This window comes from Streptomyces daghestanicus (assembly GCF_020521275.1).
Lineage (GTDB): Bacteria > Actinomycetota > Actinomycetes > Streptomycetales > Streptomycetaceae > Streptomyces > Streptomyces griseoviridis.
This window is the reverse complement of record NZ_BNDX01000002.1, coordinates 624,922-737,927: the sequence shown is the minus strand read 5'-3', so window position 1 is coordinate 737,927 and position 113,006 is coordinate 624,922. Positions and strand designations below refer to the sequence as shown.

The following is a 113,006-nucleotide window of genomic DNA, read 5'->3' as shown; positions in this document are numbered from 1 at the left end:
AGCCCGGCTGATGGGATCGGCCCATGACCGATCTGCGGATACGGGCCGCCGGCCCCGAGGACCTGGACGCCGTGCTGGCCTTCTGGAAGGTGGCCGCCGAGGGCACCAGCATCAGCGACGACCGGGAAGGCGTCGAACGGCTGATCGCCCGTGACCCCGAGGCGCTCCTCCTCGCCGAGGCCGACGGGGAGCCGGCCGCCACGGTGATCGCCGGGTTCGACGGCTGGCGGTGCCATCTCTACCGGCTCGCGGTCCACCCCGACCGGCGCCGCCAGGGCATCGCGACGGCGCTGCTCACCGCCGCGGAGGAGCGGTTCACCGCGCTCGGGGGACGGCGTGCGGACGCCATGGTGCTGGTGCGCAACGAGCGGGCCGGGCACGCGTGGACGGCCGCGGGGTACGGGCCGCAGGAGCAGTGGCGGCGCTGGGTGAAGCACCTCGTCTCCTGATCCGTCCGGGACACCATGCCTTTCCCCGGCCGTGCGCGGGCACTCTCGCGAGCATGACGTATCGCGAGTGCCCGCCCCCGGGCCGCCCCGCCGGCGTGCGACAGCGCGCGGCCCGTCCCGCCCTGCCCGATCATGGACGGACGACCGGGGGACGGAGGTGAACCGATGACCGAGGTGCTCCTGCTGCTGGCGGCCGTGCTGCTCGCGCTGGCCTGCGGCGCCTTCGTCGCGGCCGAGTTCTCCCTGACCACCGTCGAGCGCGGCGCGCTGGAACGGGCCGCGGCCCGCGGGGAGCGCGGCGCGGCGGGCGCCCTGAAGGCCGTACGGAACCTGACCTTCCAGCTGTCGGGCGCGCAGCTCGGCATCACGGTGACCAATCTGGTGGTCGGCATGCTCGCCGAGCCGTCGGTCGCCGCGCTGCTCGCGGGGCCGCTGCGGGCTCTGGGCGCGTCGCCGTCGACGGCCTCCTCGATCGCGCTGGTGGTGGGCACCGCGCTGTCCACGGTGGTGCTGATGGTCGTCGGCGAGCTGGTCCCGAAGAACTGGGCGATCTCCTCGCCGGTCGCCGTGGCCAAGCGGGTGGCCACCCCGCAGCGCTGGTTCAGTGCCGCGTTCCGGCCCTTCATCACCCATCTGAACAACACCGCCAACCGTGTCGTACGGCGGTTCGGTGTGGAGCCCGCCGAGGAGCTGGCGTCGGCGCGCGGACCGCAGGAGCTGGCGGCGCTGGCCCGGCACTCGGCCAAGGAGGGCGCGCTGGAGGCGGACACCGCCGAGCTGTTCGTGCGGACGCTGAACCTCGCCGACCTCACCGCCGGGCAGGTGATGACGCCGCGGGTGCAGGTGATCGCCCTGGACGACCGGGCGAGCTGCGCGGACGTGGCGAACGCGACGCGGGCGACCGGGCTGTCCCGGTTCCCCGTCTACCGGGAGACGCTGGACGCGGTGGTGGGCACCGCGCACATCAAGGACGTGCTGGCGGTGCCCGCCGAGCGGCGCGCCGAGGTCCCGGTCTCCGAGCTGATGCGGGACCCGCTGCTGGTGCCGGAGACGCTGACCGTCGACCGGCTCCTCGACCAGCTCTCCGGGCGGCGCACCATGGCCGTGGTGATCGACGAGTACGGCGGCACGGCCGGGGTGGCCACGCTGGAGGACATCGTGGAGGAGGTCGTCGGCGAGGTCCGCGACGAGCACGACCCGCACGAGACGCCCGAACTGGACCCGGCCGGCACCGACGAGCACGGTCACGCCCTGTACCGGGCGGACGGCTCGGCCCGGGTGGACCGGCTGGCGCGGATCGGGCTGCGGGCGCCGGAGGGGCCGTACGAGACGGTGGCGGGGCTGGTCGCGGCGGAGCTGGGCCGCATCCCGGCGGCCGGTGACGTGGTGGAGGTGGCCGGCTGGCGGCTGGAGGTCGTGGACGCGGCGGGCCGCCGGGCCGCCGCGGTGCTGCTGCGCGGGCCCCTCGACGACGAGCGGGGCACGGCCACCGGGCCCGGTGGCGTGGAGACCGGTGACGACGGGGAGGCCGGGCGGTGACCGCCGTACAGCTGCTGATCGGTCTGGTGACCCTGGTCGCCAACGCCTTCTTCGTGGGCGCGGAGTTCGCCCTGATCTCGGTACGCCGCAGCCAGGTCGAGCCGCACGCCGAGGCGGGCGACCGGCGGGCGCGGAGCGTGCTGTGGGGGCTGGAGCACGTGTCGGCGCTGATGGCCGCCGCCCAGCTCGGCATCACGCTGTGCACGCTGGTCCTCGGCATCGTCGCGGAGCCGGCGATCGCGCACCTGCTGGAGCCGGTGTTCCACGCGGTGGGCGTGCCGTCCGGGGCCGGGCACGCGGTCTCCTTCGTGCTGGCGCTGGCGCTGGCGACCTATCTGCACATGCTGCTGGGCGAGATGGTGCCGAAGAACATCGCGCTGGCCGAGCCGGTGCGCAGCGCGCTGCTGCTCGGGCCTCCGCTGGTGGCGCTCTCCCGGGCGCTGCGGCCGGTGATCTTCACCGTCAACGCGTTCGCCAACGCGCTGCTGAAGCTGCTCCGGGTCGAGGCGCGCGACGAGGTGCCGGCCACCTTCACCGACACCGAGCTGGCCCAGATCGTGAAGGACGCGAGCGAGGCGGGACTCATCGACGACCGCGCGCAGGAGCGGCTGCACGACGCGCTGGAGCTGGGCCGGCGTCCGGTGCGGGACGTGGTGATGCCCCTGGAACGCGTGGTGCACGCGCGGGTGGGCGTCACGCCCGAACAGGTGGAGCGGCTGTCGGCCGAGTCCGGGTTCTCCCGGTTCCCGGTGGTGGACGACGGCCGCCGGATCGTCGGCTACCTCCACGTGAAGGACGCCCTGGACGCCGCGCCGCGCGACACGGCGTTCCGGCCGGAGGCGATGCGCCCCGTGGCGCGGGTGCGGGAGAACACGCCGCTGGACGACGTCCTGACGGCGATGCGGGCGAGCCGGACCCATCTGGCGGCGGTCCTGGGCGCCGACGGCCGGCCGGCCGGCATGGTGACCATGGAGGACGTCCTGCGGGAGCTGTTCGGCCGGCGGGCGTGAGGCCGTCCGGGCGGCACAGGGGCGGAATCCCGGGGCTCCGACCGGAGCACGGGCGGGGGTACCGACCGGAGCGCGCGCCAGGGTGCCGACCGGATCACAGGCGGGGATACCGACCGGAGCGCGGGCCAAGGTGCCGACCGGAGCACAGGCGGGGATACCGACCGGAGCGCGGGCCAAGGTGCCGACCGGAGCACAGGCGGGGATACCGACCCAAGCACAGGCCAAGGTGCCGACCGGAGCACAGGCGGGGATACCGACCGGAGCGCGGGCCGGGATACCGACCGGAGCGCGGGCCGGGGTACCGACCGGCGGGTACGCCGATGGGTGCCCCGGGATACCATTTTCGTCGCCATGCAGACGAACCCCACCTTCACCAGCCTGGTCGCGGTCGGCGACTCCTTCACCGAGGGCATGTCGGACCTGCTGCCCGACGGCTCCTACCGGGGCTGGGCCGATCTCCTCGCCGCCCGGATGGCGGGCCGCGCACCCGGTTTCCGGTACGCCAACCTCGCCGTGCGCGGCAAGCTCATCGGGCAGATCGTCGACGAGCAGGTGGACGTCGCCGCGGCGATGGGCGCCGATGTGATCACGCTGGTCGGCGGGCTCAACGACACCCTGCGCCCCAAGTGCGACATGGGCCGGGTGCGCGCCCTGCTGACCGAGGCCGTGGAACGGCTGGCCCCGAACTGCAAGCAGCTCGTGCTGATGCGCAGCCCCGGCCGGCAGGGCCCGGTCCTGGACCGGTTCCGGCCGCGCATGGAGGCGCTCTTCGCCGTCGTCGACGACCTCGCCGCCCGGCACGACGCCGTGGTGGTCGACCTGTACGGGGCGCGGTCGCTGGCCGACCCCCGGCTGTGGGACGTGGACCGGCTGCACCTGACCGCGGAGGGGCACCGCCGGGTGGCGGAGGCGGTCTGGCAGGCCCTCGGGTACGAGGCCGAGGACCCGGAGTGGCACGCCCCGCTGCCGACGGCACCGCCGCCGGGCTGGCTGCTGCGCAGGGGCGCGGACCTGAGCTTCGCCCGGCAGCACCTGCTGCCGTGGATCGGCCGCCGGCTGACCGGCCGCTCCTCCGGGGACGGCCGGACAGGCGCCCAGTTCAGCGCTGAGCTGGGCCAAGCGTTCTGGATCACCCCTGCGGACCACAGGAACCCCGGCCCCGTGACGGACTGGCTGCGGGTGGGGCACTGATCCGGAGCCCCGCGCTCCCCGTCCGCCGAACTCCGCCGGTGACGCCTGAGCACGAGGGGGGTTCTTCCAGTACCTGTATCACCAGGGTCTCTCTGTCGGCCGCACGGGCTGCTTAATCTTGAGTTCGGTTCCCGGCCGAGCGCAGGAAAAGCAGTGCGTGAACTGCATGGGCCTGAGCTTCTTCCACGGTGCGCTCCCGGACCCGGCTCAGCTCAACGGCGCGATCGTATCGATCGGGGCATTCGCCCCGGATGCGCGGCCGTGCCGGCGCGATTTCCACGACAGAAAAGACGAAGACCCATGGCGGACATCCGATCCACCACTCACACGGAACTTTTCGATCTGAGGGGGAAGTACGCCCTTGTCACCGGCGGTACCAGAGGCATTGGCCTGATGATAGCGCGCGGCCTTCTCCAGGCGGGCGCCCGCGTCGTCATCAGCTCACGCAAGGCGGACGCGTGCGCGGAGGCACAGCGTCTGCTGTCCGAATTCGGCGATGTCCGAGCCATCCCCGCCGACCTGTCCGGACACGACGAGTGCCAGCGCCTCGCGGACCTTGTCACAGCCGGCTCGGAACGTCTGGACATCCTCGTCAACAACGCGGGAGCGATGTGGCGCGAGCCGCTGGCGACGTTCCCGGACGAGGCCTGGGACACCGTGATCGACCTCAACCTCAAGTCGCCGTTCCGGCTGGTCCAGGCCCTGCTCCCCGCACTGCGCAAGGCGGGCACCGCCGATGATCCCGCGCGGATCATCAACATCGGCAGCATCGCCGCCATCCACGTCGCCCAGTCGCCCAACTACTCGTACGCCGCCAGCAAAGCGGCACTCCACCAACTCACCAGAGTGCTTGCCAGAGAGCTGGGCCCGCAGCACGTCACGGTGAACGCGGTGGCACCGGGAGTGTTCCCGTCGCGGATGATGGCGTCCACGCTCGACGCCGTCGGCGACACGATCGCTGCGGCGGCCCCGCTGCGCCGGCTCGGCCGCGACGACGACATGGCGGGTATCGCCGTGTTCCTCGCCAGCCGGGCGGGGTCCTACCTCACGGGCGCCGTCATCCCGGTGGACGGCGGCATCGCGACGACCGCATCAGGTACCCCTTAAGCTGCGGGACGGAATCACGGCGAGGGGACGGTCACGATGGATTCACGCACCGAGATCCGGGAGTTCCTCAGCTCGCGCCGCGCCCGCATCGCACCCGAGCGGGCGGGCCTGCCCGCTTACGGCGGCAACCGTCGGGTCAAGGGCCTGCGCCGCGAGGAGGTGGCACTGCTGGCGGGGGTCTCGGTCGACTACTACGTGCGCATGGAGCGCGGCGGCCTCGCCGGTGCCTCCGACGGCGTGCTCGACGCGTTGGCCTCGGCCCTGCAACTCGACGAGGCCGAGCGCGACCACCTGTTCCACCTCGCGCGCCGGTCCAGGGAGCCCGGCGGCCCGCGCCGGCGCGGGCCCGCCGTGACGGTGCGCCCGACGTTGCAGCAGGTGCTCGACGCGATCTCCGACGCGCCGGCCTGGATCGGTAACGGCCGTTGTGACGTGCTCGCCATGAACCAGCTCGCCCGCGCGCTGTTCGCACCGGTGCTGGCCGACCCGCGACGACCCGCGAACACGGCGCGGTTCGTCTGTCTCGACCCCGAGGCGGCCAAGGCTCTCTTCGTCGACTACGACCAGGTCGTCGGAGCCGTGGCCGCGAAGCTGCGCATGGAAGCCGGCCGCAATCCGCACGACGCGGAGCTGACCGCCCTGGTCGGTGAACTGTCAACCCGCAGTGAGCCGTTCCGGCAGCGGTGGGCGTCTCAGGACGTGCGGCTGCACCGGTCCGGCCGCAAGCGTATGCGCCATCCGATCGTCGGCCGGCTCGACCTGGACGTCGAGTGCCTGGAACTGCCCGCCGAACCCGGCCTGCACCTCAACGTCTACACCGCGCCCGCGGGCACACCGACCGCGGACCATGTGGCGCTCCTGGCGTCCTGGGCGGCCACCCGGCAGGCGCCCGCGACCGAGTCCGACGCACACAACGGATAGCCCTTCAGATGGTCGGGGTGTCGTCGACGACCGGCCGGTGGATCTCGACGACCGGCTTCCACCCTGCGGAGAATTCGATGAAGTCCGCACGGGTGGGGTAGGTGTCGATCGCGCGACGGTCACGCTTGGGGCTGTCGCTCCCCTTGCGCCCCCGGGGAATCTGCTCCTCGAAGATGTCGACCTTCACGTCGGGAACCTCCTTGAGGCCCTGGCGCCAGATCTGCACGACGTCGGCACCGAACGCCTGCCGGACCGCGGCGTAAAGGGCCGTAAGGGCTCCCTTGTCACCACCGGGGACGAAAAGTGCCAGGTCCAGCACGACACCGGCGGACTGGAGGACCTCGATGGTCGCCGAGCCGTTCTCGTCGGCCACGTAGATCCCGGCTTCGTTCTCGTCGTCGGGAAGGCAGGAGACTTCTTCCTGGAATACGGTTCGCGCCGTGATCGAGCCGCCCTCGAAATCCTCACCGGACTTGACCAGAAAGGCAGGGACATAGCAGTCGGGAAGCTTGAGTTCTGCCGTGTCGGCGGAAACGAAGATCTTGTCTTTCACACCGAGCTTCGCCACCTCTTCCAGCGAGAGGCGGCGAGCGGCGATCTTCTCCGTGTTCACGATTTCCCTTTCAGGTTGCACTGTCCCTCCGAACCAGGACGCTACCACGAAACTCTGAGGTCAACTGCCCAGTAGCCTCTGGGTAATTGGCCTCCGATGACCCGCCCGGGAGGATACTGAAGCGAGTGTCACTCGCATCCGCCAGGCAGTGTCCCTTGTCCTGACGTTGAAGATCAACTGGCGGTTGCATCTCGGTACGTTGGGCACCGCGGAGGAACTAAGGAAAGTTTGGGGTGGATATCACCCATTCGGCGCGCGTCTCGAAGAGCACAGCGGAAAACGACCCAAAAAGTCGCGTACTGCCACACCCTCTTCGGTCAGGAACGCCCTCGGCCGACCCGGGCGGCGGAGCGGCGCCCTCGTAGGTTCCTCCAGTCCACCCCTCGGCGCCGGCCTGCACGAATCGCCAGTAGAATCCGTTTACGTGACTTCCGCTCCCGCCAAGCCCCGCATCCCCAACGTCCTCGCCGGACGCTACGCCTCCGCCGAGCTCGCCACGCTCTGGTCGCCCGAGCAGAAGGTGAGGCTGGAGCGGCAGCTCTGGCTCGCCGTGCTGCGGGCGCAGAAGGACCTCGGCATCGAGGTGCCCGACGAGGCGATCACCGCCTACGAGCGCGTGCTCGACCAGGTGGACCTCGGCTCCATCGCCGAGCGCGAGAAGGTCACCCGGCACGACGTGAAGGCGCGGATCGAGGAGTTCAACGCCCTCGCCGGGCACGAGCAGGTGCACAAGGGCATGACCTCCCGGGACCTGACGGAGAACGTCGAGCAGCTCCAGATCCGGCTCTCGCTGGAGCTGATGCGCGACCGGACCGTGGCCGTCCTGGCCCGCCTGGGCAAGCTGGCCGGGGAGTACGGCGAGCTGGTCATGGCCGGGCGGTCGCACAACGTGGCGGCGCAGGCGACGACGCTCGGCAAGCGGTTCGCCACCGCCGCCGACGAGCTGCTCGTGGCGTTCGGCCGGGTGGAGGAGCTGCTCGGCCGCTACCCGCTGCGCGGCGTCAAGGGCCCGGTCGGCACCGCCCAGGACATGCTGGACCTGCTCGGCGGCGACGCGGGCAAGCTCGCGGAGCTGGAGCAGCGGATCGCCGGTCACCTCGGCTTCGCCCAGGCGTTCACCTCGGTCGGCCAGGTCTACCCGCGCTCCCTGGACTACGAGGTCGTCACCGCGCTGGTGCAGCTCGCGGCGGCGCCGTCCTCGCTGGCGAAGACGATCCGGCTGATGGCCGGGCACGAGCTGGTCACCGAGGGCTTCAAGCCCGGCCAGGTCGGCTCGTCCGCCATGCCGCACAAGATGAACACCCGCTCCTGCGAACGCGTCAACGGCCTGATGGTGATCCTGCGCGGCTACGCCTCGATGACCGGCGAGCTGGCGGGCGACCAGTGGAACGAGGGCGACGTGTCCTGCTCGGTGGTGCGCCGGGTGGCCCTGCCGGACGCGTTCTTCGCACTGGACGGGCTGCTGGAGACGTTCCTGACCGTGCTGGACGAGTTCGGCGCGTTCCCGGCGGTCGTCGCCCGGGAGCTGGACCGGTACCTGCCGTTCCTCGCCACCACCAAGGTGCTGATGGGCGCGGTCCGCGCGGGCGTCGGCCGTGAGGTCGCGCACGAGGCGATCAAGGAGAACGCCGTCGCCACCGCGCTGGCCATGCGCGAGCAGGGCGCCGAGCGCAACGACCTGCTCGACAAGCTGGCCGCCGACGACCGGCTGCCGCTGGACCGGGAGCAGCTCACCGCGCTGATGGCCGACAAGCTGTCCTTCACCGGTGCCGCCGCCGGCCAGGTGGCCGCCGTGGCGGCACGGGTCGAGGAGATCGTCAAGCAGCACCCCGAAGCGGCCGGCTACACGCCCGGCGCGATCCTCTGAGGCGCGGACGGACATGCCGCGCTTCACCCCGGCGGAACTGGAGGCCGCCCGCGACCGTCTCGTCCCGGACGTCGTCGCGGACGGCCTGCGGGTGCTGTTCTGCGGTATCAACCCCGGCCTGATGACGGCCGCGACGGGCCACCACTTCGCGCGTCCCGGCAACCGGTTCTGGCCGGTGCTGCACCTGTCCGGGTTCACCCCGAGGCTGCTCAAGCCGTCCGAGCAGGGGGAGTTGCCGGCGTACGGACTCGGCATCACCAATGTCGTGGCGCGGGCCAGCGCGCGGGCCGACGAGCTGACCGCCGAGGAGTACCGCGCGGGCGGGCGGGAGCTGGCGCTCAAGGTGGCGCGGCTGCGGCCCCGCTGGCTGGCCGTGGTCGGTGTCACCGCGTACCGCGCCGCCTTCGACGACAAGAAGGCCCGAGTGGGGCCGCAGGAGCGGACGATCGGGGAGACCCGGGTGTGGGTGCTGCCCAACCCGAGCGGGCTGAACGCGCACTGGACGGCCGAGACCATGGCGGAGGAGTTCGCCCGGCTGCGGATCGCCGCCGAGGCGGCCGAAGCGCAAGGAGTCACGGCGGAGCCTCCTCCGTGACGGCGGCCAGGAGCTGGACCTCGTCCGCCGCGTCCCGGTCGGCGACGGCGAGCGCGACCCAGCGGCCGGTCCCCCGCGCCTGGCGCACATAGGCCACGCGCGCGCGGGCGGACAGCTCGGCCCACGGCTCGGTGATCTCCCCGGCCCGCTCGGTGCGCAGCAGCACCGTCTGCAGACCGAGGATCTCCGACTCGCCCCAGCGCCCGGCCAGCAGCGCGTCGACGGCGTCCCGCTCCTTCTCGTACTGCCCGGCCGTCGCCGCACGCTCCGCCGGGTCGCCGCCGCGCAGGCCGTGACTGCCGCTCAGCACCACCAGGTGGTGGCCGTGCCCCGCCGGGAAGGGGCGGAAGCACAGCTCGTCGATGAGGGCGATGTGCCGTGCGATGTCCATGGCTCCAGTAAAGCGGCCACCACTGACAACTGGCTGTGCGTCAGGCGACCCGGCGACGCGGCCGCCACCCGCCCGCCGGCACGGCGGCAGACGCGTGCAGAGCACCGCCACCCGCGCGCCCGGTCCGGGGTTCCGGGTGATCCGGCCCCAGTTCGGACGACGAGAACCCCGGAGTGCGCGGGCGGCGGCGCGCGGGGCGGCGCTCGCCGCGTCCCGGGCCGCCGAGTACGATCCGCCCCACACGCGCACGAGCTGGGAGGACGGACGGTGGGGCGGCTGACCGGCGGGGACCCCTCGCTGCTGCGGAGGATCAACTCCACGGTGGTGCTGCACGCGCTGCGCGCGACGGACTGCGCCACGCTGACCGAGATCACCCGGGTGACGGGGCTGTCCCGGCCGACCGTGGAGGGCGTGGTCGACGGGCTCATCGAGGCCGGTCTCGTGGTGGAGACGGCGCCCGAGGAGGGCACGGCCCGGCGGCAGGGACGGCCGGCCCGCAGGTTCCGGTTCCGCGCGGAGGCGGGGCATCTGCTGGGGCTGGAGATCGGTCCGCACCGGGTCTCCGCGCTCCTCGCCGACCTGGACGGCACGGTGCTCGGCACCCAGGCCAAGGACGTCGACGAGAGCGCGCCGGCCGACGAGCGGCTGGAGCGGCTGCGCGGCGCCGTCGCCGAACTGCTGCGCCGGGCCGGGGTGGCCCGGGGTTCGCTGCGGGCGGTGGGGGCGGCGACGCCGGGGATCGTGGAGGCGGACGGCACGGTGCGGCTGGGCACCGCGCTGCCCGGGTGGACGGGGCTGCGGCTGGGCGAGCGGCTGGGCCGTTCCTTCAAGTGCCCGGTGCTGGTGGAGAACGACGCCAACGCGGCGGCGGTCGCCGAGCACTGGAAGGGCGCGGCCACCGACTCCGACGACGTGGTGTTCGTGCTGGCCGGGCTCAGTCCGGGAGCGGGGGCGCTGATCGGCGGCCGGCTGCACCGGGGGTACGGCGGGGCGGCCGGGGAGATCGGCGCGCTGCATCTGCTGGGCCGCGAGGCGACGCCCGAGACGCTGCTGTCCACCACCGGCGAACCCTTGCATCCGCTGGACGAGCAGGCGGTGGCGAAGGTGTTCGCGCGGGCCCGCGACGGTGACGGGCGGGCCCGCGCGGCGGTCGACCGGTTCATCCGGAGGCTGGTGCACGACGTGGCCGCGCTGGTGCTGGCCCTCGATCCGGAGCTGGTGGTGGTCGGCGGCTGGGCGGCCGGCCTCGACGGTGTACTGGAGCCCCTCCGCCGGGAGCTGGCCCGCTACTGTCTGCGGCCCCCTCGGGTCGCGCTGTCCCTGCTGGGCGAGGCGGCGGTGCCGACGGGGGCGCTGCGGCTGGCCCTGGACCACGTGGAGGAGCAGCTCTTCGCGGTGGAGGGCACGACGGCACGCCGCTGAGCGGCCGCCCGCCGGAGCCGTGTACCGTCAGCGGGCCCCGGCCGCGGCTCCCTCGTGGAACTCCACGTCCCCGGCGTCGCCGAAGGTCAGCCGGCAGGTGTCCGCGCGGTACGTGGCGACGCTCAGGGCGGCGGTGGCGGACTCGGTGGCGTACCGGGTGGTGACGACGAGGACGGGGGCGCCGGGCAGCCGGTCGAGTTCCCTCGCCTCCTCGGTCCGGGCGGAGCCCAGCTCGACGGCGCTCTCCTGGCGGGCGAGGGTCAGGCGGCGCAGCTCGCGCAGGACGGCGCGTGCGCCTGCCTCCCCGGAGGGCGCGTCGGACGTGGTGAGGCCGGGGACGGAGGACGCCGGGACGTAGAGGAGTTCGGCCGCGACCGGCTGGTCCTGCGAGACCCGGGAGCGCCGTACGGTGTGCACGGGTTCGTCCCGGCCGGTGCCCAGGGCTTCGGCGACCGCCGGGGGCGGTGTCGCCCGGGTGCTGTCGACCGGCTGCCAGGCGGCGTCGGCCGCACCGGGCCAGGCGTGCCGCCGGGTGCCGACGACGACGCCCACGCGCGGTGGCGCCACGGTCGTCCCCACCCCGCGGCGGCGCTGGAGGCGGCCTTCCAGCTCCAGCTGTTCCAGGGCCTGCCGGAGCGTGGCACGGGCGACGCCGAAACGGGCGGCGAGATCACGCTCGTTGGGGAGGATCTCGCCCACGGAGAACTCCGAGTCCAGCGCCTCGCTGAGTACGGTCCGCAAATGCCAGTACTTCGGTTCCTGTACCGCTTCCAGCTGCGTGGTCCCCACCCTGTCCTCCGCGGTCGCCGGGTCCGGCGGCGTTTTAACGCCCTTGTTTATTAAAGGTTGTTGCACTTCTCTGCGACCATAGGGCGACCCTCCCCCTTGGTCAAGACCAATGCGGAAGCGCGCCCCGGGTCTACCCGTCGGTAGCTTTTACTGACACTCTGTCTACGCACGTTCCCGTCACGCGCCACGACCAGGAGTGCCCATGTCCGCAACCGTCTCCTTCACGGCCCCCACGCCGCACGGCCCGCGCGACGTCACCGTGTCCTACGCGCGCGAGGGCCGCGGCGCACCGCTGCTCCTGCTGCACGGCATCGGCCACCACCGGCAGGCCTGGGACCCGGTGACGCACATACTCGCCGCCGAACGGGAGGTGATCGCCCTCGACCTGCCCGGTTTCGGCGCCTCCCCGGCGCTCCCCGCGGGCCTGCCGCACGACCTGCCGACGACCGCCGCCGTGCTCGCCGCGTGCTGCGCGGCGCTCGGGCTGGACCGGCCGCACGCGGCGGGCAACTCGCTGGGCGGCCTGCTCGCCCTGGAACTGGGCCGCCTGGGCCTCGTACGGTCGGTGACCGCGCTCTCCCCGGCGGGCTTCTGGACCGAGCCGGAGCGGCGCTACGCCTTCGGTGTGCTGACCGGGATGCGGGCGATGGCCCGGCGGCTGCCGGGGCCGCTGGTCGAGCGGCTGTCCCGCACCGCGGCCGGCCGCGGTGCGCTGACCAGCACGATATACGCGCGTCCCGGCCGCCGTTCACCGGAGGCGGTGGTCGCCGAGACACGCGCGCTGGCCGGCGCCGAGGGCTTCGCCGAGACCCTGCGGGCGGGCCGGCGGGTCCGCTTCACCGACGACGTCCCCGGCATACCGGTCACCCTCGCCTGGGGCACCCGGGACCGGCTGCTCGTGCCCCGGCAGGGACCACGCGCCAAGGCGGCCGTCCCCGGGGCCCGGCTGGTCCGGCTCCCGGGCTGCGGCCACGTGCCGATGAACGACGACCCCGCGCTGGTGGCCCGTGTCCTCCTCGACGGCAGCCGGGATCACCCGGCGAGCGCCTTGAGCACCTCCCCCAGCACGGTCCTGTTGTAGGGCATGCTCACGTGCGGGGTGTGATCGTCCTTGGCGAGGTCCTGGAGCACGATGTTCTTGACATAGGTGCCCTCCTCCTCCTTGAGGGCGCATGAGGTGTACGGCGTCACGACATCGTCGTACGAGGTGGCGATCACGGTGTGCCGGACGCCCCGGGTCAGCTCACCGGCCTTGGCCAGCTCCTTCTGGAACTCGCTGTCGTGCTGGAGCTGCGGCCAGGCGGGAACGAGCTTGGCGGCGGCCGTCTCCTCGATCAGGGCCTTGGCGGGGCCGATCTGCCGCAGGAGGTTCATCAGGCCCTGGGCGGTGACACCGTGGTTGCTGGGCGCGATGCCGACGAAGTTGTGCACCTTGGCGCCGCCGCCCATCTTGTTCATCCAGTAGCGCGGCATCATCCCGCCCTGTGAGAAGCCGACGATGTCCACCTTCTCCGCGCCGGTTCTCTTCAGCACCCTGTCCACGAACTCGCCGAGCTGCCGGGCCGACTCCCTGATGTCGCCCAGCCCGTAGATCTTCGGCTGGATGTGCTTGCCGTAGTCGAGCCGGAAGATCCGGTAGCCGTTCTGCCGGAGCAGGGGAGCCGCCTCGCTCCAGGTGTAGCCGCGGTTGCCGAAGGTGCCGTGGACGAGCACGACCGGGCGGGGGTGCTCGTCGCTCGGCGGCGAGTCCCAGTCGTCTTCCGCGCCGATCATGTCGTCGACGCTCGACACGACCACGGCGCCGGAGACCTGGGTGAGGGCGGCCACGCGGTTGGCGAGTTCCTTGACGTCGTCGAAGACGTTCTCCGAATTGAGGCCGGGAATCTTGGGAGGAGTGAGCATGGCGTGTCTCCTTTTCCTGGCCGTCGATACACCTGTCGGCAACCGACGGGTCCCTTGAGCCCCAAGTCTCCCGTCCAGGAAATGCGGGAACTATCCCTCGTCCGGGGGAAAGAATTCAGCCTTTCGCGCGCATAGGGACGGCTCCGGCGGGGGCGTAGCGGCGGCCGAGAGCACGCAGCAGACGCACGTGCCGGCTCCACCGGTGCGGCCGGGCGACCTCTCCGGTCAGGACGTGTTCGGCGCGGTCCAGCACATCCCGGAACACCGCGTCGTGCAGCGGCCGGACGACCAGCGCCCACACCGGCCACATCGGCAGCCGGGGACGCACCACCAGGGTGTGCCGCAGCACCGAACGCCGGTCCCCGAGCCGCTCGACACCGAACTCGTGGAAGCCCTGGAAGCCCCGTGGGCCGGTGAAGCGGAACCGCACCCACCGGCCGGGCACGTAGTCGCTCACCACGTACCGCACCGGCCCGTGCCCGCCCGGGACACCGACGGCCAGGGATCTCTCGAAGCGGATCGGGGGCCACTCGGCCGGCCAGAGGAGGTCGCCGGAGGAGCCCAGCGAATCGAGCAGGACCCCCACGGTCTCCGGCGGGGCGGGCAACAGGCGTTCGTGGACGTTGAGCACGGCGATCACGGGAACAAGGGTGCCGGGTGCCGGGCACCGGGGGGAATTCATCGAAGGGCGAGCCGCACCGCATCCGAGGCGTTCACGGGCGCCGTGCGCGCCGTCGTATTCACGCCTCACCCCCTTTCACACCCCGCCCGCCCTTTCGCGCCCGCACGCACCGGAAAGAAGCGGGACGGAAGAGGTCGGGCGGATGGCCGGATCACATCGCCCCGGTATGCCGGTCGCAAGCGACCGGTCCTTGCCCCAACTCGCTTCTGGCGAGCGGCCGATGGGCGGAACGGACCCGCGTTCGACCACCGGGGGGCGAAGACCGGCCAAAGGTCGGCGCGACGCCCGAGCGGGCGGAGGGGGACGGCGGCGGCCGAGCGTAAAGACTGATGAGGAAGAAACCAGCGCGGACACCAGGAAGACCCGGCAGGGCCGCACGCGAAGGAGGTCGGTCATGGCCGCACGGCCCGAGGTTCCCGGTTCCGGCCGCGAGGAGGCCGGCCGGCCACCGCTGCCCCGGGCGTGGCAGCCGCTGCTCGCCCGGCCGCCGCTGGCGGAGCTGCTCGGCGACCCCCTGGCGGACGCCGCGCTCGCGGAGATGGCCCGGCTGCTGCCGACGCCGGTGGCGCTGCACTCGCTGCGGACGTTCCTGCTGGCCGACGCGCGGGCGCGGGCCGGCGAGACGGCGTACGACCGGGTCGGCCTGCTGGCCGTCGCGGCGTTCCACGACACCGGGCTGGTGGGGCGCGGGCCGCTCGGCCGGGGCGGATTCCCGGCCCGGGGCGCGGAGTTGCTCGACCGCTTCCTCGCCGGGCGGCAGGTGGACGACGCCCGGCGCCGCGCGCTGACGCGGGCGGTGCGGGAGCACATGCGGCCGTTCCCCGCGTCCGGCTGGGGGCCCGAGGCCCGGCTGCTGCACTTCGGTGCCTGGCTGGACGTCACCGGCCGCGGTGACCGCCGGCTGCCGGGCGAGCGGCGCCTGTTGGCCGAGCTGGCGCCGACGCCCTGGTTCGCCCTCTCCTTCTGCGCCCGGGTGGCGGCCTGTGTGCCGCGCCGGGTGCTGCCGGCCCGGCACGCCGCCCCGCGGTGAACCGCCGGCCGGGCTGTTCGCTTCTCCCGTCGCGAAAGGACCGTAGAACATGCAAGAGGACCAGCGGGATTTCGATGTCGCCATCGTCGGTGGGGGCATCGGCGGGACCATGCTCGGGGCGATCCTCGCCCGGCACGGCGTGCGCACGCTGCTGCTGGAGGGCAGCGGGCATCCCCGGTTCGCCATCGGGGAGTCCACCGTTCCCGAGACCACGTTCGGCCTGCGGGTCCTGGCCCGCCGTTACGACGTCCCCGAGATCGAGCACCTCGCGACCAACGGGGCGCTGCGCCGGCATGTCTCGTCCAACTGCGGGGTCAAGCGCAACTTCGGCTTCGTCTACCACCGGGAGGGCGAGCCCACCCGGGCCGAGGAGTGCACCCAGTACCCCACCTGGGGGCCGCCGCTGGGCCCCGACTCGCACTACTTCCGCCAGGACGTCGACGCCTACATGTTCCACGTCGCCGTCTCCTACGGCGTCACCGCGCACACCCACACCCTCGTGGAGGACGTGAAGTTCGAGGACGACCACGCCACCCTGATCACCCGGGACAAGGGCACCTTCCGCGCGAGCTACGTGGTGGACGCCGGCGGGATGCGGGCGATGCTGCCCGAGCGGCTCGGGCTGCGGCAGGAGCCGCCGTACCGCACCCGGTCGCGCACGATCTTCACGCACATGGTGGACGTGCGGCCGTTCGACACCGTGGCGCCGCCGCGCGAACAGCACAAGATGCCGAGCCCCTTCAGCCAGGGCACGCTGCACCACATGTTCAAGGGCGGCTGGCTCTGGGTCATCCCCTTCGACAACCACACCGGCGGAACCAGCGGGCTGTGCAGTGTCGGGATCAATCTCGACCTCGACATGTACCCGCGGCCCGAGGGGGTGCCGGCGGAGGAGGAGTTCTGGCAGCACATCGCGCGGTTCCCCAGCGTGGCCCGGCAGTTCGAGCGGGCGCGGCCGGTGCGGCCGTACGTGTCGACGGACCGGACGCAGTTCTCCTCGCAGCAGGTGGTGGGTGACCGCTGGTGCCTGCTGCCGCATGCCAGTGACTTCATCGACCCGCTGTTCTCCAGCGGCCTCGCGGTGACGGTGATGTCGCTCAACGCGCTCGGCCACCGGCTCATCGACGCGGTCCGCCAGGACGACTTCGACACCGCCCGGTTCCAGTACCTGGAGCACTGGACCAAGCGCATGTTCCGCTTCTACGACGACCTGGTGTCGTGCAGTTACATCTCCTTCGACGACTTCGACCTGTGGAACGCCTGGAACCGGGTGTGGACCATCACCACGCTGTACGGCACCAACGCCCAGAACCAGGCCGCCGTCGCCTTCGAGAAGACCCACGACCGCTCCTGCTTCGACGCGCTGGAGCTGCCGCCCTACCGGGGGCTCCAGGGCGTCGACAACCCGTGGGTGGAGCGGCTGTTCAACCAGTCCCGGGACGCCGTACTGGCCTACCGGGACGGTGAGGCGACCAAGGAGCGGACCATCGCGCGGATCTACGAGCTGCTGCGCGAGAGCGAGCTGTGCCCGGCGGTGTGGGGGACTCTGGACCCCGAAGACCGGTGCCCCGCCGGGGTGTTCACGCTGTGGCCGCTGACGAAGATCCTGCTCTGGGGGAAGTTCCGCTCCCCGCGGCACGTGCGCGGCGCGTACTTCACCGGGGGCGGCCGGATGATCGCCAAGGAGGCGGCCGAGGTGTACGCCGGCGAGCTGCGGGCGGGCGCCACCCAGGCGCACCAGACGCTGCGGGACATGTGGTTCAACTGGAACCGGGACTGGGCCAAGCGGCCGGCTCCGCGCCCGGGGGCCGCCCCGACCCGGGACTGACCGCCGGAAAATCATTGCCGCGGACTCCGGAGACACATATTCCGGTTTGCCGCCCCAGGGGCTCGGGTAGGAAAAGCGCGTGGCCGCCGGAAACATAAACCGGCCGCCGATTCCCCTGCCTGAAACCGAGAGACAACGGGCTGCAATCCACAATGGCGCCACATTCCACCTGCCAATCGCCCGCTGCATGCTCCTGGGAAGACATCTTCCAGCACCAGGACCGCCTCATGCGGTTGGTTCGACGACGACTGCCGAGTTTTCAGGACGCTGAAGACTGTGTTCAGGAAACCATGGCCAGAGCAGCCGCACACGCCACCCTGGACAGGAATCGACTGGGTCCTTTTCTGACCTCCGTGGCGCTTCGCCTCTGCATCGACTTCTACCGCGAGATGGAGCGCCGCAGCAGGTTGTTGCAGCGTGCGGCACTCCTGGACTTCTCCGGCACGACCGAGGAGGACGTCTGTGACGAGGATTTCGGCAGATGGCTGCTGAGCCAGGTGGAAAAACTGCGCGGCCGGGAGCAGGAGATCATACTGGCTCGCGCCGCCGGCATCTCCACAGCGGAGTTCGCCCGCATCCACAATATCTCCGTGAAAGCGGCTGAAGCCGCCTTCACCCGAGGTCGGGCACGTCTGAAGACGGCGTGTGCCAGGGCCCTGGAGGGCTGCGCACGATAATGCCGCGACAGGCCGCGTCCCCGCATCACCCCATTTCCCGGAAAACATCCGCGGGAATGGGTCCGCCATCCCGTCTGCGTACACCGCAGTAAAGGAAAGGAAGCCCCTCTCATGTCCAAGAGCATCCAGGACATCATCAAGGACCTGATCGGCGACATGGCCGACAGCGGCAAGGAGGCGTTCGACGACCTCCTCGACCGGGACGACCGGGACGACTGGGACGACTGGGACCGCGACCGCGACGGCTGGCGGGGACGGGGCAGGTCCACCTATTTCGGCCGGGACGACTGGTACGACCGCGACCGCGACGGGTGGCGGGGACGGGGCCGGGGCAGGTCCACCGACTCCGGCCGGGACGACTGGTACGACCGCGACCGCGGGCGGGGACGGGGCAGGTCCACCGATCCCGCCGCGGCGCCGGCCGGGCTGCCCGCGGGCGCCCTGGGCGCACTGACCGGCTCGGGCGGTCCGCTCGCGGGGCTCGCCGGGGGTGCGGCGGGCGGTACCGATCCGCTCGCCGCACTGGGCGGTGCCAACCCGCTCGCCGCACTGGGCGGCGGTGCCGCGAACCCCCTGGCGGCACTCAGCGGGCTCAACCAGCTGGCCGGCGGGGTCGGGCACGCGGCTTCCGGAACGGGTGACGTCCTGTCGTCGGTCGCCGCGCTGCCGAGGCAGATCAACCAGCTCGGCGAGATGATCACGCAGCTGGTGCAGGTGCTCCAGAACAACCCGGTCAGCCAGGCGGCCTCCTCGGCCGGTCAGGCCGCCTCCGCGGCGAGCGGCGCGGCCCGGGCGGCGAGCGACGCCGCCAAGGGGCTCACCGGAACGACCGGTGCGCTGGGCTTCAAGGGCGTCGAGTCGGTCCTGCCCAGGGTCTGACGCCTCCGGTCCCGTCCACCACCGTCCCGCCGTCCCGCTGCGCCGGGCACCCTCCGGCCGACGGCCATGGCCTCCGCTGCGCGATCCACGCCGTGCAGATCTTCGCCGTACCGATCTCCGCAGTGCTGATCCCCGCAGTGCCGATCTCCGCAGTACCGATCGAGGAGGAACCCTCACCATGCCGTCTGCCGTCGGCGACCGGCTGCGTCTCGTGGTCAAGGTCCTGGGAAGCCTCGTCGCCGACGAGGTGGGCCAGGCGACCCGGCTCAGGCGCCGGAAGCGGGACACCCCGCTCCCGGCGGCGTCCGACCGGGCCCCGGACGGGGCACCGGAGGACGTCGCCGGGAGCGAGCTACGGCGTGCCAAAGCGGTGCGCCGCGCCCTGGAGAGCCTCGGCCCGTTCTACGTGAAGCTGGGCCAGATGCTCTCCACCCGGCCCGACATGGTCCCAAGGTCGATCCGGGACGAACTGCAGAACCTGCACGACCAGGTCGACATCCAGCCGTTCTCCGTCTTCGAGCCGGTCCTCGCCCAGGACCTGGGCGAGGACTGGAAGCTGCGCTTCGACGACGTCGAGACCGTCAAGCCGCTCGGGGCGGCCTCCCTGGCCCAGGTCTACCGGGTGACCCTGCCCGGCGGCCGGCCCGCGGTGGTGAAGATCCAGCGGCCCGGCATCCGGGAGGGTGTCCTCGCGGACATGGCGCTGATGCGCAAGGCGGCCCGGATCGTCGCCCGGGTCGCGCCCCGCTTCAACGAGGTCATCGACATCGAGGCGATGCTCGGTTCCGTCTTCGACGCGATGGAACCGGAGCTGGACTTCACCGGCGAGGCCCGCAACATGGACGAGGCCCGCGAGCACGTACGGGCCTTCCGCAGCCTGGAGGTGCCCCGTGTGCTGCACGCCGGTCCGCGGGTGCTGGTCCAGTCGCTGGCGGCCGGCACCCCGCTGCACCACGTCGACCGGGCGCACTTCACCGACTCCGAGCGCATCGAACTGGGCAAGGACCTGCTGCGGTTCATGTACCACGGGTACTTCGTGCACCGGTTCTTCCACGCCGACCCGCACGCCGGGAACATCTTCGCCGCGCCGGGGGTGCCCGCCACGGTGATCGACTGGGGCATGGTCGGCCGCCTGGACCGCCGTACCAGCCTGCAACTGCTGCCCCTGTTCATGACGATCGCGCAGAACGACGGTGCCGGGCTGGCCCAGCACTGGGCGGAGATGGGCCGGGTGACGCCCTGGGCCAACATGCCGGCCTTCATCTCCGACATGTCCGCGTTCGTGCCCAAGGTCTCCCATCTCTCCCTGGAGGACATGAACTTCGGGGTGGCGCTGACCACCGTGCTGGCCAAGGCGAGCCGGCGGGGCATCGGCTCCCCGCCGGCCGTGTCGTTGCTCGGCAAGTCCTTCGCCAACCTGGACGGCTCCATCCGTCACCTGGCGCCGGAGATCACCCTGCCCGAGGTGTTCCAGGGCGAGGTGCCGCGCATCATGCTCGCGCTGGGCAAGGAGTTCCTCGGCCGGCACCAGTTCGCCCGCAACTCGATGGAGCTGCTGCTCACCGCCGTCACCAGCCCCGAGCAGGTCCGCGGCGTGCTCTCCGACGTCGCCAACCGGCAGTTCGCGCTGAACGTCCACGAGCCGCGGACGCCCGCCTCGATGGGCGGCCAGCGTCCCACCCGTCCCTCCGGCGGCCTGCTGGCGCTGGGGGCGATGGCCTATCTGATCGGCCGCAACCACGGCCGCTGACCCCGCTCCCCACCACCACCGCTTACGGAGGTATCCATGCCGGACGCCGCAGAGCCCACGTCCCCGCAGGGTGTGCCCCTGCCCGACGGGCTCTCCAAGGTCGCCGTGTGGACGGCGTCGGCCCACGCCGCGGAACAGGAGCGCGCGACACCGTACGTCCGTGATCCGTGGGCCGCTGACTTCCTGCACGCGGCCGGGTTCCCGCCCGGGGGTCCGCCGGGGGACGGCCCGTTGCAGCGGCTGCTGCCCGACTGGGCGGTGGTGCGCAGCCGCTTCTTCGACGAGCACCTGCTGGCGGCGGCCCGGTCGGGCTGCCGCCAGGTGGTGCTGCTGGGCGCCGGTCTGGACACCCGGGCGTTCCGCCTGGAGTGGCCGCGCGGGGTGCACGTCTTCGAGGTGGAGGACCCGGCGCTGCTGGCCTTCAAGGAGCACGTCCTCGACTGGGCGCCGCCGACCTGCGGACGCCGCAGCACGGTCGGGATCTCCCCGACCGGGGCGTGGACGCGGGAGCTGTGCGCCCAGGGCTTCGACCCGGTCCGGCCCACCGCCTGGCTGGCCGAGACGCTGCTGTACCACCTGCCGCCGCGCGACGCGGAGTCCGTCGTCACCACCATGACGGAACTCTCCGCGCCGGGCAGCACCTTCGGCGCGGAGTGCGTCAACGCGCAGGTCAGTTCGTCCTCCCTGGTCACCCCGTTCCTGGAGGCCCTGTCCAGCACCGGGATCTCCTGGCAGTGGCAGCTCGCCGAGCCGGAGCGCTGGTGGGCGGAGCACGGCTGGGAGGCCACGGTGGCCGACCTGTTCACCCTGCCGTACGTGGTGCAGCGGCTGGCTCCCTGCCTGCCGCTGCTCGGCGAGGCCGCGGCGCGGACGGTGTTCCTGACGACCGGGACGCTCCGCGACCCGCGGTGATCACGTCCGCTCCAGCTCCAGCAGCGCCGCCAGCCACAGGTCGGGCAGTTCGTCCGCGGTGGGCAGGTTCTCGTCGTGCACGACGGTCAGGCAGGCGGTGTCGTGCTGGCTGGTCAGGGTCACCAGGCAGCGGATGCCGGAGGTCATGCCGGAGTACACGGCCGCCCACCGCGACGCCGCCCCCCGGTGCAGCAGCGGGGCGCCGAAGCCGACGCCGCTGGCGGGGCCGGACACGACCGCGCCGTTGACCAGGCGCACGCCGATCCGGGCGCCGAGCTGCCGGGGGGTCACCGCGAGCAGCGCCCGGAAGGAGTCGCGCCGGCGGCTCTCCTTCAGGCGCCGGGTACGCGCCGCCACCACGCGGACGGCCTGTCCGGGCGTGGGCTCGCCGCAGGGCAGCACCACCCGGGCGGTGACCATCCGGTTGCCGGGCGCGAACTCCTCCCCCGGTGCCCGGACCGACATCGGCACCGCCACCGGCAGCGGCGGGTGGACGGTGCCCGTCTCCTTCAGGTGCCAGGTGCGGACGGCGTACGCGAGGGCGCCCAGGTACACGTCGTTGACGGTGGCGCCGTGCGCCCGGCCGAGGGCGCGCAGCCGGTCCAGCGGGACGGTGGCGTGGCAGACGCCGGTGCGGCCGTCGACCGGGCCGTCGAAGCCCGGCTTGGGAGTGCCCGGGCCGAAGCCGGCCACCACGTCGCGGAGGACGCCGGCGAGGCCGCGCGGGGTGGGCCGGGCGGCGGGGGGCGCGGCGGGGTGCGCGTCGGTGCGGTCGTCGAGCAGGGCGCGGGCGGCGTAGGCGGCGCCCATGCCGTCCTGGACGGTGTGGTCGGTGCGGTAGCACAGGAAGTGGCGGCCGTCCGCGGCGTGCACCAGCCAGACCTCCCACAGCGGCCCGTCGCCGGTGGCCATGGGCCGGGACAGCAGCAGCCGGCCGGTCGCCGTGCCGTCGGTGTCCTCGGGCAGCCGCAGCTCGCGCACGTGCCGCTCCACCACCAGGGCGCCGGTGCGCCGGAAGACCCGGCCGTCCGGGGCCGGGCGGTAGGTGAGGACCGGGATGTGCGGGGCGCGCTCGGCGACCCGGGCGCGGACCGAGTCCAGGGCCGGCGCGGGGCCGTCGTAGGCGAAGACGAAGGGCAGGGGCAGCGGCCGGCCGCGGGTGGCCCGGCGGTAGGCCAGGTCGACGGTCCGCAGGGGCTGGGTCGGGGGGAGGGGGCCTTCGGTGGTCCGGCCGGGTCGCGTCGGTCGCATGGGGGCCTTTCTGTGGGGAGGTGCGGGTTCAGCCTGCCGTCCGTCGGGGGCTAGCGGTGCGAGCGGCGGGTGACGTGGCCGAGGGTGTCCACACCGGCCCGCAGCACTCCGCGTACGGGGCCTACGACCGGCAGGCGGGGGGCGCGGGAGCGGTGCCAGGGCAGCGGTTCGCCGGGCTCCGGCTCGCCGAGCAGGGCCGCGGCCACGTGCCGGCCGTGTGCGACGGACAGGGCGAGGCCGTGGCCGCAGCAGCCGCCGATGTACCAGACGTCGGCGAAGCCGGGGACCGGCCCGACCACCGGCAGGTCGTCGCCGGTCATGCCGATCCGGCCGGACCACCGGTGGGTGACGCGGAGGCCGGCCAGCTCGGGGTGGAGGGAGCGCAGCCAGCCCTCCAGCCAGCGCCAGGCGCGTTCGCCGCGCGCCCGCAGCCGGGCCGCGCCGAGCCCGGTGGGGACGGTCACCGTGCCGCCGCCGGCCACCATCCCACCGTCGGGGAGCAGCCGGAAGTACGGCGCCATGGGCACGGCGTCCACCAGAGCGCACCCCGCGCGCCCGCCCAGTGCCTCGTACGCCGGGGTGCTCAGCGGTGCGGTGGCGACGGCGTACACCTCCAGCGGCAGGACGGTGCCGACCGGCAGGCCGACCGCGCCGGCGGCGGAGTTGACCGCGAGGAGGGCCTGGCCGGCGTAGAGGCGTCCGTGCGGGAAGACCAGCTCGGGGCCGACCAGTTCGCCGGGGTGCACGGCGAGCAGCGGGCTGTCGCCGTAGAACCGGACTCCCTTGGCGGCGCAGGCGCGGGCCAGGGCGCACGTGAGGGCGGCCGGGTCGAGGGTGGCGGCGGGGCGGTACAGCAGTCCGGCGGTGCGGGGGACGCCGACCCGGTCGCGGACGCCCTCGGCGGACAGCACGGGGACGTCCAGGCCGAGCTGCCGGCAGGCGCGGGCCTGACGGGCGAGTGCCGTCAGGCCCGCGGGCGAGCGGGCGGCCACGATCTGTTCGCCGGGCCGCAGTCCGCAGGGCACGTCGAGCCGGGCGCACAGGTCGAGGACGTCCCGGACGGCGCGGACGCTGGCCTCGTACACGCGGCGGGCGGTGTCCGGTCCGAACCGGCGCACCGCGCGGTCGACGGCCGGACCGGCGCGGGGGCCGAGCAGGCCGGTGCCCCGGCCGCTGGCCCCGGCGGCCGGACCGCGCGCGTCGACGACGGCGATGTCCAGACCGGGGGCGCGTTCGGCGAGGTGGTAGGCGCAGGCGAGGCCGGCCAGGCCCGCGCCGACCACGGCCACGTCGGCGGTGACCACGCCGTGCAGTTGGGGCTGGGCGGGCAGTTCGGCCGGGTCCCAGGGGGGCGTGCCGGACGGGGAGCCGCTCATCCGGTGCCGTCCGGCAGGGATTCGGCGAGCCCCCGGAACCGGCGGTCGTGCCAGAGCAGGGGCCGGCCGCCGCCCACGTGGACGGCCGCGACCCGGCCGACGACCAGGTGGTGGTCGCCGTAGCGGCGGATGTCCTCGGTGAGGCAGACCGACCAGGCGAGGGCGCCGGGCAGCACGGGCACGCCGAGCACCTGGCGGGTGCCGGCGCCGGCGAACCGTTCGGCGGCGGTGGCCGCGGGGGACGCGAACCGGGCGGCCAGCTCCCGCTGTTCCTCGCGCAGCAGGTGCACGGCGAAGGCGCGGCGGGCGCGGGCGGCGGCGAGGGTGCGGGAGCCGTCGCGCAGACAGGCCAGGAGCAGCGGGGGGCGGGCGGAGAGCGAGGTGACCGCGGAGACGGTCATGCCGAGCGGCCCGTCCTCGCCGCGCGCGGTCACCACCGTCACCCCGGCGGCCAGCTTGGCGTACAGGCCGAGGCAGCGGGCGGCGCCCGGACCGGGTTCGGTGCGCAGCAGCGGGTCGGTCCGGTCAGCCACGGGCGGTGGCGGCGCGCTCATCGGTCACCTCCGCTCCCAGCAGCCCCTTGACGATCTCGCCGATGAGATGGCGCAGGGTGGATTCGGCGACCGGGTCGAGGATCTCGGCGAGGCTGGGGATGCCCAGGTCGAAGTCGGCGGTGAAGACGACACGGGTGCCGGTGCCGTGCGGCTCGCAGCGCCAGCCGCCGGAGAAGCTCTGGAAGTCGCCGCTGGTCTGTTCGAAGGCGAGGCTGTGGGTCTCGGGCGCGTAGCTGTCGCGTTCGCGCCAGCGCATCAGGCCGCCGCGGAAGACGACGGCCCAGTCGGAGACCGTGGAGCCGTCGGGCAGCGGCGGCTCCACCCTGACCTCGCGGACGGTGTCGGTGAATTCGGGGTAGCGGCGGAAGTCGCTGATCCTGCGGTAGGCCTCGGCGGGTTCCACCGCGTCGGTGAGCGCGTGCAGCACCACGTGGGGCATGGGTGGGTTCCTTCCCGGTCGGTCCGGAGGGCGGGGTGGGGTGGGGTCAGCCAGCCATGCGGGCGGCGGTGCTGCCGAGGGCGTCGGCGAAGGTGGTGAGGAAGAAGTCGAGTTCGGCGTCGTCGACCTCGGCCGGCGGGGTGAGCCGCAGCACCCGGGTGGAGTTGAGGGAATGGTTGACGAGGACGCCGCGGGCGATCATCTCCAGCAGGAGTTCACCGACCGCCTGCTCCTCGGCGAACTCGATGCCGATGAGCAGGCCCCGGCCGCGCACCTCGCGGACCAGACCGTCCTGGTACGGCGCGCAGACCTGGCGGACGCCGGCCAGGACGCGTGCGCCGAGCGCGCCGGCGCGGGCGACGGTGTGCTCGCGTTCCATCGTCTCCACGGTGGCGAGGGCGGCGGCGCAGGCGATCGGCGAGGCGCCGAAGGTGGAGGTGTGCAGGTAGGGGTCGCGGCTGAACGGGCCGTACGCCTCCGCGGTGGCGACCATGGCGGCGATCGGGACGACGCCGCCGCTGAGCCCCTTGCCGACCAGCATGATGTCCGGGCGCACGCCGTCGGCGTCGACGCCCCACCAGGTGCCGAGCCGGCCCATGCCGGTCTGGATCTCGTCGACGATCAGCAGGGCGCCGTAGGTGCGGCACAGCTCGGCGACGCGGGTGAGGTAGCCGGGGCGGGGGATGCGGACGCCGCCCTCGCCCTGGACGGGTTCGACGACGACGCAGGCGGTGTCGCGGCGGGCGGCGAGGGCCTGTTCGAGGTCGTCGGGGTCGTCGTAGGCGACCTGGGTGACATCGGGGAGGAGGGGCAGGAAGGGGGTCCGGTAGGTGTCGTTGGCGGTGACGCTGAGGGCGCCAAGGGTCTTGCCGTGGAAGCCCTTGCGGGTGGTGACGACGCTGGTGCGGCCGTGGGCGCGGGCCAGCTTGAGGGCGGCCTCGGTGGCCTCCGCGCCGGAGTTGACGAAGTGGACGTAGTCCAGGCCGGGCGGGGTGTGGGCGGCGAGCGCGCGGGCGGCGCGGGCGGCGACGGGTTCCAGGAAGACCCGGCTGGCCAGCGGGTGGGTGTCGATCTGCCGGTGGACGGCCTCGACGACGGCCGGGTGGCGGTGGCCCATGAGGAAGACGCCGTACCCGCCGAAGTTCAGGAAGCGGCGGCCGTCGTCGGCGTGGATCCAGGGGCCCTCGGAGCGGACCTCGGCCATGCCGCCCATGACCCGGCCCATCACGGCCCGGCCGGAGCCGATGTGTTTCAGGTACAGGTCGACGACGTCCTCGCCGGCGTCCGCGGGGAGGGCGGGAGCGGGGGGTGATACGGTCATGAGGCCACCTCCGTGGGGGTCTGCGCGGCGCGGCGGCGCCGCGGGGCGGGGCGGGCCGCGCGGTCGTCGGCCCAGCTCTCCAGGTTCCGGACGAGCGCGTCCCGGATGTCGCCGTGGGTCGGGCGGGTGCCGCAGTGCGGCCCGCCGAGGGAGCTGTCGAAGGGCAGTTCGCTCTGGAACACCAGCAGCAGTTCGGCGTAGTAGCGGAAGCGCTGGCGGACCGAGCCGGACAGGGCGGTGCCCTCCAGCATCGGCAGCAGCAGGCGGTGCACGGCCTCGACCGGGATGAGCCGGGGACGCTGCGGCCTGGGCAGTCCGAGACGGGCGGCGAAGTCGGCGCAGGTGTCGGCGATCTCCCGCAGCTCCACCGCCTCCTTGCCGGCGGTGAGCCAGTACTCGCCGCCGCCGACGCCGCCGCGGACCAGGTCGCCGATGGCGCGGGAGACGTAGTCCTGCGGCACCATGTCGATCCGGGCCTCGGGGGCGCCGGGCAGGACGGGGACCTGGCCCAGGACCATCGCGCCGATCGTCTTGGTCAGGCCCTGCTGTCCGGCGATCCGGCCGGTGACGGAGTCGCCCATGACGACGGAGGGGCGGACGATGGCGCCGGGCACCGCCGACTCGCGCAGGAGTTGCTCGGCGCGGGCCTTGGAGCCGAGGTAGGCGGCGGCGCCCGGGAAGCGCTCGCGGTCCTCGTCCGAGGGGGTGTTGGCGACGAACGCGGTGCTCACCAGGTACAGCGGCGCGTCGGCGCGGGCGGCGAGGTCGAGCATGGTGTCGGTGCCGAGGATGTTGGTGCGGGCGATCTCCTCGGGCGGCATCTGCCAGTTGGTGGCGGCCGCGGAGTGGATGACGACGTCGACGCGGAGGGCGAGTTCGTACCAGGCGCGGGGGCTGAGGCCGAGGCGCGGGGCGAGCAGGTCGCCCTCGATCTCGCGGACCCGGGGGTCCCCGAGCGAGCGGCTGCGGCGCAGGCAGAGCAGGTCGTAGTCGGGGGCGAGTTCGTCGATCAGGGCGCGGCCGAGCACGCCGGAGCCGCCGGTGAGCAGCAGGGCGGGGCGGGCGCCGGGGGTGGTGCGGGACGTGGGCGGGGCGGCGGGACGCGAGAGGTCTCGCGGCATGGTGGACTCCCGGGTGGGTTCGGCGGACGGGGCCGCCGGCGGTTCAGGCGATGGTGAGCGGGCTGTCCGCGAGGTAGGCGGAGAACGGGCCGGTCATGCGGGTGCGGGACGGCGGGTGCAGGGCCAGGCCGTTGGCGCAGGCGGCGAGGTGGCCGATCTCGTCGGAGGTCATGAAGTTGAGACCGCCGAGGAGTTCCACCGCGCGCGGGACGATCCGGCCGAGGGCGTCCTGGACGCCGTAGCGGGTGTACAGGGCCTGGGCGAGCGCGGACTCGCCGAGGTCCCCGGAGTCGACGCGGCGGGCGACGCCCTCGGCGGTGGCCATGGCGGCCTCCGTCTCGACGAACAGCCGGACCCGCTCGTGCTCGGGGATGCGGTCGTTGAGCAGCACGCGCTCCACCAGGGCGCTGGCCGCGCCGAGGTAGCTGCCGGTCATCAGCACCTGGAACCAGATGAGCCCGGCGGTCTGGAGCTCGTCGAGGCGTTCCCCGGCGGCGGTGGCGGTGCGCAGGACCAGGTCCGGGGGGACGAGGACGTCGGTGAGCGTGACCTGCTCGCTCTCGGCGCCGGCCAGGAACGCGCTGGACCAGAAGCCGCTGACGGTGAGGCCCTCGCTCTCGGCGGGCACCAGCGCCACGGCGAGTTCGTCACCCTGGCCGTCCTCGCGCGGGATCAGGACGCTGGCGGTCAGGATGTCCATGGAGTGCGCGAGGCTGCACGGCCGTTTGACGCCGTTGATGCGGATGCCGTCGGCGGTGACCGCGGCGGTCATCGACGGGTCGAGGACGCCGGAGCCGGCGCGGCCCTCGGCGAAGCCGGAGGCGATGATGCGGTTGCCGCCGGCGACGCCCTCGACGAGCATCCAGGCCAGGCCGTCGCCGAGGGTGCCGAGACCGACCAGGGTGGCCATGGAGAAGTGGTGCATGGTGGTCGCCACGGCCAGCGACGGTGAGCGGCTCCCGAGGGCCCGCTGCACCCGCAGCGCGTCCAGGGCGGTGGCGCCGCGCCCCTGGTAGGTCTCCGGGACGAGCAGTCCGGGGCCGCCGCTGTCCCGGAACAGCCGGATGCCGGGGCTGCCCGGCCGTTCCAGCTCCATCAGCGGGACCTCGCACAGGGCCGGATCGAGGTCCGGGAGGAGTTTGGCGAGGGTGGTGCGTTCACGCTCGAGGAATCTCATGGCGGTGCGGTCCTCCAGGACGGAGTGGTTCGGGGGCTCAGACGGCGTTGGTGGCGCGCAGCAGCTGCCAGACGGCGCCCGGGCGGCACCGGCCGTGGAAGGCGATGTACTCCGGGAGGACCTCGTGCGGGGCCCACTTCTGCTTGTACTCGAGCTGGGAGGCGGCCGGGTAGACGGCCTCGCCGTGCTCCGCCAGCCAGTGCGCGAACCGGGTGAAGGTGCGGCTGGCGCCGGGCAGTTCACGGGCCGGGTCCAGTCCGGTGAACGGGGTGAAACCGAAGTGCAGCCAGCCGGCGCCCTCGTCGACGAGGTGTTCCATGACGGTGGCGTTGAGCGCCTCCATCACCCCGGGCGGCGCGTCCGGACGCCGTCTGCTGAGGTCGTGCAGCCAGCCGGGGCGGCTGCCGTAGACCGGCGAGTAGTTGATGTAGCCGACCGTCTCGCCCTCGATCCGGCCGGCGAAGAGCCGGCGGTGCCGTTGCAGGCCGCCGGTGCGCTGGCCGACGAGGAACCGCAGCTCCTTGACGTGCCGGCCCTTCTGCTTCAGCCAGATCCGGTCGACGCGGTCGAGGTCGGCGCAGTCGTCGCCGGCCTTGATCTCGGTGACCTCCAGACCGGCCCGCCTGGCCCGGGAGATCTTGTTCCGCAGCCGTACGAAGCGGGAGCCGCGCAGGGTGAAGCGGGAGAGGTCGACGGCGTAGGAGGCCCCGATCTGGTTGACCGTGAAGCCGCGCGCCGCGTACAGCTCGGCGTCCGCCCGTTGCAGCTGGATCGCGACCAGCCGCCGGCCGGCGTGGGCGACGAAGGCGTCGAGCAGCCGCGCCCGGTGCTGCGGCGCGGTGAACGGCCCGCCGAATTGCAGGACGTAGCGCCCGGACTTTCGATAGGCGCAGGCGCCGTCGAAGCGGCCGTCGCGGAAATACTCGTTGCCGCTGTTGAGGGCGAGAAAGGAACTCGGGTTGTCGCTGTGCGCGGCAAGGGTGTCAAGCACGGACGGCATGCGTGCCCTCCACGGGATCGGGGCCGGACCCGGACGCCGGCTCGGGGCCGGAGGGGTGGCCGGGGAACACCGTGCGGCGGCGTTCCTCGAATTCCGCGTAATGCGGATCGGTCGCGGGTTCGAAAGCGACGCCGAACGGTTTCAGGGAGTTGCCGAAGAGGGCGCGATCGCCCATGAGATGGACGGGCAGGGCGAGCAGGGCCCACTCGGGGCGCACGAACAGGGCCCAGGCGCCGGCGATGGCACCGGCCGTGACCAGGCTGTGCATGGTGTTGTAGGCGACGTAGTAACCGCGTGCCACCCGCCGGTCGGGGCTGCGCCGGTAGGCGATCGCCCCGGGCAGGTAGCCGATGACGTCGATCACCGCGAACAGCAGTACGAACACGCCCCATCTGATGTCCGCGCGGTGCTGGAAGGCGAGGACGAGGGACACGGCCAGAAAGCCGAGCCATTCCAGTCGGGAGAGGGCGAAGGTCGTTCTGGTCTCGAAGCGGTTCTTGGCGTCCACGGGCGCTCCAGGATTGCGCGTAGCCGGCGCGTACGAATTCCGGGGCCCGGCATCAGCCTGCCCCCGCACGGTGGTCTGTCACTTCTGTTTACGCCGTAAGGTTCCCAACCCCTCATACGGCGCAGGTGACTTGATCGGGTCACCTGCCGCAAACGTGTCCGCTGTTCACCTAGGGTTTGCGTGCCCGCCGCCGCGCCCCAGTAGGTGTGACGTGCCCGTCCGCCGGTGTCCACCGGCCGGATTCCGACCCCCTCGCCCGGAGGCCGTACCCATGTCCCACCGTCCGCTTCCCGGCCGCCGCAGCGTGCTGCGCGGCTCCCTCGCCGCCTCGGCGGCGCTCGCCCTGTCCCCCGCTCTCGGCGCGGCCCCGGCCTTCGCCCGCTCCGGCCGGCCGGGCGCGGGCTGGGGTGTGCAGACGGGGGACGTGACCGCGCACTCCGGTCTGGTCTGGGTCCGTTCCGACCGGCCGGCCCGGATGATCGTGGAGACGTCCGCGACCGAGTCGTTCCGCAATCCGCGCAGATGGCGGGGGCCGCTGCTGGGTTCCGGCACGGACTTCACCGGCACCACCCGGCTGAGCGGGCTGCCGGCCGGTGAGCAGATCCACTACCGGGTGCTGCTGGCCGACCCCGACGACCCGCGCCGTACCGGCGAGCCGGTCACCGGCACCTTCCGCACCGCCTCCGGCCGGCGCCGCGACGGCGTGCGGTTCGTGTGGTCCGGCGATCAGGCGGGGCAGGGCTGGGGCATCAACCCGGACATCGGCGGCTACCGCATCTACGACGCCATGGGGAAGCTGGACCCGGACTTCTTCCTGTGCAGCGGCGACAACATCTACGCCGACGGGCCCATATCCGCCACCCAGGCCCTGCCGGACGGCCGCACCTACCGGAACCTCACCACCGTGGAGAAGTCCAAGGTGGCCGAGACCCTCGGGGAGTTCCGCGGCGCCTTCCGGTACAACCTGCTCGACGACAACCTGCGCCGGTTCAACGCCCAGGTGCCGTCGATCATCCAGTGGGACGACCACGAGGTGCGCAACAACTGGTACCCCGGCGAGGTCATCACCGACAGCGCCTACACGGTCAGGGACGTCGACGTCCTCGCCGCGCGGGCCCGGCGCGCGTTCTCCGAGTACGTCCCGATCTCGACGCTGCGGCCGGGCGCACGGGAGGGCCGGGTCCACCGGGTGCTGCGGCAGGGCCCGCTCCTCGACGTCTTCGTCCTGGACATGCGCACCTACCGCAACGCCAACTCCCCCGACGACCAGACCACCGACCCGCAGGGCATCCTGGGCCGGGAGCAGCTGGAGTGGCTCAAGCGGGAGCTGTCCCGGTCGCGGGCGGTGTGGAAGGTGATCGCCGCCGACATGCCGATCGGGCTGGTGGTGCCGGACGGGACCGAGGGCAAGCCCCACTACGAGGCGATCGCCCAGGGCGACCCGGGGACGCCGCTCGGGCGGGAGCTGCAGATCGCGGAGCTGCTGCGGTTCGTCAAGCACCGGCGGATCACCGGCACGGTGTGGCTGACGGCGGACGTGCACCACACCTCCGCCCAGCACTACCAGCCGTCCCGGGCGGCGTTCACCGACTTCGAGCCGTTCTGGGAGTTCGTCTCCGGGCCGCTGAACGCGGGCGCGTTCCCGGCCAGCGCGCTCGACGGCACCTTCGGCCCCGAGCGGGTCTTCGTGAAGGCGCCGACCGCGTCGAACGTCTCGCCCGCCGACGGCTACCAGTTCTTCGGCGAGGTCGACATCGACGGCGACAGCGCGGAGATGACCGTACGGCTGCGCGAGCAGGACGGCACGGTGCTGTTCACCAAGGTGCTCCAGCCGGGCCGGGTGGGGCAGTGACCTCCGGTAACTCCCCTATCCTGTAAGGGTGTCGCGCACTGGAGTCATCCCCCGGTGCGCGACCCGTCCGACGGGTGCGCGGGCGGGCGGGACCGACGGCCGCTCCGGTGAGGAGGGGCAGCGGACGCCCCTGTGAGGAAGAACACGGACAAAAAGTGATCCTTTACCCATCGGACACAACGCGTTCGTGATCGCGCAACACCGTTCCCTCACAGTGGCCGCATGAGTCGAGACAGGTCGCACACCGCCCGCCCCCGGCAGAACCGCCCCGCCACCCGCCAGAAGGCGGTGGCGGGCCTGTGGACACGCTGGACACGACGCCACGGTCACGCGCCGCCGCTGGACGATACCGGCGACGGTCCCGGCCGACCGCCCGCGGGCACCGGCCCCGGTGCCCGCTCCGAGGCCACCGCCGGGGCCGCGGGCGGCGCCGGGGCCGCGGGCGGCGCCGGGGCCGAGGAGAGCGCGCTGTGGCGGATGCGGGCCACCGTACGGGACGAGCCGGGGTCGCTGGCGGCGCTCTGCACGGCCCTCGCCGGTCTGCGGGTGGACATCCTCAGCCTCCAGACGCACCCGCTGGCCGACGGCACGGTGGACGAGTTCCTGCTGCGCGCCCCCGGCGGGCTGGACCTCGCCGACCTGCGGGAGACCGTGACGGCCGCGGGCGGCAGCGACACCTGGTGCGAGCGGGCCGACGCCCACGACCTGGTCGACGCCCCCACCCGGGTGCTCGGCCTCGCCACCCGCACCGCCGTCGACACCTCCGAACTCCCCCTCGCCCTGCGCCAGTTGCTGGGCCGGTGCACGATCCGGTCACTGCCCGTCCGTACCGCGGCCGGCCCCCGGGACGTGCCGGTGGAGGGCGTCCTGGAGGACACGGTGATGCGGCTGCGCGCCCCCGAGGGCGGTGTCCTCAGCATCGAGCGGCCGTATCTGCCGTTCACCCCCACGGAGTTCGCCCGCGCCCGCGCGCTGGTCGAGCTGGACGCCCGGCTCGGCCCTCGGGTGCCGCGTGGCCAGGACGTGCTGACGCTGCCCGAGGGCGCGGACATCACCGTCCGCCGCGCCGACACCGGTGACCTCCCGGCCGCGAAGGCGATGCACGAGCGCTGCTCCGACCGCACCCTCGGCCTGCGGTACCACGGCCCGGTCGGCGACGCGGACCGCTATCTGAACCACCTGCTCAGCCCGCACCACGGCCGCACCCTCGCGGCGTACACCGCCGGGGGCCGGATCGTCGCCCTCGGCCACCTGCTGTGGGACGGCGACGAGACGGAGGTCGCCCTGCTCGTCGAGGACGCCTGGCAGCACCGCGGCATCGGCGGCGAACTCCTCGGCCGGCTCGTGACCATGGCCGCCGGGACCGGCTGCGAGAGCGTCTACGCCGTGACGCAGGCGTCCAACACCGGCATGGTCGCGGCCATGCGCGGCCTGGGCCTCCCCCTCGACTACCAGATCGAGGAGGGCACCCTGGTCATCACCGCCCGCCTGGACCCGGCCGCGCTCGCCGCCCGGCGGGCCTGCGGGGAGCGGATCGGGCGGGAGTAGGGAACCTCCCGGGGCCGGCGGCACGCACCGGCCCCGGACACCCTCACCACTGCGCCGCGGCACCGGCCCCGGGCGCCTCTGCCGCCGGGCCGGGCCGGCCGGGCGCCGTCGCCACGCCCTGAGCGAAATCGGGCCCGTGCCGCCACCGGCCCCCCTTGTGAGGCTGACGCGGCACCGGCATCCGTACGAGGATGTCCGCATGTCAGAGACCAAGAGCCCGCTGCCCCGCGAGGTCGCCGACGCCTACGTCGACGAACTCATCGCCCTCGACCCGGTCACCGGCACCTATCTGGGCGTGCCGGAGAGCGCCGGCCGGCTGCCCGACCTCTCACCCGCGGGCCAGGAGGCCCTCGCGGAGCTCGCGCGGACCACGCTGGCCCGGCTGGACGAGGCGGAGCGCCGCCCCGGCGGGGACAGCGACATCGAGCGGCGCTGCGCCCGGCTGCTGCGCGAGCGGCTCACCGCCCAGCTCGCCGTGCATGAGGCCGAGGAAGGGCTGCGCTCGGTCGGCAACCTCGGGACGGTCGCGCACAGCGTGCGCGAGGTGTTCGCCCTGATGCCGGCGGAGACCGAGGAGGACTGGGCGCGGATCGCCGAGCGGCTGCGCGCGGTGCCGGACGCGCTGGCCGGGTACCGGGCCTCCCTCTCCCTCGGCCTGGAGCGCGAGCTGCTCGCCGCGCCCCGGCCGACCGCGACCTTCGTCACCCAGCTCGGCGAGTGGGCGGACACCGGCGCGGGCCGCGGCTGGTTCGAGGACTTCGCCGCCGCCGGCCCCGAGGCGCTGCGCGCGGAGCTGGACGAGGCGGCGCGGGCGGCGACCGGGGCCGTGGCGGAGCTGCGGGACTGGATGCGGGACGTGTACGCGCCGGCCGTCGCGGACGCGCCGGACACCGTCGGCCGGGAGCGGTACGCCCGCTGGGCGCGCTACTACAACGGCACCGACCTCGACCTGGACGAGGCGTACGCCTACGGCTGGGCCGAGTACCACCGGCTGCTCGGCGAGATGCGGGCCGAGGCCGAGAAGATCCTGCCGGGCGCGGCGACGCCGTGGGAGGCGCTGGCCCACCTCGACGAGCACGGGCGGCACATCGAGGGCGTGGACGAGGTCCGCGACTGGCTCCAGGGCCTGATGGACCAGGCCATCGAGGCGCTGGACGGCACGCACTTCGAACTGGCCGAGCGGGTGCGGAGGGTGGAGTCGCGGATCGCGCCGCCCGGCAGCGCGGCGGCGCCCTACTACACCGAGCCCTCGGAGGACTTCTCGCGGCCGGGCCGCACCTGGCTGCCGACCATGGGACAGACCCGTTTCCCGGTCTACGACCTGGTCTCCACCTGGTACCACGAGGGCGTGCCGGGCCACCACCTCCAGCTCGCCCAGTGGACGCACGTCGCCGGGAACCTCTCCCGCTACCAGGCGTCCGTGGGCATGGTCAGCGCCAACGCCGAGGGCTGGGCGCTGTACGCGGAGCGGCTGATGGACGAACTGGGCTTCCTCACCGACGCCGAGACCCGTCTCGGATATCTCGACGCGCAGATGATGCGGGCGGTGCGGGTCATCATCGACATCGGCATGCACCTGGAGCTGGAGATCCCCGCCGACTCGCCGTTCCACCCGGGCGAGCGCTGGACGCCGGAACTGGCGCAGGAGTTCTTCGGGTCCCACAGCAGCCGGTCGGCGGACTTCGTGGAGAGCGAGCTGACCCGCTACCTGACCATTCCCGGGCAGGCGATCGGCTACAAGCTCGGGGAGCGGGCCTGGCTGCTGGGCCGGGAGAAGGCCCGCGCGCGGCACGGCGACGCCTTCGACCTCAAGGCGTGGCACATGGCCGCGCTGTCGCAGGGCTCGCTGGGCCTGGACGACCTGGTGGACGAGCTGGCGCGGCTGTAGGGCCGTTCAGCGCCTGAAGCCGCCCCCGCTGTCGATGACCTGCCCGGTGGTCCTTCCCCAAGCCCTCGCCCACGTTCGAGCGGGGGAGACCCCAATCGCCTCGTCCGTGGCGAGCCACGCGATGAGGCGGGCCGGGTCGCCCGGCATGCCCCAGCGGCCGGCGGGGAACATCGGGGCGACCGCGTCGTACGCCTCGCCCGTCAGGTATCCGGTGCCTGACGGGCCCGGGGTCGACCGTGTTCACGGTGACGGCGGGTTCGGCGAGCGCCGTCGCCGGGGAGCAGGCGACCGAGGCGGGGGCGCCCTTCTGGAGGGCGTAGGCGATCTCGCCGGGCATGCCTGCGCCGTGGTCCTGCCCGGCGGGCGTCATCCCACCGGGCGCACGCGGCGGCAGCGCGGCGCGCAGCCGTGCGTACGCCTGGACCAGCAGCACCGAGCCGATGTCGACGGCCCAGTGCGCGTCGGGCACCGCGGCGTCGATCACGTCGAGGGTGCCGTCGCCGCCGCTGAGCGCGTGGTGGGCGACGAGGATGCCGAGCCGGCCGCCGAGGGCTCGGCGGCGGTGCGGACGGGGGGAGCCCGGCGCGCCGGGGAGCGTGAGGTCGCCGGGGCACTCCGCGACACGTGCGTCCGGGTCGCCGGGGTCGCCGACCGCCGCGCTGACGGAGGCGCGGACGTCCTCGACGCGGCCGGCGCCCCAGGGTGTCGCGGCGTCGTGCGGCACATGGCGGTGCGGGCAGACGCGCGCGCCGTAGGCGGCGAGCCGGCGCGCCACCCGTGGCCGGTGCCGGCGCGGCGGCCGGCCCGGTGACGAGGCCGTCCGGCCGCGCAGCGGGAGCGGGTCACGGCGGAGGTCTTCCGGGCGTGGCGGTCATGACATGGTCGATCATCCTGGCCGGTCGGCGGGACCGACACACGTGGATCCCCGGGCAGGGACTCCCGGAAAGGGCGCCCGCCCCGGCCCGGTCAGTCCGTCAGCGGGCGGAGCTGGACCAGGCCGAGCCAGGTCTCCGGGCCGGGCTGGGCGTGGGCGGTGCGGACGGCGTAGTGGCCGGGTGCCAGGGGCACGCGGACGTGGTCGGTGCCCTCGCAGGCGCCGCCCGGCCAGGCGGCGTCGAACAGCAGCACCGGCCCGGGGACCCGCCAGCTCAGCTCCGGGCCCCACTCGGCGGTGCGGAGTGCCTCGGGGACGCCGGCCAGCAGGTCCCCCTCGTCGTCGCCCGCGTACCACCGGACGAAGGCACGGTGCTCGGGCAGGAAGGCGGTCGCGGCGGGTTCGTCCCCGAGGACCAGGGCCGCCGCGTCCCCGACCGGGAGGAGCCCGGCCCGTCCGTCGACCTCGCAGGCCCGGTCGTAGTCGGAGGCGGTCTCGTCGCCGTCGGCGCCGGCCCAGAAGGACAGCACCGTCTCCGGCACCGCTATGAGCGGCCCGCCGCCCGACTCGACCCAGTCCACCGTCTCCGGCTCCGCGTATCGCACCATGCGGCAGAACCTACACGTCCCTCAGCATCCGCAGTCCGCCGCGTCCTCGGGAGCGGTCAGCGGGTCGGCGGCGCGGCGCTCGGCCCCCTGCCAGGTCTCGTACGCGAGGCCCTCCCGCACCCAGTACTCGAACCCGCCGGTCATCTCCTTGACGCGGTACCCGCGTTCGGCCAGGGCGAGGGCGGCGCGGGTGGCGCCGTCGCAGCCGGGGCCCCAGCAGTACGTGACGACCGGCACGCCAGGGTCGAGGAGCCCGTCGGCCTGGTCCGGGATCAGGGCGGTCGGCAGGTGGAGCGCGCCGGGCACGTGGCCCTGCTCCCAGGCGGCGGTGGACCGGGAGTCCACGAGGACGAAGCCGGGGTCCGTGCCGGCCGCGAGCGCGGCGGCCACGTCGGAGACGTCGGTACGGAACGCGAGCCGCGCCCGGAAGTAGGCGGCGGCCTCGGCGGGCGGGGCGGCGGTGACGGCAGGGGCGGGGGCGGTCGGGGCGGGGGCGGCAGGGGCGGGGGCGGCAGGGGTGGGGGCGGTCGGGGCGGGGGTCATGGTGGGGCCTCTCCTCGGCGGTGGTTTCCTGGCTCGAAATCTACGGTCGTGACACCGCGCGGCGAAGGAACGATCCCCGGCGTCCGGTTTGATCCGCCGGGGATTCCCCTGCTATTCCTCCCCCATGACCGCGTATTCCCCGGACGCCACCGACTGGCGCATCCTCGACGTCCTCCAGCGGGAGGGCCGGACCGGCTTCGCCGAACTGGCCCGTGCCGTCTCCATGTCCGCGAGCGCGGTGACCGAGCGGGTCCGCCGCCTGGAGGAGGCCGGCGTCATCCAGGGGTACGCGGCCGTCGTCGACCCCGAGCGGCTGGGGCTGCCGATCCTGGCCTTCGTCCGCCTGCGGTACCCGCACGGCAACTACAAGCCGTTCCACGACCTGGTCGACGTCACGCCCGAGATCCTGGAGGCGCACCACGTCACCGGCGACGACTGTTTCGTCATCAAGGTCGCGGCCCGCTCCATGCGGCACCTGGAGGAGGTGTCCGGGCGGATCGGCGCGCTGGGCTCGGTGACGACCAGCGTCGTCTACTCCTCACCGCTCCCCCGCCGCCCGGTGGGCCGCTGACCGGCGCCCGCGGCTCAGACCCCCCGCTGCCGCAGCACCGAGCCCGTCCGGCTCTTGACGACCTCCAGCTGGGCGTGGACCCGCCGGCGCAGGTCGCCGACGTGGCTGACGATGCCGACGCTGCGGTCCCGTTCCCGCAGGGAGTCGAGGACGTCCAGCACCTCGTCCAGCGTCTGGTCGTCGAGGCTGCCGAAGCCCTCGTCGATGAAGAGGGTGTCGAGGCGGACCCCGCCGGTCTCGTCGGTGACGACGTCCGCGAGGCCGAGGGCCAGGGCGAGGGAGGCGAAGAAGGTCTCGCCGCCCGAGAGCGTCGCCGTGTCCCGCTCACGGCCGGTCCAGGCGTCCACGACATGCAGCCCCAGTCCGCTGCGGCCGCGTCCGGCGCGATCGTCGGAGTGGACGAGGGTGTACCGGCCGGAGGACATCCGCCGCAGCCGGGCCGTCGCGGCGGCGGCGACCTGCTCCAGGCGCGCCGCGAGGACGTACGCCTCCAGGCGCATCCGGCGCTCGTTGTCCGCCGAGGTGCCCGCGGCCAGGCCGGCGAGCCGGGCGACCCGGTCGTACTCCTCGCGCAGCGGGGCCAGCCGGCGGGCGGCCTCGGCGGCCCGTGCGGAGAGCCGGTCGAGGTCGGCGCAGCGCCGGGCGGCGGCGTCCCGCGCGGAGGCCGCCTCGCGCAGCCGCCGGGCCGCGTCCTCGGCCGCCCGCTCGGCCACCGCGACCTGGGCGGGCGGCAGGTGCGCGGCGGCGGCGGTGTCCTCCTCGGCGAGCACCGCGCGCACCGCGGCCTCCTCCGCCTGCCAGGCGTCCAGCCGCTGTTGCAGCTCCCGGTGGGCGGCGTCGTCCAGCAGCGCGCCGGCCGCGTCCCGCGGGGTGTCGAACCCGGCGCGGAAGGCGGCGTCGGCCAGCCGCGCATCGGCGTCCTTGAGCCGCCGTGCGGCCTCCTCGGCATGCCGGGCGGCGTCGGCGGCGTCGGTGAGGAGCGCGGCCCGCCGCTCGCACTGGGCGGCCCGCGCCGCCACGCTGTCGGCGGCGCCCCGGACCCGTGCGACCTCCTCCTCCAGGACCGCCCGCTCACGGTCCAGCCGCTCCCGGCGGCCGACGCGGGCGGCGCTGCGCACGGCGGCCTCGCGCCGGTCCTCGACGCGCCGCTCGCGCTCCCGCTCCGCGTGGCGCAGTTCCTCCCGCGCGGCGTGCAGCGCGGAGGCGGCGGCCCTGGTGCGGGCGTACTCGCGTTCGATCGCGTCGGCCTCCTCGGCCAGCCGCTCGGTGGGGGCGTCGCCCGCTTCGGCGCCGGCCGCGGCGAGCGCCTCCCGTACCGCGCCCAGCCGCCGTTCCCGCTCGGCGTGCTCCTCCTCGGCCCGCCGGGAGGCGGCGAGGGCACGCTCCTCGGCCGCCCGGTCGACGTGTCCGGCGTCCTTGCGGGCGGGCGCGGGGTGCTCGGTGGCTCCGCAGACGGCGCAGGGTTCGCCGTCGGTGAGCCGGGCGGCGAGTTCGGCGGCGATGCCGTCGAGGCGCTGTTCCTTCAGGTCCAGCCAGTGGGTCCGGGCCCGTGCGGCGCGCTCCGCGGAGTCGAGGGCGGCCCGCTGGGCGTCGCCGGTGTCCCGGGCCAGCCGGTCGCGCTGCCGGGCGGCCGCCAGCCGGCGCCGGGCGGGCTCGCGCCGCTCGGCGAGCTGTTCGGCGCGGGCGGCGGCCTCCTGGGCGGACTCCACGGCCGTACGGAGCCTGTCGCGGGTGTCGTCCCAGCCCGCGAGCCAGCTCTCCGCCTCCGCGAGGAGGTCCTCGTCGGCACGCTCGTCGCGGTCGAGACCGGCGCGTTCCTCGGCGAGGGCGGCCAGGCGCCGCTCGGCGCGGCGGGCCGACTCGAGCCGGCCCAGTTCCTCGGCGGCCCGGCGGGCGGCGGCGGCCAGCCCGGCGGCGCCGTCGTCGGCGTGGGCGGCGGGCAGCAGCGCCCGCGCGCGGGCCTCGGCGTCGCTCGCCCCGCGGTGCTCGGCCTCGGCGGCCTGCCGCAGCTCCAGCGCCGGGGCGACCGTCTCCGCCTTGCGGGCCCGCGCCATGCGGGCCTCGGCCTCCCGGTGGGCGCCGGCCCGCTCGGCGAGCCGAGCGGCCCGCGCCCGGGCCTCGGCGAACCGGCGCTGCAACCGCTCCCGTTCCCGTACGCCCGCCAGTTCGCGTGCGGCGGCGGCCTGGGCGGACTCGGCGGCGGTGAGGCGGCAGCGGGCGACGGTCAGCTGCTCCCGGGCGGTGGCGCGGGCGACGGCGGCGGCGCCGAGGACGGCTTCGGCGAGGCCGGGCTCGCCCGGGGCCGCCTCGGGCAGTTCCATGGCGTCCCCGGCGGCCTGCTGCATGCGGTGGGCGTCGGCGAGCAGCGCGCTGTCGCCGTCCCGCACCGCGGCCTCGGTGGACCGGCGCCGCTCCGCGAGGCGCTTCTCCACCTCCGCGAAGCGCCGCGTGTCGAACAGCCGGCCCAGCAGCTTGCCGCGGGCCTCCGCGTCGGCGCGCAGGAACCGCGCGAAGTCGCCCTGGGGCAGCAGCACGACCTGGCAGAACTGCTCCCGGCTCATACCGAGGAGCTGGGTGATCTCCTCGCCGATCTCCTGGTGGGACCGGCTGAGGTCCTTCCAGGCCCCGGCGGCCGGGTCGTACTCGCGCAGCCAGGTCTGGGCCTTGTCGACGGTCGTGCCGGCGCCGCGCTTCTTGGCCCGCTCCCAGGGCGGCTGCCGGGTGACCTCCAGCCGGCGGCCCGCGACGGTGAGGTCGAGGCGGACCTCGGTGCGGGTGCCGGGTGCGGCGTGGTCGCTGCGCAGGGAGCCGCCCTGGCCGCTCTGCCGGGCGCCCGGGACCGAACCGTACAGGGCGTAGCAGACGGCGTCGAGGACGGAGGTCTTGCCGGCGCCCGTGGGGCCGTGCAGCAGGAACAGCCCGGCCGCCGACAGCGCGTCGAAGTCGACGCGCTGGGTGCCGCCGAACGGTCCGAACGCGGTGATGTCCAGCCGGTGCAGCCTCACCGCGCCACCTCCCGCAGCGTGTCGTCGGCGCGCACGGCGTCGAAGGCGTCCCGCAGCACGGCCCGTTCCCGCGGGTCGGGCCCGGCGCCGCGCACATGGGCGACGAAGTCCTCGGCGATCTGCTGGTCGTCCCGGCCGGCCAGCCGCCGCGCGTACGACACGTCGGGGTCGTCCGGGGACCGTTCGGGGTCGAAGACGAGGGCGAGGGTGTGCGGGAAGCGTGCGGCGAGCCGGGCCATGGGGTCGGCGGGCCGCACCGGGTCGGTGAGCGTGGCCTCTACCCACGCCTCCTCGTGGGGGGTCAGCGCGGGGTCGGCGAGCAGGTCCTCCAGCGCGCCCCGCAGCCGGGCCAGAGGACGCGGCACCGGGCAGTCGAGCCGCTCCGCGCGCACCGCTCCCCCGGCGTCCAGGTCGACGAGCCACATGCTCTTGCGGTGCCCCGCCTCCGAGAACGAGTACGGCAGCGGGGAGCCGGAGTAGCGGATCCGCTCCGTGAGGGTCTGGCAGCCGTGCAGGTGGCCGAGCGCCACGTAGTCGACGCCGTCGAAGACCCCGGCGGGGACGGCGGCGACTCCGCCGACGGTGATGTCCCGTTCGCTGTCGCTCGGTTGGCCGCCGGTGACGAAGGCGTGTGCGAGGACCACGGAACGGGTGCCCGGCGCCCGGCCCGCGAGGTCGGCGCGGACCCGGTCCATGGCGGCGGCGAGCACGGTCTCGTGCCCGGCCCGCTCGACCCCGAACTCGTCCTTCACCAGGGCCGGTTCGAGGTAGGGCAGCCCGTAGAAGGCGACCGGCCCGTGCGCGTCCCGCAGGACCACCGGGGTGCCGGCCTCCGCCGGAGCGGTCCGCAGGTGTATGCCCGCCCGGTCGATGAGTCCCGCGCCCACCCCGAGCCGCCGGGCCGAGTCGTGGTTGCCGGAGATCATGACCGTGGGCACCCCGAGGGCGGCGAGGCGGTGCAGGGCGTCGTCGAACAGCTCGACGGCGGCCAGCGGCGGCACGGCCCGGTCGTACACGTCTCCCGACACGACCACGGCGTCCACGGCGTGCTCGCGCACCGTCTCCACCAGGTGGCCGATGAACGCGGCCTGCGCGCCGAGCATGCTCACCCGGTGGAAGGCCCGGCCGAGATGCCAGTCGGAAGTGTGCAGCAGTCTCATGCTCCCCGACACTAACGGCCGGGTCTGACAGCGCGGGCGCTTACTCCCGTTTCGCCCGCTTCCCGCACGGGCGTTACACGACGCTTGCCCGGTATCTCACGTATCTCCGTACGTCTCGCCGCCGAGTTCGAACCCGGCCGTCCCGGCGGTCGCGTCCGCCAGCCAGGCCCGGAAGGCGGGCACGTCGGCGTCCGGCAGGCCGATCCCGATGGTGACGGCCTCGCCGTAGCGCACGTCGCGCACCTCGCGCCCGGCGGTCCGCAGGTCGTTCTGGAGCTTGCCCGCCCGCTGGTGGTCGACGGTGACGGTGGCCAGCCGGAACCGGCGCCGGGTCACCGTCCCCACGGCGTCCAGCGCCTCCCCGACCGCTCCCCCGTACGCCCGGATCAGCCCGCCGGCGCCGAGTTTGACCCCGCCGTAGTACCGGGTGACGACGGCGACGACGTACCGCATCTCGCGGCGCAGCAGCATCTGGAGCATGGGCACCCCGGCGGTACCGCCCGGCTCGCCGTCGTCACTGGCCCGCTGCACGGCGGCGTCGGCCGCGACGACGTAGGCCCAGCAGTTGTGCGTGGCGTCCGCGTGCTCCCTGCGCACGGCCGCGACGAACTCCTGCGCCTCCCGCTCACTTGCGGCCGGCGCGAGCGCGCACAGGAAGCGCGAACGGTTGACCTCGGTCTCGTGCACTCCGGCGCGGGCGACGGTGCGGTACTGGTCCTGCATCGGGCCAGCCTATGCGGTCACCCGTCCGGGCGACGGGCCGGGAATCTCCGCCCGCCCTGATCCGTTACCGCAGCACAGCCACGGGACAACCGTCCGCGAGCACGAGGAGGCAGCCGGTGTACGGCGACGAGGAAACGGTCCGCAAGATCCTCACCCAGCACGGCGGCACCTGGGCCGTGGTCGGGCTGTCCGCGAACCGGCAGCGGGCCGCCTACGGGGTGGCGGGGGTCCTTCAGCGCTTCGGCAAGCGGATCGTCCCGGTGCATCCGAAGGCCGAGACGGTCCACGGCGAGCAGGGGTACGCCTCGCTCGCGGACATCCCCTTCGACGTGGACGTGGTGGACGTCTTCGTCAACAGCGAGCTGGCCGGGGCGGTCGCCGACGAGGCGGTGGCCAAGGGGGCGAAGGCCGTCTGGTTCCAGCTCGGGGTCGTCGACGAGGCGGCGTACGGGCGGACCCGGGCCGCGGGACTGGACATGGTCATGGACCGGTGCCCGGCCATCGAGATCCCCCGGCTCGGCCAAGAAGGCTGAGGGTCAGGCGACGCCCAGCCCGTCCAGGACGACCGCGCCCGGGAGTTCGGCGCACGCCTTGCCGGGGAGCAGCAGCTTGCCGCGGCGCCGGCCGCTGCCGACCAGGACCCAGGGCAGGTCGACGACGGCGGAGTCCACCAGGACCGGCCAGTCGGCGGGCAGCCCGACGGGGGTGATGCCGCCGTACTCCATGCCGGTCTCGCCGGTGGCCGTGTCCATCGGGGCGAAGGACGCCTTGCGGGCGCCGAGGTGGCGGCGGACCACGCCGTTGACGTCGACGCGGGTGGTGGACAGCACCAGGCAGGCCGCGAGCGTGGTATCGCCGCCGCGTCTGCCGCTGACGACGACGCAGTTGGCGGACTGCTCCAGCAACCCGCGGCCGTAGTGCTCGACGAAGGTGGCGGTGTCCGCCCACTCCGGTTCGGTGTCGACGTAGAGGATCTGCTCGGCGGGGACGCCGCCGCGCCAGTGGCGTACCGCGTCGGCGACCGGGCGGGTCAGCGCGTCGAGGCAGTCGGGGGCGGGAATCGCCTGGTCGAAGTCTCCGATGGGTGGCTGCATGCCCGCACGGTAACAAGGGCCGCCGGTACGCGTGTCAGCGCACGGGCGGGACCGAGACGGCCATGATCATCTCCATCGGCACGTCCCCGGTGTTGGCGTACGTGTGCGGGGTGTCGGCCTCGAAGGAGGCGCTCGCCCCGGCCGGCACCCGGTGGTCGGTGCCGTCCACGGTGATGGTCAGTTCCCCGGCGGTGACGTGCACCAGCTCGACCGTGCCCGCGGGGTGCGGGTCGGAGGGGCTGTGCTCGCCGGGCATCAGCCGCCAGTCCCACATCTCCAGCGGGCCGGGGGCCTCGGTGCCCGCCAGCAGCCGGTTGTAACTGCCGTCCTCGGTGTGCCAGAGCCGTACCGCCTCTTCGGCGGGGACGACCCGGACCGTGGAGCTCTGCTCCTGGTCGAGGAGGGTGGTGATGCTGACGCCGAGCGCGTCTCCGATCTTGACGACCGTGCCGAGGCTGGGATTGGTCCGGGCCTGTTCGATCTGGATGAGCATGCCGCGGCTGACCCCGGCCCGCCCGGCGAGGGCGTCCAGGGTGAAGCCGCGCTCGGTGCGCCAGCGCCGCACGTTGCGCGCGAGGGACCGGGTCAGCAGGTCGAGGTCCGACACATTCCGTCCAGGGTGGTGCGTGGCTGTACCGACTCGTTCACCGCACTGTACTGCGCGGCCGGGTGCGCTCAGGAGTCGGCGGCCGGGCGGGCGAGGTGCGCGGCCGCCTCCTCGCCCAGCTCCGACAGGGCGCGCAGCTGCGCGGGTGTCACCCCGTCGGGGATCGGCACCGGAGCGGGCGTGCGCAGCGGCGGCTGCCAGCCGTCCTCGGCAGTCCAGCGCCGTACGACGCGGGCGGGGGCGCCCGCCACCACGGCGTGGTCGGGCACCGTGCCCCGGACCACCGCGCCGGCGGCCACCACCACGTTCCGGCCGATCCGCGCGCCGGGCAGGATCACCGCGCCGGTGCCGATCCAGCAGCCGGGGCCGATCCCGACCGGCTCCATGCGGGGCCACTGCTTGCCGATGGGCTGGTGGGGGTCGTCGTAGGAGTGATTGGTGGAGGTGACGTAGACGTACGGTCCGAAGTAGCAGTCGCTGCCGATGGTGACCGTGGTGTCGGCGATGACGTGACTGCCGCGGCCGAGGACGACGCCGTCGCCGATGCGGAGGATCGGCTCGGGGCCGAGGTCGAGGTCGGGCATCAGACCGGCCGTCAGCGTGACCTGCTCGCCGATGACGCAGTGGGCGCCGAGGTGGATCCAGGGTTCCCCGAAGACCGTGCCGAGCGGGAAGGCCAGCCGGGTGCCGGGGCCGAGGGCGCCGAAGCGGAACCGTCCGGGGTGCTCGGCGGTGACCGAGCCGGTGCGCTGCGCCCATGCCCAGCCCGCGTGGACGGCCCGCTGCGCGAGGCGGCGGGGCCAGGAGGCGGGGGTGTTCCGGCGGTTCGGCACCCGCACACGGTACTCAGCGTGCCGCGGGGCCCGGTGCGCGCGGGGCTGTGATCTTCACCCCACCCGGTGGGCTACCGTGCCGGTGACACGACCCGAGCGGGAGGCGACGATGACGCACAAGGCACTGATCAGGGGCATCGGCGGCAGGGAGCCGGAGGTGGACGCGGAGGCGTTCGTGGCGCCGACGGCCTCGGTGCTCGGGGACGTGACGCTGCGCGCGGGGGCGAGTGTCTGGTACGGGGCGGTGCTGCGCGGGGACGTGGAGCGGATCACGGTCGGGGCGGACAGCAACGTCCAGGACAACTGCACGCTCCACGCCGACCCCGGCTTCCCGGTCACCGTCGGCGAGCGGGTGTCCATCGGGCACAACGCCGTGGTGCACGGCGCGAGCGTCGGGGACGACTGCCTGATCGGCATGGGCGCGACGGTGCTGAACGGGGCGGTGATCGGAGCGGGGTCGCTGGTCGCCGCGCAGGCACTGGTGCCGCAGGGGATGGTGGTGCCGGAGGGGTCGCTGGTGGCGGGGGTGCCGGCGAAGGTGAGGCGGGCGCTGACGCCGGAGGAGCGGGAGGGGCTGACCCTCAACGGCACCATGTACGTGGAGCTGGGGAAGGCGCACCGGGGGGAGTTCGGGGGGTGACCGTCGGCCGCGGGCCTCGCGTCCGCTGTGGTCGCTCGCGCCCGCGCGGCGGAGCCGCACGTCGGCACGGTCCGCGCCCTCAGGAGGTCTCCGCCTCCGGCGCCGGGACGGTCTCCGTCTTCCTCGCCCTCCGCCTCAGGACCAGCATCGAGGTGGCGCCGATGAGGACCGCCACGACCAGGCCGAGCCAGGAGAAGCGCTTGAGCCAGTCCTCGGCGACGACGCCGACGTAGTAGATGACGGCGGTGGTGCCGCCGGCCCAGGCGATGCCGCCGAGGACGTTGGCGATCAGGAACTTCCAGTAGGGCATGTGGAGCACGCCCGCCAGCGGCCCCGCGAAGATGCGCAGCAGGGCGATGAAGCGGCCGAAGAAGACCGCCCACATGCCCCACTTGGTGAAGGAGCGCTCGGCGGTGGCGACCTGGGCCTCACCGAAGTGCCGGGGGAACTTCTTCCCCAGCCAGGCCAGCAGCGGACGGCCGCCCCTGCGGCCGATGGCGTAGCCGATGGAGTCGCCGATCACCGCGCCGGCGGTGGCGCAGGCGCCCAGGACCACCGGGTCGACGCCGCCGTGCTGGGAGGACAGCAGCGCCGCCGACACCAGGATGATCTCGCCGGGCAGCGGGATGCCCAGGCTCTCCAGTCCGATGACCAGTCCCACCACGGCGTAGACGGCCGCCGCGGGCACGGTGTCGAGCCATTCCTGGACGTGCACTGCGGGCTCCTCGCGGTTTCGCTCCTGCTGTCCCGGGAAGCCTACTGGGTCACGCGGACCCGGCCGCCTCCGCGCTGGTCCGCAGCCGCAGGTCCCCCGAGGACGCGCCGAGCCACACCGTGCGCCGCCCGGTGCCGGGCACCCAGGCGTGGCGCCGGGCGTCCCAGCTGGACAGGGTGCGGGCGGCGACCCGCACGGTCACCCGGCGCCGCTCCCCCGCCCGCAGCGCGAGCCGCCGGTATCCCGCCAGGACCCGTACAGGCTGGTCCAGCGTCAGGTCGGGCGAGGGTCCGACGTACACCTGCGGCACGGTCACGCCGTCGCGCCGCCCGGTGTTGCGGACGGTGAAGGAGACGTCCAGTCCCCCGTCCCCGACCGGCCGCGCCCGCAGCCGGGTGAAGACGAACGAGGTGTACGACAGTCCGTGCCCGAACGGGAAGAGCGGGCGCACGCCCCGGGCGTCGTACCAGCGGTGGCCGGTGTGGACGCCCTCGCCGTACTCCTCGGTGCCGGCCACGCCCGGGTAGCGCAGCGGGTCCCCGGCGACCGGGTGGCGGTCGTCGGCCGCGGGGTAGGTCTGGGTGAGCCGGCCGCCCGGGTCGCACGCGCCGTACAGCACGGCGGCGGTCGCGGCGGCGCCCTCCTGGCCGGGGTAGTGCATCTGGAGCACGGCGCCGGTCGCCGCCAGCCACGGCATGGTGACGGCCGAGGAGGTGTTGAGGACGACGGTGGTGCGGGGGTTGGCCCGGGCCACGGCCTCGATCAGCCGGTCCTGGTTGCCGGGCAGGGCCAGGGTGGTGCGGTCCTGGCCCTCGGTGGCGTCCTCGTAGGCGAAGAGGACCACGTCGTCGGCGGCGCGGGCGGCGCGTACGGCCTCGGCGACGTCGGCGGCGCGGGTGGCGCCGGTGATGCGGCGCAGCCGGAAGGTCTGCCCGGACCCGCCGCCGGGCGCGGTGATCCGCAGCCGGTGCCGGCCGGCGGTGAGCCGCAGGGTGCGGCGGCGCACGGCGAGCCCATCGGGCGCGGCGGTGACCAGGCCGCCGGCGAAGTACTCGGTGTAGCCGGGGGCGAGCGGGAAGAGGTTCTCGGCGCCGAGGCGGACCTCGGGGCGGCCGGTGGGCTCCGCCGAGTAGTGCAGGACGAAGGTCCACTCGTCGTCCTCGGGGACGGTGAGGGTGCCGTCGTAGGTCCAGGTCCGGCCCGCCGGGACGTGCCGTTCCCCGGTGTCGAGGGCCGGGTGGAGGGCGTCGGCGGGCAGCGGCTTGCCGTACACGTCCTCGCCGAGGGCGTACGTCACCTCGGCCGCGCGGGCGCCGATGGCGTCCAGGGGGCGGGCGGCGCGGTCGGGCACGACGTGGGCGCTGCCGCCGCCGCCGACCAGGGGGCGGGCGCCGGTGGGGCCGATCACGGCGACGCGGCGGCCGGGGGCGAGGGGCAGCGTGCCGTGCGCGTTGCGCAGCAGGGTCGCGCCGGCCTCGGCGACCTCTCGGGCGACGGCGGCACCGGCGGCGGCGTCCCGGGCGGGGCGGGCCGGCGGGGCCGGGTCGAGGAGACCGAAGCGGTCCATGACGGTCAGGACGCGGCGGACCGCGCGGTCGACGTGCGCCTCGGGGACGGTGCCGTCCGTGACGGCCCTGACCAGCGGGTCGCCGTAGTGCGTGCCGTCCGGCATCTCCAGGTCGAGGCCGGCGGCGAGGGCGGGCGCGGTGGAGTGGGTGGCGGACCAGTCGCTCATGACCAGTCCGTCGAAGCCCCAGCGTTCGCGGAGCACGCCGGTGAGCAGGTCCGCGTTCTCGCCGGCGTGGGTACCGGCGACCTTGTTGTAGGCGGCCATCACCGCGCCGGTGCCGGCGGCGACGGCGGCCTCGAAGGCGCGCAGGTAGACCTCGTGCAGGGTGCGCTCGTCGACCCGGACGTCGATCGTCTCGCGGTCCTTCTCCTGGTTGTTCAGCGCGAAGTGCTTGACGGTGGCGATCAGGCCCTCGCCCTGGACGCCCTCGATCTCGGCGGCGACCAGGTCGGCGGAGAGCAGCGGGTCCTCGGCGAAGGTCTCGAAGTTCCGGCCCGCGTACGGGGTGCGGATCAGGTTGACCATCGGGGAGAGCAGCACGTCCTGGCCGAGGGCGCGGCCCTCGCGGCCGATGACCCGGCCGTAGCGCCGGGCGAGGCCGGGGTCGAAGGCGGCGGCCAGCAGCACGGGGGCGGGGAGGGCGGTGGCCCGGGCGGTGACCCGGACGCCGGCCGGGCCGTCGGCCAGCCGGAGCGGCGGGATGCCCAGGCGGGGCACGCCGGGGACGTGGCCGGCCTGGCCGAGGGGGCGCGGATCGGGCGCCCCGTGCAGGAGGGAGACCTTCTCGGTGAGGGTCAGCCGGGCGAGCAGCGCCTCGACGCGGGGCGGGGCGGGCCTCCCACCGGGGCCGCTGGCGGTGGCCGGGCCGGACTCCGTGCCGGACTCCGTGCCGGTCTTCGCGCCGGGGACGGTGTCCGTGCTCGTGGCGGCGTCGGTACCGGGGCCGGGGCCGGCCGCGTGGGCCGTCTCGGGGAGGCCGGCCGCCGCCGCGGTGGCGGCCAGCAGGCGCAGGGCGCCCCTGCGGGAGACGGGGTCGGCGCCGGCCGGGGGCCGCGATCCGTTCGGTGTCTGCACGCAGGCACTATGCGCCACCCCTCGATGACACACCGTCAGACACGCCCGCCGCTGCGACGCACAGGTGGCTGAGAGGTCCTTCCCGGCTCCCTCCCATCCGTCCGCGCCAGCATGGGCGGCATGATCGTCCCCCACACTCCGACCACGTCCCCGCCCACCGGTGCCGTGCGCAAGGCGGTGGTCCCGGCCGCCGGGCTCGGCACGCGGTTCCTGCCCGCCACGAAGGCCACCCCGAAGGAGATGCTGCCGGTCGTCGACAAACCGGCGATCCAGTACGTCGTCGAGGAGGCCGCGGCGGCCGGGCTGGACGACGTCCTGATGGTCACCGGACGGCACAAGCGGGCCATCGAGGACCACTTCGACCACGCCCTCGAACTGGAGCAGACCCTCGCGGCGAAGGGCGACACCGTACGCCTGGACGCGGTGCGCGATCCGGCGCGGCTGGCGGACATCCACCACATCCGGCAGGGCGACCCGCTGGGCCTCGGCCACGCGGTGCTGTGCGCCCGCCGGCACGTCGGCGACCAGCCCTTCGCCGTCCTGCTGGGCGACGACCTGATCGACCCGCGCGAGACCCTGCTCAGCCGGATGCTCGACGTGCGGGCCCGGCGCGGCGGGAGCGTCGTCGCCCTGCTGGAGGTCGCGCCGGACCAGGCCCACCTCTACGGCTGCGCCGCCGTGGAGAGCGCCGGGGAGGACGGGGTCGTCCGTGTCACCGGGCTGGTGGAGAAGCCCGCGCCGGGCACCGCGCCGAGCCGGTTCGCGGTCATCGGCCGCTATGTCCTCGACCCGGCCGTCTTCGGCGTGCTGGAGCGCACCCCGCCGGGCCGGGGCGGCGAGATCCAGCTCACCGACGCCCTCCAGACCCTCGCCGCGGACGGCACGGTGCACGGGGTGGTCTTCACCGGCCTGCGCTACGACACCGGCGACAAGGCCGACTACCTGCGCACGGTGGTACGGCTGGCCTGCGGACGGTCCGACCTGGGCCCGGCGTTCACGGCCTGGCTGAAGGAGTTCGTGGCCGGGCTGGCGGACGACGGCAGCGGCGCGGACGGGGAGAAGGGGAGCGGGGAAGGGGAGGAGGGAGGCGTCCGGCGCGCCGCCTGACCGTCCCGTCCCGCCGGGCCCCCGTCTCCGTCCGCGGGACCGGGGACCGGCCGGGCACCACGCGGCCGGGTCCCTCCCCTCCGGCTCAGGTGCTGGGCCGCAGCGTCCAGGTCACCGTCATCTCCCCGGTCACGGCTCCGTCCTCCCGCCGGATGGCCACGGTCACCGGGAACTCCGGGCGCCGGCCCTCGTCCAGTTCCGCGACGACCTCGGCGGCGGGGCGGCCGAGCGTGGCGGTCGCCGTGACCGGGCCCAGGGCGATCTTCTTGAACGCGATCTCCGCGTGGACGGGCAGCGGCACGGCCCGCGCGAGCTGGTCCCCGAAGGCAGCCAGGACGATGGCCCCGCTCGCCGACTCCCCGAGGGTGAACATCGCCCCGGCGTGGGGTCCGCCGACGTGGTTGCGGTACTCGCCCTGGTCCGGGAGGGCCAGCACGGCGCGCTCCGGCCCGGTCTCCAGGTACTCCAGCTTCAGGGTCCGGACCATCGGCACCGTGGCGGCGAGCATCTCGCCGATCGACATCTGATCTGCGCTCATGACGACAGGTTACCCGTGAGTAGCATCTTGGGCCAGGGCCGCGCGGGACCTCGCCGCGGGCGGCGGCGGTCCGCTGACGGGACGTCACTTGGCACCGGGCCGCCGGCCCGGCGATAGTCACGGGGTGCCGTCCTTCACCCGCCTGTACAAGCGCCCCGCCTGGGCCGACCGCAACTACACCCTGCTGACGGCCGCGACGGTCGTCACCGGCCTCGGCGGCAACGGCGCGCTGATCGCCGCCGCCTTCGCCGTGCTGGAGGCGGGCGGGGACAGCGGCGACGTGGGCCTGGTGGCCGCCGCGCGGACCCTGCCCCTCGTCCTCTTCCTGCTGATCGGCGGGGCGCTCGCGGACCGGCTGCCCCGGCACCGGGTGATGGTCGCCGCCAACACCCTCAACTGCCTGTCGCAGGCGGCCTTCGCGGTCCTCGTCCTCGCCGGGGAGCCCCGGCTGTGGCAGATGATGCTGCTGGCCGGACTCGGCGGCACCGGCCAGGCGTTCTTCTCCCCCGCCGCCGAGGGCATGCTGATGTCCTCGGTCGACGCGGCGCACGCCGGGCGGGCGTTCGCGGTGTTCCGGATGGCGGTGCACGGCGCGGGCCTGGGCGGCGCGGCGCTGGGCGGCGCGCTGGTCGCCGCGGCCGGACCGGGCTGGGTGCTCGCGGCGGACGCGGCGGCGTTCGCGTGCGCGGCGGCGCTGCGGGGCCTGCTCGACGTGAGCCACATCCCGCCGCGCGCCCCGGGCGGCGGGCTCCTCGCCGACCTGCGGGAGGGCTGGCGGGAGTTCAGCGGGCGGCCCTGGCTGTGGGGAATCGTCGTGCAGTTCTCCGTCTCCAACGCGGTCGTCGGCGCCGCCGAGGCGGTCTACGGCCCGCTCGTCGCCCGTGACCACCTGGGCGGGGCGGGGCCGTGGGGGCTGGCGCTGGCGTGCTTCGGCGCCGGCACGGTCGGCGGCGCGCTGCTGATGACCCGCTGGCGGCCGAGCCGGCTGCTGCTCGCCGGCACCCTCTGCGTCTTCCCGCTGGCCCTGCCCTCCGCCGCCCTGGCCCTGGCGGCGCCGGCCGGCGTGCTGTGCGCGGTGATGCTCGTCACCGGCGTCTGCCTGGAGGTGTTCGGCGTCTCGTGGATGACCGCCCTGCACCAGGAGGTGCCCGAGGAGAAGCTGTCGCGGATATCGGCGTACGACTGGTTCGGTTCGGTGGCGCTGGTGCCCGTGGCGACCGCGCTGGCGGGTCCCTCGGAGGCGGCGTTCGGGCGGACCGCGTCGCTGTGGAGCTGCGCGGTGCTGGTCGTGGTGGTCACGGCCGCGGTGCTGTTCGTCCCGCAGGTGCGGACCCTGCGCCGCCGCCCGGTACCGGTGGCCGGGGCGGCGCGGGCGTCCGCCGGCCCGGACTCAGCCGATGCCGAAGGCGCCGTCGGGCGGCTCGGGTGAGGGGACGGCGTCCTCGTCCCGCACCGGCCGGGCGCCCCCGATGAACCTCCGCAGCGCGGCCCCGTGCTCCACCCGTGCCGGGAAGGCGTCGGCGGCGGTGCGCCGGGCCAGCGCGCCGGCGTCCAGGGGGCGGTGCGCGGCGACCAGCACCGCGTTGCCGAACCGGCGTCCGCGCAGCACGGCCGGTTCGGCGATCAGCAGCAGCTCCGCGAACCGGGCGGCGAAGGTGGCGAGCTGGGAGCGGAGGAAGGCGAACGGCGCGGCGTCGGCGAGGTTGGCCAGGTAGACGCCGTCCGCCCGCAGCACCCGCGCGACCTGCTCGGCGTACCCGTCCGAGGTCAGGTGCGCGGGCACCCGGGAGCCGCCGAACACATCGGCCACCAGCACGTCCGCCGAGTCCGCGGGGGCTTCGGCGAGCCACTCCCGGGCGTCGGCCGCGTGCAGGGCGACCGGGGCGTCCGCCGGGAGCGGCAGGTGCCCGGCGACCAGCTCCAGCAGGTCGCGGTCGAACTCGACGACGTCCTGCCGGGACCCGGGCCGGGTCGCCGCCACGTACCGCGGCAGGGTGAGCGCGCCCCCGCCGAGGTGCAGCGCGTCCAGCGGGCGCCCCGGCTCGGCGACGGTGTCCAGGACGTGCCCGAGCCGCCGCGCGTACTCGAACTCCAGGTGCTCGGGCGCGTCCAGGTCTACGTACGACTGCGGCGCCCCGTCGACCGTCAGCAGCCAGGCCCGCTCCCGGTCGACGTCGGGCATGAGCTTGACGGTGCCCTGCTCGGTGACCCGGTGGACGGGTATCGGCTCGTTCACCTCTTCATTGTGCGGGGCGGACGGCACGGGTCGGCACCGCCGGCGGGGAGCCACCACGGACCCGTGGCTCCCCGCCGGCCTCACGGGACCGGGAACCGCCCCGGACCCGCCTCAGTGGACCTCGGTCACCGTCCCGGCGCCGACCGTCCGGCCGCCCTCGCGGACGGCGAACCCGAGCCCCGGCTCCAGCGGCACCTCCCGCCCCAGTTCCACGGTCATCGTGACCGTCTCCCCCGGCCGGGCGACCCCCTTCTCGCCGAGGTCGACGTTGCCGACGACGTCCGCCGTACGGATGTGGAACTGCGGCCGGTACCCGGTGGCGACCGGCGTCGCGCGTCCGCCCTCCCGGGCCGCCAGCACGTGCACCCGCGCCTCGAAGGACCGCCGCGGCACCACGCTGCCCGGCGCGGCCACCACGTGCCCCCGCCGGACGGCGTCCCTCGGGACACCCCGCAGCAGCAGGGCCACGCTGTCCCCGGCCTGGGCCTCCGTCATCGGCTTGCCGAAGGTCTCCAGCCCGGTGACGACCGTGCCGGCGCCCGCCCCGAGGACCTCGACCCGGTCCCCGACGCGCACCGTGCCGCGCTCGACGGCGCCGGTGACGACGGTGCCCCGCCCGGTGATGGTGAGGACGTTCTCCACCGGCAGCAGGAACGGCGCGTCCAGATACCGCTCCGGCGTCGGGACGTAGGTGTCCACCGCGTCGAGCAGCGCCTCCACGGACGCCGTCCACCGGGGGTCGCCGGCCAGCGCCTTCAGCCCGGAGACCCGTACGACGGGCGCGGTGTCACCGCCGTAGCCGTGCGCGGTGAGCAGCTCGCGGACCTCCAGTTCGACCAGGTCGGTCAGCTCCTCGTCACCGGCGTCCGCCTTGTTGAGGGCGACGACGATGTGGTCGACGCCCACCTGGCGGGCGAGCAGCACGTGTTCGGCGGTCTGCGGCATGATCCCGTCCAGCGCGGAGACGACGAGGATCGCCCCGTCGAGCTGGGCCGCGCCGGTGACCATGTTCTTGACGTAGTCGGCGTGGCCGGGCATGTCGACGTGCGCGTAGTGGCGGGTGTCGGTCTCGTACTCGACGTGCGCGATGTCGATGGTGATCCCGCGCGCCACCTCCTCGGGGGCGCGGTCGATGCGGTCGAACGGCACGAACGCGGCGCCGCCGCGCTCGGCGAGGACCTTGGTGATGGCGGCGGTCAGGGTGGTCTTGCCGTGGTCGACATGGCCCATCGTGCCGATGTTCAGATGCGGTTTGGTGCGGACGTACGCCGTCTTGGACATGGCGGTACCTCGAAGCCTCGGAAGGGAGCTGGGGACCCCGGTGTCTCAACCGACCCTCCCCTGCGGGGTCCGCCGGACGATCCGGGGAGGGTCAGCTTCGGGCGCCGTCGACGACGGCCGGGAAGGGGACGGCAGCCTTCGGGGCGTCCGCGACCGCGGAGGCGACGAGAAGGAAGGCGTACCGGAACATGACGCCGATCATCGCCGACGCTCTGCCCCACGTCGACCCATTTTTCCTGGCACGGAAGTTCGAAAGGACGGTACGCGGTTCAGGACCCAGCGGACCGCAGCGCCTCCCGGACCGACAGCGGCGCGAGCCGGTCGCGGTGCTCGGCGACGAAGCCGCGTACGGCCCCCGGGTCGGTCCTGGCGTACTCGCGCAGGGCCCAGCCGATCGCCTTGCGGACGAAGAAGTCGTCATGGGCGGCGCCGCGCAGGCAGTAGCCGAAGAGGCGGCCGGCGTCGGTGCGTTCCCGGTACCGGAGCTGGTGCAGCAGGGCCGCGCGGACCAGCCACCGGTCCTCGTCGGCGCTCCAGGCGTCCATCCGCGTCCGCAGTCCGGGCCCGGCGGCCACCAGCCCGCCGACGACGTGCGCGGCGAGCGGGTCGACGGTGTCCCACCAGGGGACGGTGGTGAGCAACCACCGGACCACGGGCAGGAAGTCCGGGGAGAGAACCGTCACGTGACGGCGGAGCAGATCCACGGCGAAGTAGTGGTACTCGCGCTCGGGCAGCCGCCAGCAGCGCAACGCGACCGCGGCGCAGTCCGCCTCGTCCGGAGACGGCAGCCCGCGCAGCACTGCACGGTCCAGCCCGCGCCGGACCGTGCTGGTCAGGCCCAGGAAAGGGGCCACGTCCTTCATGTACGCCCGCATCGACCCGGCCCGTTCGGGGTCGGCGTGGTCCGGGTGGACGGCGGTGAGCCGCTCCAGCACCCGGTCGGCGAACGGGCTGTCCGGCACCGCCGGCCCCGGCCCGTTTGTGACGGTCATGAAACGCACCATACGGCGATCACACACCTGTGTCGGTTAGTGTCACCGGATGCTCGATGCCACCACCCGTTCTGGGGGCACCGCCACGGCCTCTCCCCGGGCCACCGTCGGACCGCCGGTCCCGGCCGCCGCGACCGGGCTCTCCGCCCGCGCGGCGCGGATCGCGCTGTCCCCCTGGTCCCGGCTGTCCCTGCTTGTCCTGCTCCTCGCCTCGGCCGGCGTGGCCGTCCTGCTGTTCCAGCCGCAGAGGCTGCTGACGCACGGCTGGCCGGCGGCCCAGCTCGGCGGCGCCGCGGCGGCCCTCGCGTACGCGGTCGCGTACGGGCTGTGCACCGTCGCCTTCGTGCCCCGCCCGCTGCTGAACCTGGCGGCCGGCGCGCTCTTCGGCTCGGTCCTCGGCCTCGGCTCGGCGCTGGCGGGCACGGTGCTCGGCGCCGGCCTCGCCTTCTGCCTGGGCCGGGTCCTCGGCCAGGAGGCGCTGCGTCCGCTGCTGCGCGGCAAGTGGCTGAAGGCCGCGGACGGGCAGCTCAGCAGACACGGCTTCCGTTCGATGCTGGCGGCGCGGCTGTTCCCCGGCGTGCCGTTCGCCGCGGCGAACTACTGCGCCGCGGTCTCCCGCATGGGCCTGCCGCCGTTCCTGCTCGCGACGGCCCTCGGCTCCGTGCCGAACACCGCCGCGTACGTCGTCGCCGGCGCCCGCGCCTCCACGCCCACCTCGCCCGCCTTCCTGATCGCGCTGGCCTGCATCGCGCTGCCCGGGCTCGCCGGAGCCGTGGTGGCCTGGCGCAAACGCGGCCGGCTGCGTGCCCGCTGAGCCTGCCGGGGCCTGTGCCCGGCCTGTCACCCAGGGGCGCTACGCTGCCCTCGACACCCTCGGACCTGATCACCACAGGCGTCGGCGAGGTGTGTCCGTCGTCGCCCGTTCACGATCGGCACTTGGACTCCGTACCTCATGTCTTGGTTTGAATCCCTCATCCTCGGACTCGTCCAGGGGCTGACCGAGTTCCTTCCCGTGTCCTCCAGCGCGCATCTGCGGCTGACCGCGGCGTTCTCCGGCTGGCACGACCCCGGGGCGGCCTTCACCGCGATCACGCAGATCGGTACGGAGGCCGCCGTCCTGATCTACTTCCGCAAGGACATCGTGTCGATCATCTCGGCGTGGTCGAAGTCCTTGACGAACAAGGAGATGCGCCGGGACCCCAACGCGCGCATGGGCTGGCTCGTGATCGTCGGCTCGATCCCGATCGGGGTGCTCGGGCTGACCCTGAAGGACCAGATCGAGGGTCCCTTCCGCGACCTGCGGGTCACCGCGACCATGCTGGTGGTCGTCGGCATCGTGATAGGCGTCGCGGACCGGCTGGCGGCGCGGGACGAGAGCGGTGGCCGGCACCGGGTGGCCAAGCCGCGCAAGGAACTGACGGACCTGGGTGTCAAGGACGGCCTGATCTACGGCCTGTGCCAGGCGGCGGCCCTCATCCCGGGCGTCTCCCGCTCCGGGGCGACCATCAGCGGCGGCCTGTTCATGGGGTACCGGCGCGAGGCCGCGGCCCGCTACTCGTTCCTGCTCGCCATCCCCGCCGTGCTCTCCTCCGGCCTGTTCGAGCTGAAGGACGCGCTGGAGAGCGACCATGTCGCCTGGGGCCCGACGATCTTCGCGACGGTCATCGCCTTCGCTGTCGGGTTCGCCGTGATCGCCTGGTTCATGAAGTACATCTCCACCAAGAGCTTCATGCCGTTCGTCTACTACCGCGTGGCCCTCGGCATCGTGCTGATCGTCCTGGTCAGCATGGGCGTACTGAGCCCGGACGCGGGCGAGGCGGCCCACTAGGGCCCGTCCCCGCGGGCTTCGGGTAGCCGTCCGGTAGCGCAGAGTCAGCGCTTGCGCCTAGGCTTGTCCGCATGTCCCCCGAAGCCCCGGCCCGCGATTCCGCGTGCTCCGCCGCCGAGTTGAACGACCGCATCCGCGCCCTCTGGCGGCGGGCGGGCGGCTCCCTCTCGGCACAGGACCGCGCGGAGTACGAGCTGCTGGTCGTGGAGTGGGCCGCCGCCGTACGCGGCGAGATGGTCGAAGCGGCCTGAGGTCTGTCGGCTCGATCACGCGGCAGGACGTCGGCGGTTCCCGACCGGTGCCGGGCCCCGCGTCCGCGGCGTGATCCGCACGACAGGCCCGGGGCGTCAGCGCCCGCCCGCCACCCGCAGCACCGCGCCGGTCGTGTACGAGGCGTCCGCAGACAGCAGCCACGCGATGGCCGCGGCGATCTCCTCCGCCCGCCCGGCCCGGCGCATCGGCACCCCCGGAGCCATCTCCCGGACGCGGTCCGGGGCGCCCATCGCGGCGTGCATGTCCGTGTCGACCAGGCCCGGCGCGACCCCGTTGACGCGGATGCCGTCCGGGCCCAGCTCCTTGGAGAGGCCGACCGTCAGGGCATCCACCCCGGCCTTGCTCGCCGCGTAGTGGACGTACTCCCCCGGGCTGCCGAGGGTCGCCGCCCCCGAGGAGACGTTGACGATCGCGCCGGCGCCCCGGGCCGACATGAGCTGCGCGGCACGCCGGCAGCACAGCAGGGTGCCCAGCAGGTTGACGTCGAGCACCCGGCGCAGATCGGCCGCGTCGCGGTCGGCGAGCCGGCCCAGCGGGCCGGTCACGGCCGCGTTGTTCACCAGCCCGGTCACCGGCCCGAGCCGGGACTCGGCCTCGTCGAACAGCCGCGCCACGTCCGCCTCCACCGAGGTGTCCACCCGTACGGTGACGGCCCGGCCGCCGGCCTCGCGCACCCCGGCCGCCACCTCCTCGGCGGCGGTCGCGTCCCGGACGTACCCCACGGCCACGTCGTGCCCGTCCGCCGCCAGCCGCCGACAGGTCGCCGCGCCGATGCCCCGGCTGCCGCCGGTGACCACCGTGATGGGACGGGTCACGAGTACCTCCTGCTGAGCATCTTGATCGATCATCGATCATCCTAGGCGCCCATCACCGCGCAGCACACCCATGCTCGGCTCCTCCGTTCTCCTGCTGGCCGGCATCCGGTGTGATCAACTGAACGGGCCCGGCGCCGATCGGACACCGTCCCGGCGCACACTGGAGACACCGCGGGGTAGGGAGGCGCCCATGAAGTCCCTCGGTCGCTGGCTCACCGTGCCCTGGCGCCGCGGCCTCGCCGCGGTGTTCGCGGGCGCCCTGCCGGTCCTCGCCTTCCCCGCGCCGTCCCTGTGGTGGTGGGCCTGGGGCGCCCTGGTCCCCTGGCTGCTCCTGGTGCGGTCGGCGCCGACCGGGCGGCGGGCGATGTACGACGGCTGGTGCGGCGGGTTCGGCTTCATGCTGGCGATGCACCACTGGCTGCTGCCGAGCCTGCACGTGTTCACGTTCGTGCTCGCCGCACTGCTGGGCGCGCTCTGGGCGCCGTGGGGACGGCTGGTGCGGCGGCTGCTGGGCGGGGCGCCCACGGCGGGCCGGGTCGCGGCGGCGCTGGTCGTGGTGCCGTCGGGGTGGCTGGTGATCGAGCTGGTCCGCTCCTGGCAGGGGCTCGGCGGTCCGTGGGGCGTGCTGGGCGCGAGCCAGTGGCAGGTGGCGCCGGCGCTGCGGGTCGCCTCGGTCGGCGGGGTCTGGCTGGTCGGCTTCCTGATCGTGGCCGTCAACACCGCCGTCGCCGTGCTGGTCGCGGTACGCCCGGCCCGGGTGCCCGCCGTGGCCGCCCTCGCCGCGACGGCCGCCGTCGGCTCGGCGGCCTGGGTGGGGTCGCCGCCGCCCTCCCCCTCCGGCACGGGCGACCGGGTGCGGATCGCCGTGGTCCAGGCCGGGGTGGTGGCCGGCGCGGGCAGTCCGGCCCGCCGCTTCGACCGCGAGGAGGCGCTGACCCGGCGCCTGGCCGGGCAGGACGTCGACCTGGTGGTGTGGGGCGAGAGCAGCGTCGGCTTCGACCTGGGTGACCGGCCGGACCTGGCACGCCGGCTCGCGGCGCTCACCCGCGAGACCGGCGCGGACGTCCTGGTCAACGTGGACGCCCGGCGCTCCGACCGGCCCGGCATCTTCAAGAGTTCGGTGCTGGTGGGCCCGGACGGGCCGACCGGCGACCGCTACGACAAGATGCGGCTCGTCCCCTTCGGCGAGTACGTCCCCGCCCGCTCCCTGCTCGGCTGGGCCACCTCCGTCGGCAAGGCGGCCGGTGAGGACCGCAGGCGGGGCACGGAGCAGGTGCTGATGGACGCCGGTGACGGGCTGCGCGTCGGCCCGATGGTCTGCTTCGAGAGCGCGTTCCCCGACATGAGCCGTCATCTCGCCGAGGACGGTGCCGAGGTGTTGCTCGCCCAGTCGTCCACGTCGACGTTCCAGGAGAGCTGGGCGCCCGCGCAGCACGCCTCGCTGGGCGCGCTGCGCGCCGCCGAGACCGGGCGTCCGATGGTGCACGCCACGCTGACCGGGGTCTCCGCCGTGTACGACGCGGGCGGCGCGCCGGTCGGGCCGCGCCTGGGCACCGGCACGAGCGGCGCGCGGGTGTACGAGGTGCCGCTCGCGCAGGGCACCACGCCGTACGTCCGGTTCGGCGACTGGCCGCCGTACGCAGCGCTGGGCGTCCTCGTCGTCTGGGGTGCCGCCGAGGGCGTACGGACGGTGCGGCTCAGGCGGCGCGCGTCAGGACCTCGCGTACCACCCGCTCGCACAGCTCATGGGTCCGCAGCGCGTCCCGGGCGCTGAGCACGGTGCCGGCGCGGACCGCGTCGAGGAAGGCGAGCACCGCCTGCTCGATGCCGCGCTGCCGGGCGACGGGCACCCAGTCGCCGCGCCGCCGCACGGTCGGCTGGCCCTTGTGGTCGATCACCTCGGCGAGGTTGACCACCTGCCGCTTGGTGTCCTGGCCGGAGACCTCCAGGATCTCCTCGGCGCTGCCGCTGAGCCGGTTCATGACGCCGAGTGCGGTGAAGCCGTCGCCGGCGAGCTGGAGCACGACGTGGTGGAGGAGGCCGTCCCGGACGCGGGCGCGGACGGTGACGTCGTCGACCTGGCCGGGGACGAGGAAGCGCAGGGTGTCCACGACGTGGATGAAGTCGTCGAGGATCATCGTGCGCGGGTCCTCGGGCAGCCCGGTGCGGTTCTTCTGCATCAGGATCAGCTCGCGGGGGTGCTCGGCGCACTGGGTGTAGGCGGGGGCGTGGCGCCGGTTGAAGCCGACGGCGAGGCTGGTGCGGCGCTCCTCCGCGAGGGCCACCAGGCGCTCGGAGTCGGCGAGTTCGTAGGCGAGCGGCTTGTCCACGTAGGTGGGGACGCCGGCCTCCAGAAGCCGCGTGACGATCTGCGGGTGGACGTCGGTCGGTGCGTGCACCAGGGCGGCGTCGAGGCCCTGGGCGAGCAGCGCGTCGAGGTCGGTGTGGCGCTGCCCCGGCGGAACGCGCAGTTCGTCGGCGACGCGGGTGAGGGTCGCCGGGGTGCGGGTGTGCAGGTGCGGTTCGACGTCCGGCAGGAAGGCGAGCACGGGGAGGTACGCCTTGCGCGCGATGTCGCCGAGTCCGATGCAGCCGACCTTCACAGGCGTTCTCCTCAGGTGGTTCTCTCGCGGCAGGGCCGCCGCCGCGACCGCCGGCCCTGGTCCGTCCGGCAGCATACGGGGGCGGCGCGGACGTCCGGCGAGCCGGGAGCGACCCGCCTCCCCCGCCCGGACGGGCACCCTCGCGCGGAGGAGGTGGGGACCACCCGTTGCCGGGCACCCTCGACCGGTCCGCCGGCCGCGCGGAGCCACGCGGCCGGCGGAGGCGAGAGCCGAGGAAGCCGAGCCGGGAACGACCCGTACCCGACCCGTTCCCCGACCCCGCACGCGGCCGGCTCCACCGTGCCGGGCAATCGTCCGCCGGTCCACCACCACGCGGAACCACCCGACCAACGGAAGGCGAAGACCGACGAAGCCGAGCCGGGAACGACCCGTCTCCGTACCCGATCGCGCGCCCCGTGCAGGGCTGACTCCACCCATGCAGGTCCTCTTCGACCGGTCCCCCACCGATCGAACCCACGCGGCCGGCGAAGCGGAGCCGGAAGCAGCCCGTCCCCGAACCCGCTCCCCCGCCCATGCCCCGCACGCGACCTGCGTCACCCGTGCCGGACGCCCTCGGCCGGTCCGCCGCCGGCCCCGGACTACGCGGCCGGCCAAGGCTGGCCAGGAGCCCTCCCCACCCCGGCCCCGCGCGGAGCCGGCGTCACCCGTGCGGGGCATCCTCGGCCGGTCCGCCGTCGGCCGGAGCCGTGCGGACAGCAGAGTGGCGCGGGTGCAGAGAACGACGACCACCGCGACGCTCCTGGTGACCATGGCTGTCGCGGCCGTGACCGGCTGTGTGACGGTCCAGCGTCCGCCCGCCCCGGACCCGGCGCCGGCCGCGGACCGGACCTCCGCCCCGCGCCCGGACGGACCCCGGCGGCCCGAGGCGGTGGAGCCCCCGGCGCGGGACTCCCTGGAGCGGACCGAGCCTTCGTCGGAACCGGACCGGGGCGAGGCGCACGGGAGGGCGCCCGGCGGGGACCGGCCGGCGGCTCCCCGGACCGGACCCGGCACCGGCCGCAGGGCGGAGCCGCCGCGCCGCCCGGCCCCACCGGCCGCCGCCCGTCCGGAGGTCCGGCCGGACCGGCCCGCGCGGCGGCCCGGCCCCGCGCCCCCGAAGGCCACCCGGCCCGCCCCCGGACGACGCGGCGCCGACGCGGACCTGTGCGGGCTGGGCCGCACCTACGGCGGCTGGCAGCCGGACAGTCCGGAGGCGGTCATCTGCCGTAAGGCGTACGGCCGTTGAGCCCTCCCTCCCGTACGGTCCGGCACGCTCAGGGCCGCTGCCGGGGCGGCCCCCAGGGCGGCCCCTCCGGCCCCCCGGGTCCCTCCGGGAACGGGCCGCCGTCGCCGAGCCGGCGCTCCAGCCGGGCGATGGCCTCGCGGACGCCGGTGGCCCAGCGGTCGTCGCCCAGTGCCTCGGCGGCGCGGCGGGCCCGCCGCAGCTGGGCGCGGGCGGCGTCGCGGTGGCCGAGCCGGTCGTAGTCGGCCGCCAGGTTCAGGTACAGGGAGGGGTAGAGCGAGCGGGCGGCGAGCGCCGAGGCGTGTCCGGCCGGGCGGCCGGCGGTCAGCTCCTGCGCGGCCGACAGCGCCCGCAGGTCCCAGGCCAGCTCGTCCGCCGGGTCGTCCTGGGTGTCGGCCAGGTAGTGCGCCAGGGTGCAGCGGTGCAACGGGTCGCCGTGCTCGCCGATCTCCGCCCACAGGCCGAGGTAGCGGTGCCGGGCCTCCTCGCGGTCGCCCGCGTGGTGCAGCATGACGACCTGTCCGATGCGGGTCGGCACGGCGTCCGGCGCCGTCCGCTCCTGTCCCTGGGCCACCGCGTCCTCCGCGCCACTCCTCGTCCGGTTGTTGCCGACGACGTTAGGCCCTGGCCCGCCGATCGCCCCGCAGACGCGGCGGCCCGGTCCGCACCCCGGTGTCCGCGCCGGTCAGCCCAGGTCGGGGATGGTCCAGTCGATCGGCGCGTGGCCCTGGGCCGCGACCGCCTCGTTGATCTGCGTGAACGGGCGGGAGCCGAAGAACCTCTTCGCCGACAGCGGGGAGGGGTGCGCGCCCTTGACCACCGCGTGCCGCTCCTCGTCGATCAGCGGCAGCTTCTTCTGGGCGTAGTTGCCCCACAGCACGAACACCGCCGGGTCGGGGCGGTTCGCGACCGCGCGGATCACCGCGTCCGTGAACAGCTCCCAGCCGCGCCCCTTGTGCGAGTTGGCCTCGCCCGCCCGGACCGTGAGGACCGCGTTGAGCAGCAGGACGCCCTGCTTCGCCCAGGGCATCAGATAGCCGTTGTCCGGGATCGGGACGTCCAGCTCCGCGTGGAGTTCCTTGTAGATGTTCCGCAGGGACGGCGGGACCTTGACGCCCGGCCGGACCGAGAAGCACAGGCCGTGCCCCTGTCCCTCCCCGTGGTACGGGTCCTGCCCGAGGACCAGCACCTTCACCTGGTCGTACGGCGTGGCCTCCAGGGCGGCGAAGACCTCCTCGCGCGGCGGGTAGACGGGCCCCTTCGCCCGCTCCTCCTCGACGAACTCGGTCAGCTCCTTGAAGTAGGGCTGTTCCAGTTCGCCGCCGAGCACCTCGCGCCAGGACTCGGGCAGCATCGCGATGTCGGTCACGTCAACTTCCTTACGGTGTGCGGTCACTTCCGAAGCGCCGGGCTCCGGAGGCGGGACTTCGGCTTCGGACTCCAGAACCTACAGGCGACCACTGACAACCGGTGCCGCGAGGGGAGGACCGCGAAGGGGCTACCAGCTCGTCTTGCGGTGGAGTTCCCACATCATCATGATCGTCGACGGGTCGAGGGCCCGTTCCGCGCCCGAGATGTCCTCGCTGGAGGCGACGTACTGCCGTCCCTGCCACAGCGGCAGCAGCCGCGCGTCCGCCACCAGGACGCGCTGCGCCTCCTCGAACTCCTCCACCACGTCGGCGCGGTCGCTCTTGCGGCGGGAGCTGGGCAGCAGCTCACCGGTGATCTCGGGGGCGGGGTAGGGGGTGCCCAGCGCGTTGCGCTCGCCGACGAACGGGGCGATGAAGTTCTCGGCGTCCGGGAAGTCCGGGAACCAGCCCCGGCCGAAGACCTGGTACTCGCCCTTCTGGTAGCCGGCCACGTACGTCTTCCAGGGGCGGCCCTGGAGGGTGACGGTGAAGAGTCCCGACGCCTCCAGTTGGCGTTCGAGCGCCTTGAACAGCAGGGCGGTCTCGGAGCCGTAGCGGTCGGTGGTGTACCAGAGGGTGAGCGGGACGGGCCCGTCGACGCCGGCCTCGGTGAGGAGCGCGCGGGCCTTGGCGGCGCTGGGGTCGCCGAACCGGTCGAAGAAGACGTTGGTGTGCCCGGTCAGTCCGCGCGGGACCATCGAGTACAGCGGGTCGACGGTGTCCCGGTAGACCTCGTGGGCGAGGGCCGCCCGGTCGATCACCTGGGCGACGGCCCGCCGCACCGCGATGCGGCCGGTCCAGGGGTCGTCGGGGTCGAAGACCAGGTAGCTGATGTCGGCGCCGGTGCCCTCGACGAGCTGGAGGTCCTCCTCCTCGGCGGTGCCGTCCTGGAGGGCGATGACGTCGTCCGCCGCCAGTCCGCGGAACGTCACCTGAATGCGCCCGGCGCGCAGTGCCTTCACCATCTCGGCCGAGCCGTCGAAGTACTCGATGGTCACGGCGCCGTTGCGGCGCTCGGCGTAGCCCTCGTAGCGGTCGTTGCGGACGAGTTCGGCCCGCTCGCCCTCCGTGTAGGACTTCAGGACGTACGGTCCCGAGCCGACGACCCGGCCGTCCCGGCGCACCGCCCGCGCCGGGTAGGTGTCCGGGTCGACGATGGACATCGCGGGGGTGGCCAGCACGAACGGGAACGTGGCGTCCGGCTTGTTGAGGTGGAAGACGACCTCGGTGGCGCTCGGGGCCCGCACCCGGTCCAGGCTGCCCAGCAGGCCGGCCGGGCCGCCGTCGGCGCCGATGTCCCTGATCCGGTCGATGGAGTACTTGACGGCGGCGGCGTCCAGCGGGTCCCCGTCGGAGAAGGTGAGGCCGGGGCGGAGTTCGCAGCGGTACACCTGCTGGGAGCTGTCGGTGAACGCGCAGGCGCGGGCCGCGTCGGGGCGGGGCGTGGTGGTGCCGTTGGGGTAGCTCAGCAGGGTCTGGTAGACGTTGCGGAACAGTTCCCAGGAGCCGTCCCAGGAGGCCGCGGGGTCCAGGGTGGTGGGGGCGCTGGTCGTCCCGACGACGATCGGGCCGTCCTCGTCCGGGTCGTCCGGCGAGAGGATTCCGCACCCGGTGACCAATGCCGCCGTGGACGCCAGCGCGGCCGCGTACCGCAGCCGCCGGTTCCGGTAGAACACGCGCACGCTCCTCGATCCCCCTGCTCAACCGTGCCGAAACTCGGCCGACCATATCGCAGCGACGGACCCTCAACTCCCCTTCTGCGCAGGGGGTTTGATCGTCCGGGGAGTGACTACGTTGTCATGTCACGGAGGACATCATTCCGTGCTCTGGAGGAGACCGTTCCGTGCGCGGGCGGCGCGGACCGGCCCGTACGAGGGGCCTCGCGCGAGGAAAAAAACGGGGGGCGCCCCCGGTGTCCCGCACCGGGGGCGCCCCAGGTCCCGTCGTCGTCTCAGCTCACGCCGGCGTTGAGGAAGATGCCGCCGTCGAGCACCAGGGTCTGGCCGGTGACCCAGGCGGACTGGTCCGAGGTGAGGAACGCGGCGGCGCCGCCGATGTCGGCGGGAACGCCGAGCCGGCCCAGCGGGTAGCCCGCGGCGGCCTCCTCCTCGCGGCCCTCGTACAGGGCGGCGGCGAACTTGGTCTTCACCACGGCCGGGGCGATGGCGTTGACCCGCACCCTGGGCGCGAACTCGTGGGCGAGCTGGCCGGTCAGGTTGATCAGCGCGGCCTTGCTGACACCGTAGGCGGCGATGAAGGGCGAGGGCGCGACCCCCGCGACGGAGGCGATGTTGACGATCGTGCCACCGTTCTCCTTCTGCCAGGCGTGCCAGGTCTTCTGGGCGAAGCCGAGCGCCGAGATCACATTGGTCTCGTAGACCTTCCGCGCGACGTTCAGGTCGAGGTCGGCGATCGGCCCGAACACCGGGTTCGTACCGGCGTTGTTGACCAGGTGGTCGACCCGGCCGAACGCCTCCATCGCGCGCTCGACGGCGGCGGCCTGGTGGGCCTCGTCGTGCGCCTTGCCCGCGACGCCGATGGCCCGGTCGGCGCCGAGCTTCTCGACGGCCTCCTTCAGGGCCTCCTCGTTGCGCCCGGTGATGCAGACCCGGTCGCCGCGCGCGACCAGCGCCTCGGCGATGCCGTAGCCGATGCCGCGGCTGGCGCCCGTGATCAGCGCCACCTTGCCCGAGAGTTCCGTCATGTCCGTCTGTCCCCAGCCTTCCTAGTCGAGCGGTCCGCCGGCGACGTACAGCACCTGGCCGGAGACGAAGCCGGCCGCCTCGCCGGTGAAGAAGGCGACGGCGTTGGCGATGTCGTCGGCCTCCCCGACGCGCTGCACCGGGATCTGGGTGGCGGCGGCGGCCTTGAAGTCCTCGAAGCCCATGCCGACGCGCTCGGCGGTGGCGGCGGTCATGTCGGTGGCGATGAAGCCGGGGGCGACGGCGTTGGCGGTGACGCCGAACTTGCCCAGCTCCTTGGCGAGGGTCTTGGTGAAGCCCTGCATGCCGGCCTTGGCGGCGGAGTAGTTGACCTGGCCGCGGTTGCCGAGGGCGGAGGAGGAGGACAGGTTGACGATCCGGCCGAACTTGGCGTCCACCATGTACTTCTGGCAGGCGCGGGACATCAGGAACGCGCCGCGCAGGTGCACGTTCATGACGGTGTCCCAGTCCGAGACGCTCATCTTGAACAGCAGGTTGTCGCGGAGCACGCCCGCGTTGTTGACGAGGATCGTCGGGCCGCCCAGCTCCTCGGCGATGCGGGCGACGGCCGCCTCGACCTGGGCCTCGTCGGAGACGTCGCAGCCGACCGCGAGGGCCGTGCCGCCGGCCGCGGTGATCTTCTCCACGGTGTCCTTGCAGGCGGCCTCGTCGAGGTCGATGACGGCGACGGCCCGGCCCTCGGCGGCCAGGCGTACGGCGGTGGCGGCACCGATGCCGCGCGCGGCACCGGTCACGACGGCGACCCGCTGCTCAGTGGTGGACATGCTGCTTCTCCTCGTCCTGGAAATGCGGCTGGGACGGCCGGCCCGCCCTCCGGTGAGCGACCGCTTAGTACCTTCGGCAGACGTGACGCTAGAAGCCCTGGCACGCGGTGTCAACGGGACACCGGCAGGGTGTGATCCATCACCCCCGCCCGCCCGGCCCGGCCGGGTCCGTTCAGCGCACCAGCAGTTCCAGCAGCCGTTCGGCCTCGGCCGCCGGGTCCGCGGTCAGACCGGTGTGGACGGGGCCGGGCTGGAGGACGGCGGAGCGGGGCGCGATCAGCCAGCGGAAGCGGCGGCCGGGGTCGTCGCCGGCCGCCTGCCCGGCCGGGGCGCCGCCGGCGCACACGCCCTCGACGGCGCGCAGCGCGGCGCGCACGCCCGCGACGTCCGCCCGCGGGTCGAGGGCGAGCAGCCGGGCCTCGTCCAGGTGGGTGCGGGCGGCGACGAACGCCTTGGCCCGGCAGTACAGGAGCACCCCCGCGTTGATGCGCTCGCCGCGCTCGACGCGGGGGACGACGCGCAGGACGACGTACTCGAAGACGTCCCGTTCGCTGGTCTCGCCGCCCCGGATGATGTGTCGCTCGACCACGCTGCCGGCCATGTGAATGTGGCGCTCGCTCACTTGCTTCCCTCGTTCTCTCCGCCGCGCTCGCTCACTTGCTTCCCTCGTACTCTCCGCCGCGCCCGCTCACCGGGTCCGCTCGATCCCGGTGATCCGTTCGTGCACGCCGGCGGCCCGCGCGAGCAGCGGCCGGGCGTAGGCGCGTCGCAGGTCGTCGGGGGTGTCGAAGCCGGGTTCCCCCTCCAGCCAGGTGTCGGGGATCTCGGCGGTGACCTCGGCGAGGAGGTCCTCGGTGACGCGGGGCGCCAGGTCCGCGGCGGCGGCGCGGACGTCCGGCGCGAAGGAGGCGAGGGCGTGGTCGGAGGCGTCGTAGGGGCGGGCGGCGGAGGCTTCGGCGCCGGGCCAGTTGTGGTGCCAGATCATGGTGGCGCCGTGGTCGATGAGCCAGAGGTCGCCGTGGTGGCGCAGCAGGTTGGGGTTGCGCCAGGAGCGGTCGACGTTGTTGACCAGCGCGTCGAACCAGACGATCCGTCCGGCCTCCTCGGCGCTCACCGCGAAGGCGAGCGGGTCGAAGCCCAGGGCGCCCGAGAGGTACTCCATGCCGAGGTTGAGGCCGCCGCTGGACCGGAGGAGTTCCTGCACCTCCGGGTCGGGTTCGCCGAGCCCCAGCACCGGGTCGAGGGCGATGGTCACCAGCCGGGGCATCCGCAGGCCCAGCCGGCGGGCCAGTTCGCCGCAGACCACCTCGGCGACGAGCGTCTTGCGGCCCTGTCCGGCGGAGCGGAACTTCATGACGTACGTGCCGAAGTCGTCGGCCTCGACGAGTCCCGGCAGCGAACCCCCCTCACGCAGCGGCGTGATGTAACGGGTCGCGATGACTTCCTTCAGCATCGCCCCAGGTTACCGGCGCCCCGGCCGGCCGCCGGGCCCGCCCGACAGGGGATCGACAGCTGGGCCTCACGCCCGCCCGACCGGGCGCGGGGCAGCATTACGGGACGGTCTGAACGGCGGGTGCCCCCCGCCCGTACCCCACGGCGAAGCACGCAGCGACCTCCGGAAGGGAACGTCAGCAATGACCAGCGCACCGCTCCACCCCACCGCAGGACCGGCCCGGCGCAGTGTCGTGGCGGCGGTCGGCGCGGCCGGGTCGGCCGCCGCACTGACCGCCTGCTCGGGCTCCGGCTCCGGCGCCTCAGCCGGCCCGGCCTCCGGTTCCGCCGGACCGGAGGGGGCGGGCTCCGCGCCCGCCGCCCCGTCGGGCAGCGGACAGGCCGACGCCGCCGGGCAGGCGCTCGCGGCGGTCTCCGACATCCCCGAGGGCGGCGGCGTGGTCTTCGCCGACCGCGGGGTGGTCGTCACCCAGCCCGTGGCCGGTGAGTTCAAGGCGTTCTCCGCGACCTGTACCCATCGGGGGTGCGCGGTGAAGAATGTGGCCGACGGCGTCATCAACTGCCCGTGCCACAACAGCAACTTCTCCATCGCGGACGGCAGTGTCCGCAGCGGTCCCGCGCGGGAGCCGCTGCCGGCCGTGGAGATCGCCGTCGACGGGGACGCGATCTCACTGGTGTGAGCGCCGAGGACGAAGGAGCCGCATGACCGTCGCACAGCGCAGGGGCCGCCGGATCATGATGACGCCGGGCGAGCTGGACGCCTTCCTGACCGCCCAGCGCACCTGCCGCGTCGCCACCGTCTCCGCCGACGGCGCGCCGCACGTGAGCACGCTGTGGTTCGTCTGGGACGGCGGCTCCCTGTGGCTGTACTCGGTGGTGCGCAGCCGGCGCTGGACCGATCTGCGCCGCGACCCGCGGGTGGCGGTGGTCGTCGACACGGGCGAGGAGTACGGCGAACTGCGCGGCGCCGAGTTGTCGGGCCGCGTCGCGCGGGTGGGCGAGAACCCGCGCACGGGGGAGCCGTGCGCCGGACTGGACGTGCCGGAGACGCTGTTCGCCCGCAAGTACCTCGGCCTCGACGAGCTTCCGCACGACGGCCGCCACGCCTGGCTGCGCCTCACCCCGGAGAAGACGGTCTCCTGGGACTTCCGCAAACTGGCCCCGCGCTGACCCCGCTGCCCCGTCCCGTCCCGTCCGCCCGTCCTATGCGTGGCTGCGCACCGGCCCCGCGTCCAGCGCCCCCGCGATCGCGGCGGCCAGCGCCCCCGCCTCCTCCTCCCCGAGCCGCGCCACGGTGACCCGCAACCCCGGCGCCGAGCCCACCCGGAATCGCGCGCCCGGCGCCACCGCCCAGCCCGCCCCCAGCAGCCGGGCGACGGCACCCGTCTCGTCCGGCACCGGCACCCATACGTTCAGCCCGCTCCGGCCGTGCGCCGCGACCCCCCGTTGGCGCAGCGCGCCGAGCAGCGCGTCCCGCCGCCGCCCGTACGCCGCCGCCACGACCGCCGGGTCCACCGCGCCGTCGGCCCACAGCCGGGCGACCGCCCGCTGGGTGAGCAGGCTGACCCAGCCTGGCCCGAGCCGCTGGCGCCCGCGCACCCGGTCGAGGGTGACCTCGTCCCCGGTGAGGACGGCGAGCCGCAGGTCGGGACCGTACGCCTTGGCGGCCGAGCGGACGAACGCCCAGCGGTGCGTCGTACCGGCGAGCGGGCACAGGGGAAGGTCGACGATCCGGTGTCCGTGGTCGTCCTCGACCAGCAGGGTGGCGGGGTGGGCGGCGAGCACGGACCGCAGGGCCCGCGCGCGGGGGGCGCTCACCGCGGCGCCGGTCGGGTTCTGCGCCCGGTCCGTGACGATGAGGGCCCGCGCCCCCGCCGCCAGCGCGGCGCGCACGTCGCCGGGGAGCGGTCCCTCGTCGTCGACGCCGACCGGCACCGGGCGCAGCCCGAGCGCCGGGACGAGGTCGAGCAGGCTGCCCCAGCCGGGGTCCTCCACGGCGACGGCGTCGCCCGGTCTGAGGTGGGCGGCGAGCACCCGTTCCATAGCGTCCAGCGAGCCGGAGGTGACGGCCACCGGCCCGGCCGGCACCCCGTCGGCCTCCAGTGCGGCGCGGGCCAGGCGCTCCAGCTCCGGGTCGACGGGCGCGTGTCCGTACAGCACCGGTTCCCGGTCGCCGCGCCCGGCCGCCGCCGCGAACGCCGGGGCGAGGGCGGGCAGCAGCGCCGGGTCCGGGTTGCCGTCGGACACGTCCCGCACACCCTCGGGCACGTCGACCCGGAGGAACGCGCGACCCGTGGTGGCCGGCGTCGCCCGCACCCGGCTGCCCCGGCGCCCGGCCGTCTCGATGACCCCGCGCTCGCGCAGGGTGCGGTACGCGGCGGCCACGGTGTTCGGATTCACGCCGAGCCGCTCCGCCAGCTCCCGCATGGGCGGCAGGGGCCGGCCCGGTTCCAGGGCGCCCGCCGCCACCGCGCGCTCGACGCTCGCGGAAATGTCGGCTGCGCGCCGACCGGTGATCCGATAATCTCCTAGCACAAAGCCAATTATGCACTAATACAAAGGGGACCGCCATGCAGGGGACCACGGGGGCCACGGGCACCACCGGCGCCACGGGAACGACGGGCGACGCGGAGGCGGCACCGGGGCCCGGCACCGCCTACCCGCCGACCGACCGCACCGTCCCCACCCGCTCCCCCGGCCGGGCCTCGTACGACCGGGAGCTGGTGCACGCGATCCTCGACGAGGGGTACGTCTGCCACCTCGGCTTCGTCCGGGACGGCGCCCCCGTGGTGCTGCCGACGCTGTACGGCCGGGTCGGTGAGCGGCTGTACGTGCACGGCTCGACGGGTTCGCGCCCGCTGCGCATGGCGGGGCAGCCGGACCCGGGGCTGCCGGTCTGCCTGACGGTCACGCACGTGGACGCCCTGGTCCTGGCCCGGTCGGCGTTCCACCACTCCGTCAACTACCGGTCGGTGGTGGTGCACGGCACCGCGTACGACGTCACGGACGAGGCGGAGAAGCGCGCCGCCCTCGACGCCCTGGTCGACCACGTGGTGGCGGGCCGCTCCGGTGACTCGCGCCCCGCGGACAAGAAGGAGCTGGCGGCCACCGCCGTGCTCCGCCTCGACCTGCGCGAGGTCTCCGCCAAGGCCCGCACCGGCGGCGTCAACGACGAACCCGAGGACCTCGCCCTCCCCCACTGGGCCGGACTCCTCCCCCTGCGCAAGGGGTACGACACCCCGGTCGCCGACCCCGGCCTGGCCCCCGGCACCGCGGTACCGGACTACCTCACGGCCCGGTGAGCCGTACCGGGGGCCTCCACGACGGGAAGCCCCCTGGCCCGGACCGGCCAGGGCCTGTCGTTCGGATCACGCCGCGGACGCGGGGCCTGGTGCGCTCACCGGCGCGAGGAAGACGCAGCCGATTCCCCGCGACCTGATCCGAACGACGGGCCCTGGGCGAGCACCGGCCCGTCCGGGCGCACCCGCGCTCGACGTGCCCGGCGTGCCTCGGCCGTCGCGAGGCCGGTGACCGAGCCGAGCAGCAGCAGCGTGCCCGCCAGGGTGGCCGGCGCGATGCGCTCGCCGAGCAGGGTGACGGCCAGGACGGCCGCGGCGACGGGTTCCAGGAGCATGATCACGGACACCGTGGCGGACCGGACCACGGCCGCGCCCGCGAAGTAGAGGCCGTAGGCGAGGGCGGTGGGCACGGCCGCGACATAGGCCAGCAGCCAGAGCAGCCGGACCGGTTCCGCGGTGTGCGGCACCAGCCCCTCGGCCAGGGCGAACGGCAGCAGGCAGAGGCTGGTCACGGCGAACGCGCCGGTCGACGTCGACGCCGCGTCGGCCCCGCCGTACCGTCCCCACCAGCGGGTCAGCAGCGTCATCGCCGAGTACCCGGCCGCGGACAGCAGCGCCAGCGCGACACCCCACGGCCGTACGGTCGCCCCGCCCCCGCCGAGCACCAGCACGCCGAGCCCGGCCAGCGCCCCGGCGACGGCGGCGGTCCCGCCCCGGCCCAGGCGTTCGCCGAGCGCCGGGCGGGCGCCGAGCGCGATCAGCACCGGGCCGGCGCCGAGGGTGACGACGGTCGCCACGGCCAGTCCGGTGGACCGTACGGCCGCGAAGTAGGCGGTCTGGAACACCGCCAGGCCGACACCCGTCGCGGTCGTCCGCAGCACCCGGCGGCCGAGCGGTTCGGCGACGGCGGCCCGTGCCCGGCGGCGCGGCAGCCGGGCGGCGAGCAGCAGCACCAGGCCGGCCGCGCAGCGCCAGAAGGACAGGGCGACGGGACCGAGGTCACTGGTCCGGTAGACCAGCGAGGCGGCGGCGCCGGCGGTGCCCCAGGCGACACCGGCGACGATCAGGAACAGGAGGCCACGCCCGACGGGCAGGCCGGTCTTCGCATGCGACATGAGTTCTCTCCGCGGTCGCGCGATCGGACGATCGGCGCGGAAGTCGGCAGGGGCCTGCCCCGGATCGGGGGAGCCCCACGGACCTCGTCCGCGGGCAGCACCGGACCGCCCGGCGCCATCGCGCCGGGCCGCTCACGAGTGGGCCGCCCGCCTCAGACGGCCGGCGGCGGGAGAACGAGGGCGTCCGCGTGCATGACCGGCACCCTAGGCGGCCGGTCCCCGGCGGGACAACTCCCTTTCCGGGTCACCCCGCCCCGGTCCGCCGGCCGCGACCGGTTCCGCGCCGGCCGGTGCCGTGGCCGGGGCCGAGACCTGGGCGATCAGGGCGCCCGCCAGCACGACCGCGCCGCCGACGACCTGCGGGGCGGAGAGGTGCTCGCCGAGCAGCACCCAGGCCAGCACGGTCGCGATGACCGCCTCCAGACACGCCACCACGCCGGCGACCTGCGGTGACAGACGGCGCACGGCGACGATGCCGGTGAGGTAGGCCAGCACCGTGGCGATCAGCACGATCCAGGCCAGCAGCAGGGCGGCGGGGACCGGGGTGCCGTCGACCGGCACGGAGCGCGCGAGCACCGGCCAGTCCATGCCCCAGGGCCGTGCCACGACGGTCAGCACGGCGGCGCCGACGAGCAGGCCGAACGCGATCACCCCGAGCGGGTCGGGGGTGTCGTCGCCGGCGTCGCTGCCCTGGTCGGACAGGACGAAGTAGCCGACCTGGCAGCAGGCGGCGCCCAGCGCCAGCAGCAGGCCGAGGGCGTCGAAGCGCAGGCCCGCCCAGACCTCCACGACGCAGGCGAGGCCGCCGACCGCGAGGACCACGCCGAGCGCGGCGGCCCGGGTCACCGGCCGGCGCTGCACGAACCGCACCCAGCCCAGCACCAGCGCGGGCGCCAGGTACTCGACGAGCAGGGCCACGCCGACCGGGATACGGGAGAGCGCGGCGAAGTAGCAGGCCTGTACGCCGGCCACGGCCAGCAGCCCGAACCCCGCGAGCAGCGCGGGACGCCGGCGGGGCAGCGCCCGGTGGCGCACGGCGAGCGGGAGCAGGACCAGGGCGGCACCGGCCACCCGCAGCCACACCACGTGGAGCGGATCGAGGCCGGCCTCGATCAGCGGCTTGGCCGCGACCCCGGAACCGCCGAAGGCGACCGCGGAGAGGAGCGCGATGCCCAGTGCGACGCCCTTGCCGGGACCGCCGCGAACGCTGTCAGTCGTATGCACCGGCACATGATGACAGGGGACGACATGACCGTCACCCCGTTGGCACCTGTCTCCTCAGCCGGTGTGGGCGTCGGCGCGGGCGAGGACCGTGCCGCGGTCGACGCCGGCCCGGGCGAGCACCTCGACGGCCCGGACGCCCGGGTCGGCGACGAGGGCCGCGAGGAGGTCGACGCCGCAGGCGCCGGTGGCACCGCGGCGGGCGGCGCGGTCACGGGCGTACTCGATCGCGGCGGCGGCCGACGGGGAGAAGCCGGCCGCGCCGCCGACGGCCGGTACGGCGCCGGAGTCCTCGACGGCGCCCTGCCAGCGCAGGCCGTAGCCGATGCTGCGCTGCACCAGGTAGCCGAGCAGCCGGGCCATCCGGGGTCCGTCGCCGAGCACGGCGCACGCCTCGGGGTCGTGCTCCAGGAGGGAGTGGAGCAGGTGGGCGGTGTCGATCTGCCGGTCACCGTCCCGCAGGGCCCTGCGGCGCGCGCCGGAGACCACCGGTACAAGTCCGGGACCGAGCCGGTCGTCGTCGGCGTGGTCCGGTCGCCGGGCGTCTTGCTCACCGGCCGACCGCCGGGGGATACAGGGTTGCACAATCCCACCCCATCAGTCCGGAGGGGACCGTGACATCCCCGTGGGGGAGCATTTCGGCATCCCACGCGGAGTGGACCCTTCCGTCCGTAATCTCCTCCTCACGGAGGAGATCAGGCTCCCCCGCCCCCCGCTCCTCAGTCCTCGTCGGCGAGGATGCGGTACAGCTTCTTGCGGGACTCGTTGATGACGTCGAGCGCCTTCTCCCGCTGTTCCTTGGTGCCGGTCTTCCAGACCTGGCCGAACGCCTCCATCAGGCCGAAGCCGGCCTGCCGGACGTCGTTCAGCGCCTCCCAGTCGACCCCGCGCGACGCCTCTTCCCAGGGCGCCTCGGGGCCCTCCTCGGCGGCGGCGCGCCCGGACCCGGTGAGGGCGAACAGCTTCTTGCCGCCCTCGCTCTCGCTGACGATCAACCCCTCGTCCTCCAGCAACTGGAGGGTGGGGTACACCGAACCGGGGCTGGGCTTCCACGCTCCGCCGCTGCGCTCGGCGATCTCCTGGATCATCTCGTAGCCGTGCATCGGCCGGTCCTTGAGCAGGGCCAGGATCGACGCGCGCACATCACCGCGCCGCGCCCTGCCCCGCGGCCCGCCCCGCCCCCGGCCGCCCCAGGGCCCGCCCCCGAACCCCGGCCCGAAGGGTCCGGGCCCACCGGCTCCACCGGGGCCGAAAGGCCCGAAGGCCCGGCGCCCCTCGAAACCGTCTCCCCCGCGCCCGAAGGGTCCACCGTGTCCCCGGCCGCCCTGTCCGCGCTCATGTCCGTGGGTACGCATCGCAACCACTCCATTCCATCGTTGATCTGTCGTGATGCGTCAACGATATATCGGAAGTGTTCTTACGGCAACCCGTGTCCTCACCGGGGACGGGAACGGGCCGGAGGACGGACGAGTGCGTGGCCGCCCCGCCGGCCCTCAGCCGAGCTGCTGGGCCAGCCCGACGATGACGCCCTCGGGGCCGCGGACGTAGCAGAGCCGGTAGCTGTCCTCGTACCGCGCCAGCTCGCCGACCAGTTCGGCGCCGCGCGTCCGCAGACGGGCGACGGTGTCCTCGATGTCGTCGACCGCGAACATGACGCGGTGCGTGCCCAGGACGTTGTGCGGCTGGTCGCGCGGGCCGGCCGCGACCGCCGCGGGACTCCGGTAGCTGGCCAGCTCCAGCCGGCTGCGACCGTCCGGCGTCCGGAGCATCGCGATGTCGCAGTGGACACCGTCGAGTCCGGTGCACTGGTCGGCGACGGGCCCCTTGACCTCCGTCCGGCCCTCCAGCTCCATACCGAGGTCCATGAAGAACGCGACGGCGGCATCCAGGTCCCCGACCACGATGCCGACGTTGTCCATCCGCTGAATCGCCATACCGGCTCCTCCTTCTCCCTCGTGCCGCCCGACGGGCGCCGGCACCCGTGGGACGTGACCGGTGGCGCTTTCCCGACATCCTCCGTCAGGGGAACGCGCGCGACCACCTGTCCCGGGTCCGGGACGGCCCGACCACCCGGACCCGCTCCACCCCGCCTCCGCGGCCGTCCACACCCACCGCGACCGGTGCCCCGGTGTCGGTGAGGAGGTGGAGGCGTCCAGGGCCGGGCAGCGGGCCGAGGCCGCCTGCGGAAGGCCCACGACCACGGGCGGGCCCACCCCGGGTCAGCCGAAGCCCCCGACTCCGAAGCCCGCCCCGCCTCCACGCCGGATGGTCCCGCGGGGACCGCCGGTCACCCCTCCCCCCGCCTCCGCAGCAGATGCCCGGCCGTCAGGGCCACTCCCCGGTCCCCGTCGTTCGCCAGTTCCGTGAGCGCGCGGGTCGCCGTGGGGCCGGGGACGTCCGCGAGCGCCTGGGTCAGGCGGCGGCGTACCGCCGGGCCGGCCGTGCCGTCGGCCAGGCGGTCGGTGAGCCCCGTGGCGATCCGCTCGGTCAGCGCGGGGTCGCTCGCCAGCGCGCCCAGCGCGTCGGCCGCGTCCACGTCGTTCGTGCCCGCCACGACCATCTCGACGAGGACCGGGACCGCGTCGGCGACGTGCCGTGCCGCCAGCGCCGGCGCGGCGTACCCGCGGACCGCCGCGTCGGGATGGGCGAGGGCGTCCCGCAGCAGTGCGGTCGCCTCGTCGCCGGGCAGTTCCACGAGGGCCCGCACGGCACGTTCGCGTACCGCCGCCCCGGGCGCGCCGAGTCCCTCCGCGAGCAGGGCCGGCGCCCCCTCGCCGCCGCCGTGCGCCAGCGCCCAGCGCAGCGCCCCGGCCACGTTCGGGTCCGTCTCCCGCAGCACCGCCGCGACCAGGGCCTCCGCCACTCCGGGCCCTTCCGCCGCGACGGACAGGGCCGCGCGCTGGCGGGTCCCGGCGCTGCCCGACCCCAGCGCCCTCAGGAGCGCGACGGTCCGGAGGACGTCCTCCCAGCCGGCGGGCTCCGCGGCGGCGATCCGGCGCAGCCGGGTCAGCAGTTCCGTCTCGCGGGCGATGCGCTCCCGGGTCCGCCGGGCGAGGTCGTCGACGAGTTCCGCGGGCCGGAAGCCGGGGTCGTCCAGCGCGCGTCCCACGTCGCGCAGCGACAGGCCCAGCGAGCGCAGGCTCTCGACATGGAAGATCCGCCGGATGTCCTCGGGCGCGTACTCCCGGTACCCGGCGCCGGACCGGCCGGTCGGCCGCACCAGGCCCAGCGCCTCGTAGTGCCGCAGCATCCGGGCGCTGACCCCCGACCGTCGCGCCACCTCACCGATCAACACCGTCCGTCACTCCTTCCGGCCGTCCGTGCCGAGAGCCACGATGCGCTTCGCCTCCTCGATCGCGCACTCGAACCCGGCATCCGGGTCGTGCCACAGCCGTTCCGTCGCGAGCGCGTGCCGGCGCGCCCGCGGGTCGGCACCGGCCGCCGCGGCGGCCAGCAGCGGCAGGATCACCTCGCCCAGGGCGAGCAGCGCCCGGCTGAGGCTCAGCCGCGTCTCCCGCCCACCGCGCCCGAGCTGGGACGCCAGCACCTCGGCGAGCCCGGCCTCCTCTCCTTCCGGTACGAGCACTACCGCCGCCCGCCAGGCGCTGCGCGCCACCTCGTCGTCGGCGTCGGTCAGCAGCGCCCGGGTGATCACCGGCCACGCCCGCCGGTCCCCCGTCTTGGACAGCGTGTGCAGTGCCTGGCTCCGTGCCTGCGCACGTTCCGAGCGGAGTTCGGCGACGAGTCGCGGGACCGTCACCGCCTGCGGGTGCCGGGTCAGCGCCCAGGTGAGCATGTCGCGTACGAAGAACTCGGGTTCGACCGCGCACCGTTCGACGAGCGCGTCGACGAACCGCCGGTCCGGTGCCGAACCGGCCGCCAGCGCGGCCCGCAGCCGGACCGACGCGTCATCGTCCGCCAGCCGTCGCCGTACACCGTCGGGCAGGGTCATCGGGACCACCTCCTGGCCCGCAGTGAAGACCTTGTCACCGTGTCAAGGTCAAGCACACCGCCCGGCGGGCGCTCCCGGAAACCGGTCCACTCCCTCCGCATTGGCCTTGGCCCGCCGCTCCCCCGGGCCCCTACCGTCGACGCATGCGCATCCGAATCGTCGACGCCTTCACCGACCGGCCCTTCGCCGGCAACCCCGCGGGAGTCCTGCTCCTCGACGCCTTCCCGGACGACGGCCTGCTCCAGCGGGTCGCCCTGGAGGTCAACCACGCCGAGACGGCCTTCGCCCACCGTCTGCCCGAGGGCGGCGACGCCGACTGGGCGCTGCGCTGGTTCACCCCGGTCACCGAGGTCGCCCTGTGCGGCCACGCCACCCTCGCCACCGCCCATGTGCTGCACACCACCGGCGCCCACGAGGGCCCGGTCCGGTTCGCCACCCGCGGCGGCGTCCTGGTCGCCACCCCCGACGCGGCGGACGGTTCGATCACCCTGGACTTCCCGACCGCGCCGCTGACCCCGGCCGAGGCGCCCGCCGGACTGGCCGAGGCCCTCGGCACCGAGCCCCGCGCGGTCCTCGACACCGGCCCCGACGTCGGTGACCTGCTGGTCGAGGTGGCCGACGAGAAGACCGTCCGCGCGCTGGCCCCGGACCACAAGGCGCTGGCGGCCCACTCCACGCGGGGTGTCATCGCCACCGCCCGCGCCGAGGACCCCGCACGCGGCTACGACTTCGTCTCCCGCTGCTTCTTCCCGAACGTCGGCATCGACGAGGACCCGGTCACCGGCAGCGCCCACACCGCGCTCGCCCCGTACTGGTCCGAGCGCCTGGGCCGGGCCACCCTCACCGGTCTGCAGGCGTCGCCCCGCTCCGGCCTGGTCCGTGTCGAGGCGCGCGGCGACCGCACCCTGCTGACCGGGCACGCGGTGACCGTCATCGAAGGGGACCTGCTCACCTGGTGACCCTCCAGGCCCGCTCAGCGACGGGCGGCTCACGCCGTGGGCAGCCAGCTCACCTTCCCGGCCAGCAGCGCGTACCCGACGAAGGCCCCGATGTCGAGCAGCGAGTGCGCCACCACGAGCGGGCCCACCCGGCCCCAGCGCCGGTACAGCAGGACGAACACCACGCCCATCACCATGTTGCCGATGAAGCCGCCGACGCCCTGGTAGAGGTGGTACGAGCCGCGCAGCACCGAGGCGGCCACCAGCGACGACCGCGGTGTCCAGCCCAACTGGTCCAGCCTGCGCAGCAGATACCCGACGACGATGACCTCCTCCAGGACGGAGTTCTGGAGGGCGGAGAGGATCAGCACCGGGTACTTCCACCACACGTCGGGCAGTGCCTCGGGCACCACCGTGAGGTTGAAGCCGAGGCCCCGGGCGGCCAGGTAGAAGGCGATGCCGCTGCTGCCGATGACGGCCGCGATCACCGCGCCGCGCAGCAGGTCCCGGCCCGGCTGGGCGCGGTCGAAGCCCAGGACGCGCAGGCTGCGTCCCTCCCGCAGCAGCAGGTGGGCGACGAGGGCGACCGGCACCAGCGCGGTGGCGATGCCGAACAGCTGCCAGGCCAGGTCGAGCCAGGGCCGGCCGGGCGCGGCCGAGGCGTTGAGGGTGGCCGCCTGGTCCTTCAGACCGCCCGGCCGGGTGACCGACCCGATGAAGCTGATCAGCGCGGAGACGCCGCTCGCGCCCAGCGAGAGGGCCAGGACGAGCAGCGTCTCGTCCCGCAGACCCCGTCGCGTGAGCCGCTCCTGAGGGATGGACTCGACCACCTGGCCCGCCTCCGCCATGCACACCTGCCCCGACCGGACGTCACAGCTTGCCCGATCAGTATGAGACGGGGATCGGCGGGGTGCCGGGCCGGCCGCCGCGCGAAACCACCGGCGCCCGGCCGGCCGCGCCCACCGGCCCCTCGCTCACCGGAGCACCGTCCGGGCCCCGCACCCCGGCCCGGACACCGGAGCCCGGCGCCGACAGCCGGCCGACCGCACACACCGATCCCAACCACCGGCACCGGCACCGGCACCGGCCAGGCGACACCGGTCCCCCGTCGACCGGACCCGTGCGACCCGGCCCGAACGCCAAGCCTCGGCGCCTACGGCCGGCCGACCGGCCAGAGGTGGACCGGGTCGCCCTTGTGCATCAGCTCGACGTACCGCCGGGTCGTCGCCGCCAGCGCCGCCTCCCGAGTCATCCCCGCCTCCAGGGCCCGGTGGAACGTGGCCGCCTGCCAGGACGCGCCGTTCACCCGGCGCCGGCACCGCTCCTCGATCACGCCCAGGTAGAAGTCCCGGTCGGCGGGCTCGATGCCCCACGCGTCCAGCCCGGCCCCGGCCAGTGGCAGCAGCTCGTCCAGGACCAGCGCGGCGGCGTCGACCTCGGTGGTGCCGCCGAGCCGGCCGCGCCGGGGCCAGGTGAACCGGGCGTCGATCCCGTACCGGCACGCGGCGTCGAAGTTGGCGGCGGCGGCCTCGAACGGCAGCCGCGTCCACACCGGGCGCGGCTCGTCGGCGAGGGCGCGCACGACACCGTAGTAGAACGCAGCGTTGGCGATGACGTCGGTGACGGTGGGCCCCGCGGGCAGGACGCGGTTCTCCACCCTCAGGTGGGGGACGCCGTCGGCGATGCCGTAGACGGGGCGGTTCCAGCGGTAGACGGTGCCGTTGTGCAGGACCAGCTCGGCGAGGGAGGGCACGCCGCCCGCGTCCAGGACGTCGAGGGGGTCCTCGTCGTCGCAGATCGGCAGCAGCGCCGGGTAGTACCGCAGGTTCTCCTCGAACAGGTCGTACGCCGAGTCCACCCAGCGCTCCCCGAACCAGGTGCGCGGGCGCACCCCCTGGGCCTGGAGCTCGGGCGGGCGGGTGTCGGTGGACTGCTGGAACAGCGGCGGCCGGGACTCCCGCCACAGCTCGCGGCCGAACAGGAACGGCGCGTTGGCCCCGACGGCTATCTGCGCGGCGGTGACCGCCTGCGCCGCGTTCCACACTCCGGCGAAGCGCTCGGGGGTGACCTGGAGGTGCAGTTGCACCGAGGTGCAGGCCGCCTCGGGGGCGATGGACTTCGAGGTGCAGCTGAGCCGTTCGACGCCGTCGATCTCCAGGTGGAAGTCCTCGCCCCGGGCGGCCACGATCTGTTCGTTGAGCAGGGCGTAGCGGTCCACGTCGGAGAGGTTCGAGGAGACCAGGTCGTCCCGGTCGAGGGTCGGCAGAATGCCGATCATCGCGATTCCCGCGTCCAGTTCCCCGGATTTTCGGTCGGCATATGCCAGCGAGGTGCTGATTTCCTCCGCGAGCCGGTCGAATACCCGGCCCTCCAGCCGGTGTGGAGCGATGTTGACTTCCAGATTGAACATGGCGAGTTCTGTTTGGAAGTCACGGCTCGCGATACGTTCGAGCACCTGGCCGTTCAGCATTTTCGGCATCCCGTCCGCCCCGACGAGATTCAGCTCGATCTCCAGTCCCATCAGGTTCTTCGGGCGGTCGAACCGCTTCTCCGCCAGGAGTCGCTCCAGGCCCGCCAGGCAGCGGCCGAGCTTGTCGCGGTAGTGCTGGCGATCGGACAGGTCCGCCTGTCCTGCCGCGACCTTCTCCCCCATGGAAGGGTCCTCCTAGATTTCAACGGGCCGGGGTCCGGCCACCGGCGGGTGCCGGTCAGGATGGATGATGCCCCGCCCAAGCGATCGATAACGTCCCCACCCGGCGTCGCGAGCCGCTACGCTGGCGCGATGTGACCGGAGGCACATTCACCGGGCATGGCACGAGGGGGCTCCGGCCCCCGGAACTGCCCGGCGGAACTCGTGGAAAAGCCCGACGACAATGGGCCGTCCGCTTCGGGGCTATCCACCGAGGTCACGGACGTTTACCGGGCGGGAAATCAGGATATCCTCCGCATATCTCCGACCGAATGCGCCCTTGCCCGTACCGCCGGAAACATGTAGCCGAAACACAGTCCGAACACGCGTCGTATAAACTTCGCGGACACGGCAGAGAGCTGGCGCCTACGGTCGAGTGATACCGCCGAGGCGACGTACGGCAGCCCTCACCCCCGCTTCCCGGCCCTCGGACCCGGCCTCGCCTCTCTGCCCCTGCGAGCTGACAGCGTCGTCCGCCCGGCCCCACGCGCCCTGCCCCGCCCTCGCGCCACCGTGCTTCGATTGAGAGGCGACCCACCATGCCGCTGCATGTCCCCCCGGCTCCCGCACCCGCCCTGCGCACCGTCCTCACCGCCCTGTCCTCGCCGACCGCGGTCCGCGAGGCCCGCACCCCGTCCCTGCTCCGGGCCCGGGGCCCGGTCACCCCCGAACTGCCACTGCCCGTGCACGTCCTGGACCATGTCGCCGCCGACGGGGTGCCGTCCGTCCGGCTCGCCGGGTGGCGCTTCCTGATCCGCAGCGGGGAGCGCGCGGTGGCCGCGGCCGACACCATGCCGACCGCGGACGGCTGGGCCTTCTCCCGCTTCTTCGAGGGGCCCTACGTCACCGCGACCGAGAGCGCGCTGCGCCAGGCGGAGACGATGACGCAGCCCTTCCAGCCGCGGCTGCTGTCCGTGCCCGGCCTGTACATGCTCACCCTGTGGCTGCACGGCGACCTCACCGCGGACGCCGCCGCCGGCCGCCCGCAGGCCACCGATCTGCTGGTGCCGCTGGCCCCGGCGCCGCCCGGCATCGCCGCCCACCGGCCGCACCGGGTCGCGGACCTGCTGCCGGTCCTGACCCTCCGCTCCACCCCGGCCCCCCTCCTGCACACCACGGCCTGATCCCGCACCGAACCGGTCCCGACCCGGCCCCGCCGTCCCGCCCCGGGACAGCGGGGTCACCCACACCCGGCCCCCTTCGCTCACAAGAGCGCACGGTCGCTCGTAAGGGGTCGTACGACGATGTCACCCGACCGGACCAGCCCCTTCGGGCCGGCGCGAACCAGCCCGGGGGACAACGGAGTTGGGCTGAACCGTCCGGGCGGGTGACGCGTCCTGAACCTGTGAGAGGCGGTGCCGCGAAATACCTGCGGAACGCCGCCCGTGGGGCAACACTGGGTCAGGACCGACCAAGACGACGGGGGGCGGGCCATGCACCACGTTCCACGCCGCGGGACGACCACGACAGCACACCCACACACCACGCCGGAGCGAGAGACCCCTGCCATGTGCCAGCACCAGCCACCCTGCCCGACCGCCGACTCCGCCGACCGGGAATCCGCCCGCCTCGTGGCGCACCACCCCGAACAGGGCTGGAGTCTGCTGTGCAACGGCGTCCTGCTCTTCGAGGACACCGGTGAGCTCCTGCCGGACGGCCGGGTCATCGGCCCGCACCGCCCGCTGGGCGCCGGTCAGGTGGTGACGGCCGCCTGACCGGCCCGTACCGCCGCCGGGACGCCTACCCCTTGGTGGCCCCGGCGGTGAGCCCGCCGACGAGCTGCCGCTCGGCGACGGAGTAGAACGCCAGGGCCGGCACCATCGCCAGCACCAGGTAGGCGAAGACCCGGGCCGTGTCGGCGGAGTACTGGCCCTGGAACTGCTGCACCCCGATCGGGATGGTCCACCAGGTGGAGTCGGTGAAGACCAGCAGCGGCAGGAAGAAGTTGTTCCAGCTGGTGACGACGGCCAGCACCGACACCGTGCCGAGCGCCGGCCGGGCCATCGGCAGCAGAACCCGCCAGAAGAAGCCGAACGGCCCGCAGCCGTCCAGCGTCGCCGCCTCCTCCAGCTCCCCGGGGATCTCCCGGAAGAAGCCGCGCAGGATGATGATGGTCATCGGCAGCCCGAAGGCGGCCTGCGGCAGGATCACACCGAGCGGGTTGTCCAGCAGGCCCATCGAGCGCAGCAGCAGGAACAGCGGCAGCGCCGCCACCGCGAAGGGGAACATCAGCCCCATCGTGAACAGCGTGAACAGCGCCTCCCGCCCCCGGAACGCGAACCGTGCGAACGAGAACGCGGCCAGCGCCGACACCGCGACCACCAGCACCGTGGTCGCCACCGCGATCAGCGTGCTGTTGCCGACCAGCCGCCAGAACGAGCCCGAGCCGAGGATGCCGGTGTAGTTGGAGACCTCCCAGGGGCCCGGCAGCCCCACCGGGTTGTCGGAGAGCTGGTCGGTGGACTTGAACCCGGACAGCACCGCGTACAGCAGCGGCGCGGCCATCACCGCCCCGACCACGATCAGCACGACGTGCAGCGGCAGCGTACGGAACCTGCCACGGGACTTGGCCGTCACTTGCCGTCCCCCCTCATGGTCGTGGTGGCCCCCTGGAGGTCGCGGCGCAGCACGAACCGCTGGTAGGCGAGGGCGAAGACGAGGCTGATGCCGAACATGACGACGCTGATCGCGCTGGCATAGCCGACCTGGTACCGCTTGAACCCGAACTGGAACATGGTCACGGCCATCGTCTCGGAGTGGTGGTCGGGCCCGCCCTGGGTGACCACCCACACCAGGTCGAACAGCTGGATGGCGCCGATGACGGACAGGAAGACGCTGATCCGCAGGGTGGGCGCGAGCAGCGGCAGGGTCACGTTGCGGAAGCGCTGCCACGGCCCCGCGCCGTCGATGAGCGCCGCCTCGGTCAGCTCTCTCGGGATGGACTGGAGGCCGGCCAGGTAGAGCATCATGTGGAAGCCGAAGTACTTCCACGTCATGACGAGGAAGAGGGTCGCCATCACCATCGACGGATCGGCGAACCACTCCCCGCCCAGCCCGTCCAGGCCGACCCCGCCCAGCACCCGGTCGGCGAGCCCGTCGCCCGGCGCGAAGATCATGCCGAACAGCACCCCGGTGATGGCCTCGGAGAGCACGTACGGCGCGAAGAACAGCATCCGGTACACCGCGCGGCCCCGCATCCGCTGGTTCAGCAGCACCGCCATGGCGAGCGCGAAGGGCAGTTGCAGCGCCAGGGAGAGGACCACCAGGAGCAGACAGCGCCACAGGTCGCCGAGGAAGACCGGGTCGTCGAAGAGCCGGGTGAAGTTCTCGGTGCCGACGTAGTCCGAGGGCATGCCGAAGCCGCCCCACCGGAAGAACGCGGCGTACAGGGCGAACAGGATCGGCAGCACGACGAGGACGAGGAACAGCACCAGCGCGGGCAGCTGGAAGCCGACCGCGGTGAGCCAGTGGGTGACGCGGCGCCGGGTCCGCGCCCGGGCCGCCCCGGCCGGCGGGGGCGGTGGGGCGGTACCGGGGCCGGTCCGCCGGTCCGGCAGGAACGTGGAGGTCATCGGCGGCTACTGCTCTTCCTTCGCGGTCTTGGTGATCGACTCGGCGACCTGCTCGGGCGACTTGGAGCCGGCGACGAGCGCGGCGACGCTGTCGTTGACCTCCTGGCCGACGGCGGGCGCGTAGGCCTGGTCGAGATAGAGCTGGAAGCCGGTGGCGGCCTTCAGCTGCTTCTGCACGGCGGTCAGGTTCGGGTCGGTCAGGGCGCTCTCGGCGGCCGTGACGACGGGCAGCACGCCGGTCTTGGTGACCAGCTCCCGGTCGGTGGCCTCGGAGGCGAAGAACCTCAGGAAGTCGACGGCGGCCTGCGGGGCGTCCCGGCGCAGGGCGTGCCCGTTGGCCCCGCCGAACACCTCGGTGAGGGAGCCCTTGCCGCCCTCGACCGCCGGGAACGGGAAGAACCCCAGGTCGTCGCCGAGCCCCTTGCCCGCGTCGGCCTCCACCACGGGGGCCCACTGCCCCATCAGCTCCATCGCCGCCTTGCCGTTGCCGACGGCGGCGGCCTGGCCGTTGGGGTCGGAGTACGCCGCCCCGAGGAAGCCCTTCTGGAACGGCTGGAGGCCGGCGAGTTCCTTCAGGAGCTGCCCCGCCCGCACGAACGCCGGCCCGGTGAAGTCCTTGTCCTCGGCGGCCTTCTGCACGGCCTCGGCCCCGCCGACGCGCATGGCGAGGTAGGCCCAGTAGTACATGCCGGGCCACTTCTCCTTGCCGGCCAGGGCGATGGGCGTGATGTTCTTCGCCTTCAGCGCCTCGACGGTGTCGAGGAACCCGTTCCAGGTGGTGGGGGGCGTGCTGACACCGGCCCGCTCGAACAGCGCCTTGTTGTACCAGAAGCCGACCATGCCGCTGTCGAACGGGATGCCGTAGAGCCTGCCGTCCAGCAGGTAGGGCTCCTTGGCGACCGGCAGCAGGCCGTCCGCCCACTCCTTGGTGCGGTCGGTGAGGTCCTCGACGAGACCGGCGTCGACCTGCTGCCGGAGGACGCCGCCGCCCCAGGTGTGGAAGATGTCCGGGAGCTTCCCGGAGGCGATCAGCGCCGTCATCTTCGACTTGTAGGCGTCGTTCTCCAACTGGACGATCTTTATCTTGACCTTGGGGTTCTGGGCCTCGAACTTCTTGGCCAGAGCCGCCCAGACGTCCTTCGTCGGCTGGGTCGTCGAGATGTTCCACCACTCGACCGTGGTGATCCCGGACGACCCCTCGTCCGAGTCACCGCCGCAGCCGCTCAGTGCCGTCATGCCCAGACCGGCCGCGGCCGAGGCCGCCAGGAAGCCGCGGCGGGACAGTGCCGGGTCGCCCATGGTGCGCTCCTTGGGTGCGTAAGGGTACGAAAGTTTCGGAAGAAATCCAGAAAGCTGCGTTGATGCCGCACCCTAGAGACAGCGCGCAAAGGGTGGCAACCCCCCGTGCACGATGAATCCTCGACCGCCGAACCCCGGGGGACGCAGGGACGGTCCGACCCGAGCCCCGAAACCGCGGGTCCGACGAAACATTCGGATCAACCGGCGAACGTTCCATCCCCACAGCTCGGCCTCGTCAGAACCACCGAGTCACCCTGGCGCCCCCTGACCGGCACCGGGACAGCGAAGAGGGGCCCCGCCGGCGGCGAGGCCCCTCTTCGTCACTCCGGTCGCTCAGTCCTCGTACGCCTCCAGCGGCGGGCACGAGCAGACCAGGTTCCGGTCACCGAATGCCTGGTCGATACGGCGAACCGGCGGCCAGTACTTGTCGGTGGCCGACACCCCGGCCGGGAAGACGGCCTCCTCGCGGCCGTACGCGTGGTCCCACCCGCCGCCCAGCGCGGCGGCGGTGTGCGGCGCGTTCCGCAGCGGGTTGTCCTCCGCCGGCCACTCCCCCGTGCCGACCTTCTCGATCTCCGCGCGGATGGCGATCATCGCGTCGCAGAACCGGTCCAGCTCGGCCAGGTCCTCGGACTCGGTCGGCTCGATCATCAGCGTGCCGGCCACCGGGAACGACATCGTCGGCGCGTGGAAGCCGTAGTCGATCAGCCGCTTGGCGACGTCGTCGACGCTGACGCCGGTCGCCTTGGTCAGCGGGCGCAGATCGATGATGCACTCGTGCGCGACCAGCCCGCCCGGCCCGGTGTACAGCACCGGGTAGTGCGGCTCCAGGCGCTTGGCGACGTAGTTGGCCGACAGCACCGCCACCTGCGTGGCCCGCTTCAGCCCCTCGCCGCCCATCAGACGCACGTACGCCCACGAGATGGGCAGGATGCCCGCCGAACCCCAGGGGGCCGCGGAGACGGGGCCCACGCCCGTCTGCGGGCCCGCCGCGGGCTGGAGCGGGTGATTGGGCAGGTACGGCGCGAGGTGCTCGCGCACGCCCACGGGGCCGACCCCGGGGCCGCCGCCGCCGTGCGGGATGCAGAAGGTCTTGTGCAGGTTCAGGTGGGAGACGTCGCCGCCGAAGTGACCCGGCCGGGCGAGGCCCACCAGGGCGTTGAGGTTGGCGCCGTCCACGTACACCTGGCCGCCCGCGTCGTGCACGGCCGCGCAGATGTCGGCGACGTGCGCCTCGAAGACGCCGTGCGTGGACGGGTAGGTGATCATCAGCACCGCCAGCTCGTCGCGGTACTGCTCGATCTTGGCCCGCAGGTCCTCCACGTCGATCTCGCCGTCCTCGGCGGTCTTCACGACGACGACCTTCATCCCGGCCATCACCGCGCTGGCGGCGTTGGTGCCGTGCGCGGACGACGGGATGAGGCACACGGTCCGCTGCTCGTCCCCGTTGGCCCGGTGGTACCCGCGTACGGCGAGCAGCCCGGCCAGCTCGCCCTGCGACCCGGCGTTGGGCTGGAGCGAGACCTTGTCGTACCCGGTGACCTCGGCGAGCCGCTCCTCCAGCTCACGGATGAGCGTGAGGTAGCCCTGCGCCTGGCCGGCGGGGGCGAAGGGGTGCAGCTGCCCGAACTCGGGCCAGGTCACCGGCTCCATCTCGGTGGTCGCGTTGAGCTTCATGGTGCAGGAGCCCAGCGGGATCATGCCCCGGTCCAGCGCGTAGTCCCGGTCGGCGAGGCGGCGCAGGTAGCGCAGCATGGCGGTCTCGGAGCGGTGCCGGTGGAAGACGGGGTGGGTGAGGAACTCGTCGGTGCGCAGCAGTTCCCCGGGCAGCGCGTCCTCGCTCGACGCGTCCAGCGCCTCGATGTCGCCCTCGACCCCGAACGCGTTCCACACCGCGCCGAGCTGGGCGCGCGTGGTCGTCTCGTCGCAGGCCATGGAGACGTGGTCGGCGTCGACGAGCCGCAGGTTGACCCCGTTCTCCCGGGCGGCGCCGACCACCTCGGCGGCCCGGCCGGGCACTCGCGCGGTGAGCGTGTCGAAGTAGGCGCCGTGCACGATCTCGACGCCGCCCGCCGCGAGTCCGGCGGCCAGGACGGAGGCGTACCGGTGGGTGCGCCGGGCGATGCCGCGCAGCCCGTCCGGCCCGTGGTACACGGCGTACATCCCGGCCATCACGGCGAGGAGGACCTGCGCGGTGCAGATGTTGCTGGTGGCCTTCTCCCGGCGGATGTGCTGCTCGCGGGTCTGCAGGGCCAGCCGGTACGCCCGGTTGCCGTCGGCGTCCACGGAGACGCCCACGAGCCGCCCGGGCAGGCTGCGGGCCATCTTCTCCTGGACGGCCAGGTAACCGGCGTGCGGGCCGCCGAAGCCCATCGGCACCCCGAACCGCTGGGTCGTGCCCACCGCGATGTCGGCGCCCAGCTCACCGGGAGACTTCAGCAGCGTCAGCGCGAGCAGGTCGGCGGCGACGGTGACCAGCGCGCCCAGCTCGTGCGCCCGGTCGATGACCGGCTTGATGTCGCGTACGGCACCGGAGGCGCCCGGGTACTGGATCAGTACGCCGTTGATCTCCCGCTCCGCGATCCCGGCCGGGATGCCCTCGCTGAGGTCGGCGACGACGACCTCGACCCCGGTCGGCTCGGCGCGGGTCTCGATCACGGCGATGGTCTGCGGCAGCGCGTCCGCGTCGACCAGGAAGAGGCCCTTCTTGTTCTTGCCCAGGCGCCGGGAGAGTGCCATCGCCTCGGCCGCCGCCGTGCCCTCGTCGAGCAGTGAGGCCCCGGAGGTCGGCAGCCCGGTCAGCTCGGCCACCATCGTCTGGAAGTTGAGCAGCGCCTCAAGGCGGCCCTGCGAGATCTCCGGCTGGTACGGCGTGTACGCGGTGTACCAGGCCGGGTTCTCCATGACGTTGCGCAGGATCACCGGCGGGGTGAACGTGCCGTAGTAGCCGAGGCCGATCATGGTGTCGAGGACCTGGTTGCGGTCGGCCAGCGAGCGCAGCTCGGCCAGCACCTCGGCCTCCGTGCGCGCGTCCGGCAGGTCCAGCGCGTCGGCGCTCTTGATCACGTCCGGTACGGCGGCGGCCGTCAGCTCGTCCAGCGAGCCGTACCCGACCTGGGCGAGCATCTTGGCCCGCGCCTCCAGGTCGGGGCCGATGTGGCGCTGCTCGAAGGGTGTGCCCCGTTCGAGTTCGGTGAGCGGAGTGCGGTGGGCGGTCATTGCGGAGGCCTCCTGGTCTGACGCGACCTGCGAGGGGCACCACGGCGCGGGTGCCCGGACGGCCTCCCCCTCTGTCATCTCGACCTGAGAGCTTCACCGGGCCGCCCGAGGGTTCCCGGCTTTCACCGTCGGTGAGAACGGGAGCCGTCGACACCCGCTCTGCTTTCCAGAGTGACCTCGTCCGTGCGGTACGTGGGCCTGAGAGATTCCGGGGAGGATTTGCTCCTTCGGCGCCTCCGGTGTGCGACCGGAGGACTCTCCCGCACGGGGTCAGCAGCCGTCGCCAGCCTACCAGCGAGGCCCCCGCACGGTCTTTCGAGTGGCCGCGCATCCGAATGTGCTCTTTTGTAGTGCTTACGGATGATGAACCGGATGGTTGGCGACCAGCTGGAGGGCCCGTGCGTTCCGACATCGACCCGCGCACCCTGATCGGCCGCAAGGCGTTCGACCGCAACGGCGCGAGGATCGGCACCGTCGACGAGGTCTACCTCGACGACGCCACCGGCGTCCCCGAATGGGCGGCGATACGCACCGGTCTCTTCGGCCGGGACGCCTTCGTGCCGCTGGAGCCCAGCGAACTGGTCGACGGCACCCTGCGCGTCCCCTTCGACCGGGCGCTGGTCAAGGAGGCCCCCGACTTCGGCGTCGGCCGCCATCTCTCCCCGGAGCAGGAACTCCAGCTCTACCACCACTACGGTCTCGACGTCGCCGCCCCGCCCCCGCCGCCCGACCACGACTTCGGCCGGCTGGCGGGCCAGGAGGAGCCCACCTGAGCCGGGGGCGCGGCGTCATCCCGCGGCACCGGCCGGCCGCACCGGGCCGGCGTCCTCGGGTCTTCGCTCCACCAGTGGCAGCGGCTCCGCCGGTTCGAGCTCCGGATCGTCGGTCCGGAAGGTCCGCACCCGCCCCGGCCGCGCCGAGTACGGCGTCTCGAACCGCACGGTGACCCGGCCCAGGCCGCTGCCCTGCACCCATCCGTGCCCGTGCACGCTGTGCCGCACGTCGTGCCCCGAGGGCCAGCGGCGCTCGGGGGGCGGAAGGTCCGGCTCGGCGGAAGCCGTCCGGCCTGCCTCCGCGACGGCCGTGTCCGGCGGGGCCCCCGTCACCGCCTGCTCCTCCGCCGCTCCCCGCTCCCCGGGCCCGCCCCGTTCCCCGGCCGCCGCCCGTTCTTCGGCTACGGCCCGTTCCTCCGCCGCCGCCCGCGCCTCGGCCGCCTGCGCGAAGAGGTCCTCCTGCGTGAAGTCGGCCAGCCCGGTGACGCCCACGCCGAGCAGCCGCACCCCGCCGGTGGTGTCCACGGCGTCCAGCAGCCGCGCCGCCGCCTCCGCGACCACCGCGACATCGTCCGTGGGCCCGCGCAGCGTCTCCGAGCGGGTCAGGGTGGAGAAGTCGTACCGCCGTACCTTGAGCACGATGGTGCGCCCCGACAGCCCGGCCCCGCGCAGCCGCCCCACGCACCTCTCGGCCAGCCGCCGCACCTCCAGACCGACCCGGGTGCGGTCGTGGATGTCCACGTCGTAGGTGTCCTCCACCGACACCGACTTGGCCTCCCGCTCGGCGACCACGGGCCGCTCGTCGTGGGCCAGCGCCATGGCGTACAGCGCGTGTCCGTGCGCCTTGCCCAGCAGCCGGACCAGCTCGTCCTCGCCGGCCTCGGCGATCTCGCCGACGGTGGTGATCCCCGCCCGCCGCAGATGGTCGCCGGTGGCCGGCCCCACGCCCGGCAGGGTGCGCACCGGCATCGGCGCGAGCAGGGCGCGCTCGGTGCCCGGCTCGATCAGCACCAGTCCGTCGGGCTTGGCGTCCTCGGAGGCGATCTTGGCGAGCATCTTGGAGGCGGCGAGCCCCACCGATCCGGTGAGCCCGGTGACGGTCCGGATGTCGGCCCGCAGCCGGGTACCGGTCAGCCGCGCCGACTCCGCGTCCCAGGCCGTCCCGCCGGCCTCCAGGTCCACGAACGCCTCGTCCAGGCTCAGCGGCTCCACCAGCGGCGACAGCGCCCGCAGCAGCCCCATCACCTGCTCGCTCACCGACCGGTAGAGCTGGAAGCGCGGGACGAGGTAGGCGGCGTGCGGCGCGAGCCGCCGGGCCTGCGCCATGGGCATGGCCGAGTGGACGCCGAAGACCCGGGCCTCGTAGGAAGCGGTGGCCACCACGCCGCGCGGCCCCAGACCGCCCACCACCACGGCTTTTCCGCGCAGACTCGGCTTCGACGCCTGCTCCACCGAGGCGTAGAAGGCGTCCATGTCGAGATGCAGGATCGTCGGCGCGGTTCTCACCTCTCCGATGCTGCCCTACACCACTGACAACGCGCGGGTCTCAGACCGCCCGGTTGCGCCGCCGGGCCAGTTCGTCCGCCGGGTTGTGCCCGACCAGGGTCTCCCCGGTGTCGACGCGCTCCCCGTGCAGCTGCGACAGGGCGTTCTCCACGTCCCGCCACACCACCCCGACGGCGATCCCGAAGATCCCCTGGCCGCCCTGGAGCAGGGCGTGCACCTCGTCGGGAGACGTGCACTCGTAGACCGTGGCGCCGTCGCTCATCAGCGTCATCCGCTCCAGATCGCGGAAGCCGCTCTCCCTGAGGTGCTGGACGGTCGTGCGGATGTTCTGCAACGACACACCGGTGTCGAGGAACCGCTTGACGATCTTCAGCACCACCACGTCGCGGAAGCTGTACAACCGCTGCGTCCCCGACCCGTGGGCGGACCGCACGCTCGGCTCCACCAGCCCGGTACGGGCCCAGTAGTCGAGCTGCCGGTAGGTGATACCGGCGGCCGCGCAGGCCGTGGGCCCCCGGTAGCCGATCTGCTCGGACGTCATGGACGCCGCCCCTCCGCCGCTCGGCGCCACCGCGGGGCGGAGCCGAGAACCCTCGGGAGAGTACGGAACGCCCGACCCCGGACCGGGTGCAGGGACGCTCCCCACCGTACTGTCGCCGCTGCTTCTCACGCCGACCTCCGTCCTTGACCTGCCTCCTCGAAGGTAGGCAGTCACCAAGGGTGCGTCAACGATCGCCACACTCGGCACGCCGAGTGATAATCACCCTACGAGTGGTTTGCCGTGCCCCCTCGCGGGGAAAGGCTAGCCGAATGTCCCTTTCGGACGGCTCTCACTGGTTGCTGCTGCCGAAGTCCTCCGGCGAGATCTGGTCGAGGAACTCACGGAACTTCTCCACCTCGTCCTCCTGCTCGTCCGGGATCGCGATGCCGGCGTCGTCCAGCACCGTGTCACTGCCGAAGATCGGCGTGCCGGTGCGCAGCGCCAGCGCTATCGCGTCGGACGGCCGCGCACTCACCTCGACCCCGCTGGCGAAGACCAGCTCCGCGTAGAAGACACCTTCCCGCAGGTCGGTGATGCGCACTTCGGTGAGCTCCTGGCCGACGGCTTCCAGCACGTCCTTGAACAGGTCGTGGGTCAGCGGCCGTGCGGGAGCCATGCCCTGCTGGGCGAAGGCGATGGCCGTCGCCTCCCCGGGACCGATCCAGATGGGGAGGTAGCGGTCTCCTCCCACTTCACGCAGCAGCACGATCGGTTGGTTGGAGGGCATCTCGACCCGGACACCTACGACATCGAGCTCGTTCACACAGCAACCCTAGGCCGTGCCCGGGACGTTTGGGTAGTCGGGCCGGGTACGGCTGGCCGATCCGGGCGCCCCCCTCACGGCAGACGCACCCCGAGAGCGGTCTGCACCAGAGCCGCGTGCAGCTTCACCGCGAGCCCCGCCAGCTCCTTGGTACGGGCCTCCGCATGGGCTCTGGTCTGCGGATTCCGGTGCCGCTTCAGCGGCGCCACCACCTGGTCGACCAGTCCGGCCTCCCGGTCGGCGGCGGCCTTCATCACCCTCAGGTGCCGTGGCTCGATCCCGGACCGCCCCAGCTCCACCACGAGGGTGGCCACGGTGACCGCCTCCGCGTCGTACGACCCGTCGGGCAGCGGGACGATCAGCCCGTACGCCTCCCACTCGTCGAGCTGGCGTTCCTCTATCCCGGCGGCGGCGAGCAGCTCCGCCCGCCCGATCCGGGCGGCGCCGGACGTCCCGGACGGCTCGGGCACGGCTTCACCGCCCTCGCGCTGCCGCCCCACGGTCGGCAGCGGCACCGCCTCCCCGCGCTCCATGGCGTCCAGGTGGTCCCGGATCACCTTGAGCGGCAGGTAGTGGTCCCGCTGCATCCGCAGGACATGGCCGAGCCGCTCGACGTCACGGGCGCTGAACTTGCGGTACCCGGCCGGGGTCCGCCGCGGCTCCACGAGCCCTTCGGACTCCAGGAACCGGATCTTCGAGATCGTGATGTCGGGGAACTCGTCGCGCAGCACGTTCAGCACCGCGCCGATGCTCATCAGACCGTCCGTGGCGGCGGTGCCGGGACCGGCACCACCGCTCGGTGTTTGCACCATGGCCCTTCCCTGGGGATCTCCCCGGACGGAGCCCGGGTCGGCTCAGTAACCCCGCTGGCTCGCGTAGAAGACCAGCCGGTACTTGCCGATCTGCACCTCGTCGCCGTTGGACAGGGCGACCTGGTCGATGCGCTCACGGTTGACGTACGTGCCGTTCAGGCTGCCCACGTCGGCGACCGTGAACGACCCGTCGGGCTGCCGGCGGAACTCCACGTGCCGCCGGGAGACCGTGACGTCGTCCAGGAAGATGTCGCTCTGCGGGTGCCGTCCGGCCGTCGTCAGCTCGCCGTCCAGCAGGAACCGGCTGCCCGAGTTCGGCCCGCGCCGCACCACCAGCAGCGCCGAGCCCAGCGGCAGCGCCTCCACGGCGGCCTGCGCCTCCGGGGAGAGCGTCGGCATCTGCGTCTGCCCGGTCACCTCGGCGTCGTACGCCTCCAGGCCGGAGATCGAGATGGTGGACGTCGTCTCCGAGGGGCGCTCCGCGTGGGCCCCGGCCCGCAGCGGCGCACCGCAGTTGGAGCAGAAGCGGCTGTTCTCCGCGTTGCGGTTACCGCACCTCGTACACACCAGGGCCGACATGGACGGATCCTCCTGCGGCGGCTGCCCCGCCGGGGCGTTGGACGCGTACGGCCCGGGCTGGAACCCTGAACCCGTACTTGAGGTCGACGGTTGCCCGAAACCTATGCCGCCGGACTGCGCAGGGTCAACAGACGGCGCGCCCTGGCCACCCACCTGGTCCCGGAACAGCGGACGCTGACCCTCCGCGTCGGGCTGCGCACGGTGGCGAGCGGTCGCGTTCTCGCTGCCCTCTCGCGCGCTCTTGCCGAACAACTTCGCAAACAACTTCACGGGCGATTCCCCTTGACCGAAACAGACCCGCCCGTGGGGCAGGACGAACCCTGACTGAACGTACTGGCCGACCCGGACATCCTGACAACGTCCGTCTCCGCCAGACAGTTTCCACCACGCACCACCCATTCGGTGCGCCGACCCCCCGCAACCTCATGCCCTCGCCGGACAGCGCCCATGCGCCGCCGGTTCACTCGGAGGACGACCGAGCGTAGTCAGGCTGCTTCGCCGCTCGCAAGGCGTCCACGACGATCTTGCTCGATCGCTCGACGGTGGCGGTGGCCTGTTCCTTCTCCAGAGTCTGCACCACTCCTCCAGGGATGTTGAGCGCGGGTTCCAGGTCCTGCGGCTTGCCGATGACCTGGAAACGATAGGGCGCGTCGATCTTGTTCCCGTCGACGCTCACACCGTCGCCGGAGTCCGTCAGATAGGTGCTCGCGACGATGCGCACGCCGTTGACCTGGATCGCCTCGGCTCCGGCCGCGCGCAGCTCCTGGACGGCGTCGAGCAGGTGCTTCGACTCCACCGTTCCGTGCGGGTCCGTGACGGTCATGGTGATGCCCGGCCCCTGCGCGGCCACCGTGCCCGCCAGGATGCCGAGTTGCCGCTCCTTCTCGATCGTCTGCTTGCGGGCCTCCTCGGCCTGGTCGGAGCTGTTCTCCAGCTCGTCGCGCTGCGCTTCGAGGCCCTGCTTCTCGTCTTGAAGACGTTGCGTACGGTCATCGAGTTCATCGAGGATGCGGACGAGATCTTCCTGCCGGGCGCCGCGCAGCGCGCTGTCCCCGTCGCTGTTGGACGCCACCTGCACGGCCAGGCCGAAACCGAGCCCGAACAGCAGCAGGGCGACGATGAGTTGGGCCCGGGTGACGCGCGGCGGCCACAGTCCCTGCGCCAGTCGCTGCCGCCCGGTCAGCCCGGCGTCCCTGCCCGCGGCCGGGTTCGGTCCGGCGCCCGGCGCGGGTGCCGGCGTCACCTCCTGGGGCAGTTCGGCGCGGAGCCGGTGCCCGGGCTTTCCCGCGTGTTCGTTGCTCTCGGTCATCGGCCTCACGCCCGGAAGACGTGCCGGCGGATCGCCGCGGCGTTGGAGAAGATGCGGATGCCGAGCACGACCACCACACCGGTGGACAGCTGGGCGCCGACGCCCAATTTGTCGCCCAGGAAGACGATCAGCGCGGCCACGACCACGTTCGACAGGAACGACACCACGAAGACCTTGTCGTCGAAGATGCCGTCGAGCATGGCCCGCAGCCCGCCGAACACGGCGTCCAGCGCCGCGACCACGGCGATCGGCAGATACGGTTCGACGGCCGCCGGAACCTCCGGCCGGACCAACAGCCCGGCCACGACTCCCACGACGAGGCCCAGTACGGCGATCACGATGTGCCCTTCTCGGTTTTCGGCTGTGCGGTGCGCACGATGACGCTCGGCGCGGCCGGCAGCCGGAGGTCGTCCTCCGTGGAGAGACCGGTCCGGATGCCGTAGTTCTCTTTCAGGGCGTCCAGGTACAGCCCGTCTGCGCTGTCCTGGAACCGGCTGCCGAGCGCCTGCCCGTCCCCCACGGCCAGCACCGTGTACGGCGGTACCAGGGGCCGGTTGTCGACCAGTATGGCGTCTCCGGCGGCCCTGATCGCCGAGAGCGCGGTCAGCCGCTGCCCGTTGATGGAGATGGCCTCGGCGCCGGCCGCCCACAGCCCGTTGACCACTCGCTGCATGTCCCGGTCGCGCACCCGTCCGGTGTCGGAGAACCCGGAGGTGCCGCGCGGCTCGCCGTCACTGCCCGTGCCGGATGCGTCGGCGTCGTCCACCACGAGCTTGACGCCCGGACCGTGTACGGCGACGGCTCCCGACAGGAGCCCCACGAGCCGGCCGCGGCCGCTGTCCGCGCTGTGCCGGAGCGCCTCGCGCTGGCGGGCGCCCACGTCGTCGCGCAGGGCGTCGACGTCGCCCTCCAGGTCGTCCGCGGCGTCCGTCTCCTGGTCGATGCGGTCGATCAGTTCCTGGCGCTCCTTGGCGGCGGCCGGCGCCGTGACCCGGGCCTGGGCGGCGCCCACGGTCACCACCAGGGCGGCCAGCACCAGCCCGGCGGCGAGGCCCAGCTTGGCCCGGAGGGTCCTGGGCAGGCCGCCGCCGCCCGCGGCCCGCTTGCGGGCCGCCGCCTCGGCGTAGCCGTCGTCGAGGCTGTGGTCCATGACGTTGGTGAGCAACGACATGGAGGCGTCCGGACGTGAGGGCCGCGTGGCTGTGCTCCGAACGGGGGGTTGCTGCGGCATGCCGCACATCGTCGCACGCCGCCGCCCCTGCCTCCGAACGGCCCCACCGGCGTGCCGGACAGGCCCCCTTGGGGGCACTTGTCCGGCACGCGCGCGTACTGCTGTTTTTACCGTCCGGCGCTGTCCACGACCGCCGACCACTCGTCGAGCAGGGCCTGCGCGGAGGCGTCGTCGGGGCCCTCGGCCCACAGGTGGGTGACCGCCTCGGCCGGGTCGGGCAGCACCATGACCCAGCGCCCGTCGGCCTCCACCACCCGCACGCCGTCGGTGGTGTCCACGGAGCGGTCTCCGGCCTCTTCCACGACCCGCCGCATCACCAGGCCCTTGACGGCCCACGGGGTCGCCAGATCGCGCCTGAGGACGTGCGCCCTCGGGATCCGGGCGTCGATCTGGCTGAGGGTGAGCTGAGTCCGCGCCACGAGCCCGATCAGCCGCACGAAGGCCGCGGTGCCGTCGTAGACACTGCTGAACTCCGGGACGATGAACCCGCCCTTGCCGTCGCCGCCGAAGATCGTCCCTTCCTCGCCGCCGACCCGCGTGAGGTCGTCGGGCGAGGTGGTCGTCCACTCGACCTGGGTGCCGTGGTACGCCGCGACCTGCTCGGCGATCCGGGTGGTGGTCACCGGCAGCGCCACCCGGCCGCTGCGCCGCTCGGCGGCGATCAGGTCGAGCATCACCAGCAGCGCCCGGTCGTCCTCGATGATGCGGCCCTTCTCGTCGACGAGCGACAGCCGCTCACCGACGGGGTCGAACCGCACCCCGAACGCGGCCCGCGAGGACGCCACGATCTCGCCGAGCCGGACCAGCCCGGAGCGCCGCATGTCGGCCGACTCGGTCGGCCGGGACTCGTCGAGACCGGGGTTGATGGTCAGCGAGTCCACGCCCAGCTTGCCCAGCAGGCTGGGCAGCACGAGCCCGGCGCTGCCGTTGGAGGCGTCGACGACGACCTTCAGTCCCGATTCGGCGATGCCCGCCGTGTCGACGTTCCGCAGCAGCGACCCGGTGTACGAGTCGAACACGCTGGACGGGAAGTGCAGGTCGCCGATCTCTCCGGGGAACGCGCGCCGGTACTCCTGCCGCGCGAAGACCCGGTCCAGCTTCCGCTGGCTGCCCTGCGACAGGTCGGCGCCCTGACTGTCGAAGAACATGATGTCGACGGAGTCCGGTACCCCGGGCGTCGTACGGATCATGATGCCGCCGGCGCTTCCCCGCGCGGTCTGCTGCCGCGCCACGGGCAGCGGTACGTTCTCCAGGTCCCGTACGTCGATGGCGCTGGCCTGCAGCGCGGAGATGACCGCCCGCTTGAGCGCCCGCGCGCCTCGGGAGTGGTCGCGGGCCGTGGTGACGGTCGACCCCTTCTTGAGGGTGGTCGCGTAGGCGCCGGCGAGCCGCACGGCCAGTTCCGGGGTGATCTCGACGTTCAGGATGCCGGAGACACCTCTGGCGCCGAACAGGTGCGCCTGGCCCCGCGACTCCCAGATCACCGAGTTGTTGACGAACGCGCCGGCCTCGACGGTCTTGAACGGGTAGACCCGCACATTGCCCTGAACGATCGATTCTTCACCGACGAGGCACTCGTCTCCGATGACCGCGCCGTCCTCGATCCGCGCCGCGCGCATGATGTCGGTGTTCTTGCCGACGACGCAGCCGCGCAGGTTGCTGTGCGGTCCGACGTACACGTTGTCGTGCACGACCGCCTTGTGCAGGAACGCCCCGCTCTTGACGACGACGTTGGACCCGATGACGGTGTGTTCCCGGATCTCGGCGCCTGCCTCGACCTTGGCGTAGTCGCCGACGTACAGCGGTCCCCGGAGCACGGCGTCCGGGTGGACCTCCGCGCCCTCGGCCACCCACACGCCGGGCGAGATCTCGAAGCCGTCGATGTCGACGTCGACCTTGCCCTCCAGGACGTCGGCCTGGGCCTTCACATAGCTCTCGTGGGTGCCGACGTCCTCCCAGTAGCCTTCGGCGACATAGCCGTAGATCGGCTTGCCTTCCTTCATGAGCTGCGGGAAGACGTCACCGGACCAGTCGACGGACACATCGGCCTCGACGTAGTCGAAGACCTCCGGCTCCATGACGTAGATACCGGTGTTCACGGTGTCCGAGAAGACCTGGCCCCAGGTCGGCTTCTCCAGGAAGCGCTCGACCTTGCCTTCCTCGTCGACGATGGTGATCCCGAATTCAAGGGGGTTGGGTACGCGCGTCAGACAGACCGTGACGAGCGCTCCCTTCTCCTTGTGGAAATTGATCAGCTCGGTGAGGTCGAAGTCGGTCAGGGCATCACCGGAGATGACGAGGAAGGCATCGTCCTTCAACGCCTCTTCGGCGTTCTTGACGCTTCCGGCGGTACCGAGTGGCTTCTCCTCATTGGCATAGGTGAGCTCCATACCGAGCTCTTCACCGTCACCGAAGTAGTTCTTGACCAGTGAGGCCAGGAACTGCACGGTCACGACGGTCTCGTTGAGCCCATGCCTTTTGAGCAGCCTCAGAACGTGCTCCATGATCGGCCGGTTGACCACCGGCAGGAGCGGCTTGGGCATGCTCGAGGTCATGGGACGAAGGCGTGTGCCTTCGCCTCCGGCCATCACGACGGCCTTCATGTCGGAAGCGTCCTCCTCCAAGAGATGACGGTCTGACCGACTCCACCCGCCTTCGATTGTCCCGCACTTTTCCAGCGCGAGCCATCGGGGCGGCTATGGCCGCTCCATCAGCGAGTTCAATCGGCCATGGTGTCCGCGCGGACCAAGCGGCGGACCTGAACCATGTAGAGGACTCCTGCCCACCAATAGAGGGTTGTACCCCATCCGGCGAACGCCCATCCGAAAATAGCAGCGAGTGACGAGATCCATCCGCTTCCGTCACTGAGCAGGAGCAGCGGGAACGCGTACATCAGGTTGAACGTCGCGGCCTTCCCGAGGAAGTTCACCTGCGGCGGCGGATAACCGTGGCGCCGGAGGATGCCCACCATGACCAGCAGGACCAGCTCACGTGCCAGGAGTACGGCGGTCAGCCAGAGCGGGAGAATCTCCCGCCAGGTGAGGCCGACCAGCGTGGACAGGATGTAGAGCCGGTCCGCAGCGGGGTCGAGCAGCCGGCCGAGGCTGCTGATCTGGTTCCATCGCCGGGCGAGCTTGCCGTCCAGGTAGTCACTGATCCCACTGAGGGCCAGCACCAGCAGGGCCCAGCCGTCGCTCTTGGGGCCGCCGAACTCGGGCCTGAGGATCAGCCACAGGAAGAGAGGCACACCGACGAGGCGCGCCATGCTGAGGATGTTCGGGATGGTGAGGACCCGGTCAGTCTGGACGCGGGTCTCCTGGACCTCCACCCGGGGGCCTCCTGGATGAAATGAGCCAACAATGCCCCCTGACCCTACCTCAACGCAAAAAAGCTCCGGCTCCCGGGCGGTATGCCCAGGAGCCGGAGCTCCAAGAATTGTTCGGCGGTGTCCTACTCTCCCACAGGGTCCCCCCTGCAGTACCATCGGCGCTGAAAGGCTTAGCTTCCGGGTTCGGAATGTAACCGGGCGTTTCCCTAACGCTATGACCACCGAAACACTATGAAACAAACAACAACCAGCACTACATGGCTGTTCGTGGTTTCAGAACCAACACAGTGGACGCGAGCAACTGAGGACAAGCCCTCGGCCTATTAGTACCAGTCACCTCCACACCTCACGGTGCTTCCAGATCTGGCCTATCAACCCAGTCGTCTACTGGGAGCCTTAACCCCTCAAAGGGGGTGGGAGTCCTCATCTCGAAGCAGGCTTCCCGCTTAGATGCTTTCAGCGGTTATCCCTCCCGAACGTAGCCAACCAGCCATGCCCTTGGCAGAACAACTGGCACACCAGAGGTTCGTCCGTCCCGGTCCTCTCGTACTAGGGACAGCCCTTCTCAAGACTCCTACGCGCACAGCGGATAGGGACCGAACTGTCTCACGACGTTCTAAACCCAGCTCGCGTACCGCTTTAATGGGCGAACAGCCCAACCCTTGGGACCGACTCCAGCCCCAGGATGCGACGAGCCGACATCGAGGTGCCAAACCATCCCGTCGATATGGACTCTTGGGGAAGATCAGCCTGTTATCCCCGGGGTACCTTTTATCCGTTGAGCGACGGCGCTTCCACAAGCCACCGCCGGATCACTAGTCCCGACTTTCGTCCCTGCTCGACCCGTCGGTCTCACAGTCAAGCTCCCTTGTGCACTTACACTCAACACCTGATTACCAACCAGGCTGAGGGAACCTTTGGGCGCCTCCGTTACTCTTTAGGAGGCAACCGCCCCAGTTAAACTACCCATCAGACACTGTCCCTGATCCGGATCACGGACCCAGGTTAGACATCCAGCACGACCAGACTGGTATTTCAACGACGACTCCCCCTGAACTGGCGTCCAGAGTTCACAGTCTCCCAGCTATCCTACACAAGCCGAACCGAACACCAATATCAAACTATAGTAAAGGTCCCGGGGTCTTTCCGTCCTGCTGCGCGAAACGAGCATCTTTACTCGTAGTGCAATTTCACCGGGCCTATGGTTGAGACAGTCGAGAAGTCGTTACGCCATTCGTGCAGGTCGGAACTTACCCGACAAGGAATTTCGCTACCTTAGGATGGTTATAGTTACCACCGCCGTTTACTGGCGCTTAAGTTCTCAGCTTCGCCCCACCGAAATGGAGCTAACCGGTCCCCTTAACGTTCCAGCACCGGGCAGGCGTCAGTCCGTATACATCGCCTTACGGCTTCGCACGGACCTGTGTTTTTAGTAAACAGTCGCTTCTCGCTGGTCTCTGCGGCCACACCCAGCTCAGACCGTAAAGATCATCACCAGACGTGGCCCCCCTTCTCCCGAAGTTACGGGGGCATTTTGCCGAGTTCCTTAACCATAGTTCACCCGAACGCCTCGGTATTCTCTACCTGACCACCTGAGTCGGTTTAGGGTACGGGCCGCCATGAAACTCGCTAGAGGCTTTTCTCGACAGCATAGGATCATCCACTTCACCACAATCGGCTCGGCATCAGGTCTCAGACTATTGCCAGGCGGATTTACCTACCTGACGTCCTACACCCTTACCCCGGGACAACCACCGCCCGGGATGGACTACCTTCCTGCGTCACCCCATCACTCACCTACTAACCGCTTGGGCCGGCGGCTCCACCACTTTCCATTCCCCGAAGGGTCCGGAACGGCTTCACGGCCTTAGCATCACGATGCTCGATGTTTGACGCTTCACAGCGGGTACCGGAATATCAACCGGTTATCCATCGACTACGCCTGTCGGCCTCGCCTTAGGTCCCGACTTACCCTGGGCAGATCAGCTTGACCCAGGAACCCTTAGTCAATCGGCGCACACGTTTCCCACGTGTGTATCGCTACTCATGCCTGCATTCTCACTCGTCAACCGTCCACAACTCGCTTACACGGCTGCTTCACCCGGCAGACGACGCTCCCCTACCCATCACAGCCTCCGTTGGGAGTATTGCTGCAATGACACGACTTCGGCGGTACGCTTGAGCCCCGCTACATTGTCGGCGCGGAATCACTAGACCAGTGAGCTATTACGCACTCTTTCAAGGGTGGCTGCTTCTAAGCCAACCTCCTGGTTGTCTCTGCGACTCCACATCCTTTCCCACTTAGCGTACGCTTAGGGGCCTTAGTCGATGCTCTGGGCTGTTTCCCTCTCGACCATGGAGCTTATCCCCCACAGTCTCACTGCCGCGCTCTCACTTACCGGCATTCGGAGTTTGGCTAAGGTCAGTAACCCGGTAGGGCCCATCGCCTATCCAGTGCTCTACCTCCGGCAAGAAACACACGACGCTGCACCTAAATGCATTTCGGGGAGAACCAGCTATCACGGAGTTTGATTGGCCTTTCACCCCTAACCACAGGTCATCCCCCAGGTTTTCAACCCTGGTGGGTTCGGTCCTCCACGAAGTCTTACCTCCGCTTCAACCTGCCCATGGCTAGATCACTCCGCTTCGGGTCTTGAGCGTGCTACTCAAACGCCCTGTTCGGACTCGCTTTCGCTACGGCTACCCCACCCGGGTTAACCTCGCAACACACCGCAAACTCGCAGGCTCATTCTTCAAAAGGCACGCAGTCACGAGGATGAAGCAAGCTCCACCCCGACGCTCCCACGGCTTGTAGGCACACGGTTTCAGGTACTATTTCACTCCGCTCCCGCGGTACTTTTCACCATTCCCTCACGGTACTATCCGCTATCGGTCACCAGGGAATATTTAGGCTTAGCGGGTGGTCCCGCCAGATTCACACGGGATTTCTCGGGCCCCGTGCTACTTGGGTGTCTCTCAAACGAGCCGCTGACGTTTCGACTACGGGGGTCTTACCCTCTACGCCGGACCTTTCGCATGTCCTTCGCCTACATCAACGGTTTCTGACTCGCCTCACAGCCGGCAGACTGTGAAAGAGAGATCCCACAACCCCGTATACGCAACCCCTGCCGGGTCTCACACGCATACGGTTTGGCCTCATCCGGTTTCGCTCGCCACTACTCCCGGAATCACGGTTGTTTTCTCTTCCTGCGGGTACTGAGATGTTTCACTTCCCCGCGTTCCCTCCACTTGCCCTATGTGTTCAGGCAAGGGTGACAGCCCATGACGACTGCCGGGTTTCCCCATTCGGACACCCCCGGATCAAAGCCTGGTTGACGACTCCCCGGGGCCTATCGTGGCCTCCCACGTCCTTCATCGGTTCCTGGTGCCAAGGCATCCACCGTGCGCCCTTAAAAACTTGGCCACAGATGCTCGCGTCCACTGTGCAGTTCTCAAACAACGACCAACCACCCACCACCCCGGGACAACATCCCGAGTTCACTGGGGCCGGCAACTGAAGGCGACCTCACGGCCGTACCCTCAGACACCCAACAGCGTGCCCGACACTCCCCGTCGACAAGACCCGCGTTCCACGCCGAAGCAGTACTAGCGCTCTCATCCAACTGAAGTGTGCCGAATAGTCAACGTTCCACCCATGAGCAACCGTGCAAGACATTTGCTTGCAGTCGGCCATGTGCTCCTTAGAAAGGAGGTGATCCAGCCGCACCTTCCGGTACGGCTACCTTGTTACGACTTCGTCCCAATCGCCAGTCCCACCTTCGACAGCTCCCTCCCACAAGGGGTTGGGCCACCGGCTTCGGGTGTTACCGACTTTCGTGACGTGACGGGCGGTGTGTACAAGGCCCGGGAACGTATTCACCGCAGCAATGCTGATCTGCGATTACTAGCGACTCCGACTTCATGGGGTCGAGTTGCAGACCCCAATCCGAACTGAGACCGGCTTTTTGAGATTCGCTCCACCTCACGGTATCGCAGCTCATTGTACCGGCCATTGTAGCACGTGTGCAGCCCAAGACATAAGGGGCATGATGACTTGACGTCGTCCCCACCTTCCTCCGAGTTGACCCCGGCGGTCTCCCGTGAGTCCCCAGCACCACAAGGGCCTGCTGGCAACACGGGACAAGGGTTGCGCTCGTTGCGGGACTTAACCCAACATCTCACGACACGAGCTGACGACAGCCATGCACCACCTGTACACCGACCACAAGGGGGACCCTGTCTCCAGGGTTTTCCGGTGTATGTCAAGCCTTGGTAAGGTTCTTCGCGTTGCGTCGAATTAAGCCACATGCTCCGCCGCTTGTGCGGGCCCCCGTCAATTCCTTTGAGTTTTAGCCTTGCGGCCGTACTCCCCAGGCGGGGCACTTAATGCGTTAGCTGCGGCACGGACAACGTGGAATGTTGCCCACACCTAGTGCCCACCGTTTACGGCGTGGACTACCAGGGTATCTAATCCTGTTCGCTCCCCACGCTTTCGCTCCTCAGCGTCAGTATCGGCCCAGAGATCCGCCTTCGCCACCGGTGTTCCTCCTGATATCTGCGCATTTCACCGCTACACCAGGAATTCCGATCTCCCCTACCGAACTCTAGCCTGCCCGTATCGACTGCAGACCCGGGGTTAAGCCCCGGGCTTTCACAACCGACGCGACAAGCCGCCTACGAGCTCTTTACGCCCAATAATTCCGGACAACGCTTGCGCCCTACGTATTACCGCGGCTGCTGGCACGTAGTTAGCCGGCGCTTCTTCTGCAGGTACCGTCACTCTCGCTTCTTCCCTGCTGAAAGAGGTTTACAACCCGAAGGCCGTCATCCCTCACGCGGCGTCGCTGCATCAGGCTTTCGCCCATTGTGCAATATTCCCCACTGCTGCCTCCCGTAGGAGTCTGGGCCGTGTCTCAGTCCCAGTGTGGCCGGTCGCCCTCTCAGGCCGGCTACCCGTCGTCGCCTTGGTGAGCCACTACCTCACCAACAAGCTGATAGGCCGCGGGCTCATCCTGCACCGCCGGAGCTTTCAACCCCTCCCCATGCGAGGAGAAGTATTATCCGGTATTAGACCCCGTTTCCAGGGCTTGTCCCAGAGTGCAGGGCAGATTGCCCACGTGTTACTCACCCGTTCGCCACTAATCCCCACCGAAGTGGTTCATCGTTCGACTTGCATGTGTTAAGCACGCCGCCAGCGTTCGTCCTGAGCCAGGATCAAACTCTCCGTGAATGCTTCAACAGCTCACGGGAGCGGAACAGCCGGAGGAATAATCCGACCGTTCACAGCGTCCTCGCTGTATTTTTCTTCAAAGGAACCTCGCCCCAGCAGAAGCTGGAGACGGGGTATCAACATATCTGGCGTTGACTTTTGGCACGCTGTTGAGTTCTCAAGGAACGGACGCTTCCTTTGTACTCACCCGAGAGACTCTCTCAGGCTTTCCTCCGGGCGCTTCCCTTCGGTGTTTCCAACACTATCAGGCTTTCCCGGCCCCTCTGACCACCCGTCTGCGGACATGCAGAAGGCGATCCGAAGATAGGATCTGATCAGTTGGAGTCTGCTACCTGGCGGGGCCTCGCTTACGGGCCGCAACCTCAAGCAGGAGTAACGACTGTACATCCGGCCGTGGAACGGGTGCAAATCGATGGCCAGTGTGGTCTAGACCTCTTACGGTACGATCATGCGGAACCGGTGCTTCCTGTGACATACCCTGCTGCACAACGTGCCGTCCGGGACAGCCGGTGACGGCTCATCTCCATCCCCCACCTCCTGGGAGGCTCCCCATGACCACCGTGACGTCCCCGATGGCCGGTCGCGCCATCGGACTGGCCGCCGTGCCGGACCCGGTCTTCTCCGGGGCCATGGTCGGCCCGGGTACCGCGATCGACCCCGTGCGTGAGCCGTCGGAGGCGGTGGCGCCCGTGGACGGGGTGATCGTCTCCCTGCATCCGCATGCCTTCGTCGTCGTCGACGAGAGCGGACACGGAGTACTGACCCACCTCGGTATCGACACCGTGCAGCTCAACGGGGAAGGTTTCGAGCTGCTGGTGAACAAGGGGGACACCGTGACGCGCGGGCAGGCGATCGTGCGCTGGAGCCCGGCCGCCGTCGAGGCCGCCGGCAAGTCCCCCGTGTGCCCGGTCGTGGCGCTGGAGGCCACCGCCGAGTCCCTCTCCCAGCTCCGTGAGGACGGAGACGTCAGGGTCGGCGAGGACCTCTTCCTCTGGCAGTGACCCGTCGTAGGCGCGACGGCAGGCAGTAATGACACCGCGGCGGTGTGGTCCGCCGCGCTATCGGAGACGGTGAGATGGAGACAACGCTGCGAGGCGTCGGCGTCAGTCACGGAGTGGCGATCGGCGAGGTCCGGCACATGGGTACGGCGGTGCTGGAGCCGCCGGCCAAGCAGATCCCGGCCGAGGACGCCGAGCGCGAGCAGGAGCGGGCCCACAAGGCCGTCGATGCGGTGGCGGCCGACCTGACGGCGCGCGGCAACCTGGCCGGCGGCGAGGCCCAGGCGGTGCTCGAGGCGCAGGCGATGATGGCGCAGGACCCCGAGCTGATGGCGGACGTGGAGCGGCGGATCGCCGTCGGGAGCACGGCCGAGCGGGCCGTGTACGACGCCTTCGCGGCGTACCGGGCGCTGCTGGCCGGTGCCGGTGAGTACCTCGCCGGGCGGGTGGCCGACCTCGACGACGTGCGGAACCGTATCGTCGCCCGGCTGCTCGGGGTGCCGATGCCCGGGGTGCCGGACAGCGACCAGCCGTACGTGCTCATCGCGCGTGACCTGGCGCCCGCCGACACCGCGTTGCTGGACCCCGCGCTCGTGCTGGGGTTCGTGACCGAGGAGGGCGGGCCGACCAGCCACAGCGCGATCCTGGCGCGGGCGCTGGGAGTGCCGGCCGTGGTGGCGCTGCCCGGGGCGGGTGAGCTGGCCGAGGGCACGGTGATCGCCGTGGACGGCAGCAGTGGTGAGGTCTTCGTCGAGCCGGGTGCCGAGGAGCGGGCGCGGCTGGAGGCGCAGGCCGCCGAGCGGAAGGCGGCGCTGGCCTCGTCCAGCGGTCCCGGCGCCACCTCCGACGGGCACAGGATGCCGCTGCTGGCGAACATCGGCGGGCCGGCCGATGTGGCCGCCGCGGTCGAGGCGGGTGCGGAGGGCGTCGGTCTGTTCCGGACCGAGTTCCTCTTCCTGGACGACAGTGAGCGGGCGCCGAGCGAGGAGAAGCAGGTCGCGGCGTACCGGCAGGTGCTGGAGGCGTTCCCGGAGGGCCGGGTCGTGGTGCGGGTGCTGGACGCGGGCGCGGACAAGCCGCTGGCGTTCCTGACCCCTGGTGACGAGCCGAACCCGGCGCTCGGCGTACGCGGGCTGCGGACGCTGCTGGACCACCCCGAGGTGCTGCGGACGCAGTTGTCGGCGCTGGCGACGGCGGCCGAGGGGCTCCCCGTACATCTGGAGGTCATGGCGCCGATGGTGGCCGACCGGGCCGACGCGAAGGCGTTCGCGGACGCCTGCCGGGCCGCCGGGCTGCGGGCGAAGTTCGGTGCCATGGTGGAGATCCCGTCCGCCGCGCTGCGGGCCCGGTCGGTGCTGCGGGAGGTCGAGTTCCTGTCGCTGGGGACGAACGACCTCGCGCAGTACACCTTCGCCGCCGACCGGCAGGTGGGCGCGGTGTCCCGGCTCCAGGACCCGTGGCAGCCCGCGCTGCTCGATCTGGTGGCGCTGGCCGCGGAGGCGGCGCGGGCCGAGAACAAGAGCTGCGGTGTCTGCGGTGAGGCGGCGTCCGATCCGCTGCTCGCGTGCGTGCTGACCGGTCTGGGGGTCACCTCGCTGTCCATGGGGGCGGCCTCGATTCCTTACGTGCGGGCGATGCTGGCGAAGTTCACGCTGGCCCAGTGCGAGCGGGCCGCTGCCGCCGCCCGGACGGCCGACAGTGCCCAGGAGGCACGTGACGCGGCGCAGGCGGTGCTGTCCGGCGAGTAGGGCCGCCGGAGGCGGCGGTGTCGCCGTGCGGTGTTTCCGGAGGGGGCGCTCCACCTGGAGGTGGGCGCCCCCTCCGGCGTCCGGCCGGCGTTCAGTGGTGGTGGTCCTGGACCGGGTCGTCGTCTTCGAGGTCGGGTGGTGCGCAGTAGTCGACGTTGGACTCCGGGGAGATCAGGTCGCCGGACTCGGTGTCGGTGCAGTAGGCGTCGAAGACCTCGCCTGCGGTGAGCGGGTCGAGGCCGTACCCGCGCAGCCGCCAGCCGTAGACGCGGTCGGGGGTGTCGGGGGCACAGGTGCGGATGACCAGGCCGCCGGGGCTGTGCGTGGCCAGGCCCAGGGCGAGGACGCTGGTGAACTCCAGGAGTTCGGTCTCGTCCAGGTGGGTGGAGCCGTCGGGTTCGGTGTCCGCGTGGAGGACGGAGAGGAGGGTCTCCGGGACCGCGGAGACGCTGCAGACGAGGTGGCGTCGCCCTGCGGGGGCGGTGTCGATGACGCGGGTGATGAGGGCCGCGGCCCGGTGGTAGGCGGCGGTGCCCAGGTCCTGGCCGCAGGAGGCGCAGGAGCCGAGACGGGCGAGGAGGGCCGCGGCGTACTCCCGGGTGGCCTGGCGGACGGCTTCGTCGATGAGGGTCGGCAGGACGTCGGTGAGGGGCTGGCCCTCGTAGGGCACGGTGGGGCCGGTGGCGGCGAGTTCGGCGGTGAAACGGGTGCGGCTGGAGGGGACGTCGGGGTCGAGGCCCGCCTCCTCGCAGTAGGCCGCGTACTCCTCGGGGTCGAAGAGGGCGATCGTGGTGTGGGAGCCCTGGGCGGCCCGGGTCCGCAGGACGTCCTCGACGTGCCGCAGGTAGGTGGGGTGGTCGTCGAAGGGGAAGCTGCGGTAGCGCCGCATGACGCGGAAGTCGTGCTCGTCGGTGAGCAGGCCGATGGTGCCGGCGATCTCGCGGCGCAGGACGCTCCGGGCGGTGCGGTCGGCGGTCCGGTCGGTGTACGTCATGTCTCCCCCAGGTACGCGGTCGGTCGGTGCACGGTCTTCCATGCTCACTCACCGTAACCGCGACCACTGACAGTGAGGGTCGACCGGGGTGTGACGGGGGGTCAGGGGCGCTTGCGGGCCAGGTCCTCGTAGAAGCGGAGGAGGTCGAGGTCGTCGATGGAGCCGGGGTTGACGGCCTTTTCCAGGGGGGTGCCCTGGAAAAGGCGTTTGACCGGGACCTCGATGCGCTTGCCGGTGAGGGTGTGGGGGATGCCGGGGACCTCGATGACCTCGTCGGGGACGTGGCGCGGGGAGAGCTGTTCCCGGATGGTCCGCTTGACGCGGGTGAGGAGTGCCTCGTCGAGGGTGGTCCCCGGGGCCAGGTGGACGAAGAGGGGCATCCAGTAGCCGCCGTCGGGTTGTTCGACGCCGATGACCAGGGACTCGCGGATCTCGGGGAGGCGTTCGACGGCCTCGTAGATGTCGGCCGAGCCCATGCGGACGCCCTGCCGGTTGAGGGTGGAGTCGGAGCGGCCGTGGATGATCACGGAGCCCCGGGAGGTGACGGTGATCCAGTCGCCGTGCCGCCAGACGCCGGGGTAGGTGGCGAAGTAGCTGTCGTGGTAGCGGCTGCCGTCGGGGTCGTTCCAGAAGCGGATCGGCATGGAGGGCATGGGGGCGGTGACGACGAGTTCGCCGACCTCGTCGGTGAGGGGGTTGCCGTCGGGGTCCCAGGACTGGAGGTCGGTGCCGAGGCCGGGGGCCTGGAGTTCGCCGATGTACACCGGGAGGGTGGGGACGGCTCCCGCGAAGCAGGAGCACACGTCGGTGCCGCCGCTGACGGAGGCGATCCACACATCCTCCCCGACCTCGTCGTGGAGCCAGCGGAAACCGTCGGGCGGGAGCGGGGAGCCGGTGGTGGCGACGCACTGGACGCGGGAGAGGTCGTGGTCGCGGGCGGGATGGACGCCGGCCTTGCGGCAGGCCATGACGTAGGCGGCGGAGGTGCCGAAGAGGGTGGTGCCGGTGCGTTCGGCGACAGCCCACTGGGCGCCGGTGTCCGGGAAGCCGGGGCTGCCGTCGTAGAGGACGATCGTGGTGCCGGTGAGGAGGCCGGAGACGAGGAAGTTCCACATCATCCAGCCGGTCGACGTGTACCAGAAGAACCGGTCCCCGGGGCCGAGGTCGCAGTGCAGGCCGAGCTGTTTGAGGTGCTCGACGAGGATGCCGCCCTGGGACTGGACGATGGCCTTGGGCAGGCCCGTGGTGCCGGAGGAGTACAGGACCCACAAGGGGTGGTCGAAGGGGACCTGTTCGAAGACGGGCTCGGTGCCGGCGGAGGTCAGGGCCGTCCAGTCGAGGGTGCCTTCGGGGGCGTCCGTGCCGAGGAGCGGGATGTGGACGACGGCGCGCAGGGTGGGCAGTTCGCGGCGGAGTTCGGCGACGACGTCCCGGCGGTCGTGCTCCTTGCCGCCGTAGCGGTAGCCGTCGACGGTGAACAGGACGACGGGTTCGACCTGCTGGAAGCGGTCCAGGACGCTGCGGGCGCCGAAGTCGGGGGCGCAGGAGGTCCAGACGGCGCCGACGGCGGCGGTGGCCAGCAGGGCGACGACGGCCTGCGGGATGTTGGGGAGGTATCCGCTGACGCGGTCGCCGGGGCGGACGCCCAGGTCGCGCAGCCGGGCCGCGAGGGAGCCGACCTGGCGGCGCAGCTCCGCCCAGGTGACCGGGCGGGGGGCGTGGGTCTCGTCGACGTACAGGAGGGCGGGTTCGTCCGCGCGGGTGCCGGCCGCGCGCAGGGCGTGTTCGGCGTAGTTCAGCGTGGCGCCGGGGAACCACTGGGCGCCGGGCATCGCGCGGTCGCCCAGTACCCGCGCGTACGGCGTGGTGAACCGTACGTCGAACCACTCGGTGACGGCCCGCCAGAAGGCGTCCGGGGACGCGACGGACCAGCGGTGCAGGGCCGGGTAGCCGCCGTCGGCGGGGGCGCCGTGGTGGTCGGCGGCCCAGCGCTGGAACGCGGTGATCCGCGCCCTGGCGACGCGTTCCTCGGTGGGCTGCCAGAGCGGCTGGGGTGCGGTCGGCATGGGTCGGCTCCCGGACGGTGCGCAGGCGGCGGCTGACAGGGACGATGCCATGTGATCGACTTCCGCACCAGGGTGTGCCCCGCACGGCCCGTGTCGTGAAGATCCGCTCCCGGGACGGGTGAACGGAAGTTGAACGGTGCCCGGGGGCGGGGCGGTCGGTGGCAGGGTGAGCAGCATGGACGGTCGTGACCTGGTGCGTTCGGTGAAGTCGGTCGGTTCGGTGGGGGCGGGGCAGGGGTTGCGGTCCGTGCGGGCGGCCTGGCGCAGACGGCGTTCGGACGCGGTGGGGCTCACGCCCCGGGGTGCCGAGCGGGCGCGGGTGCCGGGGGTGCTGCGGGAGGTGGAGCCGGGGCCCGGGGGCGGGGTCGTCCGGTTCGACCGTTCGGAGCTGCGGGTGCTGGTGGCGGCGAACGGGGCGGTGTTCTGGGGCTGGGACGGGGCCGCTCCGGAGCCGTCGTACGCGCTGGCCGGGCGGTGTCCGCAGGCCGATCCGCGGGCGGCGCTGGAGCCGGACAAGGACGGTGGCTGGCGGGTGGTGGCCGAGCGGACCACGGTCGCCGTGTCGCGGCACGGCGCGGTGGAGGTGCGCACACCGGGCGGGGTGACGCTGCGGCGGGATCTGCCGCCGAGGTGGTGGGAACCGGACGGCGGGGGCCGGGCGCGCTGGATGCAGCGTTCGGAGGTGACCGCCGACGCGCGGTTCTTCGGGCTGGGCGGACGGGCCGCCGGGCCCCGGCTGCGGGACGGGCGGTACCGGCTGTGGAACACGGCGCCGGGCACCGGGCCGGGGGACGGCGCGTCGTCGCTCACCATGCCGGTGCAGCTGGTGGTGGCCGACGCGGGGACGCACCTGGTGTTCTACGACAGCTCCTGGGACGGCGCCGTGGCGCTGCGGGAGGGGCAGGAGGGGGCCGGGTCGGGGCACGACCGGCCGGGGACGAGTGTGCTGCGGAT

Annotated in this window: 102 protein-coding genes, 3 rRNA genes, 1 pseudogene and 1 riboswitch (1 of these 107 running past the window's edge); of the genes and pseudogenes, 39 read left to right on the top strand and 67 right to left on the bottom strand. The window is 72.9% G+C overall.

The genetic code is table 11. The annotated features are described in order from the left end of the window. Window positions 1-23: 23 nt before the first annotated feature. From Sdagh_RS03540 to Sdagh_RS03510, 6 genes are all read left to right on the top strand, one after another. Window positions 24-449: a GNAT family N-acetyltransferase gene (locus Sdagh_RS03540; RefSeq protein WP_189421510.1), complete on the top strand. Its 426-nt coding sequence runs from the start codon at window positions 24-26 to the stop codon at window positions 447-449. A gap of 165 nt (window positions 450-614) precedes the next feature. Continuing rightward, the gene (locus tag Sdagh_RS03535; protein WP_190077877.1) at window positions 615-1,988 is read left to right on the top strand and encodes a hemolysin family protein; all 1,374 of its coding nucleotides are present in this window, start codon (window positions 615-617) and stop codon (window positions 1,986-1,988) included. Continuing rightward, window positions 1,985-2,998: a hemolysin family protein gene (locus Sdagh_RS03530; protein ID WP_189421508.1), complete on the top strand. Its 1,014-nt coding sequence runs from the start codon at window positions 1,985-1,987 to the stop codon at window positions 2,996-2,998. The genes Sdagh_RS03535 and Sdagh_RS03530 overlap by 4 nt, the downstream gene beginning before the upstream one ends. 351 nt (window positions 2,999-3,349) lie before the next feature. After that, the gene (locus Sdagh_RS03520) at window positions 3,350-4,189 is read left to right on the top strand and encodes an SGNH/GDSL hydrolase family protein (protein ID WP_190077876.1); all 840 of its coding nucleotides are present in this window, start codon (window positions 3,350-3,352) and stop codon (window positions 4,187-4,189) included. A 300-nt stretch (window positions 4,190-4,489) separates the two neighbouring features. Then, window positions 4,490-5,296 (top strand): SDR family oxidoreductase, encoded by an 807-nt coding sequence (locus tag Sdagh_RS03515; RefSeq protein WP_190077875.1) that lies wholly within the window; start codon window positions 4,490-4,492, stop codon window positions 5,294-5,296. A 36-nt stretch (window positions 5,297-5,332) separates the two neighbouring features. Continuing rightward, window positions 5,333-6,217 (top strand): helix-turn-helix transcriptional regulator, encoded by an 885-nt coding sequence (locus Sdagh_RS03510; RefSeq protein ID WP_190077874.1) that lies wholly within the window; start codon window positions 5,333-5,335, stop codon window positions 6,215-6,217. A 4-nt stretch (window positions 6,218-6,221) separates the two neighbouring features. Here Sdagh_RS03510 and Sdagh_RS03505 read toward each other — a convergent pair whose 3' ends face one another. Then, complete coding sequence (locus Sdagh_RS03505) at window positions 6,222-6,830, bottom strand: hypothetical protein (RefSeq protein ID WP_189421504.1); 609 nt, start codon at window positions 6,828-6,830, stop codon at window positions 6,222-6,224. 424 nt (window positions 6,831-7,254) lie between these two features. Between Sdagh_RS03505 and purB the strand changes: the two genes are divergently transcribed. Both purB and mug read left to right on the top strand, forming a co-directional pair. Beyond that, a complete protein-coding gene (gene purB, locus Sdagh_RS03500; protein WP_190011002.1) occupies window positions 7,255-8,697 on the top strand; it encodes an adenylosuccinate lyase in 1,443 nt (480 codons plus the stop codon). A 13-nt stretch (window positions 8,698-8,710) separates the two neighbouring features. Then, window positions 8,711-9,292, top strand: a complete 582-nt coding sequence (gene mug, locus Sdagh_RS03495; RefSeq protein ID WP_190077873.1) for a G/U mismatch-specific DNA glycosylase — start codon at window positions 8,711-8,713, stop codon at window positions 9,290-9,292. On the opposite strand, the gene Sdagh_RS03490 is transcribed toward mug, so the two are convergent. Continuing rightward, entirely contained in the window at window positions 9,270-9,683 is a 414-nt protein-coding gene (locus Sdagh_RS03490) for a hypothetical protein (RefSeq protein WP_190077872.1), read from the bottom strand. The two genes, mug and Sdagh_RS03490, sit on opposite strands and share 23 nt — an antisense overlap. Before the next feature lie 267 nt (window positions 9,684-9,950). Here Sdagh_RS03490 and Sdagh_RS03485 point away from each other — a divergent pair, with 267 nt between their 5' ends. Next, window positions 9,951-11,105 carry an ROK family transcriptional regulator gene (locus Sdagh_RS03485; RefSeq protein WP_190077871.1) on the top strand — a complete coding sequence of 385 codons (1,155 nt, stop codon included), beginning with the start codon at window positions 9,951-9,953 and terminating at the stop codon, window positions 11,103-11,105. A gap of 27 nt (window positions 11,106-11,132) precedes the next feature. Here Sdagh_RS03485 and Sdagh_RS03480 read toward each other — a convergent pair whose 3' ends face one another. Then, window positions 11,133-11,894, bottom strand: coding sequence for a GntR family transcriptional regulator (locus Sdagh_RS03480; protein ID WP_190077870.1), 762 nt, complete (start codon window positions 11,892-11,894; stop codon window positions 11,133-11,135). A gap of 202 nt (window positions 11,895-12,096) precedes the next feature. On the opposite strand from Sdagh_RS03480, the gene Sdagh_RS03475 reads away from it, so the two are divergent. After that, window positions 12,097-12,975: an alpha/beta fold hydrolase gene (locus Sdagh_RS03475; protein ID WP_189421498.1), complete on the top strand. Its 879-nt coding sequence runs from the start codon at window positions 12,097-12,099 to the stop codon at window positions 12,973-12,975. Here Sdagh_RS03475 and Sdagh_RS03470 read toward each other — a convergent pair. Beyond that, a complete protein-coding gene (locus tag Sdagh_RS03470; protein ID WP_190077869.1) occupies window positions 12,927-13,796 on the bottom strand; it encodes an esterase/lipase family protein in 870 nt (289 codons plus the stop codon). The two genes, Sdagh_RS03475 and Sdagh_RS03470, sit on opposite strands and share 49 nt — an antisense overlap. Window positions 13,797-13,911: 115 nt before the next feature. After that, window positions 13,912-14,436: an SRPBCC family protein gene (locus Sdagh_RS03465; protein WP_306884938.1), complete on the bottom strand. Its 525-nt coding sequence runs from the start codon at window positions 14,434-14,436 to the stop codon at window positions 13,912-13,914. A 436-nt stretch (window positions 14,437-14,872) separates the two neighbouring features. Between Sdagh_RS03465 and Sdagh_RS03460 the strand changes: the two genes are divergently transcribed. The 6 genes from Sdagh_RS03460 to Sdagh_RS03435 all read left to right on the top strand — a co-directional run bounded on the left by Sdagh_RS03460 (window position 14,873) and on the right by Sdagh_RS03435 (window position 21,554). Continuing rightward, complete coding sequence (locus Sdagh_RS03460) at window positions 14,873-15,508, top strand: hypothetical protein (protein ID WP_189421496.1); 636 nt, start codon at window positions 14,873-14,875, stop codon at window positions 15,506-15,508. 49 nt (window positions 15,509-15,557) lie between these two features. Next, entirely contained in the window at window positions 15,558-17,336 is a 1,779-nt protein-coding gene (locus tag Sdagh_RS03455; protein WP_190077868.1) for an NAD(P)/FAD-dependent oxidoreductase, read from the top strand. Window positions 17,337-17,488: 152 nt separating this feature from the next. Next, a complete protein-coding gene (locus tag Sdagh_RS03450; RefSeq protein ID WP_189421494.1) occupies window positions 17,489-18,013 on the top strand; it encodes an RNA polymerase sigma factor in 525 nt (174 codons plus the stop codon). Window positions 18,014-18,124: 111 nt separating this feature from the next. Further along, window positions 18,125-18,892: a hypothetical protein gene (locus tag Sdagh_RS03445; protein ID WP_190077867.1), complete on the top strand. Its 768-nt coding sequence runs from the start codon at window positions 18,125-18,127 to the stop codon at window positions 18,890-18,892. A gap of 178 nt (window positions 18,893-19,070) precedes the next feature. Continuing rightward, the gene (locus tag Sdagh_RS03440; protein WP_190077866.1) at window positions 19,071-20,642 is read left to right on the top strand and encodes an ABC1 kinase family protein; all 1,572 of its coding nucleotides are present in this window, start codon (window positions 19,071-19,073) and stop codon (window positions 20,640-20,642) included. 36 nt (window positions 20,643-20,678) lie between these two features. Continuing rightward, the gene (locus tag Sdagh_RS03435) at window positions 20,679-21,554 is read left to right on the top strand and encodes an SAM-dependent methyltransferase (protein WP_189421491.1); all 876 of its coding nucleotides are present in this window, start codon (window positions 20,679-20,681) and stop codon (window positions 21,552-21,554) included. Here the strand turns inward: Sdagh_RS03435 and Sdagh_RS03430 are convergent, their stop codons facing one another. The 9 genes from Sdagh_RS03430 to Sdagh_RS03390 are packed head-to-tail and all read right to left on the bottom strand — an operon-like array spanning window position 21,555 to window position 30,301. Further along, the gene (locus tag Sdagh_RS03430) at window positions 21,555-22,805 is read right to left on the bottom strand and encodes a wax ester/triacylglycerol synthase domain-containing protein (protein WP_190010997.1); all 1,251 of its coding nucleotides are present in this window, start codon (window positions 22,803-22,805) and stop codon (window positions 21,555-21,557) included. A 50-nt stretch (window positions 22,806-22,855) separates the two neighbouring features. Continuing rightward, a complete protein-coding gene (locus Sdagh_RS03425; protein ID WP_189421489.1) occupies window positions 22,856-24,181 on the bottom strand; it encodes an NAD(P)/FAD-dependent oxidoreductase in 1,326 nt (441 codons plus the stop codon). Further along, complete coding sequence (locus Sdagh_RS03420) at window positions 24,178-24,735, bottom strand: flavin reductase family protein (RefSeq protein WP_190077865.1); 558 nt, start codon at window positions 24,733-24,735, stop codon at window positions 24,178-24,180. The genes Sdagh_RS03425 and Sdagh_RS03420 overlap by 4 nt, the downstream gene beginning before the upstream one ends. Next, a complete protein-coding gene (locus tag Sdagh_RS03415) occupies window positions 24,707-25,174 on the bottom strand; it encodes an aromatase/cyclase (protein ID WP_189421487.1) in 468 nt (155 codons plus the stop codon). The genes Sdagh_RS03420 and Sdagh_RS03415 overlap by 29 nt, the downstream gene beginning before the upstream one ends. Window positions 25,175-25,220: 46 nt before the next feature. After that, the gene (locus Sdagh_RS03410; protein ID WP_190077864.1) at window positions 25,221-26,495 is read right to left on the bottom strand and encodes an aspartate aminotransferase family protein; all 1,275 of its coding nucleotides are present in this window, start codon (window positions 26,493-26,495) and stop codon (window positions 25,221-25,223) included. Then, window positions 26,492-27,616, bottom strand: a complete 1,125-nt coding sequence (locus tag Sdagh_RS03405; protein ID WP_190077863.1) for an SDR family oxidoreductase — start codon at window positions 27,614-27,616, stop codon at window positions 26,492-26,494. Before Sdagh_RS03405 ends, Sdagh_RS03410 begins: the two co-directional genes overlap by 4 nt. A 43-nt stretch (window positions 27,617-27,659) precedes the next feature. Beyond that, window positions 27,660-28,793 (bottom strand): acyl-CoA dehydrogenase family protein, encoded by a 1,134-nt coding sequence (locus Sdagh_RS03400; protein ID WP_189421484.1) that lies wholly within the window; start codon window positions 28,791-28,793, stop codon window positions 27,660-27,662. Between the two features lie 37 nt (window positions 28,794-28,830). Next, window positions 28,831-29,793, bottom strand: coding sequence for a bifunctional lysylphosphatidylglycerol flippase/synthetase MprF (locus Sdagh_RS03395; protein WP_190077862.1), 963 nt, complete (start codon window positions 29,791-29,793; stop codon window positions 28,831-28,833). After that, on the bottom strand, window positions 29,777-30,301 hold the full coding sequence (locus Sdagh_RS03390) for a hypothetical protein (protein WP_189421481.1): 525 nt from the start codon (window positions 30,299-30,301) through the stop codon (window positions 29,777-29,779). The genes Sdagh_RS03395 and Sdagh_RS03390 overlap by 17 nt, the downstream gene beginning before the upstream one ends. A 271-nt stretch (window positions 30,302-30,572) precedes the next feature. Between Sdagh_RS03390 and Sdagh_RS03385 the strand changes: the two genes are divergently transcribed. The 3 genes from Sdagh_RS03385 (at window position 30,573) to Sdagh_RS03375 (ending at window position 35,589) form a co-directional block, all read left to right on the top strand. After that, window positions 30,573-32,153 carry an alkaline phosphatase D family protein gene (locus Sdagh_RS03385; RefSeq protein ID WP_190077861.1) on the top strand — a complete coding sequence of 527 codons (1,581 nt, stop codon included), beginning with the start codon at window positions 30,573-30,575 and terminating at the stop codon, window positions 32,151-32,153. A gap of 222 nt (window positions 32,154-32,375) precedes the next feature. Further along, window positions 32,376-33,701, top strand: a complete 1,326-nt coding sequence (locus Sdagh_RS03380) for a GNAT family N-acetyltransferase (protein ID WP_190077860.1) — start codon at window positions 32,376-32,378, stop codon at window positions 33,699-33,701. 199 nt (window positions 33,702-33,900) lie between these two features. Further along, complete coding sequence (locus Sdagh_RS03375) at window positions 33,901-35,589, top strand: DUF885 domain-containing protein (protein ID WP_190010990.1); 1,689 nt, start codon at window positions 33,901-33,903, stop codon at window positions 35,587-35,589. A gap of 6 nt (window positions 35,590-35,595) precedes the next feature. Here Sdagh_RS03375 and Sdagh_RS03370 read toward each other — a convergent pair. From Sdagh_RS03370 to Sdagh_RS03360, 3 genes and pseudogenes are all read right to left on the bottom strand, one after another. Further along, window positions 35,596-36,421: pseudogene (locus Sdagh_RS03370) on the bottom strand (SDR family oxidoreductase). A 134-nt stretch (window positions 36,422-36,555) separates the two neighbouring features. Beyond that, window positions 36,556-37,071: an immunity 21 family protein gene (locus Sdagh_RS03365; RefSeq protein ID WP_189421473.1), complete on the bottom strand. Its 516-nt coding sequence runs from the start codon at window positions 37,069-37,071 to the stop codon at window positions 36,556-36,558. A gap of 21 nt (window positions 37,072-37,092) precedes the next feature. Beyond that, on the bottom strand, window positions 37,093-37,614 hold the full coding sequence (locus Sdagh_RS03360) for a rhodanese-like domain-containing protein (RefSeq protein WP_190077859.1): 522 nt from the start codon (window positions 37,612-37,614) through the stop codon (window positions 37,093-37,095). Window positions 37,615-37,738: 124 nt separating this feature from the next. Between Sdagh_RS03360 and Sdagh_RS03355 the strand changes: the two genes are divergently transcribed. Then, a complete protein-coding gene (locus tag Sdagh_RS03355; RefSeq protein WP_189421469.1) occupies window positions 37,739-38,185 on the top strand; it encodes an Lrp/AsnC family transcriptional regulator in 447 nt (148 codons plus the stop codon). Window positions 38,186-38,199: 14 nt separating this feature from the next. Here Sdagh_RS03355 and Sdagh_RS03350 read toward each other — a convergent pair whose 3' ends face one another. The 3 genes from Sdagh_RS03350 to Sdagh_RS03340 form a co-directional block, all read right to left on the bottom strand. After that, window positions 38,200-41,190 carry an AAA family ATPase gene (locus Sdagh_RS03350; RefSeq protein WP_190077858.1) on the bottom strand — a complete coding sequence of 997 codons (2,991 nt, stop codon included), beginning with the start codon at window positions 41,188-41,190 and terminating at the stop codon, window positions 38,200-38,202. Continuing rightward, entirely contained in the window at window positions 41,187-42,350 is a 1,164-nt protein-coding gene (locus Sdagh_RS03345; protein ID WP_189421464.1) for an exonuclease SbcCD subunit D, read from the bottom strand. The genes Sdagh_RS03350 and Sdagh_RS03345 overlap by 4 nt, the downstream gene beginning before the upstream one ends. Before the next feature lie 96 nt (window positions 42,351-42,446). Further along, window positions 42,447-43,073 (bottom strand): YigZ family protein, encoded by a 627-nt coding sequence (locus Sdagh_RS03340; protein ID WP_190077857.1) that lies wholly within the window; start codon window positions 43,071-43,073, stop codon window positions 42,447-42,449. A gap of 116 nt (window positions 43,074-43,189) precedes the next feature. Here Sdagh_RS03340 and Sdagh_RS03335 point away from each other — a divergent pair, with 116 nt between their 5' ends. Continuing rightward, window positions 43,190-43,606: a CoA-binding protein gene (locus Sdagh_RS03335; protein ID WP_189421460.1), complete on the top strand. Its 417-nt coding sequence runs from the start codon at window positions 43,190-43,192 to the stop codon at window positions 43,604-43,606. Between the two features lie 3 nt (window positions 43,607-43,609). Here the strand turns inward: Sdagh_RS03335 and Sdagh_RS03330 are convergent, their stop codons facing one another. The 3 genes from Sdagh_RS03330 to Sdagh_RS03320 form a co-directional block, all read right to left on the bottom strand. Further along, window positions 43,610-44,167 carry a YbaK/EbsC family protein gene (locus Sdagh_RS03330; RefSeq protein ID WP_190010984.1) on the bottom strand — a complete coding sequence of 186 codons (558 nt, stop codon included), beginning with the start codon at window positions 44,165-44,167 and terminating at the stop codon, window positions 43,610-43,612. 34 nt (window positions 44,168-44,201) lie between these two features. After that, complete coding sequence (locus Sdagh_RS03325) at window positions 44,202-44,774, bottom strand: helix-turn-helix domain-containing protein (RefSeq protein WP_189421455.1); 573 nt, start codon at window positions 44,772-44,774, stop codon at window positions 44,202-44,204. Window positions 44,775-44,842: 68 nt separating this feature from the next. Then, on the bottom strand, window positions 44,843-45,607 hold the full coding sequence (locus Sdagh_RS03320) for an acyltransferase (RefSeq protein ID WP_189421453.1): 765 nt from the start codon (window positions 45,605-45,607) through the stop codon (window positions 44,843-44,845). A 109-nt stretch (window positions 45,608-45,716) separates the two neighbouring features. On the opposite strand from Sdagh_RS03320, the gene Sdagh_RS03315 reads away from it, so the two are divergent. After that, complete coding sequence (locus Sdagh_RS03315; protein ID WP_189421451.1) at window positions 45,717-46,247, top strand: gamma carbonic anhydrase family protein; 531 nt, start codon at window positions 45,717-45,719, stop codon at window positions 46,245-46,247. Between the two features lie 79 nt (window positions 46,248-46,326). Here the strand turns inward: Sdagh_RS03315 and Sdagh_RS03310 are convergent, their stop codons facing one another. Both Sdagh_RS03310 and Sdagh_RS03305 read right to left on the bottom strand, forming a co-directional pair. After that, window positions 46,327-46,962: a DedA family protein gene (locus Sdagh_RS03310; RefSeq protein ID WP_189421449.1), complete on the bottom strand. Its 636-nt coding sequence runs from the start codon at window positions 46,960-46,962 to the stop codon at window positions 46,327-46,329. Window positions 46,963-47,011: 49 nt separating this feature from the next. Continuing rightward, complete coding sequence (locus Sdagh_RS03305) at window positions 47,012-49,606, bottom strand: beta-glucosidase family protein (RefSeq protein WP_226534493.1); 2,595 nt, start codon at window positions 49,604-49,606, stop codon at window positions 47,012-47,014. A gap of 120 nt (window positions 49,607-49,726) precedes the next feature. On the opposite strand from Sdagh_RS03305, the gene galU reads away from it, so the two are divergent. Then, on the top strand, window positions 49,727-50,713 hold the full coding sequence (galU, locus tag Sdagh_RS03300) for a UTP--glucose-1-phosphate uridylyltransferase GalU (protein ID WP_372478407.1): 987 nt from the start codon (window positions 49,727-49,729) through the stop codon (window positions 50,711-50,713). 85 nt (window positions 50,714-50,798) lie between these two features. Here the strand turns inward: galU and Sdagh_RS03295 are convergent, their stop codons facing one another. Next, a complete protein-coding gene (locus Sdagh_RS03295) occupies window positions 50,799-51,236 on the bottom strand; it encodes a DUF4442 domain-containing protein (protein ID WP_189421570.1) in 438 nt (145 codons plus the stop codon). Window positions 51,237-51,375: 139 nt separating this feature from the next. Here Sdagh_RS03295 and Sdagh_RS03290 point away from each other — a divergent pair, with 139 nt between their 5' ends. Then, entirely contained in the window at window positions 51,376-52,680 is a 1,305-nt protein-coding gene (locus tag Sdagh_RS03290) for an MFS transporter (protein ID WP_189421445.1), read from the top strand. On the opposite strand, the gene Sdagh_RS03285 is transcribed toward Sdagh_RS03290, so the two are convergent. The 3 genes from Sdagh_RS03285 to Sdagh_RS03275 form a co-directional block, all read right to left on the bottom strand. Further along, window positions 52,642-53,487, bottom strand: coding sequence for a spermidine synthase (locus Sdagh_RS03285; RefSeq protein ID WP_189421443.1), 846 nt, complete (start codon window positions 53,485-53,487; stop codon window positions 52,642-52,644). The two genes, Sdagh_RS03290 and Sdagh_RS03285, sit on opposite strands and share 39 nt — an antisense overlap. Before the next feature lie 111 nt (window positions 53,488-53,598). Further along, entirely contained in the window at window positions 53,599-54,768 is a 1,170-nt protein-coding gene (gene tuf / locus Sdagh_RS03280) for an elongation factor Tu (RefSeq protein WP_190077855.1), read from the bottom strand. 269 nt (window positions 54,769-55,037) lie between these two features. Further along, on the bottom strand, window positions 55,038-55,760 hold the full coding sequence (locus Sdagh_RS03275; RefSeq protein ID WP_189421439.1) for a DNA alkylation repair protein: 723 nt from the start codon (window positions 55,758-55,760) through the stop codon (window positions 55,038-55,040). A gap of 49 nt (window positions 55,761-55,809) precedes the next feature. On the opposite strand from Sdagh_RS03275, the gene Sdagh_RS03270 reads away from it, so the two are divergent. From Sdagh_RS03270 to Sdagh_RS03260, 3 genes are all read left to right on the top strand, one after another. Beyond that, a complete protein-coding gene (locus Sdagh_RS03270) occupies window positions 55,810-56,574 on the top strand; it encodes a TVP38/TMEM64 family protein (protein WP_189421437.1) in 765 nt (254 codons plus the stop codon). Window positions 56,575-56,712: 138 nt separating this feature from the next. Continuing rightward, window positions 56,713-57,588, top strand: a complete 876-nt coding sequence (locus tag Sdagh_RS03265; RefSeq protein ID WP_189421435.1) for an undecaprenyl-diphosphate phosphatase — start codon at window positions 56,713-56,715, stop codon at window positions 57,586-57,588. A 71-nt stretch (window positions 57,589-57,659) separates the two neighbouring features. Continuing rightward, complete coding sequence (locus Sdagh_RS03260) at window positions 57,660-57,839, top strand: hypothetical protein (protein WP_189421433.1); 180 nt, start codon at window positions 57,660-57,662, stop codon at window positions 57,837-57,839. Between the two features lie 96 nt (window positions 57,840-57,935). Here the strand turns inward: Sdagh_RS03260 and Sdagh_RS03255 are convergent, their stop codons facing one another. After that, complete coding sequence (locus Sdagh_RS03255) at window positions 57,936-58,676, bottom strand: SDR family NAD(P)-dependent oxidoreductase (RefSeq protein WP_189421431.1); 741 nt, start codon at window positions 58,674-58,676, stop codon at window positions 57,936-57,938. A gap of 190 nt (window positions 58,677-58,866) precedes the next feature. Here Sdagh_RS03255 and lnt point away from each other — a divergent pair, with 190 nt between their 5' ends. Next, entirely contained in the window at window positions 58,867-60,450 is a 1,584-nt protein-coding gene (gene lnt / locus Sdagh_RS03250; protein ID WP_190077854.1) for an apolipoprotein N-acyltransferase, read from the top strand. On the opposite strand, the gene Sdagh_RS03245 is transcribed toward lnt, so the two are convergent. Continuing rightward, window positions 60,374-61,279 carry a Gfo/Idh/MocA family protein gene (locus Sdagh_RS03245; RefSeq protein ID WP_190010978.1) on the bottom strand — a complete coding sequence of 302 codons (906 nt, stop codon included), beginning with the start codon at window positions 61,277-61,279 and terminating at the stop codon, window positions 60,374-60,376. The genes lnt and Sdagh_RS03245 overlap by 77 nt on opposite strands. A gap of 730 nt (window positions 61,280-62,009) precedes the next feature. Between Sdagh_RS03245 and Sdagh_RS03240 the strand changes: the two genes are divergently transcribed. Continuing rightward, window positions 62,010-62,525, top strand: coding sequence for a hypothetical protein (locus Sdagh_RS03240; protein ID WP_308288731.1), 516 nt, complete (start codon window positions 62,010-62,012; stop codon window positions 62,523-62,525). A gap of 28 nt (window positions 62,526-62,553) precedes the next feature. On the opposite strand, the gene Sdagh_RS03235 is transcribed toward Sdagh_RS03240, so the two are convergent. The 7 genes from Sdagh_RS03235 to Sdagh_RS03205 form a co-directional block, all read right to left on the bottom strand. Next, window positions 62,554-63,096, bottom strand: a complete 543-nt coding sequence (locus Sdagh_RS03235) for a hypothetical protein (RefSeq protein WP_189421423.1) — start codon at window positions 63,094-63,096, stop codon at window positions 62,554-62,556. Between the two features lie 111 nt (window positions 63,097-63,207). Next, a complete protein-coding gene (gene ung, locus Sdagh_RS03230; protein WP_190010975.1) occupies window positions 63,208-63,891 on the bottom strand; it encodes a uracil-DNA glycosylase in 684 nt (227 codons plus the stop codon). A gap of 129 nt (window positions 63,892-64,020) precedes the next feature. Continuing rightward, the gene (locus Sdagh_RS03225) at window positions 64,021-65,607 is read right to left on the bottom strand and encodes an ABC transporter substrate-binding protein (protein ID WP_190077852.1); all 1,587 of its coding nucleotides are present in this window, start codon (window positions 65,605-65,607) and stop codon (window positions 64,021-64,023) included. A gap of 275 nt (window positions 65,608-65,882) precedes the next feature. After that, a complete protein-coding gene (locus Sdagh_RS03220) occupies window positions 65,883-66,635 on the bottom strand; it encodes an SDR family oxidoreductase (RefSeq protein WP_190077851.1) in 753 nt (250 codons plus the stop codon). Window positions 66,636-66,656: 21 nt separating this feature from the next. Next, entirely contained in the window at window positions 66,657-67,418 is a 762-nt protein-coding gene (fabG, locus tag Sdagh_RS03215; protein WP_189421415.1) for a 3-oxoacyl-ACP reductase FabG, read from the bottom strand. Window positions 67,419-67,590: 172 nt separating this feature from the next. Beyond that, a complete protein-coding gene (locus tag Sdagh_RS03210) occupies window positions 67,591-68,040 on the bottom strand; it encodes a DUF3037 domain-containing protein (RefSeq protein WP_226534485.1) in 450 nt (149 codons plus the stop codon). A gap of 66 nt (window positions 68,041-68,106) precedes the next feature. Next, the gene (locus Sdagh_RS03205; protein ID WP_189421413.1) at window positions 68,107-68,871 is read right to left on the bottom strand and encodes a HipA family kinase; all 765 of its coding nucleotides are present in this window, start codon (window positions 68,869-68,871) and stop codon (window positions 68,107-68,109) included. Window positions 68,872-69,052: 181 nt separating this feature from the next. On the opposite strand from Sdagh_RS03205, the gene Sdagh_RS03200 reads away from it, so the two are divergent. Beyond that, window positions 69,053-69,550, top strand: a complete 498-nt coding sequence (locus tag Sdagh_RS03200; RefSeq protein WP_189421411.1) for a Rieske (2Fe-2S) protein — start codon at window positions 69,053-69,055, stop codon at window positions 69,548-69,550. Between the two features lie 22 nt (window positions 69,551-69,572). Then, entirely contained in the window at window positions 69,573-70,040 is a 468-nt protein-coding gene (locus Sdagh_RS03195; protein ID WP_189421409.1) for a pyridoxamine 5'-phosphate oxidase family protein, read from the top strand. Between the two features lie 33 nt (window positions 70,041-70,073). Here the strand turns inward: Sdagh_RS03195 and Sdagh_RS03190 are convergent, their stop codons facing one another. After that, a complete protein-coding gene (locus Sdagh_RS03190; RefSeq protein ID WP_189421407.1) occupies window positions 70,074-71,405 on the bottom strand; it encodes an aminotransferase class I/II-fold pyridoxal phosphate-dependent enzyme in 1,332 nt (443 codons plus the stop codon). Between the two features lie 35 nt (window positions 71,406-71,440). Here Sdagh_RS03190 and Sdagh_RS03185 point away from each other — a divergent pair, with 35 nt between their 5' ends. Then, on the top strand, window positions 71,441-72,172 hold the full coding sequence (locus tag Sdagh_RS03185; protein ID WP_190077850.1) for a pyridoxamine 5'-phosphate oxidase family protein: 732 nt from the start codon (window positions 71,441-71,443) through the stop codon (window positions 72,170-72,172). A gap of 95 nt (window positions 72,173-72,267) precedes the next feature. On the opposite strand, the gene Sdagh_RS03180 is transcribed toward Sdagh_RS03185, so the two are convergent. The 7 genes from Sdagh_RS03180 to Sdagh_RS03150 form a co-directional block, all read right to left on the bottom strand. Further along, a complete protein-coding gene (locus tag Sdagh_RS03180; protein WP_190077849.1) occupies window positions 72,268-73,284 on the bottom strand; it encodes a DMT family transporter in 1,017 nt (338 codons plus the stop codon). Between the two features lie 204 nt (window positions 73,285-73,488). Continuing rightward, window positions 73,489-74,514 carry an EamA family transporter gene (locus Sdagh_RS03175; RefSeq protein WP_190077848.1) on the bottom strand — a complete coding sequence of 342 codons (1,026 nt, stop codon included), beginning with the start codon at window positions 74,512-74,514 and terminating at the stop codon, window positions 73,489-73,491. Window positions 74,515-74,562: 48 nt separating this feature from the next. Then, entirely contained in the window at window positions 74,563-75,090 is a 528-nt protein-coding gene (locus tag Sdagh_RS03170) for a Clp protease N-terminal domain-containing protein (RefSeq protein WP_190077847.1), read from the bottom strand. A 134-nt stretch (window positions 75,091-75,224) separates the two neighbouring features. Beyond that, window positions 75,225-75,860, bottom strand: coding sequence for a PadR family transcriptional regulator (locus Sdagh_RS03165; RefSeq protein WP_190010967.1), 636 nt, complete (start codon window positions 75,858-75,860; stop codon window positions 75,225-75,227). A 138-nt stretch (window positions 75,861-75,998) separates the two neighbouring features. Continuing rightward, window positions 75,999-76,439: a VOC family protein gene (locus Sdagh_RS03160; RefSeq protein ID WP_189421396.1), complete on the bottom strand. Its 441-nt coding sequence runs from the start codon at window positions 76,437-76,439 to the stop codon at window positions 75,999-76,001. A gap of 353 nt (window positions 76,440-76,792) precedes the next feature. After that, the gene (locus Sdagh_RS03155; protein ID WP_190077846.1) at window positions 76,793-77,800 is read right to left on the bottom strand and encodes a MerR family transcriptional regulator; all 1,008 of its coding nucleotides are present in this window, start codon (window positions 77,798-77,800) and stop codon (window positions 76,793-76,795) included. A gap of 6 nt (window positions 77,801-77,806) precedes the next feature. Beyond that, on the bottom strand, window positions 77,807-78,457 hold the full coding sequence (locus Sdagh_RS03150; protein ID WP_190077845.1) for a HEAT repeat domain-containing protein: 651 nt from the start codon (window positions 78,455-78,457) through the stop codon (window positions 77,807-77,809). Window positions 78,458-78,600: 143 nt separating this feature from the next. On the opposite strand from Sdagh_RS03150, the gene Sdagh_RS03145 reads away from it, so the two are divergent. After that, entirely contained in the window at window positions 78,601-79,416 is an 816-nt protein-coding gene (locus tag Sdagh_RS03145) for a PhzF family phenazine biosynthesis protein (protein WP_190077844.1), read from the top strand. A gap of 29 nt (window positions 79,417-79,445) precedes the next feature. Here the strand turns inward: Sdagh_RS03145 and Sdagh_RS03140 are convergent, their stop codons facing one another. Together Sdagh_RS03140 and Sdagh_RS03135 are read right to left on the bottom strand one after the other, a co-directional pair. Then, complete coding sequence (locus Sdagh_RS03140; RefSeq protein WP_190010964.1) at window positions 79,446-80,243, bottom strand: CPBP family intramembrane glutamic endopeptidase; 798 nt, start codon at window positions 80,241-80,243, stop codon at window positions 79,446-79,448. A 305-nt stretch (window positions 80,244-80,548) separates the two neighbouring features. Further along, on the bottom strand, window positions 80,549-82,048 hold the full coding sequence (locus Sdagh_RS03135; protein ID WP_189421386.1) for a glutamate-cysteine ligase family protein: 1,500 nt from the start codon (window positions 82,046-82,048) through the stop codon (window positions 80,549-80,551). Window positions 82,049-82,623: 575 nt separating this feature from the next. On the opposite strand from Sdagh_RS03135, the gene Sdagh_RS03130 reads away from it, so the two are divergent. Further along, window positions 82,624-83,208, top strand: a complete 585-nt coding sequence (locus Sdagh_RS03130; protein WP_190077843.1) for a hypothetical protein — start codon at window positions 82,624-82,626, stop codon at window positions 83,206-83,208. A 384-nt stretch (window positions 83,209-83,592) separates the two neighbouring features. Further along, window positions 83,593-83,799 (top strand): DUF5999 family protein, encoded by a 207-nt coding sequence (locus Sdagh_RS03125; protein WP_189421382.1) that lies wholly within the window; start codon window positions 83,593-83,595, stop codon window positions 83,797-83,799. Between the two features lie 25 nt (window positions 83,800-83,824). On the opposite strand, the gene Sdagh_RS03120 is transcribed toward Sdagh_RS03125, so the two are convergent. The 4 genes from Sdagh_RS03120 to gcvP all read right to left on the bottom strand — a co-directional run bounded on the left by Sdagh_RS03120 (window position 83,825) and on the right by gcvP (window position 90,174). Further along, the gene (locus Sdagh_RS03120; RefSeq protein ID WP_370594958.1) at window positions 83,825-84,589 is read right to left on the bottom strand and encodes a carbohydrate ABC transporter permease; all 765 of its coding nucleotides are present in this window, start codon (window positions 84,587-84,589) and stop codon (window positions 83,825-83,827) included. Window positions 84,590-84,657: 68 nt separating this feature from the next. Further along, the gene (locus Sdagh_RS03115; protein ID WP_189421378.1) at window positions 84,658-85,656 is read right to left on the bottom strand and encodes a carbohydrate ABC transporter permease; all 999 of its coding nucleotides are present in this window, start codon (window positions 85,654-85,656) and stop codon (window positions 84,658-84,660) included. 6 nt (window positions 85,657-85,662) lie between these two features. Beyond that, window positions 85,663-86,955: an extracellular solute-binding protein gene (locus Sdagh_RS03110; protein ID WP_189421377.1), complete on the bottom strand. Its 1,293-nt coding sequence runs from the start codon at window positions 86,953-86,955 to the stop codon at window positions 85,663-85,665. Window positions 86,956-87,288: 333 nt separating this feature from the next. After that, entirely contained in the window at window positions 87,289-90,174 is a 2,886-nt protein-coding gene (gene gcvP, locus Sdagh_RS03105; protein ID WP_189421376.1) for an aminomethyl-transferring glycine dehydrogenase, read from the bottom strand. A gap of 176 nt (window positions 90,175-90,350) precedes the next feature. Further along, a riboswitch (glycine riboswitch) is annotated at window positions 90,351-90,447 on the bottom strand. A 125-nt stretch (window positions 90,448-90,572) separates the two neighbouring features. On the opposite strand from gcvP, the gene Sdagh_RS03100 reads away from it, so the two are divergent. Next, a complete protein-coding gene (locus tag Sdagh_RS03100; protein WP_189421375.1) occupies window positions 90,573-90,947 on the top strand; it encodes a PRC-barrel domain-containing protein in 375 nt (124 codons plus the stop codon). Window positions 90,948-90,962: 15 nt separating this feature from the next. On the opposite strand, the gene Sdagh_RS03095 is transcribed toward Sdagh_RS03100, so the two are convergent. From Sdagh_RS03095 to Sdagh_RS03035, 13 genes are all read right to left on the bottom strand, one after another. Beyond that, the gene (locus tag Sdagh_RS03095) at window positions 90,963-92,453 is read right to left on the bottom strand and encodes a DNA polymerase IV (protein ID WP_190077842.1); all 1,491 of its coding nucleotides are present in this window, start codon (window positions 92,451-92,453) and stop codon (window positions 90,963-90,965) included. Window positions 92,454-92,493: 40 nt separating this feature from the next. Continuing rightward, the gene (locus Sdagh_RS03090; RefSeq protein ID WP_370594869.1) at window positions 92,494-93,123 is read right to left on the bottom strand and encodes a MerR family transcriptional regulator; all 630 of its coding nucleotides are present in this window, start codon (window positions 93,121-93,123) and stop codon (window positions 92,494-92,496) included. A gap of 160 nt (window positions 93,124-93,283) precedes the next feature. Beyond that, window positions 93,284-93,757 carry a bifunctional nuclease family protein gene (locus Sdagh_RS03085; protein ID WP_188183535.1) on the bottom strand — a complete coding sequence of 158 codons (474 nt, stop codon included), beginning with the start codon at window positions 93,755-93,757 and terminating at the stop codon, window positions 93,284-93,286. 74 nt (window positions 93,758-93,831) lie between these two features. Beyond that, complete coding sequence (gene ftsR / locus Sdagh_RS03080; protein ID WP_190077841.1) at window positions 93,832-94,569, bottom strand: transcriptional regulator FtsR; 738 nt, start codon at window positions 94,567-94,569, stop codon at window positions 93,832-93,834. A 42-nt stretch (window positions 94,570-94,611) separates the two neighbouring features. Next, window positions 94,612-95,547, bottom strand: coding sequence for a zinc-ribbon and FHA domain-containing protein (locus tag Sdagh_RS03075; RefSeq protein ID WP_189421371.1), 936 nt, complete (start codon window positions 95,545-95,547; stop codon window positions 94,612-94,614). A gap of 61 nt (window positions 95,548-95,608) precedes the next feature. Then, window positions 95,609-96,457 (bottom strand): DUF881 domain-containing protein, encoded by an 849-nt coding sequence (locus tag Sdagh_RS03070; RefSeq protein WP_189421368.1) that lies wholly within the window; start codon window positions 96,455-96,457, stop codon window positions 95,609-95,611. A gap of 5 nt (window positions 96,458-96,462) precedes the next feature. Next, on the bottom strand, window positions 96,463-96,795 hold the full coding sequence (locus Sdagh_RS03065; protein WP_003977440.1) for a small basic family protein: 333 nt from the start codon (window positions 96,793-96,795) through the stop codon (window positions 96,463-96,465). Beyond that, window positions 96,792-97,628 carry a DUF881 domain-containing protein gene (locus Sdagh_RS03060; protein WP_226534483.1) on the bottom strand — a complete coding sequence of 279 codons (837 nt, stop codon included), beginning with the start codon at window positions 97,626-97,628 and terminating at the stop codon, window positions 96,792-96,794. The genes Sdagh_RS03065 and Sdagh_RS03060 overlap by 4 nt, the downstream gene beginning before the upstream one ends. Window positions 97,629-97,795: 167 nt before the next feature. Further along, window positions 97,796-100,291, bottom strand: coding sequence for a mannose-1-phosphate guanyltransferase (locus Sdagh_RS03055; protein ID WP_189421365.1), 2,496 nt, complete (start codon window positions 100,289-100,291; stop codon window positions 97,796-97,798). Between the two features lie 116 nt (window positions 100,292-100,407). After that, window positions 100,408-101,016, bottom strand: coding sequence for a cardiolipin synthase ClsA (gene clsA / locus Sdagh_RS03050; protein WP_189421364.1), 609 nt, complete (start codon window positions 101,014-101,016; stop codon window positions 100,408-100,410). A 109-nt stretch (window positions 101,017-101,125) separates the two neighbouring features. After that, window positions 101,126-101,242, bottom strand: a 5S ribosomal RNA gene (gene rrf / locus Sdagh_RS03045). A 77-nt stretch (window positions 101,243-101,319) separates the two neighbouring features. Next, window positions 101,320-104,440: ribosomal RNA gene (locus Sdagh_RS03040) — 23S ribosomal RNA — on the bottom strand. Window positions 104,441-104,721: 281 nt separating this feature from the next. Then, window positions 104,722-106,246 (bottom strand): 16S ribosomal RNA (locus Sdagh_RS03035). The 16S, 23S and 5S rRNA genes sit together here, the layout of an rRNA operon. A gap of 551 nt (window positions 106,247-106,797) precedes the next feature. Here Sdagh_RS03035 and Sdagh_RS03030 point away from each other — a divergent pair. Then, window positions 106,798-107,247, top strand: coding sequence for a PTS sugar transporter subunit IIA (locus Sdagh_RS03030; protein ID WP_189425118.1), 450 nt, complete (start codon window positions 106,798-106,800; stop codon window positions 107,245-107,247). Between the two features lie 74 nt (window positions 107,248-107,321). Further along, window positions 107,322-108,992, top strand: coding sequence for a phosphoenolpyruvate--protein phosphotransferase (gene ptsP / locus Sdagh_RS03025; RefSeq protein ID WP_190078720.1), 1,671 nt, complete (start codon window positions 107,322-107,324; stop codon window positions 108,990-108,992). Window positions 108,993-109,083: 91 nt separating this feature from the next. Here the strand turns inward: ptsP and Sdagh_RS03020 are convergent, their stop codons facing one another. Next, window positions 109,084-109,986, bottom strand: coding sequence for a DUF8829 domain-containing protein (locus Sdagh_RS03020; RefSeq protein WP_190078719.1), 903 nt, complete (start codon window positions 109,984-109,986; stop codon window positions 109,084-109,086). A 101-nt stretch (window positions 109,987-110,087) separates the two neighbouring features. Continuing rightward, entirely contained in the window at window positions 110,088-112,052 is a 1,965-nt protein-coding gene (locus Sdagh_RS03015; protein ID WP_190009906.1) for an acetoacetate--CoA ligase, read from the bottom strand. A gap of 175 nt (window positions 112,053-112,227) precedes the next feature. Here Sdagh_RS03015 and Sdagh_RS03010 point away from each other — a divergent pair, with 175 nt between their 5' ends. Further along, window positions 112,228-113,006, top strand: the beginning of a protein-coding gene (locus tag Sdagh_RS03010; protein ID WP_190078718.1) for a glycoside hydrolase family 31 protein. Its footprint extends 1,582 nt past the window's final position; 779 of the gene's 2,361 nt are visible here — the first part of the coding sequence; the start codon lies at window positions 112,228-112,230; the stop codon falls past the right edge of the window.

Excerpts from the sequence above, each read along its gene's own strand:
- Sdagh_RS03540 (WP_189421510.1), top strand. The coding sequence starts at position 24 with ATGACCGATCTGCGGATACGGGCCGCCGGCCCCGAGGACCTGGACGCC.
- Sdagh_RS03535 (WP_190077877.1), top strand. The coding sequence starts at position 615 with ATGACCGAGGTGCTCCTGCTGCTGGCGGCCGTGCTGCTCGCGCTGGCC.
- Sdagh_RS03520 (WP_190077876.1), top strand. The coding sequence starts at position 3,350 with ATGCAGACGAACCCCACCTTCACCAGCCTGGTCGCGGTCGGCGACTCC.
- Sdagh_RS03515 (WP_190077875.1), top strand. The coding sequence starts at position 4,490 with ATGGCGGACATCCGATCCACCACTCACACGGAACTTTTCGATCTGAGG.
- Sdagh_RS03510 (WP_190077874.1), top strand. The coding sequence starts at position 5,333 with ATGGATTCACGCACCGAGATCCGGGAGTTCCTCAGCTCGCGCCGCGCC.
- mug (WP_190077873.1), top strand. The coding sequence starts at position 8,711 with ATGCCGCGCTTCACCCCGGCGGAACTGGAGGCCGCCCGCGACCGTCTC.
- Sdagh_RS03490 (WP_190077872.1), bottom strand. The coding sequence starts at position 9,683 with ATGGACATCGCACGGCACATCGCCCTCATCGACGAGCTGTGCTTCCGC.
- Sdagh_RS03475 (WP_189421498.1), top strand. The coding sequence starts at position 12,097 with ATGTCCGCAACCGTCTCCTTCACGGCCCCCACGCCGCACGGCCCGCGC.
- Sdagh_RS03470 (WP_190077869.1), bottom strand. The coding sequence starts at position 13,796 with ATGCTCACTCCTCCCAAGATTCCCGGCCTCAATTCGGAGAACGTCTTC.
- Sdagh_RS03460 (WP_189421496.1), top strand. The coding sequence starts at position 14,873 with ATGGCCGCACGGCCCGAGGTTCCCGGTTCCGGCCGCGAGGAGGCCGGC.
- Sdagh_RS03455 (WP_190077868.1), top strand. The coding sequence starts at position 15,558 with ATGCAAGAGGACCAGCGGGATTTCGATGTCGCCATCGTCGGTGGGGGC.
- Sdagh_RS03450 (WP_189421494.1), top strand. The coding sequence starts at position 17,489 with ATGGCGCCACATTCCACCTGCCAATCGCCCGCTGCATGCTCCTGGGAA.
- Sdagh_RS03445 (WP_190077867.1), top strand. The coding sequence starts at position 18,125 with ATGTCCAAGAGCATCCAGGACATCATCAAGGACCTGATCGGCGACATG.
- Sdagh_RS03440 (WP_190077866.1), top strand. The coding sequence starts at position 19,071 with ATGCCGTCTGCCGTCGGCGACCGGCTGCGTCTCGTGGTCAAGGTCCTG.
- Sdagh_RS03435 (WP_189421491.1), top strand. The coding sequence starts at position 20,679 with ATGCCGGACGCCGCAGAGCCCACGTCCCCGCAGGGTGTGCCCCTGCCC.
- Sdagh_RS03430 (WP_190010997.1), bottom strand. The coding sequence starts at position 22,805 with ATGCGACCGACGCGACCCGGCCGGACCACCGAAGGCCCCCTCCCCCCG.
- Sdagh_RS03425 (WP_189421489.1), bottom strand. The coding sequence starts at position 24,181 with ATGAGCGGCTCCCCGTCCGGCACGCCCCCCTGGGACCCGGCCGAACTG.
- Sdagh_RS03420 (WP_190077865.1), bottom strand. The coding sequence starts at position 24,735 with ATGAGCGCGCCGCCACCGCCCGTGGCTGACCGGACCGACCCGCTGCTG.
- Sdagh_RS03415 (WP_189421487.1), bottom strand. The coding sequence starts at position 25,174 with ATGCCCCACGTGGTGCTGCACGCGCTCACCGACGCGGTGGAACCCGCC.
- Sdagh_RS03410 (WP_190077864.1), bottom strand. The coding sequence starts at position 26,495 with ATGACCGTATCACCCCCCGCTCCCGCCCTCCCCGCGGACGCCGGCGAG.
- Sdagh_RS03405 (WP_190077863.1), bottom strand. The coding sequence starts at position 27,616 with ATGCCGCGAGACCTCTCGCGTCCCGCCGCCCCGCCCACGTCCCGCACC.
- Sdagh_RS03400 (WP_189421484.1), bottom strand. The coding sequence starts at position 28,793 with ATGAGATTCCTCGAGCGTGAACGCACCACCCTCGCCAAACTCCTCCCG.
- Sdagh_RS03395 (WP_190077862.1), bottom strand. The coding sequence starts at position 29,793 with ATGCCGTCCGTGCTTGACACCCTTGCCGCGCACAGCGACAACCCGAGT.
- Sdagh_RS03385 (WP_190077861.1), top strand. The coding sequence starts at position 30,573 with ATGTCCCACCGTCCGCTTCCCGGCCGCCGCAGCGTGCTGCGCGGCTCC.
- Sdagh_RS03380 (WP_190077860.1), top strand. The coding sequence starts at position 32,376 with ATGAGTCGAGACAGGTCGCACACCGCCCGCCCCCGGCAGAACCGCCCC.
- Sdagh_RS03375 (WP_190010990.1), top strand. The coding sequence starts at position 33,901 with ATGTCAGAGACCAAGAGCCCGCTGCCCCGCGAGGTCGCCGACGCCTAC.
- Sdagh_RS03365 (WP_189421473.1), bottom strand. The coding sequence starts at position 37,071 with ATGGTGCGATACGCGGAGCCGGAGACGGTGGACTGGGTCGAGTCGGGC.
- Sdagh_RS03360 (WP_190077859.1), bottom strand. The coding sequence starts at position 37,614 with ATGACCCCCGCCCCGACCGCCCCCACCCCTGCCGCCCCCGCCCCTGCC.
- Sdagh_RS03355 (WP_189421469.1), top strand. The coding sequence starts at position 37,739 with ATGACCGCGTATTCCCCGGACGCCACCGACTGGCGCATCCTCGACGTC.
- Sdagh_RS03345 (WP_189421464.1), bottom strand. The coding sequence starts at position 42,350 with ATGAGACTGCTGCACACTTCCGACTGGCATCTCGGCCGGGCCTTCCAC.
- Sdagh_RS03340 (WP_190077857.1), bottom strand. The coding sequence starts at position 43,073 with ATGCAGGACCAGTACCGCACCGTCGCCCGCGCCGGAGTGCACGAGACC.
- Sdagh_RS03330 (WP_190010984.1), bottom strand. The coding sequence starts at position 44,167 with ATGCAGCCACCCATCGGAGACTTCGACCAGGCGATTCCCGCCCCCGAC.
- Sdagh_RS03315 (WP_189421451.1), top strand. The coding sequence starts at position 45,717 with ATGACGCACAAGGCACTGATCAGGGGCATCGGCGGCAGGGAGCCGGAG.
- galU (WP_372478407.1), top strand. The coding sequence starts at position 49,727 with ATGATCGTCCCCCACACTCCGACCACGTCCCCGCCCACCGGTGCCGTG.
- Sdagh_RS03295 (WP_189421570.1), bottom strand. The coding sequence starts at position 51,236 with ATGTCGATCGGCGAGATGCTCGCCGCCACGGTGCCGATGGTCCGGACC.
- tuf (WP_190077855.1), bottom strand. The coding sequence starts at position 54,768 with ATGTCCAAGACGGCGTACGTCCGCACCAAACCGCATCTGAACATCGGC.
- Sdagh_RS03275 (WP_189421439.1), bottom strand. The coding sequence starts at position 55,760 with ATGACCGTCACAAACGGGCCGGGGCCGGCGGTGCCGGACAGCCCGTTC.
- Sdagh_RS03270 (WP_189421437.1), top strand. The coding sequence starts at position 55,810 with ATGCTCGATGCCACCACCCGTTCTGGGGGCACCGCCACGGCCTCTCCC.
- Sdagh_RS03265 (WP_189421435.1), top strand. The coding sequence starts at position 56,713 with ATGTCTTGGTTTGAATCCCTCATCCTCGGACTCGTCCAGGGGCTGACC.
- Sdagh_RS03260 (WP_189421433.1), top strand. The coding sequence starts at position 57,660 with ATGTCCCCCGAAGCCCCGGCCCGCGATTCCGCGTGCTCCGCCGCCGAG.
- lnt (WP_190077854.1), top strand. The coding sequence starts at position 58,867 with ATGAAGTCCCTCGGTCGCTGGCTCACCGTGCCCTGGCGCCGCGGCCTC.
- Sdagh_RS03220 (WP_190077851.1), bottom strand. The coding sequence starts at position 66,635 with ATGACGGAACTCTCGGGCAAGGTGGCGCTGATCACGGGCGCCAGCCGC.
- fabG (WP_189421415.1), bottom strand. The coding sequence starts at position 67,418 with ATGTCCACCACTGAGCAGCGGGTCGCCGTCGTGACCGGTGCCGCGCGC.
- Sdagh_RS03205 (WP_189421413.1), bottom strand. The coding sequence starts at position 68,871 with ATGCTGAAGGAAGTCATCGCGACCCGTTACATCACGCCGCTGCGTGAG.
- Sdagh_RS03200 (WP_189421411.1), top strand. The coding sequence starts at position 69,053 with ATGACCAGCGCACCGCTCCACCCCACCGCAGGACCGGCCCGGCGCAGT.
- Sdagh_RS03195 (WP_189421409.1), top strand. The coding sequence starts at position 69,573 with ATGACCGTCGCACAGCGCAGGGGCCGCCGGATCATGATGACGCCGGGC.
- Sdagh_RS03185 (WP_190077850.1), top strand. The coding sequence starts at position 71,441 with ATGCAGGGGACCACGGGGGCCACGGGCACCACCGGCGCCACGGGAACG.
- Sdagh_RS03180 (WP_190077849.1), bottom strand. The coding sequence starts at position 73,284 with ATGTCGCATGCGAAGACCGGCCTGCCCGTCGGGCGTGGCCTCCTGTTC.
- Sdagh_RS03165 (WP_190010967.1), bottom strand. The coding sequence starts at position 75,860 with ATGCGTACCCACGGACATGAGCGCGGACAGGGCGGCCGGGGACACGGT.
- Sdagh_RS03160 (WP_189421396.1), bottom strand. The coding sequence starts at position 76,439 with ATGGCGATTCAGCGGATGGACAACGTCGGCATCGTGGTCGGGGACCTG.
- Sdagh_RS03150 (WP_190077845.1), bottom strand. The coding sequence starts at position 78,457 with ATGACCCTGCCCGACGGTGTACGGCGACGGCTGGCGGACGATGACGCG.
- Sdagh_RS03145 (WP_190077844.1), top strand. The coding sequence starts at position 78,601 with ATGCGCATCCGAATCGTCGACGCCTTCACCGACCGGCCCTTCGCCGGC.
- Sdagh_RS03140 (WP_190010964.1), bottom strand. The coding sequence starts at position 80,243 with ATGGCGGAGGCGGGCCAGGTGGTCGAGTCCATCCCTCAGGAGCGGCTC.
- Sdagh_RS03135 (WP_189421386.1), bottom strand. The coding sequence starts at position 82,048 with ATGGGGGAGAAGGTCGCGGCAGGACAGGCGGACCTGTCCGATCGCCAG.
- Sdagh_RS03130 (WP_190077843.1), top strand. The coding sequence starts at position 82,624 with ATGCCGCTGCATGTCCCCCCGGCTCCCGCACCCGCCCTGCGCACCGTC.
- Sdagh_RS03125 (WP_189421382.1), top strand. The coding sequence starts at position 83,593 with ATGTGCCAGCACCAGCCACCCTGCCCGACCGCCGACTCCGCCGACCGG.
- Sdagh_RS03120 (WP_370594958.1), bottom strand. The coding sequence starts at position 84,589 with ATGGCCGCGCCGCTGCTGTACGCGGTGCTGTCCGGGTTCAAGTCCACC.
- Sdagh_RS03115 (WP_189421378.1), bottom strand. The coding sequence starts at position 85,656 with ATGACCTCCACGTTCCTGCCGGACCGGCGGACCGGCCCCGGTACCGCC.
- Sdagh_RS03110 (WP_189421377.1), bottom strand. The coding sequence starts at position 86,955 with ATGGGCGACCCGGCACTGTCCCGCCGCGGCTTCCTGGCGGCCTCGGCC.
- gcvP (WP_189421376.1), bottom strand. The coding sequence starts at position 90,174 with ATGACCGCCCACCGCACTCCGCTCACCGAACTCGAACGGGGCACACCC.
- ftsR (WP_190077841.1), bottom strand. The coding sequence starts at position 94,569 with ATGGTGCAAACACCGAGCGGTGGTGCCGGTCCCGGCACCGCCGCCACG.
- Sdagh_RS03075 (WP_189421371.1), bottom strand. The coding sequence starts at position 95,547 with ATGGGTGGTGCGTGGTGGAAACTGTCTGGCGGAGACGGACGTTGTCAG.
- Sdagh_RS03070 (WP_189421368.1), bottom strand. The coding sequence starts at position 96,457 with ATGACCGAGAGCAACGAACACGCGGGAAAGCCCGGGCACCGGCTCCGC.
- Sdagh_RS03060 (WP_226534483.1), bottom strand. The coding sequence starts at position 97,628 with ATGTCGTTGCTCACCAACGTCATGGACCACAGCCTCGACGACGGCTAC.
- Sdagh_RS03055 (WP_189421365.1), bottom strand. The coding sequence starts at position 100,291 with ATGAAGGCCGTCGTGATGGCCGGAGGCGAAGGCACACGCCTTCGTCCC.
- Sdagh_RS03030 (WP_189425118.1), top strand. The coding sequence starts at position 106,798 with ATGACCACCGTGACGTCCCCGATGGCCGGTCGCGCCATCGGACTGGCC.
- ptsP (WP_190078720.1), top strand. The coding sequence starts at position 107,322 with ATGGAGACAACGCTGCGAGGCGTCGGCGTCAGTCACGGAGTGGCGATC.
- Sdagh_RS03020 (WP_190078719.1), bottom strand. The coding sequence starts at position 109,986 with ATGACGTACACCGACCGGACCGCCGACCGCACCGCCCGGAGCGTCCTG.
- Sdagh_RS03015 (WP_190009906.1), bottom strand. The coding sequence starts at position 112,052 with ATGCCGACCGCACCCCAGCCGCTCTGGCAGCCCACCGAGGAACGCGTC.